Below are 95,993 nucleotides of genomic sequence, written 5' to 3' on the forward strand. Positions count from 1 at the left end.
TGTCTATTTCATGGCGTTTGGCGATCTCACCATAGCCTGCCTGACCGTCCAGGTAGCTCTGGATAACTGTCAGCCTGAACTGCTCCGAGTACCGATACATGAAAAAACACCCCAAAAGTTGGTGTCCAACTTTTGGGGTGCAGTTCATCCCGGCGGGTTTTCTTTTGGGTTGATATTTCGCAATTAACCGCCAGGCAAAGCCAGCGTCCGCCTGCCGCGAGCGGGCAGGGCCAACAGCGGCGGGGCTGTCCATCTGGCGTGGTGATTCCGGGACCAATCTCCTAGCATCGTTGAGTGAACTCGATGCGGAAGACACACCTGCTTGCCGCCGTGCTGTGCCTGGTACTCCTGCCCGGCGCAGCTTGGTCGCAATTTGACGAACCGGGCAGCAAGCCGTCGATGGGCCAGCCGGGCAAGGACGTGATCTGGATCCCGACGCCCCAACCGCTGGTGAACCAGATGCTCGACATGGCGAAGCTGACGCCCGAGGATCGGCTTGTCGATCTGGGCTCCGGCGATGGTCGCCTGGTCATCACCGCCGCCAAGCGCGGCGCCATTGCGCGCGGCATCGAATTCAACGGCCAACTGGTCGAGCTGTCCCGGCGCACTGCCCGGGCCGAAGGCGTGGCCGGCCGCGCCACCTTCGTGCAGGCGGACATCTTCAAGTCGGACTTTTCCGATGCCACGGTCGTCACGCTGTTCCTGCTGCCGAGCGTGAACCTGCGTCTTCGCCCCACATTGCTCGGCTTGCAGCCCGGCACGCGGATCGTCTCGAACTCGTTCGACATGGCGGACTGGCGGCCCGACGAGTACGTGCCGAGCGTCGAGGCCTGCCGGGGACCGTGCGGCGTCTACCTGTGGCTGGTGCCGGCCAGGGTGGCAGGAATCTGGGCGATGGGGAACAAGCTGCTGGTGCTGTCGCAGACGTTCCAGAAGCTGGAAGGCGTGATGCGCGAGGGCGAGCGCTCGACGCCGGTATGGGATGGCCGCGTGCGCGGCACGGAGATCGTCTTCACGATCGATGACGAGCGCTACGTCGGCCACGTGGATGGCCGCGAGATGCAGGGCACCATCGAAGGTGGCGAGCCGTGGCGCGCCACGTTCCTCAAGCCGTAGCGCATTATCTACGGACAAAAAAAACCCGGCCCCTCATCAGAGGGGCCGGGTTCTTGCCGACCCGGCGCCACGGCCGAAGCCGTCGCGCGGAGCGGGCGAGGGCGCTACCGCTCAGGCGGTGGCAGCCGGCTTCTTGGCAGCCGTGCGGGCCGTGGCCGAGGCTTGCTGAGCAGCCTTGGTTGCGGCGGTGGCGGCAGCCTGGAAGTTGGTTTCGGCCATTTCCACGGCTTGCTTCGTGGCCTTCTGGACCGACTCGTACGCGTTGTTGGCGGCCGAGATGGCCGACTTCACGATGGCGACGGTCGATTCCGAACCGGCCGGGGCGTTCTTGGCGAAGTTCTCGACGAGCGCTTGCACGTTCTTCGTGCCTTCGGCCAGTTGAGCTTCGGCCACCTTGGTGAACTCGCTCTGCGTTTCCGAGGCGATTTCATACAGGTGACGCGAGTACGCCAGCGTCTTTTCGGCAACCGGCTGCACCAGCGAAGCCTGGATGGCCAGCAGTTCCTGGGCATCCTTGGCGGACAGGGCCTTCTTGGCGTTGTCGACGTTTTCGGCAAAGGTCGCCTTGACCACTTGCATATTCAGTTCGACAAGCTTTTCAACGCCTTCGAATGCTTTGGTGGTCAGACCGAACAGGGTTTCCAGATTGGCTTTTTGTGCGGCTGCAACTTGTTCCGGGGTCAGGATCATTGCTGGTCTCCAGTGGTGAACTTCAAGGTCAAGCAAAATAGAAATTAATCCGCCCGAATGTCAAAGCCATGAACGCAATGTCTTGGCCAGCCCGAGCGATGTATTGGTATGCGGTCGAACCGGGCTTCCTCGCAGAAAGCTTTGATGCGCCGCAACAATTCCTATTCTAAGGGCTGAAAAAAGCCTGTCAAGCGGTTTTGTTGCACTGCACAAAAAATGGCAGACATAGCGCAGATATATGCGCCGTAATGACCACGTATGGGCCGCCAGGCAAGGGTTTATCCCGATAAGCGTGCCATGATGCAACGCGGGGAAGGTCTGCAGTTTGATACCTTTTCACGCAATGCGGAACGCGGTGCTACCATCGCAGACTGCCCGGTCGGTAAATGGTCATGCACCGTCACTTCCCGGGAATTTCCCCGCCCGATCCTCGCCCGATCCGCCCCGATGCAAGCTTTCTACGCCGACCACTTCGTCCTGCCGCTGCCGCCCGGCCATCGCTTTCCGATGCGCAAGTACAGCATGCTGCGAGACGCAGTGGTGCGTGAGGTGCCGGGCCTGACGCTGCATGAGGCGCCCCGTGCCGACGATGCGGCGCTGGCGCTGGCCCACACCGCCGACTACATCGCCGACGTCTCCTCCGGCCGGCTCGATGCGGCCCGCCAGCGCGAGATCGGCTTCCCGTGGTCGCACGAGATGGTGGAGCGCTCGCGGCGCTCGGCCGGCGCGACGATGGCCGCCTGCCGTACCGCGATGACGGAAGGCATCGCGGTCAACCTCGCCGGCGGCACCCATCATGCCTATGCCGACAAGGGCGGCGGCTTCTGCGTGTTCAACGATGCCGCCATCGCCGCGCGCCAGATGCAGCGTGAAGGGCGCGTGCGCCGCGTGGCCGTGATCGACCTCGACGTGCATCAGGGAAACGGTACGGCGTCGATCCTGCGCGACGACCCCAGTGTGTTCACGCTGTCGCTCCATGGCGAGAAGAACTATCCGTTCCGGAAGGAGGCGAGTGACCTCGACGTCGGCCTGCCGGACGGCTGCGACGACGATACCTACGCGGCGGCGCTGGCTGCCGCGCTGGACACGCTCTACGCGCGCTTCGATCCCGAATTGCTGATTTACCTCGCCGGGGCCGATCCTCATGAGGGTGACCGCCTGGGCCGTCTGCGCCTGACCCTGGCCGGCCTGGCCCGACGCGACACGCTGGTGTTCGAGTCCGCCCTCGCACGGCGCCTGCCGATGGCCGTGGCGATGGCCGGCGGCTACGGCAACCAGATCGAGGACACCGTGGCCGTGCACACCCAGACCGTGCGGCTGGCCGCGCGCCATCACCAGCACTGCGGCGCAGGGGCGACCGCCGCTGCGGCGGCCTCTTGAGATCGCAACAAATCCCAATAAAAACGCCGATGCCGATGAAGCCACAACCGGACACCCGCAGCGCCTACGCGCATTTCCAGCCGATCACCACGCGCTGGATGGACAACGATGTCTATGGCCACGTGAACAACGTTGTTTACTACAGTTACTTCGATACCGTGGTGAACACCTACCTGATCCGGGCGGGCGTGCTGGACATCGAGGCGGGCGAGACCATCGGGCTGGTGATCGAGACGCAATGCAACTATTTCTCGTCGCTGTCGTTCCCGGACACCGTCGTAGCCGGCCTGCGCGTGGCCCGGCTGGGCAACTCGAGCGTGCGCTACGAGGTGGGCCTGTTCCGCAACGACGACGAGGTAGCTGCCGCACAGGGTCATTTCGTCCATGTCTATGTGGATCGTGCAACGCGCCGCCCGGCAGCGCTGCCGCCCGCATTGCGCCAGGCGCTGACACCGCTGGTGCGGCCAAGTGAAGAGTGATCAATAAACCACAATAACCCGGAGACCCCCAAGCATGTCCAACCCCGGCGCCGCCCCGCGCGACACCCTTGAAGTCACTTCCGCCACCGGCGATACAACCGTGACCGATTCCGCGGCGATCGTCGACCGCGCCATCACCACGCGCCGTTCGATCCGGGCGTTCCTGGACACGCCGGTGCCGCGCGAGACCGTCGAGGACATCCTCGCCGTGGCCAGCCGCGCGCCGTCGGGCACCAATACTCAGCCGTGGCGGGTCTACGTGCTCTCGGGCGACGCCAAGGCGCGGCTCTGCGCCGATGTGCTGGCCGCCTACCATGACCCCGAGCGCGACACCAAGTACCGCGAGGAGTATCCGTACTACCCGCGCGAGTGGGTCAACCCGTACCTGGCGCGCCGCCGCAAGGTGGGCTGGGACCTGTACGGCCTGCTGGAGATCAGTCGCGAGGACAAGGCGCGCATGCACGAGCAGCACGCCCGCAACTTCCGCTTCTTCGACGCGCCGGTCGGCCTGATCTTCACGATCGACCGGATCATGGAGCAGGGCAGCTGGCTCGACTACGGCATGTTCCTGCAAAGCATCATGGTGGCGGCGCGGGCCCGCGGGCTCGATACCTGCCCCCAGGCGGCATTCACGCAATTCCACAGCATCCTGGCCAGCCAGCTGCGGCTGACCGAGAACGAGATGGTGGTGTGCGGCATGTCGCTGGGCTACGCGGACCCGGAGGCGACGGCCAACCAATTGGTCACGGAGCGTGAACCGGTTAGCGAGTTTGCGCGTTTCCTCTCATGACTTTGCGCCAGACTGAGGTTTCCCCTGATGAGGATTTCACGAAAGCCGCCGATATTGTTGTTAGGGAAACTGTTTCTTATATAGGTGCGAAGCGTTGTGCGCAGTTGTCGACATACGAATGCGCGCGACCATCGCGAGCGCGGAAAATGGTCCATACGGCACATTTTCCGTAATGTGGAATTGTTTGCGAATCGAACTTTAAAGAGCCTTCGTAAGTCTTTAATCTTGCTAACAATTTCTTTATTTCCTAAACTAGCGCCATTCCACCAAATGCCGCGCTGAACAGATCATGTTCCGGTCCCAATCCTTTATTTCCCGACTCTTCAGCATGCCCCTGACCGCCATCGCCACCTCGGCACTGGTGTCGGTGTCCATGCTGGCCGCGCCGGTGACGTACGCAGCGACGAAGTCGACTGCGACGAAAACCTCGGCCAAAAAGCAGGTAACTGCTACTAAATCCACCAAAAAGGTCGCATCCGCGAGCGAGAAGTCCTCGTCATCGCGCAAGGTGATCGTGCTGCGCCACGGCAAGAAGACCGTCGTGGCCAGCCGTGCGCAGCCGGTTCGCGCGGCCTTCGTGCCGTCTAAACCGACGCTCGCCGAGGCCATGGGCCTGCGCGATACAGAGGATGCGCTCGCGCTGCGTTCCTCCGTGGCGCTGGTGCTGGACCAGAACACGAACGAAGTCCTGTTCCAAAAAAACCCCACGGCAGTGCTGCCGATCGCTTCGATCACCAAGCTGATGACCGCGCTGGTGGTCATGGATTCTCGCCTGCCGATGGACGAAGTGCTGACGGTGAGCGAGGAAGACCGCGACACCGAGAAGCACAGCAGCTCGCGCCTGCGCTTTGGCACGCAGCTGACCCGCCATGAAATGATGCTGCTGGCGCTGATGTCGTCGGAAAACCGTGCCGCTTCGGTGCTGGGTCGCAACTATCCGGGCGGCCTGCCGGCGTTTGTGAGCGCGATGAACCGCAAGGCACGCGAACTCGGCATGAACGACAGCCACTTCGTTGATTCGAGCGGCCTCTCCAGCAGCAATGTGTCGAGCGCGATGGACCTGGCCCGCCTGGTCAACGCCGCTTACCGCAACCCGACCATCCGCGAATTCTCGACCCAGACCGAGCATGAAGTGAACGTGCTGGGCCGTCCGCTCCATTACGTGAGCACCAACCGCCTCGTGCGCGGCGGCAACTGGGAGATCGGCCTGCAGAAGACCGGTTTCATCTCGGAAGCCGGCCAATGCCTGGTGATGCAGGCCCGCGTGAACGACCGCAACGTGGTGATGGTATTCCTGGACTCCGTGGGCAAGCTGTCGCGCTTTGCCGATGCCACGCGCGTGCGCACGTGGCTTGAGCACCAGCCGTCGGTGCAAGGCCCGCAACGGCCGTTCCCGGCCTCCCCAAACCTTACGCAGGGTCCTAGCGCGCCGCATGCGGCGCACGCGATCCTGGCCTCGCAGCAGGCACACGGCACCTGATTCAGGTAGCCGCCGCCAATTGAAAACGCGCCGCGGGGCAGCCCGTCGGCGCGTTTCTTTTTGGGGGATGAGCGCGTGAGGCGCTGAGCAGCGCTCAGGCCCAATCAGGCCGAGACGGCGTCTGCCACGTAGCCCATGCCGCGCGAGATCTGCAGCGCGGTGTCCTTGAGGTTCTGCAGCCAGCTGTCCTGCAGGCGGTCTGCCGGCGCGGACAACGACAGCCCGGCCACCAGCCGGCGCGAGTCGTCGTAAATGCCAGCCGCAATGCAGCGCACGCCCAGTTCCAGTTCCTCGTTGTCGCGCGCATAGCCGTTGGTGCGCACCCAGCTCAGTTCGCGCTCCAGCTTGGCAATATCCGTGATCGACGTGCCCGTATGCCCGGCCAGCCCGGTGCGCGTGGCGTAGCTGCGCACGCGCCCGGCCTCGTCGGCGGCCAGGAACAGCTTGCCGACCGAGGTCAGGTGCAGCGGGGCGCGGCCACCGATGGCGCGCACCACCTGCATGCCCGAGCGCTCGCTGTAGGCGCGCTCGATATAGACGATTTCATCGCCCTGACGCACCGAGAGGTTCACGGTCTGCCCGGTGACACGGTGCAGCGCGCGCATCGGCGCGAGTGCCGCATCGCGCACCGACAGCCGCGCCTTCACGAGGTTGCCGAGTTCCAGCAACCGCATGCCGAGCCGGTAGCTCCCGGGGTCCGAGCGGTCCACGAAACGGCACGCCACCATGTCATTGAGAATGCGGTGCGCCGTGGATGGATGCAGGCCGGTGGCCAGCGACAGCTCTTTGAGACTGACGGGGTCCGCGTGCTGGGCGAGTGCATCCAGCAGCGTCATCATGCGTTCGATGACCTGGATGGAGGTCTTGCCGGGTGACTTGTCTGCTTCTGCCATAGGGGGAAATGTTGCCATGCGGCAAATTAAGCGTTTGCCTGATTCTATCTCGCATTGTGAAAATTTCAATAGGTGAAATGCAATTATCGAGATTCCCTTCCAATGACGCGGCCGCTTTCGCATGAGCGGCATTGCGCGCGGGGATGAACAAGTTTGCGGCGCGCGCTGCCCGCAGCGGCGCGGCGGGGGCGCATAATTGCGAGGTTTCGGGTCTGGATAAAAGGAAGCGATGCGAATCGGACTGTTCGCCACCTGTCTGGTGGACCTCATGCGCCCGGAGATCGGGTTTTCGGTGCTGAAGCTGCTGGAATCGGCGGGTTACGAGGTCATGGTGCCCGAGGCGCAGACCTGCTGCGGCCAGCCCGCCTACAACTCGGGCGAGCGCGCCGTCTCGCGCGACCTCGCCGAAAAATTCCTGCGTGAGTTCGAGATGTTCGACTACGTGGTGATCCCCTCCGGCTCCTGCGGCGGCATGGTCCGCGCACACTACCAGGACCTGCTGCGCGACGACCCCGAACTCCACGGCCGCTACGAGCGCCTGCGCGAGCGCGTCTACGAACTGACCGATTTCCTGGCCAACGTGGCGAAGATCGAGACCGTCGACTCGGCCTTTTCCGGCCATGTCACCTATCACGACTCCTGCTCCGGCCTGCGCGAACTCGGCGTCAAGCAGCAGCCGCGCGCGCTGCTCGGCAAGCTGCCCGGCGTGCAGCTGACCGAGATGAAGGATTGTGAGGCCTGCTGCGGCTTCGGCGGTACGTTCTCGGTAAAGTACGGCAATATCTCGACGGCCATCGTCGACGAGAAATGCGCCAACATCCAGGCCAGCGGCGCCGATGCCGTGGTGCTGGGCGACCTTGGCTGCATGCTCAATATCGAAGGCCGGCTGCGCCGGTCCGGCGATACGCGCACCCGCGTGCTGCACATCGCGCAGGTCCTGGCGGGCGACGCCTGATCGATCGAACCTCGGCAAAATACGATGCAAGTTCACAGCATGGAATTCAAGGCGCGGGCCGGGCAGAAGCTCGCCGACCAGCGCCTGCAGCAGAACCTCAAGAAACTGTCGACCAAGTTCGTGACGGCGCGGGCCGATGCGATCCGCGACATCGACTTCGACGCCACGCGCGCCGCGCTCAAGGAGCGCCGCAACCGCGCGCTGGAAAACCTCGACGTCTGGCTCGCCAAGTTTGAAGAGAATGCGACCAGACGCGGCGCCACGGTGCTGTTCGCCGAGACCACCGCCGACGCAGCCCGCCTGGTGGCCGAGATCGCGCAGAAGCATGGCGTGAAGAAGGTCATCAAGAGCAAGTCGATGGTGACCGAGGAGATGCGCCTGAACCAGGTGCTGGGCGAGATGGGCGTGCAGAGCATCGAGACCGATCTGGGCGAGTACATCCTCCAGATCAACGATGCCGAGCCGCCGTCGCACATCATCGCGCCCGTGATCCACAAGGACAAGGACGAGATTGCCGACCTGTTCGCGCGGGTCCACCACAAGCCGCGCCTGACCGACATCCCGCAAATGACCCGCGAGGCGCGCGAGGTGCTGCGGCCCGAGTTCCTGTCCGCCGACATGGGCGTGACGGGGGGTAACTTCATCATTGCCGAGACCGGCTCGGTGGCCGTGGTGACCAACGAGGGCAACGAGGGCATGTGCACGGTCATGCCGCGCGTGCACGTGGCCGTCACCGGCATCGAGAAGGTGCTGCCGACGCTGGAGGACCTGGCCACGGTGATGCGGCTGCTGCCGCGCTCGGCCACCGGGCAGGCGATTTCCAACTATTTCTCGCTGCTGACCGGCCCGCGCGCCGAGGGCGAGCGCGACGGCCCCGAGCATATGTACTTCGTGCTCGTGGACGGCGGCCGGACCGGCCTGATCGGCGGCGAATTCCAGGAGATGCTGCGCTGCATCCGCTGCGGCGCCTGCATGAACCACTGCCCGGTGTACCAGAAGATCGGCGGCCATGCCTATGGCTGGGTCTACCCGGGACCGATGGGCAGCGTGCTGACGCCAAGCTATGTCGGCCTCGCCAATGCGGTCGATCTGCCCCAGGCCGCCACACTTTGCGGCGAGTGCAACAGAGTGTGTCCCGCCTCGATCCCGCTGTCCGACCTGTTGCGCAAGCTGCGCGAGAAACAGATGGAACGCGGCCTGCGCCCGTGGCAGGAGCGGCTGTCGCTGCAGGTGTGGGGCTATGTGGCGCGCCGCCCGGGGCTCTACGCCTTCGCCACGCGCATGGGCGCGCGCCTGCTGGCGCGGATGGGTGGCCGGAATCGGCTGATTGCCAGCCTGCCGATGGCGGGCAAGGGCTGGACCGAGACGCGCGACATGCCCGCGCCGAGCGGCCGGACCTTCCGCGAGTTGTACAAGGAGAGGAGGGCGCGCGCATGAGTACGCACCAGGACAACCAGCGCGCGCTGAACGCGATGCGCGAGGCATTGGCGAGCCATGTGGCCGGCACGATGCCAGTGGCGGATCTCGTCGGTGCATGGCGCGCGGCGGCCACGTCGCTGACGCTGCCGCCGGTTTTCGGCCAGGCGATGGAGGAATTGCTACGCCGCCTGGAGATGTCGGCGGTGTTCGCCCAGGACAGCTGCTCGTTCTCGAGCACGGCGGTTACCGACCAGCTCAAGCGCTGGCTGGACAAGGCCGAGACGGCGTAACGGGCGTCAGCCACGTCAGCCACGTAAGCCACGTAAACGACAACGGCCGGGGAGCACCCCCGGCCGTCTTTCTTCCCTTTCGATTCAGCTCAGTTCAGCTCAGCAGCAGCGCGTCATCATCCAGCTGCTCATGCCGGGTCTGCTCGAACATCCGCAGCAGGTCGGGCACGTCGAGGCCCTTGCGCTGGTCGCCTGACACATCGAGCACGACCTGCCCCTGGTGCAGCATCACCGTGCGCTCGCCGTAGTCCAGCGCCTGGCGCATCGAGTGCGTCACCATCATCGTCGTGAGCTTGCTTTCCGAGACGATCCGCGCGGTCAACTCCAGCACAAAGGCGGCGGTTTTCGGGTCCAGCGCGGCCGTGTGCTCGTCGAGCAGCAGGATGCGCGACGGCTGGAGCGATGCCATCAGCAGGCTCACCGCCTGCCGCTGGCCGCCGGACAGCAGGCCGATCCGGTCCGTCAGACGATTCTCAAGCCCGAGGTTCAGCAGCCGCAGCTTGTCGCGGAACAGCTCGCGCGACGCCTTGTTCAGCGCCGGGCGGAAGCCGCGCCGCGAGCCGCGCGCCATGGCCAGCGCCATGTTTTCCTCGATGGTCAGCGCCTCGCAGGTGCCGGCCATCGGGTCCTGGAACACGCGGGCCACCAGATGGGCGCGGTCCCAGGCGGGCTGGCGGGTGACGTCGATGTCGTCGATGGTGATGCGGCCGCTATCCACCATCTGGTCGCCGCTGACGGCGTTCAGGAAGGTGGACTTGCCCGCGCCGTTGGAGCCGATCACGGCCACGAACTGGCCGCTCGGGATCTCCAGGTTCAGGCCGCGCAGCGCGCGGTTCTCGATCGGCGTGCCGGGGTTGAAGGTCAGCTTCAGGTCTTGTGCGCGCAGCATCTCAGGCACCTCCGTTCTTGCGGCCAAACAGCTTCTTGCGCGTGGCCGGCAGCACCAGCGCCAGCGTCACCAGCGCCGCTGTTACCAGGTTCAGATCCTGCGCCTTGAGGCCGATGAACTCCGTGTTCAGCGCCAGCGCGATGAAGAAGCGGTACAGGATGGCGCCCAGCACCACGGCCAGCGTCACGTAGACCAGACGTCGCGCCGGCAGGATGGTCTCGCCGATGATCACGGCGGCCAGGCCGATCACGATGGTGCCGATGCCCATCGAGATATCGGACCCGCCCTGGGTCTGCGCGAACAGTGCGCCGGCCAGCGCCACCAGCCCGTTGGAGAGCGCCATGCCGGCCAGCGTGGCCCGGCCCGTGGGCACGCCCTGCGCCCGCGCCATGCGCGGATTGGCGCCGGTGGCGCGCATCGCCAGGCCCAGTTGCGACGAGAAGAACCAGTCCAGGCCGACCTTCGCCACGATCACCACCACCAGCAGCACCAGCGGACGCAGCAGGTAGTCGGGCAGCCACTCGGGCTGGAGCACCGTGAACAGGGTCGGCTCGGTAATCAGCGGCACGTTCGGGCGGCCCATGATGCGCAGGTTGACCGAGTACAGCGCGATCATCATCAGGATACTGGCCAGCAGATCCATGATCTTGAGCCGCACGTTGAGCCAGCCGGTGATCCATCCGGCCACCGCGCCGGCCGCGATGGCGGCGAATGTGGCCAGGAAGGGGTCCTGGCCAGCGGCGATCAGCGTGGCGGCCACGGCGCCGCCAAGCGGAAAGCTGCCATCGACGGTGAGATCGGGGAAATTGAGGATGCGGAACGAGATCAGCACCCCGAGGGCCACGAGGCTGAAGATCAGGCCGATCTCCAGGGCGCCCATAAGGGAAAAGAGGGACATGGGGAAATCCTGTTGCGGGGGACCGGCCGGGCTGTCGCGCGCCGGGTAGGCGACGAGCGCGCTGCGGTCCGGAGGCCCCGGCCGGCCGGATAGGCCGGGCCGGGGCCGGAGAGCGTCAGGCCGCGCAACCCCTTGGGGGCGGTGCGGCCCGCTGCGGGTCTTACTTGATGACGGTCTTGGCTTCCTTGACCAGTTCCGGCGCCAGCGTCACGCCCTGCTTGGCGGCGGCGCTGGTGTTCACGAACAGTTCGAGGTTGTCCGAGGTCTGCGAGGCAATCGCGCCGGGCTTCTCGCCCTTCAGGATGCGCACGACGATCTTGCCGGTCTGGTGGCCCAGGTCGCTGTAGTTGATGCCCAGCGCGGCCACGGCGCCACGCTTCACGCTGTCCGTGTCAGCCGCCACCAGCGGAATCTTCGACTCGTTGGCCACCTTCACCAGCGCCTCGTAGGCCGAGACCACGTTGTTGTCGGTGTTCGTATAGATCACATCGACCTTGCCGATCAGGCTCTTGGCAGCCGGGCCGATGTCCACGGTACGCGGCGCGGCGGCTTCCTTGAGCGTCAGGCCCTGCTTGGCCAGCAGTTCCTTCAGTTCCTTGACCACCACCACCGAGTTGGCTTCGCCGGGGTTGTAGACCATGCCGACGGTCTTGACCTTGGGCACCACGCGCTGGATCAGGGCGACCTGCTTGTCCAGCGGCAGCTTGTCCGAGACGCCGGTCACGTTGGTGCCGGAGGCGCCCCAGCCCTTGACCAGCTGGGCGGCCACGGGGTCCGTCACGCCCGAGTACACCACCGGCACGGTCTTGGTGGCGGCCACCACGGCCTGCGCGGACGGCGTGGCGATGGCGACAATCGCGTTCGGCTGGTCGCCGACGAACTTGCGGGCGATCTGGGCGGCGGTGCCGGTGTTGCCCTGCGCACTCTGGTATTCCCACTTCAGGTTCTTGTCGGCGTCATAGCCGGCAGCCTTCAGTTCGGCGCGCACGCCGTCGCGGATGGCGTCGAGCGCCGGGTGATCGACGATCGACAGCACTTTCACGGTCTGGGCCTGCACGGCGCCGCCGTACAGCACCGACAGCGCGACCACGCCGCCGAGAATGGTTTGGGTGGATGCCTTGAGGCGCGACTGAAGACGCAGCATGTAATGGTTCTCCCCCGAGGGTTCGGTACTTTTGAAGCCTGCGAGGATACCATTTTCGGGCCTCCCGCGGCTCTCTTTTAGTGCACCGGTCGGCCATATCCTGCTGTTAAACGCCTCGGGGGACGAGGCGTGCCGCAAATTATTGCGCCAGAAAGCCGATTTCCGTGAATGTGTTGCGGTGCAACATCCTCAACCGGCAACGGGGTGGCGCAAGGCGGCGGCGCAGTCCCGCACCAGGGCGGGGCCGCGGTAGATCAGGCCGCTGTAGACCTGTACCAGTTGTGCGCCGGCATCGATCTTCGCGCGCGCGTCGGCGCCGCTGAAGATGCCGCCCACGCCGACGATCGGCAGGGCATCGCCCACCACGGCGCGCAAGGCGCGCACCACGCGGGTGGAGGATTCGAACACCGGACGCCCGGAGAGGCCGCCCGCTTCCTCGGCATGCGGCAGGCCCTGGACCGCCTCGCGCGAGATCGTGGTGTTGGTGGCAATCACCCCGTCGATGCCGTGCCGCACGAGCGCATCGCCGATATTGCGGATCTGGTCGTCGTCCAGGTCCGGCGCAATCTTCAGCGCCAGCGGCACATAGCGCTTGTGCTGGTCAGCCAGGCGCTGCTGGGCGGTCTTCAGCGTGGAGAGCAGGCTGTCCAGTTCGCTCGCGCCCTGCAGCTGGCGCAGGTTCTTGGTATTCGGCGACGAGATGTTCACCGTCACGTAGCTCGCGTGCGGATAGACGCGCTCGAGGCAGTAGAGGTAGTCGTCAGCCGCGCGCTCGATCGGGGTATCGGCGTTCTTGCCGATATTCAGGCCCAGCACGCCGCCCTCGGCCTTCCAGCGCGACGCCTGCACGTTGGCCACGAAGGCATCCACGCCGCCGTTGTTGAAGCCCATGCGGTTGATCAGCGCATCGGCCTGCGGCAGCCGGAACATGCGCGGACGCGGGTTGCCGGGCTGGGCGCGCGGCGTGACCGTGCCCACTTCGATAAAGCCGAAGCCGAACGCGGCAAGACCGTCGATGTACGCGCCGTCCTTGTCGAGACCGGCCGCCAGCCCCACGGGGTTCGGGAAGCGCACGCCCATGACGGTGCGCGGATCGGCGGCGATGGTGTTGCCAAGGCAGCCGGCCAGGCCCATGCGCTGGGCGCGCATGAGGTTGTTCAGCGTGAAATGGTGGGCATCCTCCGCATCCATGGAGAACAGGGCGGGGCGAAACAGGGGATAGAGCGCGTTGAGCACGGAGTGGGGGCGCGGCCGGGGCCGGCGTGAAGTCGGTACCAGGGCGGCATTGTAGCGTGCGGCAGGCGCTACTCCTGGGCGGGCCCCGGTTGGAGTGCCGCGGCCGGCGTGGTGGCCGGTGGGGGGGCGGGTGCGGGGTTGGGTGCAACGGCATCGTCGTCGAACGGATGCCACTGGTTGCCCGTGAGCACCTGGAGCGGCCGGAAGCGCGCCTTGTAGGCCATCTTGCGGCTGTCGGCGATCCAGTATCCCAGGTAGAGGTGCGGCAGGCCCAGCTCGCGGGTCTGGTTGATCTGCCAGAGGATGTTGTAGGTGCCGTAGCTCGCGCCGACGGCCATCGGGTCATAGAAGGTGTAGACCGACGACAGGCCGTCGTCGAGCACATCGATCATGCTGACCATGCGCAGGCGGCCCGCCTCGGGCGAGCCCGGCGGTTCGCGGAACTCCACCAGCCGCGAGTTCACACGGCTTTGCAGCAGGAACTGCTCGTACTGGTCCCGGCTGTCCTGGTCCATGCCGCCGCCGGCGTGGCGCATCGACTGATAGAGCAGATACAGCGCGTAATGCTCCTCGACGTAGGTCAGCGGCGCCACTAGCGCCTGCAGGCCCTCATGCTGGCGCCAGGCGCGGCGCTGGCTGCGGTCCGGGCGGAACTGGTCCACCAGCACGCGGCACGGCGTGCAGGCGCGGCATTCGTCGCAATAGGGTCGATAGGTGAAGATGCCGCTGCGGCGGAAGCCGGCGCGCACCAGCCGGGAGTAGACATCGGCATTGATCAGGTGCGCGGGCGTGGCCACCTGCGAGCGCGCCATGCGGCCATCGAGATAGCTGCAAGCGTAGGGCGCCGTTGCGTAAAACTGCAACGCGGAGAGCGGAAGTTCCTTCAGCTTGCTCATGGCTCGCTCATGACAAAAAGACGGAGGCGGCGGACACCACCTGGCGGCATCCTGTCTGGCAGTCTATCAGAGCAAACCGGGCGGCGTGTGCAACGCGGTGCAAGCGTGGCGGAAATGAAAAAATGTCGACCGCGTGTCACGCGGTGTCGGGGTTTGGCGCCCAGCGCGCCAGCACCGATTTGTCGAATTGCCACGGCACGATGTCGGGCTGCGCGGTGGCCGCCCTGACGTGGGCGACGAAGTCCGCGCGGGGGATGGGGCGGGCGCCGAGGGAGGCCAGGTGGTCGGTTTCCTGCTGGCAGTCGATCATCGTCACGCCGTGCTGGTCGAGGAAGGCGCAGAGCGCGGCCAGGGCGATCTTGGAGGCGTCGGTGCGCTGCGCGAACATCGACTCGCCATAGAACATGCGGCCCAGCGCCACGCCGTAGAGACCGCCCACGCGCTCGCCCTGGTACCAGCTTTCCACGGAGTGGGCGCGGCCGGCGCGGTGCAGCGCGCCATAGGCGCTGACGATGTCGTCGGTGATCCACGTGCCGAACTGGCCGTCGCGCGCGGTCATGGCGCAGTTGCGCATCACGGCGATGAAATCATCGTCGACACGGATTTCCCAGTCGGGGTCGCGTAGCGTGCGGCGCAGTGTCTTGCGCAGCGTGGCGGAGACCTTGAGCGCCTGCGGCGCCAACACCATGCGCGGGTCGGTGCTCCACCAGAGCACCGGCTGGCCTTCGGAATACCAGGGGAAGATACCTTGCCGGTAGGCCAGCAACAGTCGTTGCGGCGAGAGGTCGCGGCTGGCCGCGAGCAGGCCGGGTGCGTCGCTGGCCGGGCCGAGCGCCCGCTCGACAGGCGGAAACGGGTCCTGTGGGTCCAGCCAGGTGATCATGGGGCGGCGGGGCGTCGCCCGGGTTCAGGGGGTGACGGGCGGCGAGGCGGGCGACGTGGCCGGTGACGCCTCGGCCGCCGACAGCGGCGTCACCGTGGCACGGCTGGTCAGCGGCCGCATCGGCTTGTCGATGTCGAGGCTGTGCAGGCGGAAGCTGCCATCGGCGATCCGGCCCGCCGCGCGGTCGGCGAAGAAGCAGCGCAGCGTGTGGATGACAGTGGGAAAGGCCAGGTCGTCCCAGGGCACATCGGCTTCATCGACCAGCTTGACCTCGAGGCTTTCCTCGCCCGGGGCGATGTCCAGGTCCTGCATCGTCGCCAGGTAGAACAGATGCACCTGATGCACGTGCGGCACGTTGAGGATCGAGAATAGTTCGCCCACTTCCACGCGGGCGCCGGCTTCCTCGAGGGTTTCGCGCGAGGCGGCCTGGGCCGTGGTCTCGCCAATCTCCATGAAGCCGGCCGGCAGCGTCCAGAACCCGTAGCGGGGCTCGATGGCGCGCTTGCAGATCAGGATCTTGTCTTCCCAGACCGGGATCGTGCCCACGACGTTGCGGGGATTGACATAGTGGATGGTGCCGCAGCCGTCGCATACGCTGCGCGGGCGATTGTCGCCTTCGGGTACGCGCAGGACAACCGCATGACCACAGTTCGAGCAGAATTTCATGAGGGGCGTCCGGGAGGAATGGCGCCAAGTGTATCACCGCGCCGCCCGGCCGCTGCGGGCGCGATGTGCGGTCCTGGGGTGCACATCGCGCTGTCTAGGGGAGGGTAGTTACTTGCGCTGGGTTGCCTTCGCGCCGCCCGCCGCGCCCGGGCCGGCGGCTGGCACCCAGTCCTCGGGGCGGTCTGGCGGCACGATGTCCGCCTTGCCCTTGCGGGGGTCTGGCAGGTTCACTGGCGCGGGCCGGTCGTTCCGGTGGCCCTTTGCGCCGTGGGCCGGCTTCTGGGCCGTCGGCTTGGCCTGGGCATCGCTGCCGCCACTGCCTTGGGCGAGGGCCGCGCCGCCCGCCAGCGCGGCACAAACCGTGCAAGCGGCCGCCCAGATCGCCATCGATGTTGCGCTACGCATGGTCATGTTGGGTTCTCCTTTCGTTGCGTGTGAGAAGAACCCTACGGACCTCGGGCGTCCGCCGCCATGGATTGACCTTGCGATGTGATGTCGGCGGCCCGGCCCGTGTGAAGTCCCGGGTGACCGCCAGGTAAGAGCGGAGGCAGAAAACAAAAAACCCGCCTGATTGGGCGGGTTTTCTAGTGACTGCTTGTTCGTTCCGGCGGTTGGTTGCGGGGGCAGGATTTGAACCTGCGACCTTCGGGTTATGAGCCCGACGAGCTGCCAGACTGCTCCACCCCGCGTCCGTCGAAGCTGAGAGTATATGACAACCGTTTGCGCAATGCAACACCTTTGTCTCTCGGCTTCTGATGGGTACCGTGCAAGCGGCGCCCGTCTTCAAGTTAGAGCACTTGAGGGGGGCGCGGTTCAGGTCGATTTCGGGGTTTCGCTTGTGCGCTGCCACAACGTCGCTTCGAACTCGAAGCTGTCGCGCTGCTGCAGGTCGTCGCGTTGCCAGATCACGCGGTCGGGCCGCACGGTCAGCATCCATGTGGTGGTGGCGAGTGGGTTGGGCTGGTCGAACGCGCGTGGCGTGAGCACCGCTGCGCAGGGGCCGTGCTCGGGGTCGCGCACGGAGGTGTAGCGGATCAGGCCCAGCCCGGCTTCGCGCGCCAGACGGCCAAAGGCCTGGCAGGGCGCGTGGTCGTCCGGGTCGATCCAGCGGGGGTCTTCGCGGAATGGGGCAGCGTCCAGCGCCACGCCATCGGTCTTCACGCTGACCTGGAACAGCGTCTGCGCGCGGGCGTCGATGCGGGGCAGCGCGGGGCTGTCGAGCAAGAAGCGCCAGCGCCAGTAGCCCAGTTCGGCACAGGCCGTGCGGATGGCGTCGGCGCCATAGAACACGCCCGGGTCTTGCCCGCCGCGAAAGCGCGAGCCCCAGGGAGAGGGCGGATAGCGGAAGGGTGTGAAGATCAGGTAATGAAGGTGGCGTGCGTCGGCGGGCACGGCAGGCTTGCCGGCGTCGAGCACGGCTTCGAGCACGGCCTGTTCCTCGAGGCTGTCCACCAGGGGCATGGTCGAGACCACATGCTGGGCCTCCACCGCCCGCCACAGTTTGAGCGCGAACGGCTTGCGCTCAGATGCGACCGCGGGTGGCGTCCAGGTAGTGAACGACACGTACGAGCCCTTCGGTGGTGCGAATCAACTCGAGCGGCTTGCCGCCGAGCGCGAGGTTGTCATGGGTGAGCCACAACCGCGCCTGCTCGTCGTGGCCGAGGATGGCATCGAGCGAGCGGAACAGGCGCACGAACAGCACGCCGAATTCCCACTCCTTGCGGTGCGCATCGAGCACGTAGCCGCCGGACGCCATGCGCGAGACCGACGCGGTGCTGATGCCCAGCACGCTGGCCACGATGGCCTGGCTGATGCCAAGAAAGCCGGCCGCGCGCATCACGGCCTTGGTGAGCGTGGCGCCGGGGTTCACGCCGCCGGCGGGCTCGGTCTCCGGAATCTGATGAGATTGCATCGCCTTTGCTCCTTTCTTGGGAAACATTATAGGCGGTGCATTTCAGAAGGAAAGGCCGTGACATAGGCCGAGGAGCGCCTAATACGTCTCAATATGAAGCCGGCCCTCGACGCGCAGCGTGGCCTCCAGGTCCGGCCAGGACTGGCCCGCCGCCGCGCAGACCTCGCCGAACGCGGCCAGCACGCCTTCCTCCATCCCCTTCAGGCCGCAGATGTACACATGGCCATGCGGATCGGCCAGCAGCGCGGCCACCTGCGGGCCGGCTTCGCGTATCGCATCCTGCACATAGCGGCGCGGCATCTCGGCATCGCGGGAGAATGCGAAGTGAATGTCGAGGAAGTCCTTGGGCAGCTTCAGCAGCGGGCCGAAGTAGGGCAATTCGCGCTGGTTGCGTGCGCCGAAGAACAGCAGGCGGCGCCCATCGAAACTAGCCATGTTGCGACGCATGCGCTCGGTCATCGCCCGCATCGGCGCGGAGCCGGTACCGGTGCAGATCATCATCACGCTGGCCTCGCGATGGTTCGGCATCAGGAAAGTACTACCGAAGGGGCCGACGACCTGCACCGTGTCGCCCTTGGCCAGGTCGCACAGGAAATTCGACGCCACGCCGCGCACCGGCTGCCCGTCATGGTCCTGCTCCACGCGTTTCACGGTCAGCGCGAGGTTGTTGTAGCCGGGGCGCTCGCCGTCGCGCGGGCTGGCCACCGAGTACATGCGGATGTAGTGCGGCTTGCCTGACGCATCGGTACCGGGCGGCACGATGCCGATGGCCTGCCCCTCCAGCACCGGGAAGAACTGGTTGCCGAAGTCCAGCACGATGTGATGGATGTCGCTCGATGCGTCCTCGGCCGTCAGTCGGTAGTTGCCGGCCACCGTGGCCGACACCGGTGCGCGCACGCCATGCAGGTTGACATAGGGATGCGCGGCCGACCACGGCGCCTTGGGCGAGGTGTGCCGGCTGGTCTCCACGGCCTGCACGTCGCCGGTGGGCGCCTTGCCGCCCCCGGCAGCCTGCGCGAGGGCTTCGGCGGCGGTGGCGGTGGCGGACGTCGCCGCGTCGATCTCGGCCTCGGGCAGCGGCACCTCGGGCGGCAGCTCATCCCAGAGCAGTTGGGCGTCGATCGGATACGCCTCGCCGCGCAGCATCGTGCGCCAGTTGTCGATGGCGCCCGTGGGGCAGGGCGACAGGCACGCGTTGCAGCCGTTGCAGACCTCGGCCTTGACCACGTAGTTGCGGTCGTCGTGGGTGATGGCGTCGATCGGGCAGGTGTCTTCGCAGGTGTTGCAGCGAATGCAGATTTCCGGATCGATCAGGTGCTGCTTGATGATGTCGGGCGCGCCCATGTCTGCCTCTTATCCAGTGATCCAGTGATCTAGTTGAAGCGCACGTATTCGAAGTCCACCGGCTGGCGGTTCACGCCCACTGCCGGCGGGGCGATCCAGTTGGCGTAGCGGCCCGGCTCCACCACGCGGCCCATCAGCGAGGCCACGAAGGCGCGGTCCGCGTCAGTGGCCAGCCAGGTGTCCGCGTTGGCCTGCCAGGCAGCCTCGCTCAGCACCTCGCCGGTGGGCGAGACATGCACATTGGCGAAGGTGCCGATCTTGCGATTGAACGCCTTGTGCGGCACGGTCAGCCGGAACGGGATGCCGGCCTTCTCGATCACCTTGTTCCAGCGCGCCACGCCGCCGACCGAATCCTTGATGTAGTCGTCGCGCAGCACTTCGTTGAGGGCGTTCAGCATCGGTACTTCACGCTCGGTCAGCTTGCCGTCGCGCACGTCGAGGATCCGGTACACGTCGCCCTTGAGCACGTGGTCGTCGCCGCGCTTGCCTTCCTCGAAACGGCCCTTCAGCCCGGCGCTGTAGAACGTGGCCGCGTTGGACGACTGGTCGGCGCCAAACAGGTCGATCGTCACGCTGTAATGGAAGTTCAGGTAGCGCTGGATGGTTTCCAGGTCGATCACCCCGGCGGCGCGCACGTCGGCCGGGTCCTGGATGTCGCGCTCGCGCATGACCTCGCAGGTGCGCTGGATCACGCGGGACACGCCGCTCTCGCCCACGAACATATGGTGGGCTTCCTCGGTCAGCATGAAGCGCGTGGTGCGCGCCAGCGGGTCGAAGCCGGACTCGGCCAGCGCGCAGAGCTGGAACTTGCCGTCGCGGTCCGTGAAGTAGGTGAACATGAAGAAGGAGAGCCAGTCCGGCGTGCGCTCGTTGAACGCACCCAGGATGCGCGGGTTGTCCTCGTCGCCCGAGCGGCGGCCCAGCAGCGCCTCGGCTTCCTCGCGGCCGTCGCGGCCGAAGTGGCGGTGCAGCAGGTAGACCATCGCCCAGAGGTGGCGGCCTTCCTCCACATTGACCTGGAACAGGTTGCGCAGGTCGTAGAGCGACGGCGCGGTCAGGCCCAGGTGGCGCTGCTGCTCCACGGACGCCGGCTCGGTATCGCCCTGCGTGACGATGATGCGGCGCAGGTTGGCGCGGTGTTCGCCCGGCACCTCCTGCCACGCGGGCTGCCCCTTGTGCTCGCCGAAGTGGATCTTGCGCTCGGCGTCGGCAGGTTGCAGGAAGATGCCCCAGCGGTAGTCGGGCATCTTCACATGGTCGAAGTGGGCCCAGCCGGACGGGTCCACCGAGACCGCCGTGCGCAGGTAGACATCGTAGTTGTGCGAGCCATCGGGCCCCATGTCGCGCCACCAGTCGAGGAAGGCAGGCTGCCAGTGCTCCAGCGCGCGCTGCAGGGCGCGGTCATCGGAGAGGTTCACGTTGTTCGGAATCTTCTGGCTGTAGTCGATGCTCATGGCCGGGGTCTCCTTGGGTCTGCTTGTCGATCGGTCGAAGGGGGCGGTCAGACCCGGTCCCAGTCGAAACGTGCCTTGTTGCCGGTGCCGAACACCTTGAGCGCGCCTTGCTCGCCCACGGCGTTGGGTCGATCGAAAATCCAGTTCTGCCAGGCAGTGAGCCGGCCGAAAATGCGCGTCTCCATGGTCTCGCGCGGGCCGAAGCGCAGGTTGGCTTCCAGGCCGGTGAGGGCGTCGGGGGAGAGGCTCGCGCGTTCCTCCAGCGCGATGCGGATCTCGTCTTCCCAGTCGATGTCGTCCGGCGCGGCCGTCACCAGCCCCAGCGCCTCGGCCTGCGCGCCGTCCAGCGGCTGGCCGGCCTGGGCGCGCACGGCCTCGATGGCGGCGGCATCTTCATAGAAGCGCGCGGCGAGCCGCGAGAGGCCGTTCGGCATCGGATACCGCCCAAAATTGGCCGCATGGGCGATCAGGCGTGGCGCGGTCTCGGGGTCATCCGGCAGTTGCAGCATGTAGCTGCGATCGGCGGCCAGCGCCAGTTCAAACAGGGTGCCGGCGAAGCAGGAGGTCGGCTCGATCAGCGCGAACAGGCTGCGCGACGACACATCCAGCCGCGCCAGCGTCCGGCGCAGCATGCCGATGGTCTCGCGCACAAACCACTGGCTGGCGTGGGTTTCCATCAGCGTATCGGCGGCCAGCACCTGGGCCGCATCGCCCTCGGTCTTGAGAATCCACATGCCGATGTCGAGGTGATTGGTGCGCAGCGTGAGGATGGCGTCGTCAAGTTCGCGCGCCATCTTGAGCGGCCACCATTGGGCGCCGGCGGCGAGGATGGCGTCGAGGTCGCGCGGTTGCTCGGCGCCGGGCGCCGAGACCGTCAGCGTGGCGCGGCGCGCGGCGGTGTCGATCTCCACGCGCACGGTGTCGTAGCGGTAGCCATCGGCGTCGTCCTGCCGGGTGAGCGGCGTCAGCGTCACGCCCTTGGCGTCGGCAGGGCGGTCGCTCAGGGCAGCCAGCGCCTGCGCCCGCTCGCGTACGTGTTCGGCGAAGCGCGCGGGTTTGATGACATCGTCCACCAGCTTCCAGTCCTTGGCGCGCTGGCCGCGCACGCCCTCGGTGGTCAGGCAGAAGATGTCGGCGTGGTCGCGGCGCACGCGGCGCTTGTCGGTCACGCGCGTCAGGCCGCCGGTGCCGGGCAGCACGCCGAGCAGCGGCACTTCGGGCAGGCTCACGGCGGAGGAGCGGTCATCCACCAGCAGGATTTCATCGCAGGCCAGCGCCAGTTCGTACCCGCCGCCGGCCGTCGTGCCGTTGCAGGCGGCGATGAACTTGATGCCGGAGTGGCGGCTGGCGTCCTCGATGCCGTTGCGCGTCTCGTTGGTGAACTTGCAGAAGTTCACCTTCCAGGCGTGGCTGGACTTGCCGAGCATGAAGATATTGGCGCCCGAGCAGAAAACGCGCTCGCGGGCGCTGGTCAGCACCACGGTGCGCACTTCGGGATGCTCGAAGCGGATGCGCTGCAGGGCGTCGTGCAGTTCGATATCGACGCCAAGATCGTAGGAATTCAGCTTCAGCGCGTAGCCGGGCCGCAGGCCGCCTTCCTCGTCCACGTTCATGGACAGCGTGGCGACAGGACCGTCAAAGGTCAGCAGCCAGTGGCGATATTGGGACGGATGGCGCGCAAAGGTAACCGGGGCCGGGACCGACATGGGGCGTGTCTCCTTGATGCACTATAGTGCTTTCATCTTTGCGATGAAATATAGTGCATCAACGGAAGCGATGCAAGGGCCGATGCAGACCCGATGCCCTATCCGGGGTCAGCCGATATGGGGCATCTGCGCGCGCAGGGCCTGAAGTGAGCTGTTGGCGTCCTGGCCGCTGGTGTCGATCGACACATCGGCGCGCGCGTAGAGCGGCGTACGCGCCTGGAGGATGCGGCGCAGGTCGGTCATGGCCTCGCGGTTGCCCTCCATCGGCCGCATGTCGCCCTGCGCCACCACGCGCGCCATGTGTTCCTCGGGCGAGGTGCGCACCCAGACCGTGTAGCAGCGCGCCAGCAGCAGGTTAAAGGTGGCCGGCTCCGAGACCAGGCTGCCCGGCGTGGCCAGCACCATGGAGTCGTGCTCGCGCAGCACGCGTTCCAGCGCGCGCATCTCGTAGCGGCGGTAGGCGGCCTGGCCGTAGAGCGAGTGGATTTCGGAGAGGCTCGCGCCGGCTTCCTGCTCGATCGCCGCGTTCAGTTCGACAAACGGGAGGCCCTCGGCAGCCGCCAGCGCCCGGCCCAGCGTGGATTTGCCGGCGCCGCGCAGGCCGATCAGCGCGATGCGGCGATGCCGCGCATCGCGCGATTCCGCCGGGGACAAGGCGTGGCGGGCCGCTTCGCGCACGCGGGCGAGGTCGCCGGCGGGCAGCTGCGCCAGCCATTGCACCAACTGCGAGAACTCGGCGGCGAGCTGGCTGCCGGGCTGCTCCGTGCCGCCTGCCGGGTCGGCGTGGCCATCCACTTCGGCCAGCACCACGGGCAGCGGCACGTCCAGCGCGCCGGCCACGTGGCGCAGCAGCAGCACGGAGGCGTTGCCGGTACCGGTTTCCAGATTGGCGAGGTAGCGTTCGGACACCCCCGCGCCACGCGCAAGATCCTTGCGGGACATCCCGCGCGCCGCGCGCAGCGAGCGGATGCGCTCCCCGAGGTGCGTCAGGTAGGGGTCGCGCTCCGCGGCGCGGTTGTCGGCGTTCGCTTCGGCATTCGCTTCGGCATTCAGTGACGGTTCGGGGTCGCGACGCATGGGGAAAAGTTCGGGATCAGGCCAGCCAGGGCGGCATTATACGTGCGACAAAGTGCCGGTCGGCGGGTGCTGCACACTGTTATATAGTGCATACCCTCGCTTGCATAATAGTCGATGTGAAATAAAATGCATCGACATCGGCGGCAAAGACTGCCGGTTCCGAGATATCCAGAACAAGACCATCGCTGTAGCCGATCCCGCCGCACCCGCCGACCATCGCCGGGGCGGCCAGAGGAGTGGAGACATGACGCCCCCGACCCCCAGCGCCGAGACCGTTGTCGCCGCGCTGCCCGCCCGTTACAACGCGGCCGATGACCTGTTGTCGCGCCACCTCGCCGCCGGCCGTGGCGCCAAGGTGGCCTATATCGACGATACCGGCGAGACCACCTTTGCCCAGCTCGATGACCGCTGCCGCCGCTTTGCCGGCGCGCTGCGCCAGGCGGGCTTCCGGCGCGAGGAGCGCGTGCTGCTGTGCGCGCTCGACACCATCGATTTCCCGACTGTCTTCCTCGGCTGCCTGCTGGCCGGCGTGGTGCCGGTGGCGGTGAACACGCTGCTGACCGTGGATGACTACGCCTACATGCTCGACCATAGCGGTGCGCGGGCGGTGGTGGTGTCCACGCCGTTGCTCGGGACCCTGCAGGCTGCCATCGACAAGGCGGGCGCCCATGTCGATGTGATTGTTGCGGCACCTTATGGGGAGGGCACCGGGCTGCCGACCGTGGCCGCGATGCTGGACAGCGCGCCCCCGCTGGCCCAGGCCATCGCCTCTGGCCCGGACGACATGGCGTTCTGGCTCTATTCGTCCGGCTCCACGGGTCGCCCGAAGGGCACGGTGCATACGCACGGCAACCTGTTCCATACGGCCGACCTCTACGCGCGGCAGGTGCTCGGCCTGCGCGAGGACGACGTGGTCTTCTCGGCCGCCAAGCTGTTCTTCGCCTACGGGCTGGGCAATGCGCTGACGTTTCCGCTGGCGGTGGGCGCCACGACCGTGCTGATGGCCGAGCGGCCCACCCCGCAGGCGGTGTTCCAGCGGCTGACCACGCACCGTCCCACGGTCTTCTGCGGCGTGCCGACGCTGTTCGCGGGCCTGCTCGCCGCGCCGGACCTGCCGCCGCGCGCCGCCGTGGCGCTGCGCGTCTGCACCTCCGCCGGGGAGGCCCTGCCGCGCGATATCGGCGACCGCTTCCTGGCCCACTTCGGCTGCGACATCCTCGACGGCATCGGCTCCACCGAGATGCTCCACATCTTCCTGTCGAACCAGCCCGGCAAGGTCCGCTATGGCACCACGGGGCTGCCGGTGCCCGGCTACGAACTGAAGCTGCTCGACGAGCGCGGCGAGCCGTGCGCCACGGGCGAAATCGGCGACCTCTATATAAAAGGGCCATCGGCGGCGCTGATGTACTGGTGCAATCGCGAGAAAAGCCGCGACACCTTCGTCGGCGCCTGGACCCGCAGCGGCGACAAGTACCTGCGCGATGAAGCGGGCTATTACACCTACGCCGGCCGCAGCGACGACATGCTCAAGGTGGGCGGCATCTACGTCTCGCCGTTCGAGGTGGAGGCGGCACTGGCCCAGCATCCGGCCGTGCTGGAGGCCGCCGTGATCGGCGTGGCCGATGCCGCCGAACTGGTCAAGCCGAAGGCGTTCGTGGTGATGCGCCCCGGCCACCAGTGGCACGACGGCATGGCGGCCGAGTTGCAGGCCTTCGTCAAGTCACGGCTGGCTCCTTACAAATATCCGCGCCAGATCGAGTGCGTGGACGAACTGCCCAAGACCGCCACGGGCAAGATCCAGCGATTCCGGCTGCGCCAGCGTGAAGACGCCGTGCGGCACGCCTGAGGGGCCGCCATGGAGACTGCCGTGGACACCGAGCTGGTCAAGGTGCCGTTCGACGGCCGCACTATCGACATCGAATACCAGTGGATCGGCGCGCGACGGCGGCACCGCCCACTCGTGGTCTTCCTGCACGAGGGGCTCGGGTCGGTCAGCATGTGGCGCGACTTTCCGCGCAAGCTGTGCGAGGCGGGCGATTTCCGCGGGCTGGTCTTCTCGCGCTACGGCTACGGCCGCTCCACGCCGCGCCCGCTGGACGAGCAGTGGGGCGTGGACTTCATGCACCGCCAGGCGCGCGAGGCGCTGCCGGCCCTGTTCGATGCCCTGGAGATCGGCCCCGGCCGCCGCCACGGCAAGCCCTGGCTGCTGGGCCACAGCGACGGCGGCTCCATCGCTCTGATCCACGCGGCCAGCTTCCCGGACGACGTGGACGGCCTGACCGTGCTCGCGCCCCACATCATGGTGGAAGACATTTCGGTGCGCAGCATCGCCGCCACGCGCGAGACCTACCTCCACACCGACCTGCGCGCCCGGCTGGCGCGCCACCATGCCCACGTGGATTCCGCCTTCTGGGGCTGGAACGATATCTGGCTCAACGCCGATTTCCGCCACTGGGACCTGCGCCCGATGCTCGACCATATCCGCTGCCCCGTGCTGGCCGTGCAGGGCGAGGATGACGAGTACGGGACCATGGCGCAGATCGAGGGTATCCATCGATATGCCCCGCAGACCGTGCTGCTTAAACTCGCGCGCTGTGGACACTCGCCCCACCGCGACCAGGCGGGGGCGTTGACGGCGGCCTCGGCGGCGTTTATAACGGCACATACTTCAACCTTAAAATAATTCGACCCCGGGGAGGAGAACCCATGCAACGCACCGCTTTGCGCAGGCCGCTGTTTTCATCGCTGCACACCACGCTCGTCGCTTCGATTTCCGCCACGCTGCTGGCTACCGGGGGCAGCGCGCTGGCGCAGTCAGCCCAGCCGGCACAGCCAGCCCCGAGCGCCAAGATCAAGGTGGGCTTCATGCTCCCGTACACGGGCACCTACGCGGCGCTGGGCTCGGCCATCGAGAACGGGTTCCGCATGTATGTGCAGCAGCAGGGCGGCAAGCTGGGTGGGCGCGACATCGAATACTTCAAGGTGGATGACGAATCGGACCCGGCCAAGGCCCCCGAGAACGCCACCAAGCTGATCAAGCGGGACCAGGTGGACGTGGTGGTGGGCACGGTGCATTCGGGCGTGCAGATGGGCATCGTCAAGGTGGCCAAGGAAAACAACACGCTGCTGATCATTCCGAACGCCGGCGCCGATGAGGCCACCGGGCCGCTGTGCGGGGCCAATATCTTCCGTACCTCGTTCTCGAACTGGCAGCCTGGCTACGCCATGGGGCAGGTGCTGGCCGAGCGCGGCATGAAGAAGGTGGTCACGCTGACGTGGAAGTACGCGGCGGGCGAGCAGTCCGTGAAGGGCTTCAAGGAAGCCTTCGAGGCCAAGGGCGGCAAGGTGGTGAAGGAGCTGAGCCTGCCGTTCCCGAACGTGGAGTTCCAGGCGTTGATCACCGAGGTGGCCTCGCTGAAGCCGGATGCCGTGTTCGTGTTCTTCGCTGGCGGCGGAGCGGTCAAGTTCGTCAAGGACTGGCAGGCGGCCGGGCTCAAGGACAAGATTCCGCTGTACGGCTCCGGCTTCCTGACCGACGGCACGCTGGAGGCGCAGGGCACGGCGGCGCAGGGGCTGGAAACCACGCTGCACTATGCCGATGGCCTGACCAACGCCCGCGACAAGACTTTCCGTACCGACTACGCCAAGACCTACAAGCTCCAGCCGGACGTGTACGCGGTGCAGGGCTACGACGCCGCGCAGCTGCTGGCCGCCGGCGCCAATGCCGTGAAGGGCGATATGTCGCGCAAGCCGGAGGTCATCAAGGCCATGGAAGCCGCCAAGGTCGACAGCCCGCGCGGCGTGTTCACGCTCTCCAAGGCGCACAACCCGGTGCAGGACTTCTACCTGCGCAAGGTGGATGGCCGCGAGAACAAGGTCAGCGGCGTGGCGGTGAAGGCCCTGGCCGACCCGGCGCGCGGCTGCCGCCTGTAAGAGACGGCGTCTCCTAGATTAGGACAGCCCGCGCAGCATGGACATCGTTTCCTTTCTCATCCAGTGCCTGAACAGCGTGCAGTACGGGCTGCTGCTGTTCCTGGTCGCCAGCGGGCTGACGCTGATCTTCGGCATCATGGGCGTGATCAACCTCGCCCATGGCAGCTTCTACATGCTGGGCGCCTACCTGGCGTTCACGCTGGCCAGTCTCACCGGCAACCTGTTCATCGCGCTGCCGCTCGGCATCGTGCTGGCCGTGGCGTTTGGCTATGTGCTCGAATGGGCGTTCTTCAGCTACCTCTACCAGCGCGACCACCTGCAGCAGGTGCTGATGACCTACGGCCTGATCCTCGTGTTCGAGGAGCTGCGCAGCATCCTGGTGGGCGATGACGTGCACGGCGTGCCGATTCCCGGCCTGCTCGACGGCGCGCTGCCGATCGGCAACGACATGACCTATCCGGTCTACCGGCTGTTCATCTCGGCCGTCTGCCTGCTGGTGGCAGCGGCGATGTACTGGGTCATCCGCCGCACCCGGCTGGGCATGATGATCCGCGCCGGGGCCACCAACCGCGAGATGGTGCAGTCGCTCGGCATCAACGTGAACGTGCTGTACCGGCTGGTGTTCGCGCTGGGCGTGGCGCTGGCGGTGCTGGCGGGGATGATTGCCGCGCCGGTGTCGTCGGTCTACCCGGGCATGGGCGGGCAGGTGCTGATTGTCTGCTTCGTGGTGGTGGTGATTGGCGGGATCGGGTCGGTCAAGGGGGCGCTGGTGGCCTCGCTGCTGCTCGGTTTCGTCGATACCTTCGGCAAGGTGTTCTGGCAGGACGCCGCCGGCGTGCTGATCTACGTCTTGATGGCCTTGATCCTGCTGTGGAAGCCCCAGGGGCTGTTCCGGGCCGGCTGACCTGCGTGCTGCATCGATGAAACCGACTCTCTCCGCTCCCCCGCTGCAAGACGTGCGCCGGCCGCCCTGGCTGGCCGCGCTGGGCTGGCTCGCGGCGCTGGCCGTGCTGGCCGTGCTGGCCGCGGCGCCGCTGCTGCTGACCGCCGACAGCCACAAGTTCTATATCGAGCTGCTGAGCAAGGTGATGATCATGGCGATCTTTGCGCTCTCGCTCCAGCTGCTGATTGGCTACACCGGGCTGGTGAGCCTGGGCCATGCCGCGTACTTCGCCATGGCGGCCTATGCCACGGCCATGCTGGCGCCCGAGGGCGGGGCCGGCAATGGCTGGCTGCTGCTGCTGGGCGCGCTGGGCGCGGCGGGGGCGCTGGCGCTGGTGGTGGGGGCGCTGGTACTGCGTACGCGCGGCGTGTACTTCATCATGGTCACGCTGGCCTTCGCCCAGATGGTCTATTTCGTGTTCCATGATACGAAGATCGCCGGCGGCAGCGACGGCACCTATATCTACTTCCGACCCGAGTTCAGCCTGCTGCGCGAACGGCCGCTGACCGTCAACGACCCGGTGAACTTCTACTGGCTGGTGCTGGTGGCGCTGGTGCTGACGGTGGTGGCGCTGGCGGTGCTGCTGCGCTCGCGTTTCGGCCACGCGCTGGTCGGCATCCGCCATAACGAGCAGCGCATGCGGGCGGCCGGCTATGCCACCTATCGCTACCAACTGGGCGCGTTCGTGGCCGGCGGCGTGTTCGCGGGGCTGGCGGGCTATCTCTATGCCATCCAGTTCGGCTTCGTGAACCCGGAAATCGCCTCCTGGCACCAGTCGGGCAATGCCATGCTGATGGTGATCCTGGGCGGCGTGGGCAGCCTGGCCGGCGCCGTGCTGGGCGCATTCTCGTTCGTGCTGCTGGCCGAGTGGTTCAGCACGCTGACCAAGCACTGGCAACTGCTGATGGGCGGTTTCATCATCTTGGCCGTGGCGCTGCTGCCGCGCGGGCTGGTCAGCTTGCCGGCGGTGCTGCGCCAGCGTTCGCCGCGCCGACGCGGCAATGGCGCGGATGCCGGAAACGCTGGCGAGGCCGCCGCCGACAGCCATGCCCGCAGCCGGGAGGCCGTATGACGCAAGCCATCCCCGTGTTGCAGGCCGAGGGCCTGACGCGCCGCTTCGGCGGGCTGACCGCCGTGGACAGCGTGAACCTGACCCTGCGCCTGCACGAGATCCACGCGGTCATCGGCACCAACGGCGCCGGCAAGTCGACCCTGATCAATATGCTCTCCGGCGAACTGCCGCCGTCCACCGGCCGCCTGCGGCTGCAGGGCGAGGACGTGACCGGCTGGAGCCAGCCCCGGCTGGCGCGGCAAGGTATCGGCCGCAGCTACCAGCGCAACAACATCTTCCTGCCGCTGACCGTGCGCGAGAACTGCCGCCTGGCGGCGCAATCGCGCGCGCAGCGGGCCTGGCGGCTGTGGGAGCCGGCGCAGGCCTGCCGCACCAGCCGCGCGCTGGCCGACGAAGCCATGGAGCGCGCCGGCCTGGCCGCGCACGCCGGGCGGCTGGCCAGCGAGCTTGCCCATGGCCAGAAGCGCCAGCTGGAAGTGGCGATGTGCCTGGCCACGCAGCCCGTGGCGCTGCTGCTGGACGAGCCGCTGGCCGGCATGGGCGCCGAGGAATCCGCGCGGATGCTGGACCTGCTGCGCGGCCTGCGCGACGGCCACGCGATCCTGCTGGTCGAGCACGACATGGAGGCGGTCTTCGCCGTGGCCGACCGCATCACGGTGATGGTCAACGGCGCGGTCATCGCCACCGGCGATCCGGCCGCGATCCGCGCCAACGAGGCGGTGCAACTGGCCTACCTCGGGGAAGAAGAAGGGGCCCACGCATGAGCGCCGCATCGCCGGACATCATCGACGCCATTGGCGTGAACGCCTGGTACGGCTCCAGCCACGTGCTGCGCGGCGTGGACTTCCACGTGGGCGCGGGCGAGACCGTGGGCCTGCTGGGCCGCAACGGCATGGGCAAGAGCACGCTGCTGCGGACCCTGCTGGGCCATGTGCGCCAGCGCGAGGGCGATATCCGCGTGGCCGGCCGGGATGTGTCCCGCGCGCAGCCGCACGAGGTGGCGCGGCTCGGCATCGCCTACGTCCCCGAAGGGCGTGGCATTTTTCCGAATTTGTCGGTCCGGGAGAATTTGCTGATGGCGGCGCGGGTAGGCTGCCACGGCCGCAAGGACTGGGATGAGACGCGCGTATTGGACCTCTTTCCCCGGCTCAAGGAGCGGCTGTCCCATGGCGGGCAGCAACTGTCGGGCGGGGAGCAGCAGATGCTCTCCATCGGCCGCGCGCTGATGACCAATCCGGACTGCCTGGTGCTGGACGAGGCCACCGAGGGCCTGGCCCCGAAGATCGTGCGCGAGATCTGGCATGTGATCGAGACGGTGCGGGCCACCGGCATCGCCTCGGTGGTGGTGGACCGCAACTACCGCGCCGTACTGGCCCACGCGGACCGCGTGGTGGTGCTGGAGAAGGGGCAGGTGGTGCTGGCCGGGCCCGCCGCAGACCTGGCCGCCGCGCCGGCTGCGCTCGACCGCTATCTGGGTGTTTGAACTGCCCTCCATCAAGTAACGTATCGATCTCTTTTGTGGTCATGCCGCAACGCCAGTGCGCGGTGCCGCGCACCCTTCGGCACCCCATCCGCCCGAATCCGCCTTGACCCGCTGCCGCTTCTTTCCCATCCTTGATCGGTCACCCAGCCCACGATGGGCATCTTCCACAGTGGTCGTATTAGTTCAGTTCATCTAGAATGCGCCCGTTTGTGCAATGCAATAGAGGCCAATAAGCCCCGTCGCGGCCGGAGCCGCTTGCGCGAGAGAACCCGTGCCCAGGTCGTCACATTGCCTGGGATGCCAACCATGGCCGGGGAGGCGCGAGCCGGTCCACCAGACCCAAATCCATGACTCAATCCACAACCAGTCACTATTTCGTCGAGAGTCCGAGTACCCGGGCCCTCGTTATCGCCGCCATCGGCGTCGTCTTCGGCGACATCGGCACCAGCCCGCTCTACGCGCTCAAGGAGTGCTTCAGCAAGGAGCACGGCATTCCGTTCACGCCGGAAGCGGCGCTGGGCATCATCTCGCTGCTGTTCTGGGCGATGATCATCGTGGTCTCGCTGAAGTACGTGGTCTTCATCATGCGCGCGGACAACGACGGCGAAGGCGGCGTGCTGGCGCTGATGGCGCTGGTGCTGCGCACCGCGACGCCGCGCTCGCGCAAGGCGCGCATGCTGATGATGATGGGCATCTTCGGTGCGTGCATGTTCTACGGGGATGCGGTCATCACGCCGGCCATTTCGGTGCTCTCGGCCGTGGAGGGTCTGGAGATTGCCGCGCCGCAGCTGGGGCACTTCGTAATCCCGATCACGCTGGTGATCCTGACCGCCCTGTTCCTGATCCAGCGGCACGGCACGGCCACGGTGGGCAAGCTTTTCGGCCCGATCATGACGCTGTGGTTCATCACGCTTGGCGCGCTGGGCATCTACAACCTGATCCAGGCGCCTGGCATCCTGGCGGCGGTGAACCCGCTCTACGGCGTCAATTTCCTGATCGACCACTCGCTGCAGGCGTTCATCGTGCTGGGCGCGGTGTTCCTGGTGCTGACCGGGGCGGAGGCGCTCTACGTGGATATGGGCCACTTCGGCGCCCGGCCCATCCGCATCGGCTGGTTCCTGCTGGTCATGCCGTGCCTGATGCTGAACTACTTCGGCCAGGGCGCGATGCTGCTCAATAACCCGGCCGCCGCCGTCAATCCGTTCTACCTGATGGTGCCGGACCCGCTGCTGATTCCCATGGTGCTGCTCGCCACCTGCGCCACGGTGATTGCCTCGCAGGCAGTGATCTCCGGCGCGTTCTCGCTGACCAGCCAGGCGATCCAGCTCGGCTTCGTGCCGCGCATGCGCATCCGCTACACCTCGGCGGCGGAAATCGGCCAGATCTACCTGCCGGTGATCAACTGGATCCTGCTGGCGCTGGTGATTGCGGTGGTGGTTTCGTTCAAGAAGTCGGAAAACCTGGCTGCGGCGTACGGCATTGCCGTGACCACGACGATGCTGATCACCACGGCCCTGGCGGCCTTCATGATGCGCAGCGTCTGGAAGTGGAACCCGGTGCTGGTGGCCCTGGTGGCCGGCGGCTTCCTGCTGGTGGACCTGACCTTCTTCGCCGCCAACCTGCTCAAGGTGGCCGAGGGCGGCTGGTTCCCGCTGCTGATGGGCAGCGTGGCGTTCTTCCTGCTGATGACGTGGCACAGCGGCCGCAAGCTGCTGCGCGCGCGCAGCCTGGAAGACGGCATTCCGCTGGAGCCGTTCATCGCCGGCCTGCTGGCGCACCCGCCGCACCGCGTGGAAGGCACGGCCGTGTTCCTGACCGGCAATACCGAGTCGGTGCCGGTGTCGCTGCTGCACAACCTCAAGCACAACCGGGTGCTGCACGAGCGTGTGGTGTTCCTGAGCTTTGTCACGCGCGACATCCCGTTCGTGGACGACGACCATCGCCTGACCTGCAAGGACCTCGGCGGCGGCGTGTTCATCCTCAAGTCCGAGTACGGCTTCAAGGAGACCCCGGACGTGCAGCGCGTGCTGGACCTCGCGCAGCGCAAGCTGGGCATGTCGTTCGAGCTGATGGAGACGTCGTTCTTCATCGCCCGCGAGTCGGTCATCCCGTCCAAGCTGCCGGGTATGTCGATGTGGCGGGAAAGCCTCTTTGCGTGGATGCATCAGAACGGCGCCAAGCCGTCTGACTTCTTCTCTATCCCGGCGAACCGGGTGGTGGAGTTGGGCACCAAGGTCGAAATCTGACCGCTCGCGGGCGGCGCATCGCCTATACAAGAGAACCCGGCCAGCGGTGTAGGGCCCGCTGGCCGGGTTTCTTTTTGCCCGCGGGAGCCTCTCATGTTCAGATTCTGCACGCTACGCAACTGGCGTCGGATGGCGGTCGCCATCGGCCTGATGACGGGCGCCGGCTCGTTCGCCAGCGCGGGCACGCCGGTGCCCAACCCGTTCCTGGCCGCTCCCCAATACGCCATCACGCATTTCGATTCCGCCCAGAGCGATACCTTCCCGTATGCGGTGACCGGCGGCTCCCGCACCGTGTCGCCCCCACCGCCGCTGCAACTCTCCCAGGCGACCAACGGGCCGATCAACCTCATGACCTTCGCGTCGACATCGCCCAACTACATGTGGGGCGTGTCGCCGACGGGCGTGACCTATATCTCGGTGGCCAACGACGCCTTCACGCCCGTGGCGCGGGCGCTCCTGCCGGGTGCCACCGCCACGCTGCAGACCACCTTGCTGGGCCTGCTGACCAATCCGATCGGCACGGTGGCGCAGGCCCAGGCCATCGTGGCGCAGTTGCTGCCCACCGGCGGCATCTCCAGCGCCTACGGCGTGGTGGACAACAACAACGTCCTCTATACCAATAGCGGCAACCAGATCCTGGCCCTCGCGCTGAACGTGCCGGCCGTGCCGCTGCTGGGGATTGGCGTGGTCCGCTCGCTGAATGCCACCACGTTCCTTGCGTCCGGCGAAAACGTGGCCGGAGTGGTGTTGACCTATGACGGCAAGCTGGTGGTGCTGGGCACGCGGTCCGTGTCGATTGTCGACCGGTCGTTCACGGGGCCGGTGCATACGGTCACGCTCGGCGCGGACGAGAGCGTCAGCAATTCCGCCGCAGTCGACGAGAACAATGGGATTTATGTCGTTTCCGACAAGATCTTGCGAAAACTCGTCTGGACAGGCAGCACGCTGTCCCAGAATGCGGCGGACGGCGCATGGAGCAGCCCCTATCCCAGCGGCGACACCTTCCCGACCGTGTTCGGCTCAGGCTCGGGCAGCACGCCAACCCTGATGGGCTTCGGCACCGATCCCGACAAACTCGTGGTTATCACCGACGGGCTCACGCGCATGAGCCTGCTGGCGTTCTGGCGCGACCAGATTCCCGCCGGCTTCACCAATCGCCTGGCGGGGCAGATCCCGGTGAATTGCGGCTTGCCGGCCGGGTATCCGATCCAGACCGACCAGTCGGTCGCGGTGAACGGCTACGGCGCGTTCGTCGTCAACAACGTGTCCGCGGCGGATGGCAGTACCGGAAGCGGGACGAGTGCGCTCGTGGATGCACTGGTCCGGGGGCCGCTGCTGCCATCGCCGATCGGCGTCGAGCGCTTCGCGTGGGATCCGCTGACCCATGCGTGAGCCTCCAGCTGGGCGCGCAGCGACATTTCGTCGAACTCGATGGTGCCCGCCATCAGCGCGGCGTCGAACCTCGTGTTCACCAACGGGTACTACCAGAATGGCTGGGGATGGGTGGTGACCGGGCTGGACTGGAACACCGGCGCCACCGTGCACCAGACCATCCTCGGAACCGGGATCTGGGGCAACGGCTTCTACGCTTTGATGCAGTTCCTGCCGGATGGCGACCTGCTGTTCAACAGCATCATCGGACCCACGCGGGTCCAGCAGCCGAGCGGCATCATCAATCCGCTGTGAAGGGGTGGGGTGGGGCGGCCGACCCGGTGTTCCGGGTGGCCGCCCGAGGGCGAGGTGTGTGGATCAGCGCTTGAGCTTGGCGAATGCGGCGGCCATGGCGCCGGCCACCTCGGGTTCGCGCTTGCCGCCGCCGAACCCCTTGCCGCCGCCACCACCGCCAGCGCCATGGCCACCGTGGCGCTGGCCGCCCCGGTGCTCGCCGCTCCGCTCGCCACCGGCGCGCGGTGCGGCCTGGCCCGGCTCGTCGTCCAGACGCATGGTCAGGCCGATGCGGTTGCGCTTGACGTCCACCTCCATCACCTTGACCTTGACGATCTGGCCGGCCTTGACCACCTCGTGCGCATCCTTCACGAACTTGGTGGAAAGCGCCGAGATATGGACCAGCCCGTCCTGGTGCACGCCGATGTCCACGAAGGCGCCGAAGGCAGCCACGTTGGTCACCACGCCTTCGAGCACCATGCCCGGCTGGAGGTGCTTGATGTCCTCCACGCCGTCCTGGAACGTCGCGGTCTTGAACTCGGGGCGCGGGTCGCGGCCCGGCTTCTCGAGTTCGGTCAGGATGTCACGCACGGTCGGCAGGCCGAACGTCTCGTCGGTGAACTGCTGGGCGGTCACGCCGCGCAGGGCGTCGCGGTTGCCCATCACGTCGGACAGGCCCTTCTTGATGTGATCCAGAATGCGGTGCACCACCGGATAGGCTTCCGGGTGCACCGACGAGCGATCCAGCGGGTTGTCGCCCGTGTTGATGCGCAGGAAGCCGGCGGCCTGCTCGAACGTCTTGTCGCCCAGGCGCGGCACCTTCTTGAGCGCATCGCGGTTCGGGAACGCGCCGTTGGCATCGCGGAATTCAACGATATTGCGCGCCAGCACCGTGTTCAGGCCCGATACGCGGGCCAGCAGCGGGGCCGAGGCGGTGTTCACGTCCACGCCCACGGCGTTCACGCAGTCTTCCACCACGGCGTCCAGCGCACGTGCCAGCTCGCGCTGGTTCACATCGTGCTGGTACTGGCCCACGCCAATCGACTTCGGATCGATCTTCACCAGTTCGGCCAGCGGGTCCTGCAGGCGGCGGGCGATCGACACGGCGCCGCGCAGCGACACGTCCAGTTCCGGGAATTCCTTGGCGGCCAGTTCGGAAGCCGAGTAGACCGAGGCGCCGGCCTCGCTGACCACGATCTTGGTCAGCTTCAGCTCCGGGGCGCGCTTCATCAGGTCCTGCACCAGCTTGTCGGTCTCGCGGCTGGCCGTGCCGTTGCCGATGGAGGCCAGCGCCACGTTGTGCTGTTTCGCCAGGCGGGCCAGGGTGGCCAGCGAGCCTTCCCAGTCGCGGCGCGGCTCGTGCGGGTAGATCGTGGCGGTGTCCAGCAGCTTGCCGGTGTGGTCGACCACGGCGATCTTGCAGCCGGTGCGGATGCCCGGATCGATCCCCATCACCGACTTCGGGCCGGCTGGCGCGGCCAGCAGCAGCTCATGCAGGTTGCGGCCGAAGATCTTGATGGCCTCGTTCTCGGCGGTTTCGCGCAGCTGCGTCAGCAGTTCGGTCTCGATATGCGGCTGCACCTTCACGCGCCAGCACCAGCGGCATACGTCGCCCAGCCATTTGTCGGCCGGGCGGTTCCGGTTCTCGATGCCCACATGGCGCGCGATCATGCCTTCGCACGGGTGCGGCACCATCGCGTCCTGTTCCTCGCCCAGGCCCAGCTTCACCATCAGCACGCCCGCGTTGCGGCCGCGGAACAGCGCCAGCGCGCGGTGCGATGGCACGGTGCGGATGGTCTCGCTATAAGCGTAGTAATCGCGGAATTTCTCTTCCTCGGCGCCTTCCTTGCCTTCCATTACCGTGGAGGCCACCACGCCGCGGTTCCACAGGTGCTCGCGCAGCTTGCCTAGCAATTCCGCGGTTTCGCCGAACTGCTCGGAGAGGATGTCACGCGCGCCGTCCAGCGCGGCCTTGACGTCGGGCACGCCGCCGTCGGCGGTGGGGTTGCCGTTGACGAACTTGGCGGCCTCGGCCTGCGGGTCCAGCGTGGGATCGGCCAGCAGCGCCTGGGCCAGCGGCTCCAGGCCGCATTCGCGGGCGATCTGGGCGCGCGTGCGACGCTTGGGCTTGTAGGGCAGGTACAGGTCTTCCAGCGTCTGCTTGGTGTCGGCGGCCTCGATGGCGGCGCGCAGCGCGTCTGTCATCTTGCCCTGTTCCTCGATCGACGCCAGGATCGTCGCGCGGCGGTCCTCCATGTCGCGCAGGTACAGCAGGCGCTCCTCGAGGTTACGCAGCTGCGTATCGTCCAGGTTGTCCGTCACTTCCTTGCGGTAGCGGGCGATGAACGGCACGGTGGCGCCTTCGTCCAGCAGCGCGACGGCCGCCGCCACCTGGCGCGGTTGCACGGACAGTTCTGCCGCGATGAGCGACACAATCTTTTGCGAGACGGAAGCAGGCAAGTTGGACATCGGGAAACTAGTCGGTCGAAAGCGGGGCATTTTGCCACAAGCGCAGGGCACTGCCGGTGACGGGAAGACGGCTTTTCACGTGCCTGTTCCGCGACACACCGCCCGCACGACCCGCCAGCCCCGTGCCAGCCTTGCTTCGGCCCCACCCCAGCCCCACCCCGGCCCCGGATCGGACACATGTTGCAACGTTTGCCGGTGGGGCCGACAAGGCCCCCGGATGCTAGAATTCGGGCATGATCGTCAAGCCCCGTTCGGCCGCCGTGGCCCATCTCGTCTCCACTCCCGTCCTTGCCGCAATGTGCGCCGCCTGCTTGCTGGCCGCGCCGGCCCTTGCGCAGACCAGGAACCCGCCCCCGCGCGACTTCGAGGCCGAGCGCAAGGCGATTGGCGACTCCCGCGCGTGGACCAACTACCGCTTCGCCGAGGCCGAGCGCGCCTGCTACAGCAAGTTCCTGGTGAACCGCTGCATCGACCAGGCCAAGGACGTGCAGCGCGATGAACTCCACGTGCTGCGCGCCAAGGAACTGGAAGTGGGCGATGCCGAACGTGCCTGGAAGGCCGCCGAGCGCGACCGCGAACAGGCGCTGCGCCAGGCCGAGTACGAGGCCGGCCAGCCGGGCCGCGCCGCCAACGAGGCCGCCAGCCGCGCCTCGTACGACCGCAAGCAGCAGGAACAGGCGCTGCGCGACGCCCAGCAGGGCGCCGACGCGCCCCAGCGCGCCGCCAACGCCGAGAAGTACAACCAGAAGCAGTCCGACTTCGACGCCAAGATGAACGAGGCGCGCCAGAAGGGCGCCGACCAGGCCCGCCAGCGACAGGAAAACACGCGCGCCTACCAGCAGAAGCAGGCGGACGCCGCCCAACGCCAGAAGGACCTCGACGAGCGCCGCGCCAATGCCGAGGAAAAGAAAAAACAGGGCCAGGGGGGTTCCACCCCGAGCCCGTTCGGGTTCTGACCGGCGTGACAGCGCAGGCTGCCGGCGCCGGCCGGACGATCCACGGGGAGCCGCTACATGGATGAGAATCTCAACACACTGGCGCGGCAGATCATCGAACTGCAAATCGAGCATCGCGATCTCGATTTCCTGATCGATCACCTGTCCGAGGACGCCGCCCACGACGAACTGCAACTGCGCCGGCTCAAGAAGCGCCGGCTCAAGCTCAAGGACGCCATCACGCTGTTGCAGCTTCAGATCGAGCCGGACGTACCGGCCTGAATACCCGCAGGCGCCCCCCGCGCGCCACGCCTTTGCAGAAAGCCCATTTTGTCTGAACCGACCGACGACGCGCTTCCCGAATCCGCCGAAACGCCATCCCCTGAAGCGCTGCCGCAGGACGACCACACTTCGCTGAACGAGGCGGTGGCCGCCGCATCGGCCAATCAGGCAGCCACGCAGGCGGCGCAGCTGGCGACGATCTTCGCCGATACCGGCACGCTGGCCACCGGCATTCCCGGCTACCGGCCGCGCGCGTCCCAGCAGAAGATGGCGGAGGCCGTGGCGGGCGCCATCGCCCAGAACGACTCGGTGATCGTCGAGGCGGGCACGGGTACGGGCAAGACCTTTGCCTACCTCGTCCCGGCCATGCTGTGGGGTGGCAAGGTGATCCTGTCCACGGGCACCAAGAACCTCCAGGACCAGCTGTTCCTGCGCGACATTCCCACGGTGCGCAAGGCGCTGAACGTGCCGATTTCGGTCTCGCTGCTCAAGGGGCGCGCCAACTACCTGTGCCACTACCATCTGGAGCGCGCGCAGGCCAACGGCCGTCTGGCGTCGAAGCAGGACGCGGCGTGGCTGCGTGATATCGGCCGCTTCGCCAAGACCACCACCTCGGGCGACAAGGCCGAGCTGGCCGCCGTGCCCGAGAACGCACCGGTCTGGCAGCTGGTGACGTCCACGCGCGACAACTGCCTCGGCAGCGAGTGCCCGCAGTACAAGGAGTGCTTTGTGATGCGCGCCCGCAAGGAGGCGCAGCAGGCCGACGTGGTGGTGGTGAACCATCACCTGTTCTTTGCCGATGTGGTGCTGCGCGACACCGGCATGGCCGAATTGCTACCCGCCGCCAACACGGTGATCTTTGACGAAGCCCACCAGTTGCCGGAAACCGCGACGCTGTTCTTCGGCGAAACGCTTTCCACCAGCCAGCTGCTGGAACTGGCGCGCGACACCGTGGCGGAAGGGCTTTCCCATGCGCGCGATGCCGTGGACTGGGTGGCGCTGGGCGGGCCGCTGGAACGCGCCGCGCGCGACCTGCGGCTGGCCTTCGGCAAGGACAACCTGCGGCTGGCGCTGGGCCAGATCGAATCCGACCCGCGCACGCGCGAGCCGTTCTTCGAGACGCTCGACGCGCTGGACAGCGCACTGTCAGATTTCGTCGAAGCGCTGGAAAGCCAGGCCGAACGCGCGGAGTCGCTCGAACAATGCCACCGCCGGGCGGTGGAACTGGCCCAGCGGCTGGCGGCCTGGCGCGACGACCGCGTGGCGCCGGCTCCGGCCCCGGCCGCCCCGGCAGACGCCAGTGGGGAGGGCGATGGCGGGGGCGATGGCGGGGACGATGGAAAGCCGCGGCCGGCACCCGTGTCACTGGGCCCTGAGACTGTGCGCTGGGTCGAGGTGTTCTCGCACACCGTGCAACTGCATCGCACGCCGCTGTCCATCGCACCGATCTTCACGCGCCAGCGCGAGGGCCAGCCGCGCGCCTGGGTCTTCACCTCGGCCACGCTGTCCGTGAAGGGCAACTTCACCCACTACGCGGCCCAGCTCGGTCTGGACAAGGACCGCTCGCTGACGCTGCCGAGCCCGTTCGATTACGCCAAGCAGGGCCTGCTCTACGTGCCGCGCAACATGCCGGCGCCGCAGTCGCCCCAGTTCACCGAGGCGGTGGTCCATGAGGCATTGCCGCTGATCGAGGCCGCCGGCGGACGCACCTTCCTGCTCTGTACCACGCTGCGCGCGGTGCAGAAGGCATCGGACATGCTGTACGACCTGTTTGCCGAGCGCGGGCTGAACCTGCCGCTGCTGGTGCAGGGGCAGGCGAGCCGGACCGAACTGCTGGATCGCTTCCGGCAACTCGGCAACGCGGTGCTGGTCGGCAGCCAGAGTTTCTGGGAAGGGGTGGATGTGCGCGGCGAAGCGCTGTCGCTGGTCATCATCGACAAGCTGCCGTTCGCCCCGCCCGACGACCCGGTGCTGGCCGCCCGCATGGAGGTGCTGCAGAAAAAGGGCCTCAGTCCGTTCGCGGTGCACCAGCTGCCGCATGCGGTCATCACGCTGAAGCAAGGCGCGGGGCGGCTGATCCGTTCCGAGTCCGACCGGGGTGTGCTGGCGATCTGCGACACCCGGCTCGTGGAAAAGCCCTACGGCCGCCAGATCTGGCAGAGCCTGCCGCCGTTCACGCGCACCCGGGAGGCAGACACCGTGATCCGCTTCCTGGAGGGACTGCGGAAGGCGGGGCCAGAGTCAGAACCGGAGTCAGAGCAGGCGCCGGCGGACGAATAAGCACAATAAAAAACCCGACGGGATCGTCGGGTTTTTTATTGGCTGCGGGCGGGGCTCAGAACACTTCCCACCAGGCCTTGTCTTTCCGGCGCGCGCCGTATTTCACGAAGTCGCTGTTCGGATAGTTGCGCTCCATCACGCGGGCCGCGTCGTCGCGCAGATCCTTCATGCCCAGCGAATCGTACGAGCGCACCATGATGTACAGCGCTTCCTCGTTGGCCGGCGCGCCATCGTAGTCCTTCAGCGCCTGCTGGGCCCGGTTCACGGCCGCCAGGTAGGCGCCGCGGCGATAGTAATAGCGGGCGGCATGCACTTCATGCTGGGCCAGCGCGTTGACGATGTACTGCATCCGCAGCGTCGCGTCCGGCGCGTACTTGCTGTCCGGGTAGCGCGTGATCAGGATCTGGAAAGCGTCGTAGGCGGCACGCGCAGCCTTGGGGTCGCGTTCGCTCAGGTCCTGGCCCGAGAAGCGGCCCAGCCAGCCCAGGTTGTCGTTGAAGTTGATCAGGCCCTTGAGGTAGTAGGCGTAATCGATGTTGGGGTGGCTCGGGTGCAACTGGATGAAGCGGTCGACGGCGGCCAGCGCGGCGGCAGTCTCGCCATCCTTGTAGTTGGCGAACGCGGTGTCGATCTGCGCCTGCTGGGCGTAGCGGCCGAACGGGTAGCGGCCTTCCAGCTTTTCATAGAGCTTGACGGCGCGTGTATAGTCGCCGCCATCCAGCGCATCCTTGGCTTCCGAATATAATTTGTTCGCCGACCAGCCGGCCGTTTCGTCGGGCTGGTCGCCAAGCAGGCCGCATGCAGACAGCATGACGCAGCCGCCTGCGAGCAAAATCGCTCCAAATCTCGCGCGCCAGTTCGCGCGTTTCATGCTCTGCAATTGCATTGGGCAACCTGTTCCGGATGAAAAATAGCGTCAAGCATTATAGCCCAAGCCCTAAGGCCGAAAACGGTCCGGCGAACGATTCCCCGGCGGATCTCGATTCCCCGCTGGACGCCGACGATTTCCATGACGATCTCGGCGATGTCAGCGATGTCAGCGATCTCGGTGAAGCGGGCGGCGCGGTGATGGCCACGCCGGCCACCGCCGTGGGTCAGCCGCCTTTAACTCTTGAAGTGGATAGTGCATCACATGGCGAGCGGCTGGACAAGCTGCTCGCGCGGCATTTCAGTGAATTCTCGCGCAGCCGCATCCAGCAATGGATCGAGGAAGGCGCCGTGCGGGTGGATGGCGAGCCGAGCCGCGCCAAGGCTTCGGTCCAGATGGGCCAGCAGATCGAGATCCAGCCGCAGGTCGCGCCGGAGTCCCTCGCCTTTACGGCCGAAGACGTGCCGCTGGACGTGGTGTTCGAAGACGCCACGCTGCTCGTCATCAACAAGTCGGCCGGGCTGGTCGTGCATCCTGCCGCCGGTAACTGGAGCGGCACGGTGCTCAACGGCCTGCTGCACCGCGACCCGGCCGCCCGCCAACTGCCGCGTGCCGGCATCGTGCATCGGCTGGACAAGGAAACCTCGGGCCTGATGGTCGTCGCCCGTACGCTCACCGCGCAGACCGACCTCGTGCGCCAGCTGGCCGCCCGGACCGTCAAGCGTACCTACCTTGCGCTGGTCTGGGGCGAGACACCGGACGAGGGCACCATCGACGCGCCGATCGGTCGCGACCCGCGCGAGCGTACCCGCATGGCCATCGTCCATACCAATAGCGGCAAGCCGTCGCGCACGCACTTCAAGACGCTGGGCACGGTGCCGCTGGGGCGCGGCAAGGTGTCGATGGTGATGTGCCAGCTCGAAACCGGCCGCACGCACCAGATCCGCGTGCATTTCGAGTCGATCGGCCATCCGCTGGTGGGCGACCCGGTCTACCACAAGGCCACCAAGCGCGGCCAGCGCCCGGCCATCCGCGTGACGCTGCCGGTGCCGTTCGAGCGCCAGGCACTGCATGCGTACAAGCTGGGACTGGTGCATCCGGAGACCGGGCGCAAGGTGTCCTGGGAGGCCGAGCCGCCCGAGGACATGCAGGACCTGATCGAGGCGCTCGACTTCGAAGGCTACGCGGCGCGGCAGCTTGAGGACGACGATGACGACTTCGATGACGATGACGACCACGACGTCGAGATCATCTACGTGAAGGATGACGATGACGATTGAGCGGCAATCCGGCTGGATCGTGCCGGACTGGCCGGCGCCGGCCCGCGTGCGGGCGCTGTCCACGACCCGCCAGGGCGGCGTGAGCGTCGGCCCCTACGGGCTGGCCGATGGCAGCCCGGGCGGGCTCAATCTCGGTACGCATGTGGGGGATGATCCGTCCGCGGTGGCGGAGAACCGTCGCCGGCTGGCGGCGCATCTGCCTGCCATGCCGCGCTGGCTCGAGCAGGTTCACGGCTGCGCCGTGGCGACCGCCGATGGGGTGGAAGGCGGGGTGGAGGGCGGGGTGGAAGGCAGCGGGGAGGGCGGCGTGCCGCGTGCCGACGCCAGCATCGCCACCACCCCCGGCCATGTCTGCGCGATCATGACGGCGGACTGCCTGCCGGTGTTGCTGTGCGATGCGGCGGGCACGGTGGTCGGCGCCGCCCATGCCGGCTGGCGCGGGCTCTGCGACGGCGTGATCGAGGCCACCCTGGCACGCATGGCCGCGCAGGCCGGCCCTGGTTCGGAGTGGCTGGCTTGGCTGGGCCCGGCTATCGGCCCATCGGCATTCGAAGTGGGCGCCGAGGTCCGGGAAGCATTCCTGGCCCAGGCCCGCGAGGCGGAGCGGCCGGCTGTCGAGGCGGCATTCCGCCCTGGCGCGCCGGGCAAGTATTGGGCCGACCTCTACGCGCTGGCCCGTACCCGGCTGGCGCGCGCCGGCTGCACGCGCGTCTACGGCGGCGATGCCTGCACCGTGGCCGACGCGGCGCGTTTCTATTCCTATCGCCGGGACCGCACCACGGGCCGCATGGCCACGCTGGTCTGGCTAGCGGCCTGACGCGTCCGCTTCCTCCACGGGCTTTGGCCCGGCCTGCCCGGTGGCCCGTTCGGTTGCACGTTCGGTTGCACGTTCGGCGGCCTCGCGCGCCTGGCGCCTGCGCCGCCGGCCGGGCGTTCCCATGATGTAGACGACGATCGATACCGGCGCCACGCCGTAGCACAGGAACGTGGCCACGCCGGCCACGAGGTTCGTCTCGGTAATCGACATCATCAGGGCTACGTAGATCCAGCCGATTGCGACGATATACATCAGGCGTTCATCTCTTTCTGTTAAAAGTACGGTGCCGTCACGTGGCGGCCGGAATCGGCCCCCGGACTGCCCGCGAACCCGCGTCAGGCTTACCGTCCGGTAGGTCGGGGATGCGTTTCCCGCACGCGCGTTCGCAATGCGGAATTCCGCATTGACAGCGTCTACATTGCAAGGCAACAATGCCTTCAAATGTATCGGAACCGAGGAAGTTCTCCAGGGTTTCGCCGGCAAGCATAGCGTATGACCTGGCGCCGCCGATGCGGCGTCCCGGTCTGGGTGACCAGATTACCCAGAGGCGCAACCCGGATTCGGGGCGGGTCGGGAGACAGTTACCCCGAGCCCGTCTTCACATCACGACGGCAGAGAGACGAATACATCATGGCGACCGGCAAAGGTGCGGCAGCTTCCAGCGCGGAAGACAAGTCCCAACCGTTTCAGTTTGCGCCGGGGCCATTCGATCCAGCTGCATGGCTGGAGTGGTCCCGTCAGTGGGCTCCCGAAATCAACGGCAAGTTGCCGCCCGGTTTTCCGTCAGGCATGCCGAACGGCGTGCCGGGCGCGTTCCCGGGCTTTCCCGGCGGCGATGCGTTTGCCAAGGCGTTCCAGGGCGCATTCCAGGGGCCGGCCGGCGCCGGCCTGAAGATTCCGCCGACGTTGCTGGCCCAGATCCAGGAACGTTACCTGAAGGATTTCTCCGAACTCTGGCGTGAAATGGGCGCGGCTGCCGTGCCGAACGGCGCAGCCGGCAATGGCAACGGCGATGCCGGGGCCGCCAGCCAGCGCCTGTCCGATCGCCGCTTCGCCAGCGCGGCCTGGCGCAACAACGCGCCGTACCGCTACGCTGCCGCGTTCTATCTGCTGACTGCCCGCACGATGACCGAGCTGGCCGACGCCGTGGAGGCCGACGCCAAGACCCGCCAGCGCATCCGCTTCGCGGTGTCGCAGTGGGTGGACGCGATGTCGCCCGCCAACTTCCTCGCCACCAATCCCGACGCCCAGCAGCGCCTGATCGAATCGGGCGGCGAATCGCTGCGCACCGGCATGCGCAACATGCTCGGGGACCTGACCCGGGGCAAGATCTCCCAGACCGACGAAACCGCCTTCGAGGTGGGCCGCAACGTGGCCGTGACCGAAGGCGCGGTGGTCTATGAGAACGAATACTTCCAGCTGCTCCAGTACAAGCCGCTGACCGACAAGGTCCACGCCCGGCCGCTGCTGCTGGTGCCGCCGTGCATCAACAAGTTCTACATCCTCGACCTGCAGCCCGAAAGCTCGCTGGTCCGCTACGTGGTGGAGCAGGGCCACACGGTCTTCCTGGTGTCCTGGCGCAACCCCGATACGACGATGGCCGAGCGCACCTGGGACGACTACATCGAGCACGCGGCCATCCGCGCGATCGAGGTGGCGCGGGACATCAGCGGGCAGGACAAGATCAACGTGCTCGGCTTCTGCGTGGGCGGCACCATCGTCGCCACGGCGCTGGCCGTGCTGGCCGCGCGCGGCGAGCGCCCCGTGGCCAGCCTGACGCTGCTGACCGCGCTGCTGGACTTCAGCGATACCGGCATCCTGGATGTATTCGTCGACGAACCGCATGTGCAACTGCGCGAGGCCACCATCGGCGGCGCCGCCGGGGCCCCGTGCGCACTGCTGCGCGGCGTGGAGCTGGCCAACACGTTCTCGTTCCTGCGGCCGAACGACCTGGTCTGGAACTACGTGGTCGACAACTACCTCAAGGGCAACACGCCGGTACCGTTCGACCTGCTGTTCTGGAACGGCGACGCCACCAACCTGCCGGGACCGTGGTACTGCTGGTACCTGCGCCATATGTATCTGCAGGACGAACTGAAGGTGCCCGGCAAGCTGAGCGTCTGCAACGCGCCGCTGGACCTGGGCGACATCGACGTGCCTACCTATATCTATGGCTCGCGCGAGGACCACATCGTGCCGTGGACGTCCGCGTACGCTTCCACCGGCCTGCTGAACAACAAGCTGCGCTTCGTGCTCGGCGCGTCCGGCCATATCGCCGGCGTGATCAACCCGCCGGCCAAGAAGAAGCGCAGCCACTGGATCAACGAGGCGCTGCCCGGCTCGGCCCAGGAATGGCTGGCCGGTGCCGAGGAGAAGCCCGGCAGCTGGTGGCCGGACTGGATGACCTGGCTAGGCAAGCAGGCCGGCGCCAAGCGCGCTGCGCCGGCCGACTACGGCAACGCCCGCTACCGGGCCATCGAACCCGCACCGGGCCGCTACGTCAAGCAGCGCGCCTGAACGTTTTCCGCCGGGGCCGGTTCCGTGGGACTGGCCCGGGGTTTCGTACCGATTGGCTTCATGCTTTCTCGAAAGGACTTCAAATGACCGACATCGTCATCGTTTCCGCAGCCCGCACCGCAGTTGGCAAGTTTGGCGGCTCGCTGGCCAAGATCCCGGCGCCGGAGCTGGGCGCCCTCGTCATCAAGGCCGCGCTCGAGCGTGCCGGCGTGAAGCCGGACCAGGTGAGCGAGGTCATCATGGGTCAGGTGCTCACGGCTGCCGCCGGCCAGAACCCGGCGCGCCAGGCTTCGCGCAAGGCCGGCCTGCCGGACATGGTGCCGGCCATGACCATCAACAAGGTATGCGGCTCGGGCCTGAAGGCCGTGATGCTGGCCGCCAATGCGATCATCGCCGGCGAGGCGGAGATCGTCGTGGCCGGCGGCATGGAGAACATGAGCGCCGCGCCGCACGTGCTGCCGGGCTCGCGCGACGGCTTCCGCATGGGCGACACCAAGCTGGTCGACTCGATGATCGTCGATGGCCTGTGGGACGTGTACAACCAGTACCACATGGGCATCACGGCCGAGAACGTCGCCAAGGAGTACGGCATCACGCGCGAGGCACAGGACGAGTTCGCCGTGGGTTCCCAGAACAAGGCCGAGGCGGCCCAGAAGGCTGGCCGCTTCGACGAGGAAATCGTGCCGGTGCTGATTCCGCAGCGCAAGGGCGACCCGGTGGCGTTCAAGACCGACGAATTCGTGCGCCAGGGCGCCACGCTGGACAGCCTGTCTGGCCTGAAGCCCGCATTCGACAAGGCCGGCACGGTGACGGCCGCCAACGCCTCGGGCCTCAATGACGGCGCCGCCGCCGTGGTGGTGATGTCGGCCGCTAAGGCCAAGGAATTGGGCCTGACCCCGCTGGCCACCATCAAGGCCTACGCCAATGCCGGCGTGGATCCGGCCGTGATGGGCATGGGCCCGGTGCCGGCCAGCAAGCGCTGCCTGTCCCGCGCGGGCTGGGGCGTGCAGGACCTGGACCTGATGGAAATCAACGAAGCCTTCGCCGCGCAGGCGCTGGCCGTGCACCAGCAGATGGGCTGGGACCAGTCGAAGATCAACGTCAACGGCGGCGCCATCGCCATTGGCCATCCGATCGGCGCGTCCGGCTGCCGCATCCTGGTGACGCTGCTGCACGAAATGAAGCGCCGCGACGCCAAGAAGGGCCTGGCCTCGCTGTGCATCGGCGGCGGCATGGGCGTGGCGCTGGCTGTGGAACGGAACTAAGTCAGACCGATCCGGCCGAAAACGAGTATTTGAGTTGCACTGAGGGGTAGCCGGCGGCAGGAGACATGGGTTTGTCCGCCGGCGTCTATAACAGAGATCGGTGCCATTGCATCGATCAGCGAGCCAACAGGAGTGAATATGACTCAGCGCATTGCATATGTGACCGGCGGCATGGGCGGCATCGGAACCGCCATTTGCCAGCGCCTGGCCCGTGACGGCTACAAGGTGGTGGCGGGCTGCGGCCCGAATTCGCCGCGCCGCGAGAAGTGGCTCGAACAGCAGCGCGCGCTCGGCTTCGAGTTCGTGGCGTCCGAGGGCAACGTGGCCGACTGGGATTCGACCAAATCCGCCTTCGACAAGGTCAAGGCCGATGTCGGCGAGGTGGACGTGCTGATCAACAACGCCGGTATCACCCGCGACGTGGTGTTCCGCAAGATGACGCGGGCCGACTGGGACGCGGTGATCGACACCAACCTGACGTCGCTGTTCAACGTGACCAAGCAGGTCATCGACGGCATGGCGGACCGCGGCTGGGGCCGCATCGTCAATATTTCGTCGGTGAACGGGCAGAAGGGCCAGTTCGGCCAGACCAACTACTCGACGGCCAAGGCTGGCCTGCACGGTTTCACCATGGCGCTGGCGCAGGAAGTGGCCACCAAGGGCGTGACGGTGAACACGGTGTCGCCGGGCTATATCGCCACGGACATGGTCAAGTCCATCCGCCAGGACGTACTGGACAAGATCGTGGCGACGATTCCGGTCAAGCGCCTGGGCCTGCCGGAGGAAATCGCGTCGATCTGCGCATGGCTGGCTTCGGACGAATCGGGCTTCTCCACGGGCGCCGACTTCTCGCTCAACGGCGGCCTGCACATGGGCTGACCGGCTGCTGGCTGCGCGGCGCGCGGCCGGCTTGATGCGGCGCACCGAGCGCGCTGCAGCAGGCCGGAAGCGTGCCGCGGCGCACCTCGGAAAACGGGCCGCCTGGCTGCCAGGACGGCCCGTTTTGCATGCGATGCTGCGGGTTTTCCTTAATCGGGGTGGCTTTTCTTAGTGCTTTCTTGAGCATAGAATCAGGTCAGCGGCGCCCCCGGCACCAAACTAGAGCGCGGCGCGGGCGCCCCCGATTGCGCAGTGCATCGCATGCGGTGCAGCAGCGCGCAGCAGCAGATGCGCACCCCATGCATCAGCGACGACAAAGGATAGAGCACCGATGGCCACGACCAAAAAAGGCGCAGAGCGACTGATCAAGAAATACCCGAATCGCCGGCTCTACGACACGCAGACCAGCACCTACATCACACTCGCGGACGTCAAGCAGCTGGTCATGGATTCCGAGGAATTCAAGGTCGTGGACGCCAAGTCCGGCGACGAACTGACGCGCAGCATCCTGCTGCAGATCATCCTGGAAGAGGAAACCGGCGGTGTGCCGATGTTCTCGAGCGCCATGCTGTCGCAGATCATCCGCTTCTACGGCCATGCCATGCAGGGCATGATGGGCACCTACCTGGAGAAGAACATCCAGGCGTTCATCGACATCCAGAACAAGCTCGCCGAGAACTCGAAGGGCCTCTACTCGGGCGAGGCCTTCAGCCCGGACATGTGGTCGCAGTTCATGAACATGCAGGGCCCGATGATGCAGGGCATGATGAGCAATTACATCGAGCAGAGCAAGAACCTGTTCGTGCAGATGCAGGAACAGATGCAGAACCAGGCCAAGAGCATGTTCGGCACGTTCCCGTTCAACCAGCAGGAAAAGAAGTAAGTCACGACATCCCCAGGCCGGCCCGCCGGTCGTCCGGATTCCCCCCATCGCCGCGCGCGCCTGGAATATGGTGCGCGCGGCGATGTCGTTTGGGGGAGTGGCGATTTTCAGATTGTTCGCATGTTTTTTTCGATGTCTCCGGGGCACGATCATGTGATCGACGGCAATGGTGAATCTGGAAGAACATATGAAAACGGCTCCCTTCTGCGACGAGAATGCCTATAGGGTGGCACTGGCTGAGGTGTCCTCCCTCGTAGACATGGATCCTGCCCCCGAGACGGCTGAAGGCGTCCGGCTGGCCGCGCTGGCGGAGCGGATTGAACGTCATGAAGCGAGGTGCCTCCCCCTTCGGCCGCATGACGCCCAATTGCCCGCCCTGGGTTAGAATTCGCCCCACCTTCGGCCTCGGGCCGGCCCCCACAAGACGCAGTCAGGAAGTACAAGTGAAAAGTGACGAAAAATCAACGGCTTCCGTGGCCGGCGTAGCCAATTTGCCCCGCGTGGGGTTTGTCAGCCTGGGCTGTCCGAAGGCGCTGGTGGATTCCGAGCAGATCCTGACCCAGTTGCGCGCCGAAGGCTACGCGATCAGCGGTACCTATAACGATGCCGATCTGGTCGTGGTCAACACCTGCGGCTTCATCGACGAAGCCGTGCAGGAGAGCCTGGACGCCATCGGCGAGGCCCTGGCCGAGAACGGCAAGGTCATCGTCACGGGTTGCCTGGGCGCCAAGAAGGATGCGGCCGGGCACGACATCGTCTCGTCGGTCCACCCTAAGGTGCTGGCCGTGACCGGCCCGCATGCGCTGGGCGAGGTCATGCAGGCCGTCCACACGCACCTGCCCAAGCCGCACGATCCGTTCACGGACCTCGTGCCGCCAGCCGGCATCAAGCTCACGCCCAAGCATTACGCCTACCTGAAGATTTCCGAAGGCTGCAATCACCGTTGCTCGTTCTGCATCATCCCGTCGATGCGCGGTGATCTGGTCTCGCGCCCGGTGGCGGAAGTGATGCTGGAGGCCGAAAACCTGTTCAAGTCGGGCGTCAAGGAACTGCTGGTGATCTCGCAGGACACCAGCGCCTATGGCGTGGACGTGAAGTACCGCACCGGCTTCTGGAATGGTCGCCCGCTCAAGACCCGCATGACCGAACTGGTCGGCGCGCTGGGCGAGCTGGCCAGCCAGTACGGCGCCTGGGTGCGCCTGCACTACGTGTACCCGTACCCGCACGTGGATGAGATTATTCCGCTGATGTCGCAGGGCAATGTGCTGCCGTACCTCGACGTGCCGCTCCAGCACGCGCACCCGGACGTGCTCAAGCGCATGAAGCGCCCGGCCAATGCCGAAAAGACGCTCGATCGCATCCGCGCCTGGCGCGAGATCTGCCCCGAGCTGACCATCCGCAGCACGTTCATCGCCGGGTTCCCGGGCGAGACCGAGGAAGAGTTCCAGACACTGCTCGACTTCATCGCCGAAGCCGAGCTGGACCGCGTGGGCTGCTTCGCCTATTCGCCCGTGGACGGCGCTACCGCCAATGACCTGCCCGGCGCGCTGCCGGACGAGGTGCGTGAGGAGCGCCGCGCGCGCTTCATGGAAGTGGCCGAGGAAGTTTCCGCGCGCCGCCTGCAGCGCAAGGTCGGCCAGACGCTGCGCGTGCTGGTGGACGAGGTGAACCAGGATGGCGGCGTGGGCCGGTCCTCGGCCGATGCGCCCGAGATCGACGGTCTGGTCTACATCGACCCGGCCGCGAAGCCGTCGCAACGCTACAAGACCGGCGACTTCGTCCACGTGAAGATTACCGGCGCCGATGGCCACGACCTGTGGGGTGAAGTGGTTTAAAGATCACCAGCGGGTCCGGGACATTAGGTAAAAGTACGGTCGTTCGTTTTAGGGTGGCCGGGACTATACTGTGCGCCGCAACATGAACTCATGGAGACAAGACATGACGCGTGAAGTGGTGGTTGTCAGCGGTGTGCGCACCGCAATCGGCACCTTCGGCGGCAGCCTGAAGGACCTGGCCCCGACCGATCTGGGCGCGCTGGTCGTGCGCGAGGCGCTGGCCCGCGCCAATGTGTCCGGCGACGACGTCGGCCACGTGGTATTCGGCAATGTGATCCAGACCGAACCTAAAGACATGTACCTGGGCCGCGTGGCGGCCGTGAACGGCGGGGTGTCGATCAACGCCCCCGCACTGACTGTGAACCGTCTCTGCGGTTCGGGCCTCCAGGCCATCGTCAGCGCCGCCCAGACCATCCTGCTCGGCGATGCCAACGTGGCGATCGGCGGCGGCGCGGAGAGCATGAGCCGCGCGCCGTACCTGGCGCCGATGGCGCGCTGGGGCGCGCGCATGGGCGATGCCAAGCTCGTCGACATGATGCTCGGCGCGCTGCACGACCCGTTCCACGCCATCCACATGGGCGTGACGGCCGAGAACGTGGCCAAGGAGTACGACATCTCGCGCGCCCAGCAGGACGAGGCCGCGCTGGAGTCGCACCGCCGCGCGTCGGCCGCCATCAAGGCCGGTCATTTCAAGGACCAGATCGTTCCGGTCACGCTGAAGTCCCGCAAGGGTGATGTCGTGTTCGACACCGACGAGCACGTGCGCCACGACGCCACGATGGACGACATGACCAAGCTCAAGCCGGTCTTCGTCAAGGAAAACGGCACGGTGACGGCGGGCAATGCCTCGGGCCTGAACGACGCGGCGGCCGCGGTGGTGCTGATGGAGCGCGCCGAAGCCGAGCGCCGTGGCCTGAAGCCGCTGGCGCGCCTGGTGTCCTACGGCCACGCCGGCGTGGACCCGAAGACCATGGGTATCGGCCCGGTGCCGGCCACGAAGATTGCGCTCGAGCGCGCCGGCCTGTCGGTCAAGGATCTCGATGTGATCGAGGCCAACGAGGCCTTCGCCGCCCAGGCGTGCGCGGTGACCAAGGCGCTCGGCCTCGATCCGGCCAAGGTCAACCCGAACGGCTCGGGGATCTCGCTGGGCCATCCGATTGGTGCGACGGGCGCGCTGATTACGGTCAAGGCTGTGCACGAACTGCAACGCGTGCAGGGCCGCTATGCGCTTGTGACGATGTGCATTGGCGGTGGCCAGGGCATTGCTGCTATCTTTGAGCGTATCTGAGTCCTGATCCGGGGTTTGCCTTGCTGCGTCCGATGCCTTTCCGCCTGACCGTTGTTGCCGCGTTCGCGGTGTTCGTTCCGCTGGCCGCCCAGGCGGCTGGCAGCGAGTCGTTGTCAACGGGTGGGCAGGGCGGGCAGGGCAGTCTCGGCATCAACGACGCCATCCGCGCTGGGGAAGCCCGGCGCGGGACGTCGCTGTCCTCGGGCCCGGTCGGCTCGCTGGCGCCGCGCTCCGAGTACGCGAAGTTCCCGGTCTACGTCGGCAATGTCGGCGACAAACAAGTGCGGCTGCGCGTCGGCCCCAAGACCGATACCCGCGACAGCCTGCAGGGCGAGTACGCCTCCGGCGACGGCAAGGGCGGTGTGCGCCTGCTGTCCGGCGAATGGAACGAAGGCGCTTTCCTGATGGAAGAGTCCGATGACGGCACGCGCGTCTCGGGCAACTGGGAAGGCCGCATCGACCAGAACGGTGCGGTGCGCGGCACCTGGACCGACGCCTTCAACCCGGCTATCGTGCTGCCGTTCTTCATCCGCCCGCTTGGCGGCTACCTCGTTATTCCGCCATTCGACATGCGGCCCAGCAGCGGCGTCACCTATGCGCCGCCTGTGCCGAAGTCCTCGATCTCGATCGGCAACTCGCGCTGAGCCAGATCAGACGCGGTGACGGTGGCCTCTCGGCCACCCCGGCATTTGCTGGTAAGCTCGGACGCCTGATCCGACCTTCCGCAAACGAGGATTTCGCCGTGTCCGACCGTTCCCATTCCGACGCCTCCCGCTACCTCCAGACGCTGGCTGTCCAGCCCGAACTCGACATCGCGCCGGGCTTCGACTCGTTTTCCACGCCGACCTATCGCGGCTCGACCGTGGTGTTTCGCAATCTGGACGAATTGCGCGCCTATGGCGACCCCACGAAGACCTACTGGCGCTACGGCTTGCACGCCACGCCCACCAGCGAGGCGCTGTGCCAGCAGCTCGCCCAGATCGAAGGGGGCCGGCAGACGCTGCTGCTGCCGTCCGGCATGGGCGCCATCTCGCTGGTCTATTTCGCGTTCCTGAAATCCGGCGACGACGTGCTCGTGCCGGACAACGTCTACGGCCCCAATCGCGACCATGGCGAATGGCTTGCCCGCGAATTCGGCGTGAGCGTGCGCTACTACCATCCGATGGCGGGTGCCAGCATCGCGTCGATGATCCAGCCCAACACCAAGCTGATCTGGCTCGAAGCGCCGGGCTCGGTGACGATGGAAGTGCCCGATACCGAGGCCATCGTGGCGGCCGCCAAGGTACGCGGCGTGCTGACCGCCATCGACAATACCTGGTCGGCGGGCGTCTACTTCCAGCCGTTCGCGAAGGGCATCGACATCTCGGTGCAGGCGCTGACCAAGTACCAGTCGGGTGGCAGCGACGTGCTGATGGGCGCCGTGATCACGGCCGATGAATCGGTCCACAACCGCCTCAAGCGCACGCGCATGGTGATGGGCTGGGGCGTGTCCGCCGATGACTGCTTCCTGGTCCTGCGCGGCATGGCAAGCATGCCCGTGCGCCTGGCCGCGCATGACCGGTCCGCGCGCGAGATTGCCGAATGGCTGACCAAGCGGCCCGAGGTGACGCGCGTGCTCCATCCCGCGCTGCCCGATTGCCCCGGCCATGCCGAATGGCGGCGCGACTTCACCGGTGCGAGCGGGCTGTTCTCGATCATCCTGCACAGCCGTTTTGGGCGCGAGCAGGTGGACGCCTTCGTCGAGGCCCTGAAGCTGTATGCGATTGGCTGGTCGTGGGGCGGGGCGCACAGCCTGGCCGTGCCGTACCACGTGGACACCATGCGTCCGGCGGGCACGTGGCCGCCGGCTGGCTGGGAGAATGCGGGGGAACTGGTGCGGCTCTACATCGGCCTGGAAGACTCGCGCGACCTGATCGCAGACTTGAAGCAGGCGATGGAACAGCACTTGCGTTGAGGGAAAGGCAGAAAAGGCGTCTCTCCCCGATGGAGAGAGACGCTGGAACATCAAGACGCGTCGGCCTTGCGCAGGGCCGGTTGCGCGGCCTGCTCGGACGTGGCCGGGCGCAGCGCCCAGACCGATTCCGCCGGGCCGTTGTGCGCACGCCGCTGGGTGGCACGGGCCAGCACCACGTAGCCCACCGCCAGTGCGATGGCGCCGATATCGAAGCCCGCCACGCCCCAGCGCCCGTGCAGGGCGGCCACGATGAAGTGGTCGCCGGTCAGCAGGGCATTGGCGAGCGGCACGGTCAGCGAGGCCAGCGCCGCCACATAGAGCAGCTCGACAGCCGCCCGCACCGGCTGACGCACCAGCGACCAGCCCACCGCCAGCAGGAACACCGGCCAGAACACATAGCTCACGGCGCGCTCGGGCCACAGCAGCGCGGCCGGAAAGCACAGCGCCACGCCGATACAGGTGCCGATGCACACGCCCACCGTGGCCTGCGCCAGCAGGCGATGCACGCGCGGCTGCTCGGCCTGGCGCGTCTTGCGGCGCGACGCGATCCACAGCAGGTTGCCCGAGTAGAACAGGAACGCACCCGCCAGGCCCGCCAGCAGGTAGACGATCCGCACGGGCAGGTCGCCGTAGGTGCCGTAGTGCAGCGCGAAGATGCCGCTATACAGCGTGTGATTGGTGTCGCGTGCGCCGGGGGTCTGGTTGGCGATCAGCTTGCCGGCGTTCGGCTCGTTGGCCGCCGCGTGGATGCCCACGGAGCCGCCATTGCCCAGCGCCCGCTCGCTGTCCCCCCGCACTTCCGCCACGGCATTGGCATCGCCATAGCGCTGGAAGCGGATGGCCTCCGGCGTGAAGCGCTCGCCGGCGTGCTCGCGCGCGATGGCCAGCAGTTGCGCCGCCGGCATGGTCGGCGAAGCCCGGCCGGCTGCCGTCATCTCGGGCGTGGCCGCGATCGCGGTGGGCACCTGTTCCATCAGCTTGCCGTTGAAGGTGAGCAGGTTGAACACCATCACCATGACCAGGGACAGGCACAGGAACGCGCCCGTCACCGCAAACACCATGTGGAACGGCAGGCTGAACAGGCCGACCACATTGTGCGCGTCCATCCAGAACCGTTTCAGGTTGCGGCCCGGCCGCACTGCAAACAGGTCCTTCTTGAGACGCGGCAGGTGCAGCAGCACGCCGGACACCAGCGCCAGCCCGTACAGCACGGAGATCACGCCCATGAAATACGTGCCGTTCAGGCCCAGACCGAGCGAGTAGTGGAGCGAGTTCAGGAACGCCGACAGCTCCCCGGTGACGCGGTCGAGCGAGGTGTCGCGCTGCGCGGCGGCGTCGCCGTTCAGGGCCGTGCCGTTCATGGTGTGCCACGCGCCGGTCTTGTCCTGCCAGTAGGCGTTGAAGTCCGGCTCTTCCTTGCTCGGCAGCGACACGTAGACGCTGGCGGCGGCATCCGGATGTACGGCCACCAGTTTCTGGACGAAGGCGTCGACGGCCGGGCCATCCACGTGCACCTCGGCGGCGTGATGGCCCTCCAGGCGGGCCGGGTTCTGCCAGATATGCAGTTCGTGGTGGAAAACCGTGATGGCGCCCGCGAAGAAGGCGATGAACAGCGCCCAGCCGGCCATCAGGCCAACCCAGGTATGCAGCGTCTGGTAGAGGCGGAGGGTATTGGGTTTCATGGAGAGGTCCTCACGACCCGGCCAGCGCGGACGCGGCGGGCATGGTGTTCGTCAGGCGCAGCGCCCACAGGAGGCCGAAGCAGATCAGGTTGGCGCCGCCCAGCCAGAGCCACGCGGCCGCGCTGGTGCGGAACAGCAGGCTCAGGCTGATCAGCGTCACCCAGCCGACGAAGCTGAGCAGCACCGCCGCTACCACGCCGCCATGCCAGCCGCCCGGCAGCCAGAGGATGCCCAGCGTGCACAGCGCGATGGCCAGGGGCAGGCCCAGCAGTGTCCCGGCAAGCCATTTCGTGCCCATCATGCTGCGCTCCCTTCCCGGCGGGGCAGCCCGCGGCGATGGTGGACCCAGGTGCCGATGAACGGCCACAGGGACAGGCTGCAGGTCAACGTGACCAGCGTGGCCGCGATGGCCACCGGCCAGCCCTCGGGCACGCTCATGGTCCAGGCGCTGGCGACGGACAGCAGCGGGCCGAGCCAGCCCAGCAGCCGGGGCGGCAGCGGTGCGCGGCCTTCACCGTTGGCGGTGACAAAGAGAACCTGGTTCGGCGCGGCGAGGTACAGGCACGCCGCTGCCGCCAGTCCTAGCAATACAGCGAACGCTTGCATGCGAGCGACATCGGGATGATTGGAATACCGAATAGTAATGATTCGCATTTGTTTTCACAAGGAAATCAATACGTTGCGTTACAGTTCGGCCGCCGAAAAGGGACGAAAAACTAGGGGAAATGCGATGCGGGCGCCGCCCGGAGCCAGATTCCGGGCGGGCAAGAGGCGGGGGATTTAGTGCGGGAAGAGGTTCAGCAGGCCGTCCAGGCCAACGTGGTTGAACGCCACGCTGGCCTGCGCGCGCACCACCGGTTTGGCGCGGAAGGCGACGGAGAGGCCGGCCACGGCCATCATCTTCAGGTCGTTCGAGCCGTCGCCCATGACGATGGCCTGCGACACATCGGCGCCGATCTGCTCGCAGACCTCACGCACCGTGCGTGCCTTGACGTCCGCATTGACGATTTCGCCGACCACCTGCCCGGTGAGCTTGCCGTCGACAATTTCCAGCGTGTTCGCGCGCGTGAAGTCCAGCTTCAGGCGCGGCTTGAGCTGGTCGGTGAAGTGGACAAAGCCGCCTGACACCAGCAGCGTGCGCATGCCAAGCGCCTGCACCGTCTGCAACATCCGCTCGGCACCCGGAGACAGGCGCAGGCGCTCCGCGTAGACGCGGTCGAGCACGCTCGCATCCAGCCCCTTGAGCAGGGCCACGCGGCGGCGCAGGCTTTCGTTGAAATCGGTGATCTCGCCGCGCATGGCGGCTTCCGTGATGGCCGAAACCTCGGCCTTCAGCCCGCAAAAATCGGCAATTTCGTCGATGCACTCGATCGTGATCAGTGTCGAGTCCATGTCCATGGCCACCAGCCGGAAGTCCGAGAATTTGCGCCCGGCCGGTACCACGGCCCAATCGATGGCACGTGGGCCGCAGGCTTGGTCCAGCGCCTTGTGCAGCGCGGGCGTCAGCGGGGCGCAGTCGTCGGCGGCCGCGACGTTGGCCGCGCGCAGCGTGAACGCGGAGGCGTCGGCGATGGGGCGGATGGCGTCGAGATCGGCGGGCGACAGCGGGGACAGGCTCTGGAGAATCAGGGGCATGACGGCAGGGGGGAAGTCGGGGCGGAGCGCGCAAAGCGAGGAAGGCGATATTGTAAGCGCACCGCCATCCTGCTCGAACGAATCAGGCGGCTCAGGCCGCCACGCGCAGGCTGTCCACCACCTTGTGCAGGAAGGCCTCACACGCTTCCAGCTGGTCGAGCGCGACGAATTCGTCCGGCTTGTGGGCCTGCTGGATGTCGCCGGGGCCGCAGACCACGGCCGGGATGCCGGCGCGCTGGAACAGGCCGGCCTCGGTGCCATAGGCCACCTTGTTGGTGTCGCGGTCGGCGGTCAGCGCGCGAACCAGTTGCGTGATGGCGTCGGCCTCGGCGGCGTCGAGCGACGGCGCGGCGGCAATCTTCGCCAGCGTCAGCCCCGCGTCCGCATGCTCGGCGCGCATCTTCGGCAGCAGCACGCCATTCGCATATTCCTGAATCCGCGCGAAGATCGCCTCGGGATCGACGCCCGGCAGGTTGCGGAACTCGAACACGAACTCGCACAGCGCCGGGATGGTGTTCAGCGCGATGCCACCCTGGATCGTGCCGGTGGAGGCCGTCGTGAACGGCACGTCGAAGGCCTGGTCGTACGGGCCGTTGGCCTTGAATTCATCGGCGATGTCGCGGATGAAGCAGATCAGCCGCGCCGCGTATTCGATGGCGTTCACGCCCTTCGGCGTCAGCGACGAATGCGCGGCCTGGCCCTTCACGCAGCAGCGGTAGGCGTTGATGCCCTTGTGCGCCACGATCACGCGCATGCTGGTCGGCTCGCCGACGATGCAGCCGCCCGGCCGCACGCCGCGGTCTCGCAATTCGGCCAGAAGATAAGGCGCGCCCATGCAGCCAATCTCCTCGTCGAACGACAGCGCGTAGTGCACCGGCTCGCGCAGCCTGGCTTCCAGGATGGTTGGCAGCAGCGCCAGGCTGGTGCCGATGAAGCCCTTCATGTCGCAGGTGCCCCGGCCATAAAGCTTGCCGTCGCGGATCACGGGCTTGAACGGGTCGGTGGTCCAGTTCTGGCCGTCTACCGGCACCACGTCGGTGTGGCCGGACAGCACGATGCCGCCGTCGGTGGCGCCATTGGCCGCCGGCACGGTCACGAACAGGTTGGCCTTGTCGCCCTGCGGGTTGTAGCTCAGGTGCGGCCGCAGCCCCTTGGCCAGGAAGTGGTCGCGCACGGCCTCGATCAGGCCGAGATTCGAATGGCGCGACGTGGTGTCGTAAGACACCAGCCGCTGGGTCCAGTCGAGCGCGCTGCCGCGCGGCTTGGCTGCGGTGGCGGAAGATTGGGCGTTGGCGTGGGCAGGCATGGGGCGGAAAGATGATTGATTCGTCAAGGAAGCGATGCTACACCGTCACGCCAGTTGGCGCAGCGTGTGCTTGATGGTCTGGGCGCGCACGGCCACATCGGGCATCTTGGCCTCGATGCGCAGTTTGTCCTGTCCGGCCAGCTTGATATGGCGGTTCTTCTGCACGAGGTCGATGATGCGGATGGCGTCGATCGGCGGGTTCGGCACGAACTGCATGCTGATGCTGGCCTCGCCCGCATCGATCTTGCGCACGCCCAGCGGCACGGCGGCGATGCGCAGCCGGTGCGTCTCCACCAGCGCCTGCGCCTGCGGGGGCAGGCGGCCGAAGCGGTCGATCAGCTCCTCCTGGATGTTGTCCACGCTCTCGGCCGTCTCGCAATTGGCCAGCCGCTTGTAGAGCGACAGGCGTTCGTGCACATCGGCGCAATAGTCGTTCGGCAGCAGCGCCGGCGTGCCGAGGTTGATCTCGGTGGTCACCTGCAGCGGCGCCATCAGGTCCGGCTCCTTGCCAGCCTTGAGCGCCTTCACGGCGGCGTTGAGCATGTCCGTGTACAGCTGGAAGCCGATTTCGTGGATTTCGCCCGATTGCTTGTCGCCCAGCACCTCGCCCGCGCCGCGGATTTCCAGGTCGTGCATGGCAAGGTAGAAGCCGGAGCCGAGTTCCTCCATCTGCTGGATCGCCTCCAGCCGGCGCTGTGCCAGCTTGGTCAGGCCGTCCACGTCATGCACCAGCATGTAGGCATAGGCCTGGTGGTGCGAGCGGCCCACGCGGCCCCGCAGCTGGTGCAACTGGGCCAGGCCGAACTTGTCGGCGCGGTGGATCAGGATGGTGTTGGCGGTCGGCACGTCGATGCCGGTCTCGATGATCGTGGTGCAGAGCAGGATGTTGTCGCGCCGCGCCACGAAGTCGCGCATCACGCGCTCCAGCTCGCGCTCGTGCATCTGGCCATGGGCCACGGCGATACGCGCCTCGGGCACCAGTTCCATCAGCCGGGCGCGCTTGTTCTCGATGGTCTCGACCTCGTTATGAAGGAAGTAGACCTGCCCGCCGCGCTTCAGCTCGCGCAGGATGGCCTCGCGGATCACGCCGTCTTCCTCGCGCCGCACGAAGGTCTTGATCGCCAGCCGCTTCTGCGGCGCCGTGGCGATGACCGAGAAGTCGCGCAGGCCCTCCAGCGCCATGCCCAGCGTGCGCGGGATGGGGGTAGCGGTAAGCGTCAGCACGTCCACCTCGGCACGAAGTGTCTTGAGCGCCTCTTTCTGGCGCACGCCGAAGCGGTGTTCCTCGTCGATGATGACCAGGCCCAGGCGCTGGAACTTCACGTCGTCGGAGAGCAGCTTGTGCGTGCCGATGACGATATCGACGGTGCCCTCGTTGATCTGCTTGATGGCCGCGTCGATCTCCTTCCTGGTCTTGAAGCGCGACAGCTCCACGATGCGCACGGGCCATTCGGCAAAGCGGTCGGACAGCGTCTGGAAGTGCTGCTCCGCCAGCAGCGTGGTCGGCGCGAGCATGGCCACCTGCTTGCCGCCCAGCACGGCGACGAAGGCGGCGCGCAGGGCCACCTCGGTCTTGCCGAAACCTACGTCGCCGCAGACCAGCCGGTCCATCGGCTTGCCCGAGGTCATGTCAGCGATCACGGCGGCGATGGCGGCGGCCTGATCCGGGGTCTCCTCGAAACCGAAGCTTTCGGCGAAGGTCTCGTAGTCCTTGGGCTGTAGCGGGAAGGCAAAGCCCTGGCGCAAAGCGCGCCGCGCGTACAGGTTGAGCAGTTCGGCGGCGGTGTCGCGGATCTGCTGCGCGGCGCGGCGCTTGGCCTTGTCCCACTGGCCCGAGCCCAGGTGGTGCAGCGGCGCGGACTCCGGATCGGCGCCCGAGTAGCGCGAGATCACATGCAGCTGGTGCACCGGCACGTACAGCTTGCTGCCCTTGTCGTAGTCCAGGTGCAGGAATTCTTCCTCGCCCTGGCCCAGGTCCATCGTCACCAGCCCCTGATAGCGGCCGATGCCGTGCTCGCTATGCACCACGGGGTCGCCGATCTTCAGTTCGGCGAGGTCGCGCACCATCGAATCGACGGCGCTGGCCTGCTCCTGCTTGCGGCGGCCCGTGCGGCGCGCGGTGCCGGCGTAGAGTTCGGCCTCGGTCACGAAGGCCAGTTGCGCCTGCGGCAGCGCAAAGCCGCTTTGCAACGGCGCCACGGCGATCGAGAAATGCGCGTCGCCGGCCAGATAGGCGGCGAAGTCATCCACGGGCTGCGGGCGCAGGCTGCTCTCGGCGAAGAGCTGCATCAGCGTCTCGCGCCGGCCGGCAGAGTCGGCGCACATCAGCACGCGCGTGGCCTTGTTCAGCAGCAGGGCTTCGAGGTTGACCAAGGGGTCTTCGGCGCGCCGGTTGACCGAGACATCGGGCAGGGCGGCCGAGAACGGACTCTGCTCGGCCGTGGCCTCGCGCTGCAGCACCACGCGCGGCAGCGGCTTGGCGGCCACGAAGAACTGCTCCTCGGACAGGAACAGGTCGGCCGGCGGCAGCAGCGGGCGTTCGCGGTCGTGCCGCATGAAGGTGTAGCGCTGGGTGGTATCGGCCCAGAAACGGCGGATCGCCTCGTCGATATTGCCCGCGAAGGCCAGCTGCGTGCCGGCGGGCAGGTAGTCGAACAGGGTGGCGCTCTCCTCGAAGAACAGCGGCAGGTAGTACTCGATACCGGCAGACGGCACGCCGTTGCCAATGTCCTTGTAGATCGGCGATTTGGTCGGATCTCCCTCGAACACCTCGCGCCAGCGGCCGCGGAAGGCGGTGCGGGCGGCTTCGTCGAGCGGGAACTCGCGTCCCGGCAGCAGGCGCACTTCCTTCACCGGGTACAGGCTGCGCTGGGTGTCCGGGTCGAACGCGCGGATGGTCTCGATCTCGTCCCCGAACAGGTCGATCCGGTACGGCAGGGCCGAGCCCATCGGGAACAGGTCGATCAGCCCGCCGCGCACGCTGTACTCGCCGGGGCGCATTACCGCGCTGACGTGCTCGTAGCCGGCCAGCGTGAACTGGGCCTTGAGCGCGCTTTCGTCGAGTTTCTCGCCCTGCTTGAAGAAGAAGGTGTACGCGGCCAGGAAGGCCGGCGGCGCCAGCCGGTAGAGCGCGGTGGAGGCGGGTACCAGCATCACGTCGCACTGGCCGGTCTGGATGTCGTGCAGCGTGGCCAGCCGCTCGGATACCAGGTCCTGGTGCGGCGAGAAGCTGTCGTAGGGCAGCGTTTCCCAGTCTGGCAGCAGCCGCACGCGCAATTCGGGCGCGAACCACGGGATTTCCTCGGCCAGGCGCTGGGCGTCGGTGGCGTTGGCGCACATCACCGCCAGCATCGGCAGCGCGCCCTGGTGTTGGCGCGCGTAGGCGGCCACCAGCAGGGCGTCGGCGGAGCCGGTCAGGCCGGCAATCGCGTGACGCATGCCGGGCTTGACCAGCGACAGGTTGGCGAAGGATGTGACAGCGTGGATGTCAGGCATTGGCAGCAAGGGCGATCGAAACGACGGCGCCCCGCCGGCAGTGCGGGCGGGGGTGCGTCATCATGGTCCGGCCCCGGAAGGATCTCCGTGGCGGTGGACAAGGGCCGTATTATAGAATGCGCACCGGCCGGTCCGCCGCCCGTCTTATTCTGACTTCGCCCCACGATCCTGTGTCTGCTCGCCGCTTCGCCCTCATTCCCTGTGCCGGTACCGGCAGCCGCGCCGGCGGCCACGTCGCCAAGCAATACCAGACCGTGGCCGGCCACCCGATGATCTGGCACGCGCTGGCCGCCTTTTCCGCCTGCGAGCGCATCAGCGCCACCGCGCTGGTGCTGGCGCCGGACGACATGCCGCTGGAATCCCGCTTCGGCGCGGAGGCGTTCGCGGGGCTGCGCTTCGATACCGCCTTCGTGGGCGGCGCCACGCGCCATGCCTCGGTGCTGGCCGGCCTGCATCACCTGGCCCAGCTGGGCGCCACGGACAGCGACTGGGTGCTCGTGCACGACGCCGCCCGCCCGGGGCTGACCCCGGCCATGATCGACACGCTGATCCGCGCCGTGGAGGCCGACGACGAGGCCGATGCGGCCATCGGCGGCATTCTGGCGGTGCCGGTGCCCGATACGCTCAAGCGGGCGGACGCAGGCACCCAGGTTGGCGTGCGGATCGGCTCCACGGTGCCGCGCGAGGGCCTCTGGCAGGCCCAGACGCCGCAGATGTTCCGCGTGGGTGTACTGCGCCAGGCGCTGCAGGAGGCGCTGGCCGCCGGCGCCGTGGTGACCGACGAGGCCAGCGCCATCGAGCGCCTGGGCCTGCATCCGCGCCTGGTCAACGGCTCGCTGCGCAATTTCAAGGTCACGTACCCCGAGGATTTCGCGCTGGCGGACATCCTGCTCGCGCCGGCAGCCCCGCCGGCCGACCGTTAAGCATTTTTCAGAGGAGTCGCATTGAATCCGTTCGATATCCGCATTGGCCAGGGCTATGACGTACACGCCCTGGTGCCGGGCCGCAAGCTGATCCTGGGTGGCGTGGACATTCCGCATGACCGTGGCCTGCTCGGCCATTCCGATGCCGATGCACTGCTGCACGCCGTGACCGACGCGCTGTTCGGTGCCGCCGCATTGGGCGACATCGGCCGGCATTTTCCCGATACGGACCCGAATTTCGCCGGTGCCGACAGCCGCGTGCTGTTGCGCGAGGCGGCCCGGCGGGTGCGCGAGGCCGGTTTCGAGATCGGCAACGTGGATGCCACGGTCATCGCACAAAGGCCAAAACTGGCGCCGCATATCGGCGGCATGGTGGCGAATCTCGCGGAAGACCTTGGCCTGCCCGTCACGCGTTGCAACGTGAAGGCGAAGACCAACGAGAAGCTGGGTTTCGAAGGGCGCGAAGAGGGCATCGTCGCGCAGGCCGCGGTGCTGATCTACCGCAAGACTGGCGACGCCCAGGATTGAAGAAACTGCGCGGTCAGACGGGGGGCGGTGCGTCCTCGGGCAGGATCGCGAAGGTGTAGTCGTTCAGGCGCGCCATGGCACCGCTGCGTGCGCCGGCTTCGGTCCGCTTCTGGAAGCCCATCTGCTGGCACAGCTTGTTGGCGGAGGCCATCTCGGGCATGGTGCGCACCACCAGCGTATTGGCGCCGATGTCGCGCGCCCGCTCGATGCAGATCTGCATCAACCGATGCCCCAGCCCCTGGCCACGCGCCTGCGGGCTCACGGACAGCAGCCGCGCCTCGGGCTGCGTCAGCGTGACAGTGCTGTCGTCCAGCGCGGGCAGCGTGGCGCCCGGATGGCAGAACAGCACAGCGCCGCTGATGCCGTGGTCGCTCTCGGCGACCCACCATTCCATATCGGGATTGTCCTTGGCGGCCAGCACGGACTGCATTCCGCGCTGGAACGAGGCGCGGCAATCTTCCATGATCGCAAGTTCGTATTGCCCATAGGCTTGCTGCGTGACCGCTGCGATGTCGCCCCAGTCGTACGCCGCCGCCAGGCGGAAGCGAAAACGGGGGGAAGTATGCGAAGGCAAGGTACTCATGGCCTCTGGTATCCGTGTCCTTGCGTGGATTGTAGGCCGGTCGAGGCACAAGTGCATGGTTCCCGATTGCCCGTTTGCGTGTCAGACAACATGCCGCCCAGCGTATTGACATCGAAAAAAAAACCTGCCGCCCCTTGCGGTGGCGGCAGGTGTTCCGGCAGGTCTTCCCGACCAGGCGGGCAATGTTTGCCCGGCAAGCCTTATTCGGCGGCGATGACGTTGGCGGCAGCCCCGATCACGGCGGCGATGCGGCCCACGTCGCGCAACTGCTGCGCGCTCATGCCTTGCTCGGTCTTCAGCAACTGATAGTGCGACTTCACGCAGAAATGGCACTTGCCGATGATCGACGCGGCCAGTGCGTACATCTCGAAGCGGCGCTTGTCCACGCCACCATGGGTAGCGTAGGCGTTCATGCGCAGGCCGGCGGGCTGGCTCGACAGGTCCGGGTCCTCGGCCATCTCGATGTACGGATACCAGACATTGTTCATGCCCATCAGCGCCGCAGCCGTCTGGGCGGCGGTGACTTCCTCGGGCGACAGCACGTTCGCATTGCGGATGGCATCGACGATGATCTTGCTCTTGGCGGCGAAGGCGGCGGCGAGTGCCACGCCGACGGCGTCATTGCCTTCCAGCGACGAGCGCGCGATCGTGCCATCCACATTCAGGCGGATGTCCTTCGCGTAGTCGGGAATCAGGTTCTTAATCGTGCTGAGGAATTCCATTTATTTCTCCTATCGTCCAGGGCTCAAAAAACCCGCATTTGCGGGCTTTGACGCGGAAGCGCCGTATCGGCCACTTCCGCGCGCGCCGGTCCGCCCGGGCAGGGCGGTTGGCAGGTCAAACAAATTACAGCGTGGCGCCGCCGACAGCGCGGTTGCACGGGCACAGCTCGTCCGTTTGCAGACCGTCCAGAATACGCAGGACTTCGTCCGGGCTACGGCCGACGTTCAGGTTGTTCACCGACACGTGTTGGATCACGTTGTCCGGATCGACGATGAACGTGGCGCGCAGGGCCACGCCGGCAGCCTTGTCACGCACGCCCAGCTGGTCCACCAGCGAGCCGGTCACGTCGGCGAATTGCCACTGGTTCAGCTTGTTCAGGTCCTTGTGTTCACGGCGCCATGCCAGCTTCACGAACTCGTTGTCGGTCGAGCCGCCCAGCACGATCGCGTCGCGATCGGCGAAGTCGTCGTTCAGCTTGGCGAAGGCCACGATTTCGGTCGGGCAGACGAAGGTGAAGTCCTTCGGGTAGAAGTAGATGATCTTCCACTTGCCTTCGAACGACTTCTCGGTGATGTCTTCGAAAGCCGACTGGCCATTCTCTTCGTGGTTGTTGAAACCCGGCTTCACGCCAACGATTTGGAACGATTCGATCTTGTCACCAACGGTCTTCATCAACTTCTCCTGATACGGTTGAACAGAGTAACGCACGCGACACGCCGGGCGGGGTGGGGCAGCACAAGGCTGGAGACCTCCACGATACGGCATCGCAACAAGGCCAGATTATGACCTGTCCGATACGCACAGGGCCAATTGATTGTCTCAAAGAGACCGATAGGCACCGGCCTTTCCCTGCACAGCGCGCGCCAAGGACGAACGGCGAGTATGCCATGTGCGGACGCACATGACGAAAGCCGCCACAAAAATTTCATCTTGTGGCGGCGCTCGGTCCGGCGAGTATCAGGCGGTACGTATCAGGCGGTACGTATACGTATCAGGCGGTGCGCAGGGCGCCCTGCAGGCGGCGCGTGCGGAAGATGACCAGCGTGGCCACCAGCCCGCAGGCGGCGGCGAACGTCAGCCACAGGCCCGGCGCGGCCTTGTTGCCGGTTTCGTGGATCAGGTAGGTGGAGATGGCCGGCGTGAAGCCGCCGAACAGCGCCGTGGCCAGGCTGTAGGCCAGCGAGAAGCCCGCCGTGCGCACCGCCGGCGGCATCACCTCGGCCAGCGTGACCACCATCGCGCCGTTGTAGCTGCCGTACAGGAACGAGAGCCACAGTTCCACCATCAGCAGGTGGCCGAAGGAGGGCTCGGCCACCAGCCAGGACACGGCCGGGTAGGCGGTGAGCAGGGTGGCGATCGTGAAGATCACCAGCAGCGGCTTGCGCCCCACGCGGTCGGAGACGGCGCCCATCAGGGGCAGCCAGATGAAGTTGGAAAGCCCCACGCACATCGTCACGACGAGGTTGTCCACGTCGCCAAGCTTGAGCACGGTCTTGCCGAAGGTCGGCGTGTAGGCGGTGATCATGTAGAACGACACCGTGGTCATCACCACCATCATGCAGCCGGCGAGGATGATGCCCCAGTTGTCGAGCATCGAGCGGTAGATCTCGCGCATGGTCGGCTGGTGCTTGCGGGTGCGGAAGGCTTCGGTTTCCTCCAGCGAGCGCCGGATCATGAACAGGAACGGCACGATCAGGCAGCCGACCAGGAACGGCACGCGCCAGCCCCAGCTGTCCATCTGTGCCGGCGCCAGCGTGGCGTGCAGGATCACGCCCAGCAGCCCGGCGAAGATCACCGCCACCTGCTGGCTGGCCGACTGCCACGCCACGTAGAAGCCTTTCTGGCCCGGCTTGGCGATCTCGGCCAGGTAGACCGATACCCCGCCCAGTTCCACGCCGGCCGAGAACCCCTGCAGCAGACGGCCCGCCAGCACCAGCAGCGGCGCGGCCACGCCGATCGACGCGTAGCCGGGCACCAGCGCAATCAGCAGCGTGCCCATCGCCATCAGGATCAGCGTGAGAATCAGGCCCTTGCGGCGGCCGTGGTGGTCGATGTAAGCGCCGAGAATGATGGCGCCGAGCGGACGCATCAGGAAGCCGGCGCCGAAGGTGGCCAGCGAGAGCATCAGCGAGGCGAATTCGTTGCCGCTGGGGAAGAACGTACGGGCGATGGCGGCGGCGTAGAAGCCGTACACCATGAAATCGTACATTTCGAGGAAGTTGCCGCTGACGACGCGGAACACGGTACGGGCGCTGTGCTGGGAAGCCGGCGCGGAGGCGGTGCTGGACATGGCTGTCTCTCGGTCAGCGCCGGTGCGGCCGGCGACATGTTGTGGGATCGCAATGGCCGCCAGTGTGCGCCGCCGGGCTGTCAATGCCCTGTCAACTGCCTTTCAATCTGCTATCAAATGCTGTCGAAAACCTGTCAGCCGGGGCGGGGAGTGCCCCATCATGCGCGCCGGAAGCAGGCGCGCACCACCAGCCCGGTCTTGGGCGGCGGCCGATTGGCCAGCACCAGCCGCCCGCCGTTGCGCTGGAGGATGCGGTTGACGATGGACATGCCCAGCCCCGCGCCCTTGGCCTCGCTGCGGGCGCTGTCGAGCCGGTAGAACGGCCGCGTCAGCAGCGAGAGCTGCGCGTCGGGCACGCCGGGGCCGTTGTCCGCCACGGTCAGCACGGCATCCTTGTCATCGAGCCGCGTGGAGATCTCCACTTCGGCCATGCCGCTTTCCTCGTCCTTGGCGTAGCGGCGCGCGTTCTCCACCAGGTTGTCCAGGATGCGCTGGATCTCCATGCGGTTGGCCACCGCCATGACCGGGCCGTTGGCGCGCACGTGCACGCGCACATCGTCGTGCGCGGCATAGACGCCCACGGCGTCCTGCACCAGCGCGGAGAGATCCACCGGCTCCACCATTTCCTGGCCGGGGCGGGCGTAGTTGAGGAACTGGCCGATGATGGCGTCCATCTGCTCGATGTCGGCGATCATGGCGTCGCGCGTGATGTTGTCCACCGGCGACATCTCGGTCTCGAGCCGCAGCCGGGTGAGCGGGGTGCGCAGGTCGTGGGAGATGCCGGCCAGCATGACCACGCGGTCGTCGTCGAGCTGGCGCAGGTCGCGCACCATCTGGTTGAAGCTGCGGTTGGCCTGGGCCACCTCGCTGGCGCCATGCTCGCGCAGCGGCGGCGGATCGCCGCCCGTGCCGATCTGGCGCGCCGCGTTGGCCAGCCGCTTGAGCGGGTAGTTCACGCGCGCCGTGATGAAGGCCGCGCCGATGATCGACAGCAGCAGCGCGGCGATACTCCACCACAGCCACTGTATGCCCGGCACGCGCTCGAAGCGCTCCGGGCTGATGGCGACCCAGTAGTCGTCCCCCTCGATCTCGAAGCTGACCCACACGCCCGGAATGTCGTTGACGGTGGTGGCGAGCACGGTGTCCTCGCCCAGCCGCCCGCGAATCTCCTGCTGCACCAGCTGGGTCAGGAAGGGGTTGGCGGTGGGCGCGGCGAAGTCGTCGTCCTTCTCGCGCGGATAGACCTTGATGCCCTCGTTCTGCACCAGGTCGAGCAGCAGGAACCGCCGCCGCGCCGGGTCGGAGTAGAGCAGGGCCGCGCGCGTGAGCTTGACCACGCTGACCACCTGCATGGCGATCTGCTGGGCGCGCGGCGCGCGTTCGAAGAGCCGGTAGCTCTGGAACCAGATCCCCAGCGAGATCGCCAGCAAGAGGGCGATCAGCATGAAGGTGCGCCAGAACAGCGAACCAAAGAACCGCGTTGCGGTACGGCCGAGAGCGGTCGCCACGATGCTGACTGCGGACGAACCGGGACTACTTCACGCCATCGGGAATGAAGACGTAGCCCAGGCCCCAGACCGTCTGGATGAAGCGGGGGTTGCCCGGGTCCGGTTCGATGAGCTTGCGCAGGCGGGAGATCTGCACGTCCAGGCTGCGGTCGAATACTTCGTATTCGCGGCCGCGGGCCATTTCCATGAGCTTCTCGCGCGAGAGCGGCTGGCGCGGATGCCGCGCGAACACCTTGAGCACGGAGAACTCGCCCGTGGTGAGCGTGATTTCCTCGTCGTTCTTGGTCAGCGTGCGGGTGGCCAGGTTCAGCACGAAATCGCCGAAGGCGAAGGTCTCGGGCGTCTCGGACGGGGCGCCCGGCACTTCGGCGGGGCCCTTGCGGCGCAGCACGGCGTGAATGCGCGCGATCAGCTCGCGCGGGTTGAACGGCTTGGGCAGGTAGTCATCGGCGCCCATTTCCAGGCCGACGATGCGGTCCACGTCCTCGCCCTTGGCGGTCAGCATGATGATCGGGGTCTGGTCGTTGGCGCCGCGCAGGCGGCGGCAGATGGACAGGCCATCCTCGCCCGGCATCATCAGGTCCAGCACCAGCAGGTCAAACCGCTCGCGCAGCCAGAGCTTGTTCATGGCGGTGGCGTTTTCCGCCACCAGCACCGTGAACCCCTGCTCGCCAAGGTAGCGGCGCAGCAGGTCGCGCAGGCGCGGGTCGTCGTCCACGACGAGAATCTTGTGGCTGGTATTTTCCATGGCGGTATCTTAGCGACTTACGCTTTCGCTCAAAATGGCTTAACAAAACGTTACATACTTTACCCTGTGGTATGGCGGCGTGCATCTTTTGTGCATTTACACTCCGCAAACCGTATCCCGACGCCGATTTGGCGCGACGGGAATTCACGGTGACCAAGGGGCGTCCCATCTCTCTGACGAAGGCGTTGGCATATGCCTGCGTCGTCCTCCAAGCGGATGTGCGACCACTGTCAAGATCGCCATTATCCAATGAAAGTGAAGCAAAACCGGCACGGACATACCCTGCAACGCACGGCGTGCGCGCGGGCGGCTTGCCATGCCGGCGTGGCCATGCTCATCGTACTGCTGCCGGCGCTTGCGCAGGCGCAGTCGGCGGGCATGGCGCAACTGCTTCGCCCTGGCCAGCCGGGCCACGCCAGCGGCGGTGCGCCCACCCCCGCCGTGCCGGGCAAGCCGGGCGGCGGGGAGCGCCTGGACCAGCGCGAGGCCCGCACCCGCGCCGAAAAGTACCGCACGGAGCGCGACATGGCCGACCGCGCCGGCCGCCAGGGGCCGCCGGGCGGACATCCCAAGCTTTCGCCCGACGAGCGCAAGACACTGCGCAAGAACCTCCAGGACCTCGGCCGCGAGATGTACGAGGGCGGCGGCTGACCGCCCTCCCTCCCATTAAGCCTGCGGCCGGAAATGTCGCAGGAAATCCACGAATACCTCGGCCGCCAGCTGGGCATCTTCCACGGTGATGGTTTCCAGCGGGTTGTGGCTGATACCGCCATTGCCGCAGCGCACGAACAGCATCGCCACGTCGGTCATGCGTTGCATCATCATTGCGTCATGGCCGGCGCCGGACGGCAGCTCGAAGGCCTCCAGCCCGCGCTTGCGCAGTACCGCGCCGAACTGATCCATCAGCCAGCGCGCGCACGGCGCGTTGTTGACCGGCGTGACCCGCTCGACGGTGGCGGTCAGGCCACGGCGCGCCGCGATCCGCTCGATTCCCATCACGATATCGGTGATGGCGGCTTCGCGGATGCCGTCCTCGCCGGCGCGGATGTCCATCGAGAACACGCATGCGGCCGGAATCACGTTGCTGGAGCCGTTCGGCACCTGGAGCTGGCCCACCGTGCCGACCAGCGTCGGCACCTGCGCGCAGCGCGACTCCACCAGCAGGATCATCTCGGCGGCGCCGGCGGCGGCATCGCGCCGCATGTCCATCGGCGTGGTGCCGGCATGGCTGGCCAGCCCCTCCACGCGCACCTGGAAGCGGCTGCTGCCCGCGATCTGGGTGACGATGCCGAGCGCCAGGTCGCGGTTCAGCAGCACCGGGCCCTGCTCGATATGCACTTCGACGAACCCCGCCAGCGTGGCCGGATCGACCGCCGCGGCGCGCAGGGCGTCCAGGCTGCCGGCGCCGGGCAGGCCGGACTGAGCCAGCGCCTCACGCATGGTCACGCCGTCCGGGTCCGCGCGGTCCAGCAGGGCCGGGTCGAAGCGGCCCGCCAGCACGCTGCTGGCCAGGAAGCTGGTCTTGAAGCGCAGCCCTTCCTCCTCGGCGAAGCCGACGATCTCGAAGTGATACGGCAGCCGGATACCCGCCGCGTTGAGCGCGCCCACCACCGCAATCGGCAGCAGGATGCCGAGCCGCCCGTCATACCGCCCGCCGTTGCGCACGGTGTCGAAGTGGGAGCCGGTCATCAGCACCTTCGGCGCGGCCACGGCCGGGTCGGCCGCATACCGCCCAATCACATTGCCGATGGCGTCCACGCGCACCGCCATGCCGGCGGCCTCCATCCACTGCACCAGCTGCGCCTGCGCCCGGCGATGCGCCGGCGTGAGGAACGCGCAGGTCAGCCCGTCCTCCATGTCGGAGTGGGCGGCGAGCGCGGCGGCGCGGTCGAGGATGGATTGGCCGAGCGAGGCAAGTGCGGTAGTCATGGTTCGGTTCGGATTCGGTTCGATGGGGTTCAGCGGTTGCGCAGCCAGGTCTTCCAGGCGATCCAGAGCATGCGCATCGGCGTCAGCGCGATGCGCTGCGTCAGCACCTGGAACTGGCTGGCCTCGATCTCGTCGAGCTGGGCATGGGAGAGGGCCGCCATGACCAGCGTGGCGCGCTGGGCGCGGCGGTCCTGGCGCGGCAGCAGGGCCAGCGCCTCGCGGTAGAGCGTGCGGGCCACTTCGGCCTGCTCGCCCATCAGGGCCACGAAACGCTCGGAGTGGCGGGCCTGCAGGATGTCGGCGGCCGGCACCTCGTGGCGCTGGAGCGTATCCACCGGCAGGTAGATGCGGCCCTGGCGGGCATCCTCGCCCACGTCGCGGACGATGGTCGCGCGTTGCATCGACAGGCCCAGCTGGCGCGCGAAGTCCAGCGTGCGCGGATCGGAAAACCCCAGCGCCCGGGCCGACAGCACGCCCATGGCACCGCCGGCGCACTGACAGTAGCGTTTCAAACCGGCTTCGTCCAGGAAGCGGGTCTGGGTCAGATCCATCTCCAGGCCGTCCAGCACCTCAGAAAATTCGGATTGCGGCAGGCCGCCCGGCGCAATATGGGGCTGCAGGGCCTGCGTGACCGGATGTGACGGCTGACCGTCATAGAGGCGGCGCAGTTCACCGCGCCACCAGTCCAGCCGCTGGTGGGCCACGCCGGCATCGTGGCTCTCGTCGATGATGGCCTCCACCTCGCGACGAAAGGCGTGCAGCGCCGTGATGGCGCGGCGGCGTTCGGGCGGGAGGAACAGGAAGCTGTAATAGGGGAGGGAGCCGCCCGGGGCGGCCTTGTCCTGGCAATACTGATCGGGCGTCACGCCAATCTCTTATGAATACTGTCTGGTGGGGCGATACGAACCGGGGCAGGTCCGCGAAAGCGCCAAATTGTAACATCGGCCCAACCGGGGCCAGCGCCGGGGCTCACCATTCGCACCGAGTTTTGGCCCCTTCGTCGCCCGGCGTTTGACGCACTCGGGGCCGCTCGCTATATTACTGACCGGCCAGTTATTTATTCCCCGGCAGGCACCGCAGCGTTGTCCGCCGCGAGACGCTTTCCCCATTGGCTGCTCCCCGCAGTCTCCAGTTTGTTCCGACGTTCCACCGACTCAAGACGCTTAACCCATGCCAGTGCCTTATGCCAGGCCGGATGTTGCGGCCGCCGACGTTGATGTTTCCCCGATGCCCGCCCGGGCCCGCCGGACGCCGAGGGTCGCCATGGTCGCCATGGTCGCCATGGTCGCCATGGTGACCGTGGCGACGCTGGCGCTCCTGGCCGGGCTGTCCGGCTGTGGGAAGAAGGCGGAGCCGGTGGAGGCCGTGCGACCCGTGCGGCTGCTGCAACTGCATTCGGGTGCCGGGAAGACCGCATTCGAGTTCTCGGGCGAGGTGCGGCCGCGCGTGGAGTCGCGCCTGGGCTTCCGGGTGCCCGGCAAGATCTCGGCCCGTCTGGTGGACGTGGGCGCGAACGTCAGGAAGGGCCAGCCGCTGGCCCGCCTCGACCCGACCGACCTGGCGCTGGCCGAGGCTTCGGCGCGCGCCCAGTTCGATGCCGCCAAGACCGACCGCGATCTCGCCGACTCCGACCTGAAACGCTACCGGGACCTGGCGGCCAAGAACTTCATCAGTGCCGCCGAGCTAAGCCGGCGCCAGGCCACCTACGATTCCGCCGCCTCGCGGCTGGAGCAGGCCCAGGCCAACCTCCGCAACCAGAGCAACCAGACCGGCTACGCCGTGCTCGCCGCCGATGCGGACGGCGTGGTGACGGCCGTCGATGCCGAGGTCGGTCAGGTGGTTACGGCGGGCCAGTCGGTGATCCGCGTGGCGCAGATCGCCGAGAAGGAGGTCGCCATCGGCCTGCCCGAGGATCAGGTGGATATGCTGCGCGACATCTCCGACGTCACCGTGCGCACCTGGGCCGAGCCGGACCGCCCGCTGCCGGGCCGCGTGCGCGAGATTTCCGGCGCCGCCGATCCGGTCACCCGCACCTACCCGACCCGCGTCAGCGTGCCCAACCCGCCCGCCGACCTGCGCTTCGGCATGACCGCCGTGGTCACCTTCACCCGCACCGGCGAGTCCGCCGCCATCCGCATCCCGCTGACCGCGCTGCTGCAGGACCGCGGCACTAATCAGGTGTGGATCTACCAGGGTGCGGCCAGCGGGGGCACGGGCACGGTCAAGCCGGTGCCGGTGACGCTGGGTGACCCACAGGGCAATGAGATCGAGGTGCGCCAGGGGCTGGCGCCGGGCCAGACCATCGTCACGGCCGGCGTGCACCTGTTGCAGCCGGGCCAGAAGGTCAAGCCGATGCAGAACGCCACGTCTGCCCAGCCGGCCCAGTCGGCCAAGCCGGCGTCCAACCCGGGCGCCGCCGCCGGCAGCAAGGGCTGACCGATGGAACATTCGCGCTTCAACCTGTCGCGCTGGGCGCTCGAGCACCAGCCGCTGACCCGCTACCTGCTGGTGGTGCTGCTGATCGGCGGCCTGCTGGCCTTCTTCCAGCTGGGTCAGGACGAAGACCCTCCCTTCACCTTCCGCGTGATGGTGGTGCAGGCCTACTGGCCCGGCGCCACGGCCGAGCAGATCGCGGTGCAGGTGACCGACAAGATCGAGCGGCAGCTGCAGGAAGTGCCGTACGCCGACAAGATCCGCAGCTTCTCCAAGCCGGGCGAGACCACGGTGATCTTTCAACTGGCCGATAACTCGCCGGCCAAGGACACCGCACAGATCTGGTACACCGTGCGCAAGAAGATCGGGGACATCGCCCAGACCCTGCCGCAGGGCGTGCGCGGCCCGTATTTCAACGATGAATTCGGCGATGTCTACGGCTCGATCTACGCGCTCTCGGCAGATGGCTTCAACTACAAGGAGTTGCGCGAGTACGCCGACCTCGTGCGCCAGGCGCTGCTGCGCGTGCCAGCCGTGGCCAAGGTCACGCTGCTCGGGCTGCAGGACGAGAAGCTCTATATCGAGTTCAACCAGACGCGCTTCGCGCAGCTTGGGCTCGACATCAACGCCATCGCCAACCAGATCGCGGAGCAGAACAACCCCACGGGAAGTGGCGTTTTGATCACGCCGGCCGATAACCTCCAGGTCCGCGTGACCGGCCAGCTTGGCGATGTGCAGGATCTGGAGAACCTGGTGCTGCGCGGCCCCAACGGCATCGCCAACATCCGGCTGGGTGACATCGCCCACGTCTATCGCGGCTATATCGACCCGCCCGCCAGCCGCATGCGCTTCAACGGCAAGGATGTGATCGGGCTCGGTATCTCGATGGAGAAGGGCGGGGACATCATCGCGCTGGGCCAGGAACTGCGCCGCGTGACCGATGGCCTGCGCGGCCAGTTGCCGATGGGTATCGAGATGGATCAGGTGCAGGATCAGCCACAAGCGGTCAAGCGCTCGGTGGGCGAGTTCGTGCACGTGCTGATCGAGGCCGTGGTGATCGTGCTGGCAGTCAGCTTCATCGCGCTGGGGCTGCATACCAGGCCGCTGCGGATCGACGTGCGCCCCGGGCTGGTGGTGGCGCTGACCATCCCGCTCGTGCTGGCCGTGACGTTCCTGTTCATGAACATCTTCGGCATCGGCCTGCACAAGATCTCGCTCGGGGCGCTGATCGTGGCGCTCGGGCTGCTGGTGGACGACGCGATCATCGCCGTGGAGATGATGGTGCGCAAGCTGGAGGAAGGCTTCTCCAAGATGGAGGCAGCCACCTTCGCCTACACCTCCACGGCCATGCCGATGCTGACCGGCACGCTGATCACGGCGGCCGGCTTCCTGCCGGTGGGGCTGGCCAAGTCCACCGTGGGCGAGTACACCTTCGCGATCTTTGCCGTGACGGCGCTGGCGCTGGTGCTGTCGTGGCTGGCGGCGGTGTACTTCACGCCCTACCTCGGCTACCTGCTGCTCAAGACCCGCGCCAGCGACGGCGGCCATCACGAGGTGTTCGACACGCCGTTCTACGCGCGCTTCCGGCATCTGGTGAACTGGTGCGTGACGTGGCGCAAGACCGTGATCGCCGTCACGCTGGTCAGCTTCGCGCTGGGCTTGTGGGCGTTCAAGTTCGTCGAGAAGCAGTTCTTCCCGGATTCGAGCCGGCCCGAGCTGATGGTGGAGCTGTGGATGCCCGAGGGCACCAGCTTCGCGCAGATGGAGGCCGAGGCCAAGCGCTTCGAGACCGCCATGCGGCGCGACAAGGCCGTGGACAGCCTGACCACCTTCGTCGGCACCGGCGCGCCGCGCTTCTACCTGCCGCTGGACCAGATCTTCCCGCAGAGCAACGTGGCGCAGGTGATTGTGATGCCGGTCAGCGTGGAGGCGCGCGACGCGCTGCGCAAGCGCGTGATCGAGGTGCTGGCCACCCAGTTCCCGCAGCTGCGCGGCCGCGTGAAGCTGCTGCCGAACGGGCCGCCCGTGGCGTACCCGGTGCAGTTCCGCGTGATCGGGCCAGACGCCGCCGGCGTGCGCAGGATCGCCGATCAGGTCCGCGCGATCATGGCCGCCAACCCCAACACGGTGGGCGTGAACGACAACTGGAACGAGAACGTCAAGATGCTGCGCCTGGAGATCGACCAGGACAAGGCGCGCGCGCTGGGCGTGACCACCAACGCCATCGCGCGCGCCACGCAGGCCGTGCTGACCGGCGTGCCGGTGGGCCAGTACCGCGACGCCGACAAGCTGATCGACATCATCATGCGCACGCCGAAGAACGAGCGCGATGCGATGTCCGACATGGCCAACGTGCTGGTGCCGACCAACACCGGCCGCGCGGTGCCGCTGACGCAGGTGGCGCGCGTGACGCTGAAGTCCGAGCCGGGCGTGATCTGGCGCGAGAACCGCGACTTCGGCATCACCGTGCAGGCTGATGTGGTGGATGGCATCCAGGGCCCGACCGTGACCGCGCAGATCGACCCGCAGCTCAACAAGCTGCGCGCGGAACTGCCGCCGGGCTACCTGATCACCGTGGCCGGGGCCCAGGAGGAAAGCGGCAAGGCGGGGGCGTCCATCGCCGCGCAGCTGCCGCTGTGCATCTTCCTGATCTTCACGCTGCTGATGCTGCAACTGCACAGCTTCTCGCGTTCGGTGATGGTGTTCCTGACCGGCCCGCTCGGGCTGATCGGCGCTGCCGCCACGCTGTTGCTGTTGCGCGCGCCGATGGGGTTTGTCGCCCAGCTCGGCATCACGGCGCTGCTGGGCATGATCATCCGCAACTCGGTGATCCTGGTGGACCAGATCGAGCAGGACATCAGCGCCGGGGTGCCGCCGTGGCAGGCCATCGTCGAGTCGGCGGTGCGCCGTTTCCGGCCGATCATCCTGACCGCCGCGGCGGCGGTGCTGGCGATGATCCCGCTCTCGCGCTCCACCTTCTGGGGGCCGATGGCGGCTGCCATCATGGGCGGGCTGATCATCGCCACGGTGCTGACGCTGCTGTTCCTGCCGGCGCTGTACGCGGCATGGTTCCGCGTGAAGCCGCCCGAGGGCGGCGGCGGGGTGATGGCAGGGTGATCCCCGGGTAAGGCGGGGTGACCCCCGGGGAAGAGGAAAGAGCGCCGGCTACCGCTGGCGCTTTTTCATTTGGGCGGTCAGTCGCACGATGTCCGCCGCGATCTGGGCCGCGCGGCGGGGATCGGCGGCCACGGGTTTGCCGGTGCGGGGGTCCTTCACCGACGGCATGCGGGCCATTTCGCGCAGCAGGTCGGCCAGCAGCGTCATGTCCTGCACCAGTGGCGCACGCGGGTCGCCCGGCGGCAGGGTGATGCGGACCAGTTCCGATACGGCCTGATCGAGCGCCGGGGCGTGCACCGCGCGGCTGCGGTCGTCCGCTTGCTGCGCGGTCATCCGGCCTGCCTTGATCGCCTCATTGTCAGCCTGCATGTCCCGGAAGGCGGCCATGAAGGTCTGTTGGGCGCGCTCGATCTGGCGGCTGGCGGCCAGGCCGTCGCGCATGGACTGGGGGGCGCGCGGCGCCAATGCGGCGGTGCCCACCACCAGCACGGCTGCGACCGCTGCCGCCATGGCCATGCCGCGCGGCAGCTTGCGGGCGTAGCTGGTGGGGTCCAGCCGCACCGGCAGGCACAGCCCGATCAGCGCGCCGCCGATCAGGCCGCCCACGTGCGCGGCGTTGTCCACCCGGGTCGACAGGAAGCCCTGCACCAGCGAGTAGCCGATCATGACTGCCGCATCGGTCGTCAATTGCCGATGGATGCCCTCGGGCAGCAGCCGGCGATGGCGCAGCACCCCGGCCAGCAGCGCGCCGCCCACGCCGAACACGGCGCCCGACGCCCCGACCGACACCGCCGTCTGCGCCCCGAAATGCAGGCTCAGGGCGCTGCCCACCAGCCCCGCGCCGAGATAGATCAGCAGGAAGCCGCGCGTGCCGTAGAACCGCTCCACATGCTTGCCGAGCACGAACAGCACCAGCATGTTGGCGCCGATGTGCTTGAGGCTGCTGTGCAGGAAGGTGGCCGTCAGCAGCCGCCACCACTGGCCCTCCTGGACCAGCACGGCGAGGTTGCCGCCCCATTCGACCAACCGGGCGGGTGCCGTGGTATCGGGCGTGGCGCCGCGCGTGAGCGTGAACAGCCAGATCGCCACGTTGAGGGCGATCAGCGCGTAGAGGCCCCAGGTGTGTGGCAGCGCCTGCATCTCGGCCCGGAAGGCTTGCTCGGCAGCCAGCGCGTTGTTGACCGTGACGCCGGCCGTACGCATGTGATGGGTGACCAGTGCCTGGGCAAGCTGCTGGTCTGCCTCGCGCATCAGGGCCAGCCGGATCGTGAACGATGCCGGGGTCCGCCGCCGGGCGCCCGGCACGGGCTTGGGAAAGACCTCGATCACGGGACCGCCGCGCAGGTTGCGCACCGCCACGGCGGCAATCTCGGCCCAGCGCAGGTGCGGGCGACGGCGCGGGAAGGCCGTGGAGCCGATGCCGACGGCATCCACCGTCAGCAGCGGCTTGCGCAGCGGCGCGTGCCGGCCCCAGGACCATTCGAACAGGATCAGCAGGCCGAAGAAGCCGGCGCCGAGGACGATCGGGCTGGGCTTGCCGCGCGAGAAGAGCAGGAGCAGCGCCCCCAGCCCGCCGAAGCAGAGCCAGAGCAACGCGCGCACAAGCAGCGCGGACCCGAATCGGCGCACATGGAACGCGCCGCTGCGGCGCGAGCCGATGGCCGGCGCGCGCATGAATTGCGATGTCTGCATGATTCTTCCCGACAAGACGATGTCATCGCGTCATCTCGCTGGCCCCGGTGCGGCAGGGCCACGGCGCGCGTCACGCGACGATATGCGGTCGTCCATCGGGAAGCATCTCCCCCGTCGGGAGGGTTGCGGCCCTAGTCTGCGGACCTTGTCTGCGTCCTAGTCCGCCAGCTCGAACAGCACGTCCTGCGCGCCCTCCCAGAGCACCTTGGTGCCGAGCGCGCGGAGGTTCTCCCGCCCCTCGACGATGGTCAGGAAATGGTTGCCGGCCAACTGGCCCATCTTGCTGGCGAAACAGCAGCTGCCGTAGGCCAGGATGATCTCGGTCTCGCTGTAGCCACCCGGGTAGAACAGGATGTCGCCCACGGACGGGTGGCTGGTGTGGTTCTCGAAGCCGACGCCCAGCTTGAATTCGCCGAGCGGAATCCAGCAGCCTTCGCCGCTCCAGCGCACGTGGATCAGCTTCTGGCGGTAGGGCAGCAGCTTCAGGAAGGCGGCAACGGTCTCGGGGGCGTCCGGGTGGGTATTGGCCAGGAAGGTCTGGCCGGCGGCGGTAATGCGGAGTCGGGGCATAGCTATATATATAGAAGGGTCGATGGGGCCGGGTCAGACCAGCGCCGTCATCAGCGTCTCCGCCACGGCGATCAGGCTGCGGTCGCTGCCCTTCGGGCCGAGCAGGGAGATGCCGAGCGGCGCGCCGGCGCGGCCGGAGAGCGGCAGGCTCAGTTGCGGGAAGCCGGACAGCGGCGTCAGGCACAGCGTGTGGGCGGCGGCGGTGCGGTAGTCCTCCAGCGTCTCGCCGGCGGCGGTGCGCAGCGGGGCGATGTCCGGCATGGTCGGCAGCACCAGCACGCCGTCATGGCCGAGCAGGCGGCCCAGGTGGGCGGTGAACTCGCGGCGCACGGCGCTCGACTGCTCGAACTGGGCTTCGGTGACCCCCTTGCTGAACACGAAGCGCGCGGCCACGTCCGGGCCCATATGCAGGCCGTAGTTCTCGATCAGCGCGCCATCGGCCTGCCAGGCTTCCCAGCCCTGCACGTAGCGGAAGGCCCAGTACAGGTCGGACAGCGGGCGGTCGGCCACGTCCACCGGGGTGGCACGGCCCAGCACGGCCTCGATGCGCGCCACCGTGGGCGCCAGCGCGGCGCGGGCTTCGGGCGTCGGCAATTCGAACAAGTCCGATGCCAGCAGCAGGCGGGGCCGGGCCGGCAGCGGATCGGCATCCTTGCCGAACAGCACGTCCGCCACGCGGGCGAAGGTGCCGATGTCTCGGGCGAAGAAGCCGCAGGTATCGAGCGTCTCGCACAGCGGCATGCAGTGCTGGAGCGAGATGCGGCCATGCGAGGGGCGGATGCCGAACAGGCCGCAGTGGCTGGCCGGGGCGCGCACCGAGCCGCCGGTGTCCGTGCCGAGCGCGAAGTCGCACAGCTTGTTGGACACCGCCGAGGCCGACCCGGACGACGAACCGCCCGTCACGCGATCGGGCGCGCCGCCGTTGATCGGGCCGCCGTAGTGCGCGTTCTGGCCGTTCATCGAGAAGGCCAGCTCGTCGGTGTGGGACTTGCCGATGAACCTCGCGCCGGCATCGAGCAGCTTTTGCACCGTGGGCGCGGTTACGCTCTTGATACCGGAGCGGGCCAGCACATGCGGATTGCCGCCGCCGGTGGGGTAGCCCGCCACGTCGAACAGGTCCTTGACGGCGAAGGTCAGCCCCCGCAGCGGCCCGGTGGCCGCGTTGGGCACGGGCGCGTCGGGGTAGGGCATGAAGGCGCGGGCGGGATGGGTGGCCAGGGTCATGGCGTTCGGCTTCCTTCTTTCGGGAAATGGGTGGAGTTTAGGCGGCTGCGGAGGAGGCCGCAGCGGTATTCGAGGGTTCGGCGGTGTCGGCCACCAGCACGCAACTGACGCGGTGGCCGTTGCCCAGTGCCACGCTGCGCGGCACCTCGGCCAGGCAGGCGGGGCGGGCGTGCGCGCAGCGCGGCGCGAAAGTGCAGCCCGGCGGCAGCGCGGCCAGGTCCGGCGGGGCGCCGCCGATGGCCTGCAGCCGCTGGCCGCGATCCATGCCGTGCTGGCGGCTTTGCAGCAGCGCGATCGTGTACGGATGGCGGGCCTCGCGCAGCAGCGTGCGGATCGGGCCTTCCTCGACGATGCGGCCGCCGTACATCACCGCCACGCGGTCGGCAATCTCCACCGCCGCGCCCATGTCGTGCGTGACGAAGACGATGGAGAGGCCCAGCTCGCGTTGCAGCTCGCGCAGCAGGATCAACACCTGGATCTGCACGGTGGCGTCCAGCGCCGTGGTCGGCTCGTCGGCCAGCAGGATTTTCGGCTGGGCCGACAGCGCCAGCGCGATCATCGCGCGTTGCCGCATGCCGCCGGACATCTCGTGCGGATAGGCGGCCAGCCGCCGCTCGGGGCTGGGAATGCGCACCGCTTCCAGTGCCTTGAGCGCCAGCGCGCGCGCCTCGGCGGCGGACACCTTCTTGTGCGTCCGGATGCACTCCACAATCTGCTGGCCCACCGTGTACACCGGGTCCAGCGCCAGCAGCGGCTCCTGGAACACCATGGCGACGGTGCCGCCGCGCAGCCGGGCCAGCGCGCGCTTGTCCAGCGCGAGCACGTCCTGGCCGTCCACGCGGATCTCGCCGCCGATGCGGGTGCGGCGGGGCGGATGGAGGCGCATCAGCGCGCGCAGCGTCACGCTCTTGCCGGAGCCGGATTCGCCGATCAGCGCCACGGCCTCGCCGGGGGCCACGTCGAGCGACACGCCGTTCACGGCGCGGATGGTCTTGCCGCCGCCGGCGAAGGTGACGTGGAGGTCCTTGACCGAGACGGCAGGGGAATGGGGGGCTGTCATAGGGGTCTCCCGCAGGTCAGGTGGGTCAGGTGGGTCAGGTGCGTCAAGGCGTGGCCGCGTGCAGGCCCGGGGTCATGCGCCGCAGCGGCAGCGAATGGCCGCCGTCGGGCATCGCCATCAGGCACGACACGGGATGGCCGGCCAGTTCGTCGGCCAGCACGGGGGTGCGGCGCTCGCACACCGGCTCGGCGCGGGCGCAGCGCGGATGGAAGCTGCACCCGGACGGCGGATTGATCGGGTTGGGCGGGTCGCCCGCCAGCGGTGCGGCCAGCGTGCGGTGGTCCGGGTCCATCGACGGCATCGAGGCCAGCAGCGCGCGCGTGTAAGGGTGCGAGGGATTGGCGTAGATCGACTCGGTATCGCCAATCTCGACCACCTTGCCCAGGTACATCACCATCACGCGGTCACACAGGTAGCGGATGACGTTGAGGTCATGGCTGATGAAGACGTAGGTCAGGTCGAACTCGGCCTTGAGGTCGAGCAGCAGGTTGAGCACCTGGGCTTCCACGGATTTGTCGAGCGCGGACACCGCTTCGTCCAGGATCACCAGCCGGGGCCGCAGCGACAGCGCGCGGGCGATGTTCACGCGCTGGCGCTGCCCGCCGGACAGCTCGTGCGGATAGCGCCCGGCAAAGCGCGCCGGCTCCAGTCCCACGCGTTCCAGCAGGTAGCGCGCCCGCTCGGTGGCCTCCCGCGCGGACACACCGTGCACGCGCGGCGTGAAAGCGATGGATTCCTCGATGGTCAGGCGCGGGTTCAGCGACGAGTAGCTGTCCTGGAACACCATCTGCACCTGGCTGCGGAACGCCTTCATCGGCAACTGGGGCGAGCCCACACCCTGGGCGTCGAAAATCAGTTCGCCGCTGTCGTGGGCGGTGAGCTGCATCAGCAGCCGCGCGGTGGTGGACTTGCCGCAGCCGGACTCGCCGACCACGCCGAGGGTTTCGCCCTTGAGGACGTCGAAGCTGACGCCGTCCACGGCGCGGACCTCGCCGGCCTTGCGGAACGGAATGGGCGACTTGAGCGGGAAATGCTTGACGAGATCGCGCGCGATCACGAGCGGCTGGGCCGGGCCGCCAATGTCCCGGGCGTGGGCGGGCGCGGGCGCTGTGAGGAGGTCGCTCATGCTCATTCCTTGATTTCCATGGCCGAGCGGATGCCGTCGGCCAGCAGGTTGAACGAGATCGAGGTCAGGAAAATCATCGCGCCGGGCAGGGCGGCGACCCAGGGCTGGGTGTAGATGGCCGTGCGCAGCGTGTTGAGCATCAGGCCCCACTCGGGCTCGGGCGGCTTCACGCCGAGGCCCAGGAAGGAGAGGCCGGAAGCCAGGATCATCGACACCGAAATCAGGCTCGTCGCATAGACGAAGATCGGTCCAAGTACGTTATTCAGCACATGGGCGCGCACGATGGTCAGCGAACTGGCCCCCGAGGCGCGCGCCGCATCGACAAACTCGCGGTTGCGCACCTGCGTGGTCACGCTCTCCGCCACCCGCACGATCTGCGGCACGAAGACGATGGTCAGCGACAGCAGCGCGTTGCCCACCCCGGCGCCCAGCGTGCCGGACAGCGCGATGGCCAGCAGCACCGACGGGAAGGCGTAGAGGATGTCGGTGAGCCGCATGATGATGGTGTTGGTCCAGCCGCCTGCGTAGCCGGCCACGATGCCGAGTGCGCTGCCAATCACAAATGCCAGCAGCACGGGCGTGATGCCCATGAACAGCGAGAGCCGGCCGCCCAGCATCAGGCGCGAGAGCAGGTCGCGGCCCAGTTCGTCGGTGCCGAGCGGATAGCCTGCGGTGCCGATCGGCTTGAGCCGCTTGAGGATGGAGGACGCGTACGGGTCTGCCGGCATCAGCGCCGGGGCGAAGATCGCCATCACCACCAGGGCGATCAGGATCAGCGCGGCGGCCATCGCCAGCTTGTTGCGCAGCAGGCGGCGGCCCACGGTGGCCCAGTAGCCGGGCGAGCGCGCCACGGGCAGCGGCGCCACGGCCTTGTTCAGTGCGATCTGCATGGGGGCCTCCTTAATTACGCTGGATGCGGGGGTCGAACAGCGTCTGCAGCGCGTCCACCAGCAGGTTGAGCAGGACGAAGAACACGGCCAGCACGAGGATCGTGCCCTGCAGCAGCGGGAAGTCGCGCTGGAAGATGGCCGAGTTCAGCAGGAAGCCGGTGCCGGGCCACGAGAACACGGTTTCGATCAGGATCGACCCGCCGAGCAGGTAGCCGAGCTGGAGGCCCATCACGGACAGCGCGGTTGGCGCCACGTTCTTGACCACGTGGCGGAACACGGCCACGTCCGACAGGCCCCGGGCGCGCAGGCCGACGATGAACTCGTTGGACAGGATCTCGGCCACCAGCGCCCGGATCGTGCGGGCGACGATGCCCATCGGGATCACCGACATGGTGATGGCCGGCAGCAGCATGTACTGGAAGTGCTCCCAGTCCCACGCCCAGTCGCCCGAGCCGCCCGGGCCGGCGCCAGTGGCGGGCAGCCAGCCGAGCAGCACCGAGAAGGCGATGACCAGCACCATGCCGAGCCAGTAGTGCGGAATGCTGACGCCGAGCACGGACAGGAACGAGGCGGTACGGTCGGCGATGGAATCGCGCAGGTAGCCCGCCACGAAGCCGAACAGGCAGCCGAACGTGAAGCCGATCAGCGTGGCCACGGTGGCCAGCCGGATCGAATTGATCACGGCGGTGGACACCTCGCTCATCACCGGCCGGTTGGTGGCGATGGAGGTGCCCAGGTCGCCATGGAGCGCGCGGGTCAGCCAGTGCAGAAATTGTTCGAGGAACGGTTTGTCGAAGCCGTACAGCGCGGTCAGCTGGCGGCGCAGGTCTTCGGAGGCATCGGGCGGCAGCACCGAGACCAGCGGGTCCCCGGGGGCGATGTGGACCAGCGAGAAGCAGAGCAGGGCAACCCCAAGCAGGATAGGCAGCGCATAGAGAATGCGGCGAAGCAGGTAAGTCATGGTCTGTGGCCGGCTAGTGTGGGGTGAAACGCCCCTCTCCCGGCGGCGGGAGAGGGGGCACGGCAAGCGTCAGTCCATCGACATCGTCGCAATATCGATAAACCAGCTCTGCGGCTGCACCACGCCCTTGACCTTCTTCGAGATGGCGCGCGGGCCCACGTCATGGGCGATCAGCACGAACGGCGACTCTTCCACGATGCGCGCGTGCAGCTTGGCCAGCGCGGCGTCCCGGGACTTCTCGTCGAATGAGGTGCGGGCGTTCTCGATCAGCTTGTCGAACTCCGCATTGCCGAAGAAGCCCCAGTTGTTCGAGACCGGCGGCTGGGTCTTGGTGCTGACGAAGCGGACCATGGCGAAGAACGGGTCCATCGCCGCGAAGCTGACGTTGATGGCGTTGGCGCCGTGCGCGCTGGCGTCCTTGGCGCCGATGCGCCAGTTGGTGAACAGGGTGTTCCACTCCACGACGTCGAAGTCCACGTCGAAGAAGCACTCCTTCAGGTTCTGCTGCACGTACTCGTTCATCGGCAGCGGCTGCATCTGGCCCGAGCCGGACGCCGACACCTGCACCTTCACCTTGAGCGGCTTGGCGGCCGAGTAGCCGGCTTCGGCCATCAGCTTGCGGGCGGCGTTGGCGTCGTACTTGATGTCGAACTTGGGGTTGCCCCACCACGGGTTGCCGGCTTCCACGATGCCCTTGGCTTCGGCCATGTAGCCGCCCAGCAGCGTCTTCAGGCCCGCGCGGTTCACACAGAGGTTGGCGGCCTGGCGCACGCGCTTGTCCAGCCACGGCGAATTCGGCGCGAAGGAGAGCTGCCACGGCCACATGTGCGGCTGGGCGTTGGCGTAGACCTCGAAGCCGCGGCTCTTGATCTGGGCGATGGCGTCAGGCGCGGGGGCCTCGATCCAGTCGACCTGGCCCGACAGCAGCGCGGCCGTGCGGGCGTTGGCCTCGGGCATCGGCACCATCACCACCTTGTCGATCTTGGGCACGCGCTTGCTGTCCCAGTAGCTGGCGTTCTTGGCCAGCTCCAGGCGCTCGCGCGGGACGAAGCGGGTCATCTTGAACGGGCCGGTGCCGGAGGCGTCGGCGGCAAAGGCCACCCAGGCCTGCTTGCTGCGCTCGGCCGCATCGGTCACCGAGGCCGGCACGGCGGCGAACTTCTTCTCCCACTGCGTGGGCGAGGCCATGAACAGGTTGGAGATGTTGTACGGCAGGAACGAGTCCGGCTCGGACGTGACCAGTTCCACGGTCAGGTCGTCGATCTTCTTCGCGCTGCGCAGCGTGGGCATGCGCGAGGCGGTCACGCCCACCTGGCTCGCATCGAACTGCTTGGCGGTCTTGTCGAGCACCTTGTTGACGTTCCAGACCACGGCGTCGGCGTTGAAGGCGGAGCCGTCGTGGAATTTCACCCCGGGGCGCAGCTTGAAGGTCCACTTGGTCTTGTCGGCGGCGTCCACCTTCCACTCGGTGGCGAGGTCGGGAATCAGCAGGCTGGGGCCGTTGCTCTTGGAGAGGTCCCATTGCGTCAGGGCGTCGTACATCGGGATGCCGGTGAAGCGGTTGCCCTCGAAGCCCTGGTCGGGCTGGCCGAGCGTGCGCGGGATGTCGGCAGCGGTCATGCCGATGCGCAGCGTCTTCTCGGCCATGGCGGCGCCGGGCAGGGCGAGCAGCGAGAGGGCCAGGACTGCGGCGGAGAAACCTTTCGCGTGGGCGGACGTTTGGTGGTTCACAGGCAATGCTCCTGAGTGGGGGAAGGGCTGCCTTCGGTCTAGCAAGTCATGTGCCAGTCGCGTCGCCCCGGCGCGTGGTCTGGTTCTTGCACCGGGCCGTGGTCATTCCTCATTCACTCACGAAGCAGACAAGGCAGACATGGATTCGAAAGTTCTTCCCCGCATCAATGGCGCGCGCCTGTGGCAATCGCTCATGGAGCTGGGCGCGATCGGCGCCACGGCCAAGGGCGGCGTGTGCCGCATCGCGCTGACCGAAGAAGACCGCAAGGGGCGCGACCTGGTGGTGCAGTGGTGCCGTGAGGCGGGCCTGGACGTGCGCGTGGACGAGATCGGCAATGTCTTCGCGCGCCGCGCCGGCACGGACCCGGCCGCGCGCGCCGTGGCCACGGGCAGCCATATCGACACCCAGCCCTCGGGCGGCAAGTTCGACGGCAACTTCGGCGTGCTGGCGGGACTGGAGGTCATGCGCACGCTCAACGACCTCGGCATCCAGACGCGCGCGCCGCTGGAGGTGGCGTTCTGGACCAACGAGGAAGGCACCCGCTTCACGCCGGTGATGATGGGTTCGGGCGTGTTCGCCGGCGTGTTCGATGCCGACGAGGCGCGCCGCCAGCAGGACCGCGAAGGCGTGAGCGTGGGCGATGCGCTGGCCGCCATCGGCTACCACGGCGCCCAGCCTGCCGGCGATGTGCCGGGCGGCATGTTCGCGGCCTACTTCGAGGCCCATATCGAGCAGGGACCGGTGCTGGAGGCGGCCGGGCTGCCGATTGGCGTGGTGTCCGGCGCGCTGGGCCAGCAGTGGTACGACGTGACCGTGACCGGCCAGGACGCCCACGCCGGCCCGACCCCGCTGGCGCTGCGCCACGACGCGTTGCTGGCAACGGCGCGGATGATCGAGGCCGTGAACCGCATCGCCCGGGACGCCGCGCCGCATGGCCGGGGCACCGTCGGCTATGTCGAGGTCAAGCCGAACTCACGCAACGTGATTCCGGGGCGGGTGGACTTCACTGTGGACTTCCGCAACCTGTCGCAGGACGGGCTGGACCGCATGGACGCGGCGATGCGCGCGGCCTTCGCCGGCATTGCCGACGCGGCGGCCGTGAGCGTGGAGATTCGCCAGGTGGTCAAGTTCGAGCCCTGCCTGTTCGCCCCGGCCTGTGTGGACAGCGTGCGGCGCGCGGCGGCGGCGCTGGGGCTGCCGAGCATGGACGTGGTGAGCGGGGCGGGGCATGACGCCGTCTACGTGGCGCAGCGCGCCCCCACGGGCATGATCTTCGTGCCGTGCAAGGACGGCATCAGCCATAACGAGCTGGAGGATGCGCTGCCCGAGCACATCGAGGCCGGCGCCAACGTGCTGCTCCAGGCGATGCTGGAGCACGCGCGCTGATCGCCGGCGGCAGCTTCAGTGCCCGATCGACCTTGAAATCGCCCACGCGCACTCGATGACGAGGGGCCCCAGCTTGCGCTGGGCCTCCGCCATCGTCCACCGGCTGGCCGGCGGCGCCACATGCACCGCCCCCACCGCCACGCCCTGGCTGTTCACGATGGGCGCCCCCACGCCCATATCGCCCAGAAACAGCTCCTCCTCGTTGCAGGCATAGCCCAGGCCCCGGCACGCCGCCACCTGCGCGAAGATCGCGTCCACATCGGTCAGCGTGGCCGGCGTGCGCGGCGCGCGCGTGGAGGCCTCCAGCATCGCGCGCACCTGCGCATCGGGCAGCGTGCTCAGGTAGGCGCGGCCGGAACTGGTGCAGTACATCGGAATGCGCATGCCCACCGGCGTCAGCACGGGCATGTGCTTGGCGGTCATCAGTTGCGCCACGTAGACCATGTCCAGCCCCACGGGCTCGGTCAGGTTGGCCGTCTCGCCGCTGGCGTTGGCCAGCTGGGACAGGTAGGGGCTGGCAATGGGAATCAGCGCATCGGCGGCCAGGTAGTTGTAGCCGATCTCCATCACCTTCGGCGTCAGGCGGAAGCGGCGGGTCTGCGGGTGCTTGTCGATGTAGCCGAGGGTTTCGAGCGTATGGACCGTGCGCTGGGCCGAACTCTTGGTCATGCCGGTGAGCCCGGCTACTTCGGAGAGCGTCAGCGTGCGGTGGACGGCGCTGAAGGCGCGCAGGACTTCGAGCCCTTTTTCGAGCGATTGATTGAACAGCGGATCGGCGGACATGAGAGACGGACGGCGGGGTGGATCACCAGGGTTCGGCACCATCGTCGTGACATCCTGCACCACGATGGCTGCATATTGCACCAAGATACGCACGAATCGATTATCGATTTCATGATATGTCGCCATGATACCTGCCGCCCCGGTGGCTGGTGCGTCGCTAGTGTTTACCCCTAGGATTTTCCGGGTTGTGTCCAGTGAAATATCACACTAGTATCACTGCAACTTCAACGAACGTTGAGACGAAGCGAGCAATCCCGTGGCGAACCCCATTCGACTGGTCGGCGGTGCCGACCCCCAGCCGGCAACTCCTCCTGCAACGCCCCCCACGCCCCCCACGCCCCCCGCGCCCCCCGCGCCCCCCACGCCAGCCCAGAGCGGCGCGGCGCTGCGCGAGCAGGCGTACACGGAGATCAAGCGCCGCATCATCGCGTGCGAGTTCCGTCCCGGCGAGCCGCTGATCGAGGCCCAGGTGGCCGCGCTGCTCGGCCTGGGCCGTACGCCCGTGCACCAGGCGCTGCATCGGCTCGAAGTGGAAGGGCTGGTGTCCATCCTGCCGCGCAAGGGCGTGCTGGTGACGCCGCTGTCGCTGAACGAAGTGCTCGACATGATCGAGGTGCGCGCCACCAACGAGATGCTGTGCGCCACGCTGGCCTGCGAGCGCGGGCACGACAGCGACTTCAAGGCCATGCGCGACATCGTGGACCGCTCGCCCGACCTGATCGCCCGCCGCGACATCCCCGCGCTGGCCTCGCTTGATCTCAAGTTCCATACCGCCATGTCCGCCGCCTCGCGCAACCGCGTGCTGGCCGAACTGCTGCGCGGCCTGCATGAGAAGCAGGCGCGCTTCTGGTTCCTCTCGCTGTCCGATCCCCAGCACCTGGAGAACGTCTACCAGGAGCATCTGGAGATCGTTGACGCGCTCGAGCGCCGGGACATCCCGGCCGTGCGCCAGGCGATTCGCGAACATATCGACGAATTCCGGAAGAACATCATCCGGACCCTCTGACCGACCCTTTTCCCTCGTAACCAGGTAGTACGCCATGCCGACACTGCACCTCCAGGTAGCCGGCGGGGGCCCGCTCGCCCTCGACGTCCAACGACTCATTATTGCCGGCTGGACTGGCCGCGACGCCGCCGCCGTCCAGCATCACATCGAAGAACTGCAGGCGCTGGGCGTGAAGCCGCCCGCCACCGTGCCGACGTTCTACCCGCTGGCCGCCTCGCTGCTGACCACCGATGATGTCCTTGAGGTGCCGCGCGACGACTCGTCGGGCGAGACCGAATTCGTGCTGCTGCAGGGCGCGGACGCGCTGTACATCGGCATCGGCTCGGACCATACCGACCGCAAGGTCGAAGCCTATGACGTGACCGTCTCCAAGCAGATGTGCGGCAAGCCGATGGGCCGCGAGGTCTGGCGCTTCGACGAGGTGGCCGACCACTGGGATGTGCTGGAAATGCGCTGCTGGCGCGTGCGCGATGGCCAGCGCGCGCTGTATCAGGAAGGCAAGGTCACGCGCTTGCTGGACCCGCGTGACCTGGTGCAACGCCTGACCGGCGAGTCGCAACTGCCGCCGGGCACCGCCATGTTCTGCGGCACCCAGGCCGTGATTGGCGACCTGGGCCACGGCGACGCCTTCGAGGTGGAGCTGCACGATCCGGTGCGCAATCGCACGCTGCGCCATGCGTACCGCGTGGCGTCGCTGGAGGTGGCGGAATGAGCGCCGCCCCCACCATCGCCGCCCTGGCGGCATCGCTGGCGGCCGGACGCACGACCAGCGTGACGCTCACCGAAGACGCGCTCGCCCGCATCGCCCATCACCAGCGTGCCGGCGGCGTCGCCTTCCTGCACGTGGACGCCGAAGGCGCGCTGGCGCAGGCGCGCGCGGCGGACCAGGCACGCGCCGCCGGGCTCGTGGCATCGCCGCTGGCGGGCCTGCCGGTGTCCATCAAGGATCTGTTCGATGTGCGTGGTCAGATGACGCGCGCCGGCTCGGTGGCGCTCGACGACACCGCCCCGGCCCAGGCCGACGCCCCCGCCGTGGCCCGCCTGCGCGCGGCTGGTGCGGTGCTGATCGGCCGTACCAATATGAGCGAGTTCGCGTTCTCGGGCCTGGGACTGAACCCCCACTACGGCACGCCGCGCACGCCGTTCGACGCCGAGCGCATCGCCGGCGGCTCCACCTCGGGCGGCGCGGTCAGCGTGGCCGAGGATATGGCCGTGGCGGCGCTGGGCACCGATACGGGCGGCTCGATCCGCATTCCGTCGGCGTTCTGCGGGCTGACCGGCTTCAAGCCGACCGCGCGCCGCGTGCCGCTGTCCGGCGCGGTGCCGCTGTCCACCTCGCTCGATTCGGCCGGCCCGCTGGCGCGCTCGGTGGCCTGCTGCGTGGCGATGGACGCCGTGCTGAGCGGCGAGACGCTCGACACCCGGCCCGCCGACCTGTCCGGCTTGCGCCTCTACGTCACGCGTGACTTTGTGATGGATGGCGTGGAGGCCGAGGTGGCGCAGGCGTTCGAGGCCACGCTGTCGCGGCTGTCGGCCAAGGGTGCGCAAATCATCACTTTTGATTTCCCCGAGCTGCGCCGCCTGCCCGAGATCAACGCCGGTGGCGGTCTGACCGCCGCCGAGTCGTGGACCTGGCACCGCGAGCTGCTGGCTAGGCAGGGCGACCGCTACGACCAGCGCGTGGCCCAGCGTATCCGTCGCGGCCAGCAACAGAGCGCCGCCGACTACATCACGCTGCTGGCCGAGCGCGCCGCCATGCAGGCACGCGCCGCCGAGCGCCTGCGCGATGCCGACGCCTGGCTGATGCCGACCGTGGCCGTGCGCCCGCCGCGCCTGGATGCACTGGCGCGTGACGAGGACTTCTTCGCCACGAACGGCCTGGTGCTGCGCAACCCCAGCGTGATCAATTGGCTCGACGGCTGCGCGGCGTCCCTGCCGATGGGGCAGGGCATTGGCCTGGGTATCTGCGGCCTGCACGGGCACGATGCCCGCGTGCTGCAGGTGGCCGGCGCCATCGAGCAGGGCCTGGCGTAAGCCGGGCAGCTAGTCAATCGGCGGATTCCCATCGCCGCGGCAATGCGCTCCAGCACAACACAGCGCAAGCCAGAGGGCGCCGCCAATGTAGCGGCGCCCCGCCCACCACACCCAAGGAGTAATCACCGATGTCTTCCGTGATGACCGGCGCCCCTGGCGCCCTGGAGAGCCTGCCGCCCGCGGAATTGGCTCAGCAACGCAACGAGGCGTACCGCAAGATCACCGTGCGCCTGATCCCGTTCCTCGTATTCCTGTTCATCCTGGCCTGGATCGACCGCGTCAACGTGGGCTTCGCCAAGCTCCAGATGCTCCAGGACCTGCAGTTCAGCGAGGCCGTGTACGGCCTGGGCGCGGGGATTTTCTTTATCGGCTACTTCCTGTTCGAAGTGCCGAGCAACCTGCTGCTGGAGAAGATCGGCGCGCGCAAGACGCTGGCGCGCATCACCATCCTGTGGGGCCTGGCCTCGATGGCGATGATCTTCGTCAAGACGCCGGGGCAGTTCTACGCGCTGCGCTTCCTGCTGGGGATTTTCGAGGCGGGCTTCTTCCCGGGCGTGGTGCTGTACCTGACCTACTGGTTCCCGGCTGACCGCCGCGCACGCATCAACGGCCTGTTCATGACCTCGTTTGCGATTGCCGGCGTGATCGGCGGCCCGCTGGCCGGCTTCATCATGAGCGCGATGGACGGCGTGGACGGCCTGGCCAACTGGCAGTGGCTGTTCGTCATCGAGGGGATTCCGTCGGTACTGGCCGGTGTGGCGGTGCTGATGTTCCTGCCGGAGAAACCGGTCAACGCCAAGTGGCTGACGGTCAACGAGCAGACGCTGGTGACGCGCGAGGTGGAGGCCGAGGCACGTGACCCGGCCAAGCATTCGGCGCTCAAGGACGCCTTCGCCAATTCGCGGGTCTGGATCTGCGCGGCGATCTACTTCTGCGTGGTGAGCGGCAATGCCACCATCGCGTTCTGGTCCCCGTCGATCATCAAGGAACTGGGCGTCAAGGGCAACCTGCAGATCGGACTGATCTCGGCGATTCCGTTCGTGGCCGGCACCATCGCCATGGTGCTCAACGGCATCCATTCGGACCGCTCGGGCGAACGCCGTATGCACTGCGCCATGGCCACGCTGCTGGCGGCGGTGGGCCTGACGCTGACCGGCATGTGGCTGCACAGCGCCACGCTGGCGCTGGTGGCGCTGACCCTCGCTTCGGTCGGCATCCTGGCTGCCTTCCCGGTGTTCTGGTCGCTGCCGTCGGCCTTCCTGGCCGGCACGGCAGCGGCGGGCGGCATCGCGCTGATCAACTCCATCGGCAACCTGGCCGGCTTCGTGGCGCCGTACATGATCGGCTGGTTCAAGACCAACACGGGCCAGCTGTCATCCGGCCTGTATTTCGTGGCGGCGCTGGAAGCCTGCGCCACGGTGCTGGTGCTGACCTTCATCCGCACCCGGCGCTAGGCCGCAATCGGGGCCGGACGAGGCGCAGGCCGGGGCAGGGGGCTGGATTCCCGCTTCGGCTTGCGCTACAATCCGCAGCCTTGTCGACCGTTGGAAGAAGTTGCGCCAGCGGCACGGCCGGCATCCGACGGCGGATCATGAAAGGCGGGCAGTTCCAGCCGCCTTTTTTGCTTTGTCGAGGATGCGCAGCGCCAACCGACAACACGCGGCCGCCCGCCAGGGCAACCGCCGCAAGGACCGCGAGGGTGGCGAAATTGGTAGACGCACCAGGTTTAGGTCCTGACGCCAGCAATGGTGTAGGGGTTCGAGTCCCCTCCCTCGCACCACCAACCTTTTTTGTTGTTCATTCGCAACAACGACACTCCCCACCCATACGTACCTCTTCCTGCCGAAATCCTATATGCAGCAAGGGATAGCGGGTATCCATCCGGGTTTACGCTACACCCTCTCCTTTACCCTATTTGCCACTATCGGTTCGCTGGGCTCTCCCATTTTTCTCCCACGGTCCTCCCACGAACTCATGGCATCCATTCTCAAGACGGCAACCGGTTGGCGCGTGCAGCTCACAGTAAAGGGCGCCCGGGACAGCCGCATGTTCGACACCAAGGCGCAGGCTCAGGAATGGGCGGTGAAGCGCGAGGTCGAGATGCGATCCATCGACGGCGGCATGGGGAGCAAAACCCACACGGTGGGCGACGTGCTCGACCAGTACCAAAAGACGGTCAGCCCGACCAAGCGCGGCGAGCGGTGGGAGAAGCTGCGGCTTGAGCTGATCGGAAAGAAGGTGGTTGAGGGGAAGCCGTTCCGTGACATCCGGCTGGCCGACCTGAAGCCTCACCACATTGCCGCGTGGCGCGACGCGCGCGCTCGAGACACCGTCCCAGGATCAGGAGCGAAGATTTCCGGGTCATCTGTATCCCGCGAAATGTCGCTGCTGTCTCATGCGCTGGAGGTCGCCCGAAAGGAATGGGGCTGGCTGATCGCCGATCCGATGAAGGAGGTGCGCAGGCCGCCGGACAACCCGCCGCGCGACCGGCTCATCTCGGACAAGGAGATCGAGAAGATCACCCTGGCGCTCGGGTATCAGGAAGGGCTGCCGGTGGCTCTCCCGTCGCAGCGGGTCGCCGTCGCCTTCCTGCTGGCGATCGAGACGGCCATGCGCTCCGGGGAGATGCTGGGCTTGACCAGCGACACGGTGGACTTCGAGGCGCAGGTTGCCCACTTGCCGCTGACCAAGAACGGCGGCGCGCGGGACGTGCCGCTCTCCATGCGCGCGCTCGAGCTATTGCGGATGCTGCCGAAGGTGGAAGAGGGCAAGCCGCTGTTCGCGCTCTCGGCTGCCAGCCGGGACGCCCTGTTCCGCAAGGCAAAAGAAAAGGCCGGCATTGCCGACCTGACCTTCCACGACACCCGCCATGAGGCGATCACCCGCCTGGCGAAGAAGCTACAGCCACTGGATTTGGCCCGGATGACCGGGCACACCAACCTCCAGGAGTTGCTGACCTACTACAACGAGTCCGCGCGGGACATTGCGCGCCGGCTCGGCTAGTCCGTCTTTCTCGGCCGGCCCGCCGGCTGCTCGCGGTACGACTCAGCCCAGGCGATGACCTCGGCCGCCTTCCAGCGAGGGAGGGCCTTCGCCAGCTCGTCCTTGCCCGACTGCACCGAAGGGATGCGAATCGGCTTCGGGAACCCGGGCAGAGTCACCACCCGCTCCCGCACCACCTTGGGCGAGCGGACCAGGTATTCGGCGATGCGCTCCACGTCCCACAGGGTAACGCTCACGGGCAGCGCTGGCCGCACGTGGTTGGCCACGGCCACTGCAATGCGTTCGATCAGGTCTGCTTCGCTCATGGTGATGCTCCAGTTTCTGGCTGTTGTTTCGATGATGCGTGCTGCTGCTTCGGTCATTCGTTGAATCGTTGGGGCCGCGCGCGGGTCGCTCCGTTGCGGAATCAATGAGCTCTTGGTCCCACTCCGGCGCGCCGGTGGGCTGGCCCATCGCCGGAAAGGTGAGGGGGGAGTTGGTCATGCTAGGATCGGTATCACGTTGCAGGGGCGGATATGGAGCGCGTTTCCGAGTACCGAGGTTTTGAGATCCGGATGTTCCTGACTGGAGCTTCCACAGACATGTTTGACGTCTGGTTCCAGATCACGGGGCCGACCACTCCAGCTGGAGTCGCCGCGATAGGAAAGCGGATCAAAGTTCACGGTGGCCCATTCTCCAAACGATGGGCATATCTTGTGGCTGAAGTCGCTGGCCGTGCTGCGGTGGACGTGATATTGGGCGTGGACGAGTAAGTTGCCCTTTTGACCCCCGACGAATTGGAGGGACAAGCCATGGCAGAGAGCCTCATTTTCATGGGTCGGCACGTGAGCTTCGAATTGACCGAGAGGACTTTCGGGGTGTGGCATTGGGCGTACACGCTCGACGACCAAGCGAGATTCGAGAGCCAAGGCATGTCCTTCCCCACGCGTGAACTTGCGATGGCCGACGCCATGCGTGATGCAAAGATTCGAATTGAAAGGAGCCCGGAGTGAACTGCACCCCAAAAGTTGGACACCCGTTCAACCTTTGGGGTGTTTTTCATGGCGAAGTACAACGAGGCGTTCAAGCGCCAGGTGGTTCAGGAATATTTGTCCGGGGGAGTTGGGACTGGGACACTGAGCCGGAAGCACGGAAT

87 protein-coding genes and 2 tRNA genes are annotated in these 95,993 nt (G+C 67.1%); 44 read left to right on the plus strand and 45 right to left on the minus strand.

Annotated features, from left to right (window positions below; translation table 11 throughout):
• On the minus strand, nucleotides 1-253 hold a 253-nt coding region (locus AB4120_RS23820; RefSeq protein ID WP_441642921.1), incomplete at its 3' end, for a hypothetical protein.
• A gap of 50 nt (nucleotides 254-303) precedes the next feature.
• On the opposite strand from AB4120_RS23820, the gene AB4120_RS23825 reads away from it, so the two are divergent.
• Nucleotides 304-1,116, plus strand: a complete 813-nt coding sequence (locus tag AB4120_RS23825) for an SAM-dependent methyltransferase (RefSeq protein WP_441642922.1) — start codon at nucleotides 304-306, stop codon at nucleotides 1,114-1,116.
• A 111-nt stretch (nucleotides 1,117-1,227) separates the two neighbouring features.
• Here AB4120_RS23825 and phaP1 read toward each other — a convergent pair whose 3' ends face one another.
• Nucleotides 1,228-1,806, minus strand: a complete 579-nt coding sequence (gene phaP1 / locus AB4120_RS23830) for a TIGR01841 family phasin PhaP1 (RefSeq protein WP_149136199.1) — start codon at nucleotides 1,804-1,806, stop codon at nucleotides 1,228-1,230.
• A 447-nt stretch (nucleotides 1,807-2,253) separates the two neighbouring features.
• Here phaP1 and AB4120_RS23835 point away from each other — a divergent pair, with 447 nt between their 5' ends.
• From AB4120_RS23835 to pbpG, 4 genes are all read left to right on the plus strand, one after another.
• Nucleotides 2,254-3,186, plus strand: coding sequence for a histone deacetylase family protein (locus AB4120_RS23835; protein WP_149136198.1), 933 nt, complete (start codon nucleotides 2,254-2,256; stop codon nucleotides 3,184-3,186).
• A 35-nt stretch (nucleotides 3,187-3,221) separates the two neighbouring features.
• A complete protein-coding gene (locus AB4120_RS23840) occupies nucleotides 3,222-3,665 on the plus strand; it encodes an acyl-CoA thioesterase (RefSeq protein WP_149136197.1) in 444 nt (147 codons plus the stop codon).
• A gap of 34 nt (nucleotides 3,666-3,699) precedes the next feature.
• A complete protein-coding gene (locus tag AB4120_RS23845) occupies nucleotides 3,700-4,455 on the plus strand; it encodes a nitroreductase (protein ID WP_441642923.1) in 756 nt (251 codons plus the stop codon).
• Nucleotides 4,456-4,744: 289 nt separating this feature from the next.
• Complete coding sequence (gene pbpG / locus AB4120_RS23850) at nucleotides 4,745-5,935, plus strand: D-alanyl-D-alanine endopeptidase (protein WP_441642924.1); 1,191 nt, start codon at nucleotides 4,745-4,747, stop codon at nucleotides 5,933-5,935.
• Nucleotides 5,936-6,039: 104 nt separating this feature from the next.
• Here the strand turns inward: pbpG and AB4120_RS23855 are convergent, their stop codons facing one another.
• Nucleotides 6,040-6,828, minus strand: a complete 789-nt coding sequence (locus AB4120_RS23855) for an IclR family transcriptional regulator (RefSeq protein WP_144195807.1) — start codon at nucleotides 6,826-6,828, stop codon at nucleotides 6,040-6,042.
• Between the two features lie 229 nt (nucleotides 6,829-7,057).
• Between AB4120_RS23855 and AB4120_RS23860 the strand changes: the two genes are divergently transcribed.
• The 3 genes from AB4120_RS23860 to AB4120_RS23870 are packed head-to-tail and all read left to right on the plus strand — an operon-like array spanning nucleotide 7,058 to nucleotide 9,492.
• Nucleotides 7,058-7,783 carry a (Fe-S)-binding protein gene (locus tag AB4120_RS23860; protein WP_144195805.1) on the plus strand — a complete coding sequence of 242 codons (726 nt, stop codon included), beginning with the start codon at nucleotides 7,058-7,060 and terminating at the stop codon, nucleotides 7,781-7,783.
• Between the two features lie 24 nt (nucleotides 7,784-7,807).
• Nucleotides 7,808-9,220, plus strand: a complete 1,413-nt coding sequence (locus AB4120_RS23865) for a LutB/LldF family L-lactate oxidation iron-sulfur protein (RefSeq protein ID WP_441642925.1) — start codon at nucleotides 7,808-7,810, stop codon at nucleotides 9,218-9,220.
• A complete protein-coding gene (locus AB4120_RS23870; RefSeq protein WP_149136195.1) occupies nucleotides 9,217-9,492 on the plus strand; it encodes a hypothetical protein in 276 nt (91 codons plus the stop codon). Before AB4120_RS23865 ends, AB4120_RS23870 begins: the two co-directional genes overlap by 4 nt.
• A 94-nt stretch (nucleotides 9,493-9,586) precedes the next feature.
• On the opposite strand, the gene AB4120_RS23875 is transcribed toward AB4120_RS23870, so the two are convergent.
• The 15 genes from AB4120_RS23875 to AB4120_RS23945 form a co-directional block, all read right to left on the minus strand.
• Complete coding sequence (locus AB4120_RS23875; protein ID WP_144195799.1) at nucleotides 9,587-10,381, minus strand: ABC transporter ATP-binding protein; 795 nt, start codon at nucleotides 10,379-10,381, stop codon at nucleotides 9,587-9,589.
• Nucleotide 10,382: 1 nt separating this feature from the next.
• Complete coding sequence (locus AB4120_RS23880; protein ID WP_149136194.1) at nucleotides 10,383-11,279, minus strand: ABC transporter permease; 897 nt, start codon at nucleotides 11,277-11,279, stop codon at nucleotides 10,383-10,385.
• A 160-nt stretch (nucleotides 11,280-11,439) separates the two neighbouring features.
• Nucleotides 11,440-12,423 carry an ABC transporter substrate-binding protein gene (locus AB4120_RS23885; RefSeq protein WP_149136193.1) on the minus strand — a complete coding sequence of 328 codons (984 nt, stop codon included), beginning with the start codon at nucleotides 12,421-12,423 and terminating at the stop codon, nucleotides 11,440-11,442.
• Nucleotides 12,424-12,612: 189 nt separating this feature from the next.
• Nucleotides 12,613-13,659, minus strand: a complete 1,047-nt coding sequence (locus AB4120_RS23890) for a quinone-dependent dihydroorotate dehydrogenase (protein ID WP_144195793.1) — start codon at nucleotides 13,657-13,659, stop codon at nucleotides 12,613-12,615.
• Between the two features lie 68 nt (nucleotides 13,660-13,727).
• Nucleotides 13,728-14,555: an arginyltransferase gene (locus AB4120_RS23895; RefSeq protein WP_441642926.1), complete on the minus strand. Its 828-nt coding sequence runs from the start codon at nucleotides 14,553-14,555 to the stop codon at nucleotides 13,728-13,730.
• A gap of 136 nt (nucleotides 14,556-14,691) precedes the next feature.
• A complete protein-coding gene (gene aat, locus AB4120_RS23900; protein ID WP_441642927.1) occupies nucleotides 14,692-15,438 on the minus strand; it encodes a leucyl/phenylalanyl-tRNA--protein transferase in 747 nt (248 codons plus the stop codon).
• Nucleotides 15,439-15,462: 24 nt separating this feature from the next.
• On the minus strand, nucleotides 15,463-16,104 hold the full coding sequence (locus tag AB4120_RS23905; protein ID WP_149136192.1) for an NUDIX hydrolase: 642 nt from the start codon (nucleotides 16,102-16,104) through the stop codon (nucleotides 15,463-15,465).
• Between the two features lie 108 nt (nucleotides 16,105-16,212).
• On the minus strand, nucleotides 16,213-16,515 hold the full coding sequence (locus AB4120_RS23910) for a hypothetical protein (protein WP_149136191.1): 303 nt from the start codon (nucleotides 16,513-16,515) through the stop codon (nucleotides 16,213-16,215).
• Nucleotides 16,516-16,716: 201 nt separating this feature from the next.
• Nucleotides 16,717-16,793, minus strand: a tRNA-Met gene (locus AB4120_RS23915).
• Nucleotides 16,794-16,917: 124 nt separating this feature from the next.
• Complete coding sequence (locus tag AB4120_RS23920; RefSeq protein WP_187645162.1) at nucleotides 16,918-17,667, minus strand: RES family NAD+ phosphorylase; 750 nt, start codon at nucleotides 17,665-17,667, stop codon at nucleotides 16,918-16,920.
• A complete protein-coding gene (locus AB4120_RS23925) occupies nucleotides 17,627-18,016 on the minus strand; it encodes an MbcA/ParS/Xre antitoxin family protein (RefSeq protein ID WP_144195784.1) in 390 nt (129 codons plus the stop codon). Before AB4120_RS23925 ends, AB4120_RS23920 begins: the two co-directional genes overlap by 41 nt.
• A gap of 78 nt (nucleotides 18,017-18,094) precedes the next feature.
• Complete coding sequence (gene boxA / locus AB4120_RS23930; protein WP_441642928.1) at nucleotides 18,095-19,360, minus strand: benzoyl-CoA 2,3-epoxidase subunit BoxA; 1,266 nt, start codon at nucleotides 19,358-19,360, stop codon at nucleotides 18,095-18,097.
• A 29-nt stretch (nucleotides 19,361-19,389) separates the two neighbouring features.
• On the minus strand, nucleotides 19,390-20,814 hold the full coding sequence (boxB, locus tag AB4120_RS23935; protein WP_149136189.1) for a benzoyl-CoA 2,3-epoxidase subunit BoxB: 1,425 nt from the start codon (nucleotides 20,812-20,814) through the stop codon (nucleotides 19,390-19,392).
• A gap of 47 nt (nucleotides 20,815-20,861) precedes the next feature.
• Nucleotides 20,862-22,520 (minus strand): 2,3-epoxybenzoyl-CoA dihydrolase, encoded by a 1,659-nt coding sequence (gene boxC, locus AB4120_RS23940; RefSeq protein WP_441642929.1) that lies wholly within the window; start codon nucleotides 22,518-22,520, stop codon nucleotides 20,862-20,864.
• Between the two features lie 108 nt (nucleotides 22,521-22,628).
• Nucleotides 22,629-23,597, minus strand: a complete 969-nt coding sequence (locus tag AB4120_RS23945; RefSeq protein WP_441642930.1) for a helix-turn-helix transcriptional regulator — start codon at nucleotides 23,595-23,597, stop codon at nucleotides 22,629-22,631.
• A gap of 244 nt (nucleotides 23,598-23,841) precedes the next feature.
• Between AB4120_RS23945 and AB4120_RS23950 the strand changes: the two genes are divergently transcribed.
• From AB4120_RS23950 to AB4120_RS23995, 10 genes are all read left to right on the plus strand, one after another.
• Entirely contained in the window at nucleotides 23,842-25,443 is a 1,602-nt protein-coding gene (locus AB4120_RS23950) for a benzoate-CoA ligase family protein (protein WP_441642931.1), read from the plus strand.
• 9 nt (nucleotides 25,444-25,452) lie between these two features.
• Nucleotides 25,453-26,280 (plus strand): alpha/beta fold hydrolase, encoded by an 828-nt coding sequence (locus tag AB4120_RS23955; protein WP_441642932.1) that lies wholly within the window; start codon nucleotides 25,453-25,455, stop codon nucleotides 26,278-26,280.
• A 23-nt stretch (nucleotides 26,281-26,303) separates the two neighbouring features.
• Entirely contained in the window at nucleotides 26,304-27,530 is a 1,227-nt protein-coding gene (locus AB4120_RS23960; RefSeq protein WP_441642933.1) for an ABC transporter substrate-binding protein, read from the plus strand.
• 37 nt (nucleotides 27,531-27,567) lie between these two features.
• A complete protein-coding gene (locus AB4120_RS23965) occupies nucleotides 27,568-28,434 on the plus strand; it encodes a branched-chain amino acid ABC transporter permease (RefSeq protein ID WP_144195771.1) in 867 nt (288 codons plus the stop codon).
• Nucleotides 28,435-28,450: 16 nt separating this feature from the next.
• A complete protein-coding gene (locus AB4120_RS23970; protein WP_441642934.1) occupies nucleotides 28,451-29,545 on the plus strand; it encodes a branched-chain amino acid ABC transporter permease in 1,095 nt (364 codons plus the stop codon).
• Nucleotides 29,542-30,309: an ABC transporter ATP-binding protein gene (locus AB4120_RS23975; RefSeq protein ID WP_144195767.1), complete on the plus strand. Its 768-nt coding sequence runs from the start codon at nucleotides 29,542-29,544 to the stop codon at nucleotides 30,307-30,309. The genes AB4120_RS23970 and AB4120_RS23975 overlap by 4 nt, the downstream gene beginning before the upstream one ends.
• Entirely contained in the window at nucleotides 30,306-31,028 is a 723-nt protein-coding gene (locus AB4120_RS23980) for a branched-chain amino acid ABC transporter ATP-binding protein (RefSeq protein WP_149136182.1), read from the plus strand. Before AB4120_RS23975 ends, AB4120_RS23980 begins: the two co-directional genes overlap by 4 nt.
• 347 nt (nucleotides 31,029-31,375) lie before the next feature.
• Nucleotides 31,376-33,274: a potassium transporter Kup gene (locus tag AB4120_RS23985; protein ID WP_149136181.1), complete on the plus strand. Its 1,899-nt coding sequence runs from the start codon at nucleotides 31,376-31,378 to the stop codon at nucleotides 33,272-33,274.
• Nucleotides 33,275-33,367: 93 nt separating this feature from the next.
• Nucleotides 33,368-34,666 carry a hypothetical protein gene (locus AB4120_RS23990; RefSeq protein WP_441642935.1) on the plus strand — a complete coding sequence of 433 codons (1,299 nt, stop codon included), beginning with the start codon at nucleotides 33,368-33,370 and terminating at the stop codon, nucleotides 34,664-34,666.
• A 39-nt stretch (nucleotides 34,667-34,705) separates the two neighbouring features.
• The gene (locus tag AB4120_RS23995) at nucleotides 34,706-34,960 is read left to right on the plus strand and encodes a hypothetical protein (protein ID WP_441642936.1); all 255 of its coding nucleotides are present in this window, start codon (nucleotides 34,706-34,708) and stop codon (nucleotides 34,958-34,960) included.
• A 63-nt stretch (nucleotides 34,961-35,023) separates the two neighbouring features.
• Here the strand turns inward: AB4120_RS23995 and AB4120_RS24000 are convergent, their stop codons facing one another.
• The gene (locus tag AB4120_RS24000) at nucleotides 35,024-37,408 is read right to left on the minus strand and encodes a Tex family protein (RefSeq protein ID WP_441642937.1); all 2,385 of its coding nucleotides are present in this window, start codon (nucleotides 37,406-37,408) and stop codon (nucleotides 35,024-35,026) included.
• A gap of 233 nt (nucleotides 37,409-37,641) precedes the next feature.
• Here AB4120_RS24000 and AB4120_RS24005 point away from each other — a divergent pair, with 233 nt between their 5' ends.
• Genes AB4120_RS24005 through AB4120_RS24015 form a run of 3 tightly spaced genes read left to right on the plus strand, consistent with a single transcriptional unit; the run spans nucleotide 37,642 to nucleotide 40,905 of the window.
• Nucleotides 37,642-38,364, plus strand: a complete 723-nt coding sequence (locus tag AB4120_RS24005; RefSeq protein WP_441642938.1) for a hypothetical protein — start codon at nucleotides 37,642-37,644, stop codon at nucleotides 38,362-38,364.
• Nucleotides 38,365-38,421: 57 nt separating this feature from the next.
• Nucleotides 38,422-38,625 carry a DUF465 domain-containing protein gene (locus AB4120_RS24010; protein ID WP_149136178.1) on the plus strand — a complete coding sequence of 68 codons (204 nt, stop codon included), beginning with the start codon at nucleotides 38,422-38,424 and terminating at the stop codon, nucleotides 38,623-38,625.
• A gap of 48 nt (nucleotides 38,626-38,673) precedes the next feature.
• Nucleotides 38,674-40,905, plus strand: coding sequence for an ATP-dependent DNA helicase (locus tag AB4120_RS24015; protein WP_149136177.1), 2,232 nt, complete (start codon nucleotides 38,674-38,676; stop codon nucleotides 40,903-40,905).
• Nucleotides 40,906-40,960: 55 nt separating this feature from the next.
• Here the strand turns inward: AB4120_RS24015 and AB4120_RS24020 are convergent, their stop codons facing one another.
• Complete coding sequence (locus AB4120_RS24020) at nucleotides 40,961-41,791, minus strand: outer membrane protein assembly factor BamD (RefSeq protein ID WP_149136176.1); 831 nt, start codon at nucleotides 41,789-41,791, stop codon at nucleotides 40,961-40,963.
• A 17-nt stretch (nucleotides 41,792-41,808) separates the two neighbouring features.
• On the opposite strand from AB4120_RS24020, the gene AB4120_RS24025 reads away from it, so the two are divergent.
• Together AB4120_RS24025 and pgeF are read left to right on the plus strand one after the other, a co-directional pair.
• Nucleotides 41,809-43,053 (plus strand): RluA family pseudouridine synthase, encoded by a 1,245-nt coding sequence (locus tag AB4120_RS24025; RefSeq protein WP_441642939.1) that lies wholly within the window; start codon nucleotides 41,809-41,811, stop codon nucleotides 43,051-43,053.
• Nucleotides 43,037-43,870 (plus strand): peptidoglycan editing factor PgeF, encoded by an 834-nt coding sequence (gene pgeF, locus AB4120_RS24030; protein WP_441642940.1) that lies wholly within the window; start codon nucleotides 43,037-43,039, stop codon nucleotides 43,868-43,870. The genes AB4120_RS24025 and pgeF overlap by 17 nt, the downstream gene beginning before the upstream one ends.
• On the opposite strand, the gene AB4120_RS24035 is transcribed toward pgeF, so the two are convergent.
• On the minus strand, nucleotides 43,859-44,122 hold the full coding sequence (locus AB4120_RS24035) for a hypothetical protein (RefSeq protein WP_149136174.1): 264 nt from the start codon (nucleotides 44,120-44,122) through the stop codon (nucleotides 43,859-43,861). The two genes, pgeF and AB4120_RS24035, sit on opposite strands and share 12 nt — an antisense overlap.
• Nucleotides 44,123-44,500: 378 nt before the next feature.
• Here AB4120_RS24035 and phaC point away from each other — a divergent pair, with 378 nt between their 5' ends.
• The 8 genes from phaC (at nucleotide 44,501) to AB4120_RS24075 (ending at nucleotide 54,491) form a co-directional block, all read left to right on the plus strand.
• Nucleotides 44,501-46,387, plus strand: a complete 1,887-nt coding sequence (phaC, locus tag AB4120_RS24040) for a class I poly(R)-hydroxyalkanoic acid synthase (protein WP_441642941.1) — start codon at nucleotides 44,501-44,503, stop codon at nucleotides 46,385-46,387.
• An 83-nt stretch (nucleotides 46,388-46,470) separates the two neighbouring features.
• Nucleotides 46,471-47,652 carry an acetyl-CoA C-acetyltransferase gene (locus tag AB4120_RS24045; RefSeq protein ID WP_149136172.1) on the plus strand — a complete coding sequence of 394 codons (1,182 nt, stop codon included), beginning with the start codon at nucleotides 46,471-46,473 and terminating at the stop codon, nucleotides 47,650-47,652.
• A gap of 138 nt (nucleotides 47,653-47,790) precedes the next feature.
• Nucleotides 47,791-48,531 carry a 3-ketoacyl-ACP reductase gene (locus tag AB4120_RS24050; RefSeq protein ID WP_144195744.1) on the plus strand — a complete coding sequence of 247 codons (741 nt, stop codon included), beginning with the start codon at nucleotides 47,791-47,793 and terminating at the stop codon, nucleotides 48,529-48,531.
• Nucleotides 48,532-48,862: 331 nt separating this feature from the next.
• Entirely contained in the window at nucleotides 48,863-49,414 is a 552-nt protein-coding gene (phaR, locus tag AB4120_RS24055) for a polyhydroxyalkanoate synthesis repressor PhaR (protein ID WP_149136171.1), read from the plus strand.
• Nucleotides 49,415-49,887: 473 nt separating this feature from the next.
• Nucleotides 49,888-51,249 carry a 30S ribosomal protein S12 methylthiotransferase RimO gene (rimO, locus tag AB4120_RS24060; protein ID WP_222944714.1) on the plus strand — a complete coding sequence of 454 codons (1,362 nt, stop codon included), beginning with the start codon at nucleotides 49,888-49,890 and terminating at the stop codon, nucleotides 51,247-51,249.
• A 103-nt stretch (nucleotides 51,250-51,352) separates the two neighbouring features.
• The gene (bktB, locus tag AB4120_RS24065) at nucleotides 51,353-52,537 is read left to right on the plus strand and encodes a beta-ketothiolase BktB (RefSeq protein ID WP_149136170.1); all 1,185 of its coding nucleotides are present in this window, start codon (nucleotides 51,353-51,355) and stop codon (nucleotides 52,535-52,537) included.
• 32 nt (nucleotides 52,538-52,569) lie between these two features.
• Complete coding sequence (locus AB4120_RS24070; protein ID WP_149136169.1) at nucleotides 52,570-53,181, plus strand: hypothetical protein; 612 nt, start codon at nucleotides 52,570-52,572, stop codon at nucleotides 53,179-53,181.
• A gap of 98 nt (nucleotides 53,182-53,279) precedes the next feature.
• The gene (locus AB4120_RS24075) at nucleotides 53,280-54,491 is read left to right on the plus strand and encodes a cystathionine beta-lyase (RefSeq protein ID WP_441642942.1); all 1,212 of its coding nucleotides are present in this window, start codon (nucleotides 53,280-53,282) and stop codon (nucleotides 54,489-54,491) included.
• 50 nt (nucleotides 54,492-54,541) lie between these two features.
• Here AB4120_RS24075 and AB4120_RS24080 read toward each other — a convergent pair whose 3' ends face one another.
• The 6 genes from AB4120_RS24080 to mfd all read right to left on the minus strand — a co-directional run bounded on the left by AB4120_RS24080 (nucleotide 54,542) and on the right by mfd (nucleotide 62,609).
• The gene (locus tag AB4120_RS24080) at nucleotides 54,542-56,173 is read right to left on the minus strand and encodes a PepSY-associated TM helix domain-containing protein (RefSeq protein ID WP_441642943.1); all 1,632 of its coding nucleotides are present in this window, start codon (nucleotides 56,171-56,173) and stop codon (nucleotides 54,542-54,544) included.
• 10 nt (nucleotides 56,174-56,183) lie between these two features.
• Complete coding sequence (locus tag AB4120_RS24085) at nucleotides 56,184-56,474, minus strand: hypothetical protein (protein WP_187645161.1); 291 nt, start codon at nucleotides 56,472-56,474, stop codon at nucleotides 56,184-56,186.
• A complete protein-coding gene (locus AB4120_RS24090; RefSeq protein ID WP_441642944.1) occupies nucleotides 56,471-56,779 on the minus strand; it encodes a hypothetical protein in 309 nt (102 codons plus the stop codon). Before AB4120_RS24090 ends, AB4120_RS24085 begins: the two co-directional genes overlap by 4 nt.
• A gap of 174 nt (nucleotides 56,780-56,953) precedes the next feature.
• Complete coding sequence (gene serB, locus AB4120_RS24095; protein ID WP_149136166.1) at nucleotides 56,954-57,808, minus strand: phosphoserine phosphatase SerB; 855 nt, start codon at nucleotides 57,806-57,808, stop codon at nucleotides 56,954-56,956.
• A gap of 91 nt (nucleotides 57,809-57,899) precedes the next feature.
• Nucleotides 57,900-59,114 carry an acetylornithine deacetylase gene (gene argE / locus AB4120_RS24100; protein ID WP_144195727.1) on the minus strand — a complete coding sequence of 405 codons (1,215 nt, stop codon included), beginning with the start codon at nucleotides 59,112-59,114 and terminating at the stop codon, nucleotides 57,900-57,902.
• A 45-nt stretch (nucleotides 59,115-59,159) separates the two neighbouring features.
• Nucleotides 59,160-62,609: a transcription-repair coupling factor gene (gene mfd, locus AB4120_RS24105; RefSeq protein WP_441642945.1), complete on the minus strand. Its 3,450-nt coding sequence runs from the start codon at nucleotides 62,607-62,609 to the stop codon at nucleotides 59,160-59,162.
• Between the two features lie 170 nt (nucleotides 62,610-62,779).
• On the opposite strand from mfd, the gene ispD reads away from it, so the two are divergent.
• Complete coding sequence (ispD, locus tag AB4120_RS24110) at nucleotides 62,780-63,532, plus strand: 2-C-methyl-D-erythritol 4-phosphate cytidylyltransferase (protein ID WP_392388495.1); 753 nt, start codon at nucleotides 62,780-62,782, stop codon at nucleotides 63,530-63,532.
• 21 nt (nucleotides 63,533-63,553) lie between these two features.
• Nucleotides 63,554-64,060, plus strand: a complete 507-nt coding sequence (ispF, locus tag AB4120_RS24115) for a 2-C-methyl-D-erythritol 2,4-cyclodiphosphate synthase (RefSeq protein ID WP_441642946.1) — start codon at nucleotides 63,554-63,556, stop codon at nucleotides 64,058-64,060.
• 13 nt (nucleotides 64,061-64,073) lie between these two features.
• Here the strand turns inward: ispF and AB4120_RS24120 are convergent, their stop codons facing one another.
• The 6 genes from AB4120_RS24120 to ompR all read right to left on the minus strand — a co-directional run bounded on the left by AB4120_RS24120 (nucleotide 64,074) and on the right by ompR (nucleotide 69,912).
• Complete coding sequence (locus tag AB4120_RS24120) at nucleotides 64,074-64,643, minus strand: GNAT family N-acetyltransferase (protein WP_441642947.1); 570 nt, start codon at nucleotides 64,641-64,643, stop codon at nucleotides 64,074-64,076.
• Nucleotides 64,644-64,843: 200 nt separating this feature from the next.
• Nucleotides 64,844-65,365 (minus strand): carboxymuconolactone decarboxylase family protein, encoded by a 522-nt coding sequence (locus tag AB4120_RS24125; RefSeq protein ID WP_092292961.1) that lies wholly within the window; start codon nucleotides 65,363-65,365, stop codon nucleotides 64,844-64,846.
• Between the two features lie 124 nt (nucleotides 65,366-65,489).
• Entirely contained in the window at nucleotides 65,490-66,038 is a 549-nt protein-coding gene (locus AB4120_RS24130) for a peroxiredoxin (protein WP_092292963.1), read from the minus strand.
• A gap of 319 nt (nucleotides 66,039-66,357) precedes the next feature.
• On the minus strand, nucleotides 66,358-67,656 hold the full coding sequence (locus tag AB4120_RS24135) for an MFS transporter (protein ID WP_149136162.1): 1,299 nt from the start codon (nucleotides 67,654-67,656) through the stop codon (nucleotides 66,358-66,360).
• Nucleotides 67,657-67,814: 158 nt separating this feature from the next.
• Nucleotides 67,815-69,164, minus strand: coding sequence for an ATP-binding protein (locus AB4120_RS24140; protein WP_149136161.1), 1,350 nt, complete (start codon nucleotides 69,162-69,164; stop codon nucleotides 67,815-67,817).
• 25 nt (nucleotides 69,165-69,189) lie between these two features.
• Nucleotides 69,190-69,912, minus strand: coding sequence for an osmolarity response regulator transcription factor OmpR (ompR, locus tag AB4120_RS24145; protein WP_006576352.1), 723 nt, complete (start codon nucleotides 69,910-69,912; stop codon nucleotides 69,190-69,192).
• 330 nt (nucleotides 69,913-70,242) lie between these two features.
• On the opposite strand from ompR, the gene AB4120_RS24150 reads away from it, so the two are divergent.
• The gene (locus AB4120_RS24150) at nucleotides 70,243-70,563 is read left to right on the plus strand and encodes a hypothetical protein (protein ID WP_262389618.1); all 321 of its coding nucleotides are present in this window, start codon (nucleotides 70,243-70,245) and stop codon (nucleotides 70,561-70,563) included.
• Between the two features lie 15 nt (nucleotides 70,564-70,578).
• On the opposite strand, the gene AB4120_RS24155 is transcribed toward AB4120_RS24150, so the two are convergent.
• The gene (locus AB4120_RS24155; protein ID WP_441642948.1) at nucleotides 70,579-71,841 is read right to left on the minus strand and encodes a Zn-dependent hydrolase; all 1,263 of its coding nucleotides are present in this window, start codon (nucleotides 71,839-71,841) and stop codon (nucleotides 70,579-70,581) included.
• A 29-nt stretch (nucleotides 71,842-71,870) separates the two neighbouring features.
• Nucleotides 71,871-72,707 (minus strand): presqualene diphosphate synthase HpnD, encoded by an 837-nt coding sequence (gene hpnD, locus AB4120_RS24160; RefSeq protein WP_441642949.1) that lies wholly within the window; start codon nucleotides 72,705-72,707, stop codon nucleotides 71,871-71,873.
• 406 nt (nucleotides 72,708-73,113) lie between these two features.
• Here hpnD and AB4120_RS24165 point away from each other — a divergent pair, with 406 nt between their 5' ends.
• Together AB4120_RS24165 and AB4120_RS24170 are read left to right on the plus strand one after the other, a co-directional pair.
• A complete protein-coding gene (locus AB4120_RS24165; protein WP_262389617.1) occupies nucleotides 73,114-74,277 on the plus strand; it encodes an efflux RND transporter periplasmic adaptor subunit in 1,164 nt (387 codons plus the stop codon).
• Between the two features lie 3 nt (nucleotides 74,278-74,280).
• Entirely contained in the window at nucleotides 74,281-77,391 is a 3,111-nt protein-coding gene (locus AB4120_RS24170; RefSeq protein WP_149136157.1) for an efflux RND transporter permease subunit, read from the plus strand.
• Nucleotides 77,392-77,439: 48 nt separating this feature from the next.
• On the opposite strand, the gene AB4120_RS24175 is transcribed toward AB4120_RS24170, so the two are convergent.
• The 8 genes from AB4120_RS24175 to AB4120_RS24210 form a co-directional block, all read right to left on the minus strand.
• Nucleotides 77,440-79,083, minus strand: a complete 1,644-nt coding sequence (locus AB4120_RS24175) for a rhomboid family intramembrane serine protease (RefSeq protein ID WP_441642950.1) — start codon at nucleotides 79,081-79,083, stop codon at nucleotides 77,440-77,442.
• A gap of 156 nt (nucleotides 79,084-79,239) precedes the next feature.
• Nucleotides 79,240-79,653: a DUF3830 family protein gene (locus AB4120_RS24180; protein WP_149136155.1), complete on the minus strand. Its 414-nt coding sequence runs from the start codon at nucleotides 79,651-79,653 to the stop codon at nucleotides 79,240-79,242.
• 33 nt (nucleotides 79,654-79,686) lie between these two features.
• Entirely contained in the window at nucleotides 79,687-80,877 is a 1,191-nt protein-coding gene (locus AB4120_RS24185) for an amidase (protein ID WP_149136154.1), read from the minus strand.
• A 37-nt stretch (nucleotides 80,878-80,914) separates the two neighbouring features.
• On the minus strand, nucleotides 80,915-81,937 hold the full coding sequence (locus tag AB4120_RS24190; RefSeq protein ID WP_149136153.1) for an ABC transporter ATP-binding protein: 1,023 nt from the start codon (nucleotides 81,935-81,937) through the stop codon (nucleotides 80,915-80,917).
• 43 nt (nucleotides 81,938-81,980) lie between these two features.
• Nucleotides 81,981-83,063 (minus strand): ABC transporter ATP-binding protein, encoded by a 1,083-nt coding sequence (locus AB4120_RS24195; RefSeq protein ID WP_441642951.1) that lies wholly within the window; start codon nucleotides 83,061-83,063, stop codon nucleotides 81,981-81,983.
• 2 nt (nucleotides 83,064-83,065) lie between these two features.
• The gene (locus AB4120_RS24200; RefSeq protein ID WP_144195696.1) at nucleotides 83,066-83,953 is read right to left on the minus strand and encodes an ABC transporter permease; all 888 of its coding nucleotides are present in this window, start codon (nucleotides 83,951-83,953) and stop codon (nucleotides 83,066-83,068) included.
• A gap of 10 nt (nucleotides 83,954-83,963) precedes the next feature.
• Complete coding sequence (locus AB4120_RS24205; protein ID WP_149136151.1) at nucleotides 83,964-84,914, minus strand: ABC transporter permease; 951 nt, start codon at nucleotides 84,912-84,914, stop codon at nucleotides 83,964-83,966.
• A 69-nt stretch (nucleotides 84,915-84,983) separates the two neighbouring features.
• On the minus strand, nucleotides 84,984-86,561 hold the full coding sequence (locus tag AB4120_RS24210; protein ID WP_441642955.1) for an ABC transporter substrate-binding protein: 1,578 nt from the start codon (nucleotides 86,559-86,561) through the stop codon (nucleotides 84,984-84,986).
• A gap of 223 nt (nucleotides 86,562-86,784) precedes the next feature.
• Here AB4120_RS24210 and AB4120_RS24215 point away from each other — a divergent pair, with 223 nt between their 5' ends.
• Entirely contained in the window at nucleotides 86,785-88,032 is a 1,248-nt protein-coding gene (locus tag AB4120_RS24215; RefSeq protein WP_149136149.1) for a Zn-dependent hydrolase, read from the plus strand.
• Between the two features lie 15 nt (nucleotides 88,033-88,047).
• On the opposite strand, the gene AB4120_RS24220 is transcribed toward AB4120_RS24215, so the two are convergent.
• Entirely contained in the window at nucleotides 88,048-88,815 is a 768-nt protein-coding gene (locus AB4120_RS24220) for an IclR family transcriptional regulator (RefSeq protein WP_149137544.1), read from the minus strand.
• A 256-nt stretch (nucleotides 88,816-89,071) separates the two neighbouring features.
• Between AB4120_RS24220 and AB4120_RS24225 the strand changes: the two genes are divergently transcribed.
• The 6 genes from AB4120_RS24225 to AB4120_RS24250 all read left to right on the plus strand — a co-directional run bounded on the left by AB4120_RS24225 (nucleotide 89,072) and on the right by AB4120_RS24250 (nucleotide 94,858).
• A complete protein-coding gene (locus AB4120_RS24225; RefSeq protein ID WP_441642952.1) occupies nucleotides 89,072-89,821 on the plus strand; it encodes a GntR family transcriptional regulator in 750 nt (249 codons plus the stop codon).
• 34 nt (nucleotides 89,822-89,855) lie between these two features.
• Nucleotides 89,856-90,533, plus strand: coding sequence for a DUF2848 domain-containing protein (locus tag AB4120_RS24230; RefSeq protein ID WP_149136148.1), 678 nt, complete (start codon nucleotides 89,856-89,858; stop codon nucleotides 90,531-90,533).
• Nucleotides 90,530-91,855, plus strand: a complete 1,326-nt coding sequence (locus AB4120_RS24235) for an amidase (RefSeq protein WP_441642953.1) — start codon at nucleotides 90,530-90,532, stop codon at nucleotides 91,853-91,855. The genes AB4120_RS24230 and AB4120_RS24235 overlap by 4 nt, the downstream gene beginning before the upstream one ends.
• A gap of 128 nt (nucleotides 91,856-91,983) precedes the next feature.
• Nucleotides 91,984-93,309, plus strand: coding sequence for an MFS transporter (locus AB4120_RS24240; RefSeq protein WP_149136147.1), 1,326 nt, complete (start codon nucleotides 91,984-91,986; stop codon nucleotides 93,307-93,309).
• Between the two features lie 239 nt (nucleotides 93,310-93,548).
• Nucleotides 93,549-93,635: transfer RNA gene (locus tag AB4120_RS24245), tRNA-Leu, on the plus strand.
• A gap of 194 nt (nucleotides 93,636-93,829) precedes the next feature.
• Entirely contained in the window at nucleotides 93,830-94,858 is a 1,029-nt protein-coding gene (locus tag AB4120_RS24250; RefSeq protein WP_441642954.1) for a tyrosine-type recombinase/integrase, read from the plus strand.
• On the opposite strand, the gene AB4120_RS24255 is transcribed toward AB4120_RS24250, so the two are convergent.
• Nucleotides 94,855-95,220: a hypothetical protein gene (locus tag AB4120_RS24255; RefSeq protein WP_244844978.1), complete on the minus strand. Its 366-nt coding sequence runs from the start codon at nucleotides 95,218-95,220 to the stop codon at nucleotides 94,855-94,857. The genes AB4120_RS24250 and AB4120_RS24255 overlap by 4 nt on opposite strands.
• 429 nt (nucleotides 95,221-95,649) lie before the next feature.
• Here AB4120_RS24255 and AB4120_RS24260 point away from each other — a divergent pair, with 429 nt between their 5' ends.
• Nucleotides 95,650-95,850 carry a hypothetical protein gene (locus tag AB4120_RS24260; protein ID WP_149136144.1) on the plus strand — a complete coding sequence of 67 codons (201 nt, stop codon included), beginning with the start codon at nucleotides 95,650-95,652 and terminating at the stop codon, nucleotides 95,848-95,850.
• The last annotated feature ends 143 nt before the right edge of the window (nucleotides 95,851-95,993 follow it).

The organism is Cupriavidus sp. 2KB_3 (genome assembly GCF_052115685.1).
Taxonomy (GTDB): domain Bacteria; phylum Pseudomonadota; class Gammaproteobacteria; order Burkholderiales; family Burkholderiaceae; genus Cupriavidus; species Cupriavidus campinensis.

Excerpts from the sequence above, each read along its gene's own strand:
- AB4120_RS23825 (WP_441642922.1), top strand. The coding sequence starts at position 304 with ATGCGGAAGACACACCTGCTTGCCGCCGTGCTGTGCCTGGTACTCCTG.
- phaP1 (WP_149136199.1), bottom strand. The coding sequence starts at position 1,806 with ATGATCCTGACCCCGGAACAAGTTGCAGCCGCACAAAAAGCCAATCTG.
- AB4120_RS23835 (WP_149136198.1), top strand. The coding sequence starts at position 2,254 with ATGCAAGCTTTCTACGCCGACCACTTCGTCCTGCCGCTGCCGCCCGGC.
- AB4120_RS23840 (WP_149136197.1), top strand. The coding sequence starts at position 3,222 with ATGAAGCCACAACCGGACACCCGCAGCGCCTACGCGCATTTCCAGCCG.
- AB4120_RS23845 (WP_441642923.1), top strand. The coding sequence starts at position 3,700 with ATGTCCAACCCCGGCGCCGCCCCGCGCGACACCCTTGAAGTCACTTCC.
- pbpG (WP_441642924.1), top strand. The coding sequence starts at position 4,745 with ATGTTCCGGTCCCAATCCTTTATTTCCCGACTCTTCAGCATGCCCCTG.
- AB4120_RS23855 (WP_144195807.1), bottom strand. The coding sequence starts at position 6,828 with ATGGCAGAAGCAGACAAGTCACCCGGCAAGACCTCCATCCAGGTCATC.
- AB4120_RS23860 (WP_144195805.1), top strand. The coding sequence starts at position 7,058 with ATGCGAATCGGACTGTTCGCCACCTGTCTGGTGGACCTCATGCGCCCG.
- AB4120_RS23865 (WP_441642925.1), top strand. The coding sequence starts at position 7,808 with ATGCAAGTTCACAGCATGGAATTCAAGGCGCGGGCCGGGCAGAAGCTC.
- AB4120_RS23870 (WP_149136195.1), top strand. The coding sequence starts at position 9,217 with ATGAGTACGCACCAGGACAACCAGCGCGCGCTGAACGCGATGCGCGAG.
- AB4120_RS23875 (WP_144195799.1), bottom strand. The coding sequence starts at position 10,381 with ATGCTGCGCGCACAAGACCTGAAGCTGACCTTCAACCCCGGCACGCCG.
- AB4120_RS23880 (WP_149136194.1), bottom strand. The coding sequence starts at position 11,279 with ATGTCCCTCTTTTCCCTTATGGGCGCCCTGGAGATCGGCCTGATCTTC.
- AB4120_RS23885 (WP_149136193.1), bottom strand. The coding sequence starts at position 12,423 with ATGCTGCGTCTTCAGTCGCGCCTCAAGGCATCCACCCAAACCATTCTC.
- AB4120_RS23895 (WP_441642926.1), bottom strand. The coding sequence starts at position 14,555 with ATGAGCAAGCTGAAGGAACTTCCGCTCTCCGCGTTGCAGTTTTACGCA.
- aat (WP_441642927.1), bottom strand. The coding sequence starts at position 15,438 with ATGATCACCTGGCTGGACCCACAGGACCCGTTTCCGCCTGTCGAGCGG.
- AB4120_RS23905 (WP_149136192.1), bottom strand. The coding sequence starts at position 16,104 with ATGAAATTCTGCTCGAACTGTGGTCATGCGGTTGTCCTGCGCGTACCC.
- AB4120_RS23910 (WP_149136191.1), bottom strand. The coding sequence starts at position 16,515 with ATGACCATGCGTAGCGCAACATCGATGGCGATCTGGGCGGCCGCTTGC.
- AB4120_RS23925 (WP_144195784.1), bottom strand. The coding sequence starts at position 18,016 with ATGCAATCTCATCAGATTCCGGAGACCGAGCCCGCCGGCGGCGTGAAC.
- boxA (WP_441642928.1), bottom strand. The coding sequence starts at position 19,360 with ATGGGCGCGCCCGACATCATCAAGCAGCACCTGATCGATCCGGAAATC.
- boxB (WP_149136189.1), bottom strand. The coding sequence starts at position 20,814 with ATGAGCATCGACTACAGCCAGAAGATTCCGAACAACGTGAACCTCTCC.
- boxC (WP_441642929.1), bottom strand. The coding sequence starts at position 22,520 with ATGTCGGTCCCGGCCCCGGTTACCTTTGCGCGCCATCCGTCCCAATAT.
- AB4120_RS23945 (WP_441642930.1), bottom strand. The coding sequence starts at position 23,597 with ATGCGTCGCGACCCCGAACCGTCACTGAATGCCGAAGCGAATGCCGAA.
- AB4120_RS23950 (WP_441642931.1), top strand. The coding sequence starts at position 23,842 with ATGACGCCCCCGACCCCCAGCGCCGAGACCGTTGTCGCCGCGCTGCCC.
- AB4120_RS23955 (WP_441642932.1), top strand. The coding sequence starts at position 25,453 with ATGGAGACTGCCGTGGACACCGAGCTGGTCAAGGTGCCGTTCGACGGC.
- AB4120_RS23960 (WP_441642933.1), top strand. The coding sequence starts at position 26,304 with ATGCAACGCACCGCTTTGCGCAGGCCGCTGTTTTCATCGCTGCACACC.
- AB4120_RS23965 (WP_144195771.1), top strand. The coding sequence starts at position 27,568 with ATGGACATCGTTTCCTTTCTCATCCAGTGCCTGAACAGCGTGCAGTAC.
- AB4120_RS23970 (WP_441642934.1), top strand. The coding sequence starts at position 28,451 with ATGAAACCGACTCTCTCCGCTCCCCCGCTGCAAGACGTGCGCCGGCCG.
- AB4120_RS23975 (WP_144195767.1), top strand. The coding sequence starts at position 29,542 with ATGACGCAAGCCATCCCCGTGTTGCAGGCCGAGGGCCTGACGCGCCGC.
- AB4120_RS23980 (WP_149136182.1), top strand. The coding sequence starts at position 30,306 with ATGAGCGCCGCATCGCCGGACATCATCGACGCCATTGGCGTGAACGCC.
- AB4120_RS23985 (WP_149136181.1), top strand. The coding sequence starts at position 31,376 with ATGACTCAATCCACAACCAGTCACTATTTCGTCGAGAGTCCGAGTACC.
- AB4120_RS23990 (WP_441642935.1), top strand. The coding sequence starts at position 33,368 with ATGTTCAGATTCTGCACGCTACGCAACTGGCGTCGGATGGCGGTCGCC.
- AB4120_RS23995 (WP_441642936.1), top strand. The coding sequence starts at position 34,706 with ATGGTGCCCGCCATCAGCGCGGCGTCGAACCTCGTGTTCACCAACGGG.
- AB4120_RS24000 (WP_441642937.1), bottom strand. The coding sequence starts at position 37,408 with ATGTCCAACTTGCCTGCTTCCGTCTCGCAAAAGATTGTGTCGCTCATC.
- AB4120_RS24005 (WP_441642938.1), top strand. The coding sequence starts at position 37,642 with ATGATCGTCAAGCCCCGTTCGGCCGCCGTGGCCCATCTCGTCTCCACT.
- AB4120_RS24010 (WP_149136178.1), top strand. The coding sequence starts at position 38,422 with ATGGATGAGAATCTCAACACACTGGCGCGGCAGATCATCGAACTGCAA.
- AB4120_RS24020 (WP_149136176.1), bottom strand. The coding sequence starts at position 41,791 with ATGCAATTGCAGAGCATGAAACGCGCGAACTGGCGCGCGAGATTTGGA.
- AB4120_RS24025 (WP_441642939.1), top strand. The coding sequence starts at position 41,809 with ATGAAAAATAGCGTCAAGCATTATAGCCCAAGCCCTAAGGCCGAAAAC.
- pgeF (WP_441642940.1), top strand. The coding sequence starts at position 43,037 with ATGACGATGACGATTGAGCGGCAATCCGGCTGGATCGTGCCGGACTGG.
- AB4120_RS24035 (WP_149136174.1), bottom strand. The coding sequence starts at position 44,122 with ATGTATATCGTCGCAATCGGCTGGATCTACGTAGCCCTGATGATGTCG.
- phaC (WP_441642941.1), top strand. The coding sequence starts at position 44,501 with ATGGCGACCGGCAAAGGTGCGGCAGCTTCCAGCGCGGAAGACAAGTCC.
- AB4120_RS24045 (WP_149136172.1), top strand. The coding sequence starts at position 46,471 with ATGACCGACATCGTCATCGTTTCCGCAGCCCGCACCGCAGTTGGCAAG.
- AB4120_RS24050 (WP_144195744.1), top strand. The coding sequence starts at position 47,791 with ATGACTCAGCGCATTGCATATGTGACCGGCGGCATGGGCGGCATCGGA.
- phaR (WP_149136171.1), top strand. The coding sequence starts at position 48,863 with ATGGCCACGACCAAAAAAGGCGCAGAGCGACTGATCAAGAAATACCCG.
- bktB (WP_149136170.1), top strand. The coding sequence starts at position 51,353 with ATGACGCGTGAAGTGGTGGTTGTCAGCGGTGTGCGCACCGCAATCGGC.
- AB4120_RS24070 (WP_149136169.1), top strand. The coding sequence starts at position 52,570 with ATGCCTTTCCGCCTGACCGTTGTTGCCGCGTTCGCGGTGTTCGTTCCG.
- AB4120_RS24080 (WP_441642943.1), bottom strand. The coding sequence starts at position 56,173 with ATGAAACCCAATACCCTCCGCCTCTACCAGACGCTGCATACCTGGGTT.
- AB4120_RS24085 (WP_187645161.1), bottom strand. The coding sequence starts at position 56,474 with ATGATGGGCACGAAATGGCTTGCCGGGACACTGCTGGGCCTGCCCCTG.
- AB4120_RS24090 (WP_441642944.1), bottom strand. The coding sequence starts at position 56,779 with ATGCAAGCGTTCGCTGTATTGCTAGGACTGGCGGCAGCGGCGTGCCTG.
- serB (WP_149136166.1), bottom strand. The coding sequence starts at position 57,808 with ATGCCCCTGATTCTCCAGAGCCTGTCCCCGCTGTCGCCCGCCGATCTC.
- argE (WP_144195727.1), bottom strand. The coding sequence starts at position 59,114 with ATGCCTGCCCACGCCAACGCCCAATCTTCCGCCACCGCAGCCAAGCCG.
- mfd (WP_441642945.1), bottom strand. The coding sequence starts at position 62,609 with ATGCCTGACATCCACGCTGTCACATCCTTCGCCAACCTGTCGCTGGTC.
- AB4120_RS24120 (WP_441642947.1), bottom strand. The coding sequence starts at position 64,643 with ATGAGTACCTTGCCTTCGCATACTTCCCCCCGTTTTCGCTTCCGCCTG.
- AB4120_RS24125 (WP_092292961.1), bottom strand. The coding sequence starts at position 65,365 with ATGGAATTCCTCAGCACGATTAAGAACCTGATTCCCGACTACGCGAAG.
- AB4120_RS24130 (WP_092292963.1), bottom strand. The coding sequence starts at position 66,038 with ATGAAGACCGTTGGTGACAAGATCGAATCGTTCCAAATCGTTGGCGTG.
- AB4120_RS24135 (WP_149136162.1), bottom strand. The coding sequence starts at position 67,656 with ATGTCCAGCACCGCCTCCGCGCCGGCTTCCCAGCACAGCGCCCGTACC.
- ompR (WP_006576352.1), bottom strand. The coding sequence starts at position 69,912 with ATGGAAAATACCAGCCACAAGATTCTCGTCGTGGACGACGACCCGCGC.
- AB4120_RS24150 (WP_262389618.1), top strand. The coding sequence starts at position 70,243 with ATGCTCATCGTACTGCTGCCGGCGCTTGCGCAGGCGCAGTCGGCGGGC.
- AB4120_RS24155 (WP_441642948.1), bottom strand. The coding sequence starts at position 71,841 with ATGACTACCGCACTTGCCTCGCTCGGCCAATCCATCCTCGACCGCGCC.
- AB4120_RS24165 (WP_262389617.1), top strand. The coding sequence starts at position 73,114 with ATGGTCGCCATGGTCGCCATGGTGACCGTGGCGACGCTGGCGCTCCTG.
- AB4120_RS24170 (WP_149136157.1), top strand. The coding sequence starts at position 74,281 with ATGGAACATTCGCGCTTCAACCTGTCGCGCTGGGCGCTCGAGCACCAG.
- AB4120_RS24175 (WP_441642950.1), bottom strand. The coding sequence starts at position 79,083 with ATGCAGACATCGCAATTCATGCGCGCGCCGGCCATCGGCTCGCGCCGC.
- AB4120_RS24180 (WP_149136155.1), bottom strand. The coding sequence starts at position 79,653 with ATGCCCCGACTCCGCATTACCGCCGCCGGCCAGACCTTCCTGGCCAAT.
- AB4120_RS24185 (WP_149136154.1), bottom strand. The coding sequence starts at position 80,877 with ATGACCCTGGCCACCCATCCCGCCCGCGCCTTCATGCCCTACCCCGAC.
- AB4120_RS24190 (WP_149136153.1), bottom strand. The coding sequence starts at position 81,937 with ATGACAGCCCCCCATTCCCCTGCCGTCTCGGTCAAGGACCTCCACGTC.
- AB4120_RS24195 (WP_441642951.1), bottom strand. The coding sequence starts at position 83,063 with ATGAGCGACCTCCTCACAGCGCCCGCGCCCGCCCACGCCCGGGACATT.
- AB4120_RS24200 (WP_144195696.1), bottom strand. The coding sequence starts at position 83,953 with ATGCAGATCGCACTGAACAAGGCCGTGGCGCCGCTGCCCGTGGCGCGC.
- AB4120_RS24205 (WP_149136151.1), bottom strand. The coding sequence starts at position 84,914 with ATGACTTACCTGCTTCGCCGCATTCTCTATGCGCTGCCTATCCTGCTT.
- AB4120_RS24210 (WP_441642955.1), bottom strand. The coding sequence starts at position 86,561 with ATGGCCGAGAAGACGCTGCGCATCGGCATGACCGCTGCCGACATCCCG.
- AB4120_RS24215 (WP_149136149.1), top strand. The coding sequence starts at position 86,785 with ATGGATTCGAAAGTTCTTCCCCGCATCAATGGCGCGCGCCTGTGGCAA.
- AB4120_RS24220 (WP_149137544.1), bottom strand. The coding sequence starts at position 88,815 with ATGTCCGCCGATCCGCTGTTCAATCAATCGCTCGAAAAAGGGCTCGAA.
- AB4120_RS24230 (WP_149136148.1), top strand. The coding sequence starts at position 89,856 with ATGCCGACACTGCACCTCCAGGTAGCCGGCGGGGGCCCGCTCGCCCTC.
- AB4120_RS24235 (WP_441642953.1), top strand. The coding sequence starts at position 90,530 with ATGAGCGCCGCCCCCACCATCGCCGCCCTGGCGGCATCGCTGGCGGCC.
- AB4120_RS24240 (WP_149136147.1), top strand. The coding sequence starts at position 91,984 with ATGTCTTCCGTGATGACCGGCGCCCCTGGCGCCCTGGAGAGCCTGCCG.
- AB4120_RS24250 (WP_441642954.1), top strand. The coding sequence starts at position 93,830 with ATGGCATCCATTCTCAAGACGGCAACCGGTTGGCGCGTGCAGCTCACA.
- AB4120_RS24255 (WP_244844978.1), bottom strand. The coding sequence starts at position 95,220 with ATGACCGAAGCAGCAGCACGCATCATCGAAACAACAGCCAGAAACTGG.
- AB4120_RS24260 (WP_149136144.1), top strand. The coding sequence starts at position 95,650 with ATGGCAGAGAGCCTCATTTTCATGGGTCGGCACGTGAGCTTCGAATTG.